We start from the raw sequence: 113,256 nt of genomic DNA on the forward strand, positions 1-113,256 counted from the left end.
TCGTTAATCCCTACCCCACCCTCGTATTTTGCCGAATCAAGAATTTCATGGGCGGATACGCCCCGCTTTGCGGTCCAGCGGACTCTGTAAACGCCAACATTCCCAATACACTGCTAATTACTTCCATAATATCAGAAAAAACGCGGCGTTGATAGACTTCTATTTTCATAGATTGACAAAAAGAGAGACAAAAAAGCCCCGGCTGCCTCTCGCAACCGGGACTCCCGCCAATCTCAGGCGGTTTAAGCCAAATGCGCAAACTTCTTCTTCTCGTAAGCCGCAATCAAATCCTCGTGCTGAAGGGTCAAACCGATATCGTCCAAGCCTTGCAGCAAAAACTGGCGGCGATGCTCATCCAGATCGAAACTCAAGTTCAAGCCGTACTCGTCGGTGATCGTCTTCTGCTCCAGATCAACCGTCAGCTTATAGCCTTCATGGGCTGCCGTCCGCACGAACAGCTCCTCGACCTGTTCTTCGGACAGCTTGATCGGCAAAATGCCGTTCTTAAAGCAGTTGTTGTAGAAAATATCCGCAAAGGACGGCGCGATCACGCAGCGGAACCCGTAATCCAGAATCGCCCACGGCGCATGCTCCCGCGAGGAGCCGCATCCGAAGTTTACGCGCGAAATGAGGACGGACGCGCCGGCGTATCGCGGTTTGTTCAATTCGAACTCGGGATTGACGTTCCCTTCCGTATCGAACCGCCATTCATAGAACAAGAACTGGCCAAACCCGGACCGTTCGATCCGCTTCAAAAATTGCTTCGGTATAATCGCATCGGTATCGACGTTCACGCGGTCCACCGGACCCACGATACCGGTATGTTTCACAAATGCTTCCATCGTCGATTCTCCCCTTTTCCCTTGATTAGCTCAGGACTTCGCTTTTGATTTCCCACTCGCGCACGTCGACGAAATGACCCTTAATCGCCGCCGCAGCCGCCATGGCCGGGGAAACCAAATGCGTTCTGCCGCCGCGCCCTTGCCGTCCTTCGAAGTTGCGGTTCGAAGTGGAGGCGCACCGCTGTCCCGGCTGCAGGACGTCGGGATTCATCGCGAGACACATGCTGCAGCCCGCGTCGCGCCATTCGAAGCCCGCTTCCTTAAACACCTTGTCGAGGCCTTCTTTTTCCGCTTGCAGCTTCACGCGGCCCGAACCCGGAACGACAATCGCCGTTACTTTATCCGACACCTGGTAGCCCTTGGCGATTTCCGCCGCTGCGCGCAGGTCTTCGATCCGGCCGTTTGTGCAGGAACCGATAAAGACATAGTCGACGGCGATCTCCGTCATCGGGGTGCCTGGCTTCAAGTCCATGTATTCCAGCGCTTTTTCGGCGGCCTTCCGTTCGTTGTCGGTCGCGAAGTCCGCCGGATTCGGCACCGTTCCGTCGATTCCCGCGCCCATCCCCGGGCTGGTCCCCCAGGTGACCTGCGGAATCAACGAATCGACGTCGAATTCTACGACACGATCGTAAACCGCGCCTTCATCGGAGGTCAGGCTCTTCCATTCGGCTACCGCCTGTTCGAACGCCGCGCCTTGCGGCACGTGCTCGCGGCCGCGCAAATAGTTGAACGTCGTTTCGTCCGGCGCGATCAAGCCCGCTCTCGCCCCGGCTTCGATCGACATGTTGCAGACGGTCATCCGCTCTTCCATCGTCAGCTCGCGGATCGCTTCACCCGTGTACTCAATAACATAGCCGGTAGCGAAGTCGGTGCCGTACTTAGCGATCACGCCGAGGATCATATCCTTTGCGGTCACGCCCGGTTTACGTTTGCCGACAAAGCGGACTTCCAACGTTTTCGCTTTCGCTTGCTGGAGGCATTGGGTTGCCAGGACGTGCTCGACTTCACTCGTACCGATCCCGAAAGCAAGCGCGCCGAACGCACCGTGCGTGGAGGTGTGGCTGTCGCCGCAAACGATCGTTTTGCCCGGATGCGTAAGTCCCAACTCCGGCCCCATGACGTGCACAACGCCTTGATCGATCGTATCCAGATCGTATAAGGTGACGCCAAAATCGCGGCAGTTCTTAGACAGCGTGTCGATCTGCTGCTTGGAGATCGGGTCCGAAATGTTGTAGCGGTCTTTGGTCGGAACGTTATGGTCCATCGTAGCGAAAGTCAGTTCCGGACGGCGTACCTTGCGGCCGCTGAGACGAAGTCCCTCAAATGCCTGCGGAGACGTCACCTCATGCACAAGGTGCAAATCGATATAGAGAATGCTAGGCTTGCCTTCCTCTTGATGGATTACGTGATGATCCCAAATTTTCTCGTACATTGTCTTTTTGCTGCTCATATTTATTCACCCCACACAAGGATTCGTACAAATCTCAAGGCGCAGGTGCGCGATTGTCCGCTTCCCCCAGCCTTGAATATTGAATTCAATATAACATTTTCACGTTAATTGTTCCAAGATATAATAACTATAATGGCGATAGGTTTATCCTATAAATCGAGCAATACCCGCGTATCTGAATCCGATGTTGATTCTGTTCGCCGGTTTAATGAATTGCCTGGACGAGCACCAGCATCGCCGGAAGCGCAAGAAACGAAGCGAGCGTCGTCCAAACGATGCATCGGGACACCAGGCCGGGTGAAGCATCAAAGCGTTCGGCCAGCACAACGGCGTTGACCGCGACCGGCATCGACGCCAGGATGAACAGGACGGAAAACAGCGTGCCCGTAATCCCCAGCAGCTTCAAGGCCGCGTAGGCCATGATCGGCGCTATGGCCAGACGAACCGCCAGCCCCATCCATACTGCCGTCGGTCTCGCCCGCTTGGCGTCCGGACGTCCGACCTTGGTCATTTGGGCGCCCAAGATCGTCAGCACGACCGGCGAATAAGCGTCCGCCACCATGGAAATGCCCTGCTCCAGCTCGGCGGCCAGGTGCAGCCCGGCGACTTTCAGAAACACAGCCAATGCCGCCGCATAAATCGCCGGTAAAGCGAATACGGATTTGACCGCGCTTTTGACGGAAAAGCTGGACCTTGCGGCGAAATACACGCCGACCGTATTGACGAGGATCATTTGCGTAATCACGTACACCGAGGCTTTATCCAACCCCAGTTGGCCGAAGGCAAGCAGCACGAGCGGCAACCCGTAGTTCGCGCTGTTGGTCAAGGTCGAGATCAGCGTCATGCCGGCGGCTTCCGACTGCTCCAGCCAGCCGATGAACGCCGCCGCCTTGGCCACGCCCCACATCAGCAGCAGATTCACCAGGGAGAAAGCGATGGTGTTGTATAGTTCATCCGAAGTCATTTGGGCGTTGCGGAGCGTGTCGAAAATGATCGCCGGACTTAACACGTACAGGTACAACGTCAGCAAGGGCTTCGTGTCCCAGGCGCGGAACCGCGCCAATAACGCGCCGGCGGCGACCGGGACCGACAACGGCACGATGACCTGGAGCAGCGTGGACAATACGGTTTGCAGCATGGCCGTAACCTCCCTCTCTTTTTGCTGCCCTCTATTTTACCCCCTGTTTCATCGCATCGTCCAAGACCGGAAAGCAATACCGTTGATAGCCTTTGCCTATATCTTGATAAAGGAGTTCGAACACGCGGCGCAGAATGGTTTACAGCAAGAAAGAGGCGAAAAACGGAGGGGGATCGGCATGAGAAACGAACAAGAAATGATGAGTCTTATTTTGGATTTCGCAAGGAATGAGGAGCGAATCCGCTTGGTCACTTTGGAAGGATCGCGCACGAACGACAGGATTCCTCGCGATGCGTTCCAGGATTACGACATTTCCTTTTTCGTGACGGATTTGGATTCCTTCAAGGAAAACGATCGGTGGATCGACGGCTTTGGCCGCCGCCTGATGATGCAAAAACCCGAAGATATGGAGCTTTTTCCGCCGGAATTGGGCAATTGGTTCTCTTATTTGATTCTTTTCGAGGATGGAAACAAACTGGACCTTACGCTCATCCCCTTAAATGAGCTGGAGGATTATTTTGCGGGCAGCGACGGCTTGGTGAAGGTCTTGCTCGATAAGGATGCGCGAATCGGCCGGGAAGTGGCCGCAAGCGACCGGCAATATTGGATAAAGAAGCCGACCGCCAGAGCGTTTGACGATTGCTGCAATGAGTTCTGGATGGCTTCGACTTACGTCGCAAAAGGTTTGGCGCGAAAGGAGATTCTTTTTGCCATCGATCATTTGAACGAGATTGTGCGTCCGAATTTGTTGAGAATGATGGCTTGGCATATCGGATCGGAGCGAGGGTATGACTTCAGCGTCGGGAAAAATTATAAGTTTATCGATCGCTACCTGCCGCCCGAAGAATGGGAGGCCTTGCTGTCTACCTATGCCGAACACGGCTATCCGGAAATGTGGCGGTCCTTGTTCGCTTGCCATGCGTTATTCAGAACTTATGCAAAGACCCTGGCGAAACACCTCGGAACCCGCTATCCGGATTATGACGAGGCCATCACCAACTACACGGAAAATATCTATCGCTCCCTTGAGCGGTAAAAAACAAACCGCCTATGAACCAACTAGGCGGTTTGCGTTTGCATCCAGGATATAACAACAAACGAGATTTAGAACGAATCGACGCCCATCACATGATCGAGCGGGACCGGCCCGATGTTGCGGCTGTCGTTGCTGTTGTTCCGGTTGTCCCCCATCACGAACACGTGTTGATCCGGAACTTGCCAAACCTGAGCCGCTCCGGCGTCCATCTGCTCCTTGATGTAAGGCTCCTGCAATGGCTCCCCGTTGCGGAACACTTGCCCGTCCTTCACTTCGATCGTGTCCCCGGGCAAGCCGATTACCCGTTTGACGTAAAAGATATCGGCCTCTTCTCCGGACAGCCAGGTGATGATCGGATGCTCCTTCACGTCGTCCCAAAACGTGCGGCTCCGGTCAACACGGCTGTCGATAATGACGATGTCGCCGTAGGCCGGCAGCTTCTCCAGCACATGCGCAAACTTCCAGGCATAAATCCGCTGGTTATCGTTTAATGTCGGTTCCATCGAATGCCCGTCCACTTTATAAGGTTGAATGATAAAAATGCCGATGATCATGCTAAGCACAAACCCGAGGGCGATCGAGAAACCCCAGCCGCCGATTTCTTTCCACCATCTTTTCCGTTTCAAGCGAAAACCTCCACCAACTTGATGTTTGACTCTATTATAACGGGTACCGATGCAGGAAGACAAATTTGGCAGCTCCTCCCATTTTCACCCTTTTTAAACCATCGATGAATTATTCCGCCCTATATGATATAGTTTATTTATAGGTTTTTCTTATAAGAAACAAAGGGGTTAATGCTATGGAACTTCGCCAGCTTCAATACACCTTGCAAATCGCCGAGGAAAAAAACTTCTCTCGCGCCGCCGACAAGCTCCACATCGCCCAGCCGTCGCTGAGCCAGCAATTGTCCAAGCTGGAGCGGGAGCTCGGGGTAAAGCTGTTTCAGCGCAACACGAGCACGGTCGAGCTCACCTACGCCGGAGCCAGCTTTATCGCGCACGCGCAAAAAATCATGGACGCCGTCGCCCAGCTCCGGCAGGAGATGGACGACATCTCCCAACTGCGCGCCGGCCGCGTCGTGGTCGGCAGCATGCCGATTACCGGTTCCCACCTGCTGCCCTACGTGCTTCCGGCGTTCAAGGAGAGTTATCCGGATATCCAAGTGACCCTGCTGGAGGATACGTCATTGAATCTGGAGAAGCTCACGGCCGGCGGCGGCACCGATCTTAGCCTGCTTTCGCTGCCGCTGCAGGAGCCGACGCTCTCCTATGTGCCGATCGGCGAAGAGATCATCGATTTGGCGGTTCCGCCAAACCACCCGCTGACGGAAATTCCCGGCGTCCAGGAGCGGGGCGTCGAACTGGCACAGCTTCAGGCTGAACCGTTTATCGTGCTCAAAAAAGGCCAGGGGTTCCGTAAGCTGACCGTCGAGCTGTGCCGGAGCGCCGGGTTCGAACCCAACGTCGTATTCGAAAGCAACAATATTGAAACCGTACAATCGCTGGTTGCGGCCGGCATGGGCATTACACTCGTTCCGCGATTTATCGCCCGGGCCAAGCGCAGCGAGCTGATCCCGGCGTATTTGCCGCTGGCCCAACCCGTCCCGAGCCGGACGCTCGTGATCGCCTACCGCAAAGGCCGTTATTTGTCCAAAGCCGCGGAAGCTTTTATTGAAACGTTCAAAGCGACGATGGAGCTGCGCGAGCGCGCTTACCATTCGTAGCGGTCCGGGCGACGGTCGGAAAAAACGGGAATGCGGCCGCGAACCTCATCGACGAGTGACGGGTCGACGGCCCCGGTGACGATCGCCTCTCCTTCTCCGCCCTCCGCAATAACTTCGCCCCACGGATCAATGATCATCGAGTGCCCGAAGAAAACGTCGTTACCGCTCCGGCCGGTCCGATTGCAGGCAAGCACGTACATTTGGTTTTCGATCGCCCGGGCCATCAGCAGCGTGCGCCAGTGATGCATCCGGGGATGCGGCCATTGCGCGGGGACGATCAAAAGCTTGGCGCCCTGAAGCGCCAACGTCCGGGCCAGCTCCGGGAAGCGGATATCGTAGCAGATCGCCGCCCCGGCTTTCGTGCCGTTCAGTTCAAAGACGACGTTCCGTTCTCCGGGCGCCACGTACTTCTGCTCATCCATCAACCGGAACAGATGGATTTTGGCGTAACGCGCCGCCTCTCTTCCCTCCCGGTCAAACACATACATGGCGTTGTAAATGTTCCCGTCCCGCTTCTCGGCGATGGAACCGCCGACAATCTGGATGCGGCGCTCCGCGGCAAACGCCGACAGCCACTCCCGCGCCGCGCCGCCCTCAGGGTCGGCCAATTCATGAATCCGGTCCAACGCGTAACCCGTGTTCCACATCTCCGGGAGCACCGCCAGATCCAAGTCCGGATGTTCCGAAACGGCCTGCTCAAGCAAAGCCCGCATCTGTTTGAAATTTTCCTCCGGTTTCCCAAGCCTGATCTCGCCCTGAATCAGGGCGACTTGCATTTTTCCTTGCTTTCGCTCCGCCATATCACCCACTCCTCCGAAGCAACCTATCAGATATGATAGCCCGCTCGTTAACGGGAAGCAATACGCGTCATCGGGCGGAAGGGAGAATTGGACAATTCAGCGGCGTCAGTCCTCCAGCAATACACGCTTTAGAAAAGGATCTTCAAGCCAGTCAGCCAACTGCTTTGGGGAAAACCCTTTCGCAACGTCCAGGTCCACCAGCGATCCGCCGGAGTAACCGAAAATCGCGGAACGGTCGGGATCGTGTCCGGACCTTTTCGCAGCACGTTTTTCAGTTTTTCCAGCATATTGCGGAAGCTGTTTTCCAAGTCGGTTTGCGGTTGGGCAGCCGCCTTGATCACCTGGTCCAGCTTATCGTTACCGCCGACGAATTCTCCGGCCTCATTGAGGCCGACATCCGCCAACGATAGTCCGGTTAAGGTTTGCAAAAACTCGTTGACATGCCATTTTTCATAAGCCGCTTTATTGATGGATGTCCCGTTTTGTTCGGCCACCAATTCCCCATGGCTTAACAGGCGCGCTCCAAACCTTTTGTCGCTCTCGTTCAGCGCTGCTTCGATCCGCGCTTTGGTTTGCGCATCGGACGCCCCCTCAACCGTTATGCGATTGTCGCCGCCGACGCGGAAGGTCAGGTTTTCTTGCTCGTTCCGTGGTATACCGTGTTCGCTCAGCGTCTGTTCGATCTGGCTGTTCAAGCGCTGTCTATCCAGGTAAAGATTGTAAATCTCAAATTGAACGCCATTCATTTGCGATCTTAACGATGGCGAGTTTTTTTGCGCTTCTTGGGCTTCCGCGCTGATGGTTACCGCGTCTTTCGGGACGGTGGCCGCCCGCGCGGACTCCTTGGCCCGCGGGGAAGATGTTCCGTAGGAAGTTTCCCTCAACCGTTTGGCAAAAAGCGTATAATCCACCCTGCTGTTAATATTCATAACGGCTCCTTTCGTAAGGTGAGTTTTAAGGTTTATATCGGTAATTGAAGGAATTTGTTTTACCGTCGGCCGGACGGCCGCCCGGGAGCGGTTGTCTTTCTCGCTTTTTTCTTTTGCAAAAACGAGGGGACGATGGTATTCTTACAGTAATCATACTCAATCGGACACACGTAAAACGCGAAGACGGGACCAGTACGAAAGAAACGCGGCGCCACAGAGAGTAAATTCCATCGGCTGAAAGAATTTACATGCCAGCCCTTTCCGAACCCTACCCCCGAGCGGCCGGCCGAACAAGCCGGACAGCGCCCCCTGTTACCGGGTATTCAAGTTGGATGGGATTCTTCTCATCAATAAAGGTGGTACCGCGGAAGTCAAACTTTCGTCCTTTGCGTGCAAAGGCGAAAGTTTTTTTATTTTATCTATCGTTCGAGGAGTGATCCCCATGCTGCGACGCATCGTCGTCAAAATCGGCAGCAGTTCGCTGACATCGTCGGAAGGAGAATTAAACCGGGGGGCGCTCGCCTATTTCGCGGCCGAATTGGCCGGGCTGATCCGGGCCGGATATCAGCCGCTGCTCGTGACCTCCGGCGCCGTTGCCGCCGGGTTCCGCGAAATCGGCTACCCCGAACGGCCGAAGCTTCTTCATGAGAAGCAGGCTTCGGCCGCCGTCGGTCAAGCGCTGCTGATGCAAACTTATCGCGAAGAGCTGGCTCTGCACGGGGTTTCCGCCGCCCAGGTGCTGCTGACCCGATCCGACTTTCAGAACCGCAAGCGGACGGGCAACGCCAGCATGGCGATCGAGGAGCTATTAAAGCGAAACGTGCTGCCGATCATTAACGAGAACGACACCGTGTCGCTGGATGAATTGAAATTCGGCGACAACGACACGTTGTCCGCTCTCGTCGCTAACCTCATTCGGGCCGATCACCTGCTGATCCTCACCGATTTGGACGGTCTGTATACCAAGGATCCGCGCCTGGATCCGGAAGCGACCCGGATCGGCCGGGTAACGGAAATTTCCGGCGAGATCTACGCGATCGCCGGCGGGGCCGGTTCCGCCGTCGGCACGGGCGGCATGCGCTCGAAGATCGACGCCGCCAAAATCGCCTCGCTCGGAGGCGTCCCCGTCTTCGTCGGCAAGGTCGACTCGCCCGGCGATCTGCTGGCCGCTTTGCGCGGCGACGGACGGGGCACCTATTTCGAGGCCCAAGGTGCGGCGCTGCCGCGGAAGAAGCAATGGCTGGGCTTCTTCTCCACCCCGATCGGAACGCTGACGGTCGATGCCGGTGCCGAAGACGCCTTGATTCGCGGCGGGCGAAGCCTGCTTCCGGTCGGCGTCAAAGCCGCGACCGGGCATTTTCATACCGGCGACGTCGTTGAAGTCGTCAACGCCGGCGGCGAGGTACTGGGGCGTGGCATCGTTAATTATGACGCGGAGCAGCTCCACGGTATCCTCGGGCTCCCCAGCACCGAGGTCGTCCAAAAAATCGACAGCATCCATCGCCTGGAAGTCATTCACCGGGACGAATGGATTTCGCTGAAAGCCTAAAATCAAACCCATTCCATAGCGGAAATCAAGGAGGTATACGTATGAGTGAAGTGAGACAAAAAGCCGAGCGGGCCGGCGGCGCCGTTGCCGTGCTGAACCGATTGACGACGGCGCAAAAAAACGAAGCTCTGCTGGCGGCGGCCGAAGCGCTGGTGAACGGCAGCGCCGCCATTCTCGCCGCAAATGAGGAGGACCTGCAGCGAGGGCGGGACAACGGTACATCCTCGTCCATGCTCGATCGCCTGGCTTTAACCCCGGAACGGATTGAAGCTATCGCCGAAGGGCTGCGGCAAATCGTCGGGTTGCCGGATCCGGTCGGGGACGTGCTGGAGACGATCGACCGTCCGAACGGACTGCATATCGTCAAACGCCGCGTCCCGCTCGGTGTCATCGGGATCGTCTACGAGGCCCGGCCGAACGTCACGGTCGACGCGATGGGGCTATGCCTGAAAACGGGCAACGCCGTGGTGCTTCGCGGCGGCTCCTCCGCCTTGTCCTCCAACCGCAAAATCGTGGAGATCATCCACGGCGCGCTCGCGGCAACCCAAGTTCCTGTTGAAGCCGTACAGCTGATTGAGGATCCCAGCCGTTCCTCCGTCGACGAGATGCTTAAACTGAACGGGCTGCTCGACGTCGTGATTCCGCGCGGCGGCAGCTCGCTGATTCAAACGGTCGTGCAAAACGCCACGGTGCCGGTCATCGAGACGGGCGCCGGCATCTGCCATACGTACCTGGACGCTTCGGCCGATCCCGCCATGGCCGCGGACATCGCCTTAAATGCCAAAGTGCAGCGCCCGTCGGTCTGCAACTCGATGGAAACGCTGCTGGTCCATGAGGATTTCGCCGAACGCCATCTGGCGGAGCTGGCCGGCCGGTTCAAGGACGCCGGCGTCGAGCTGCGGGGCTGCGAGGCCGCCAGACGGCTGATCCCTTGGGCGGTGCCGGCCACGGACGAGGATTACGCGACGGAGTACAACGACTATATTCTTAATGTCAAAATCGTGCGCAGTCTCGACGAAGCCACGGCGCACATCGCCCGTTTCGGCACGAAGCACTCCGAATGCATCGTCACCCGGGACGGCGCCAATGCCGAACGGTTCCAGCAGGAAGTGGACGCCGCCGCCGTATACCATAACGCCTCCACCCGCTTTACCGACGGTTTCGAATTCGGGTTCGGCGCGGAGATCGGCATCAGCACCCAGAAGCTGCATGCCCGGGGACCGATGGGACTGGCTGCGCTGACGTCGAGCAAATATATCATCCAGGGGAATGGGCAAATCCGGCAATAACCGGCCGTCCCCCTTTTTTTCACCACTTCAACAGGAGGTCATTCCCTATGCAAACCAACTCTACTTTGGCCGCCTCCACCCTCTGTTTTTATGGAGCGGGCTCCATGGCCGAAGCCATCGTGCGCGGATTGCTCCATAAGCAAGTCGCTAACGCCGGCCAAATTGTCATGCTGAACCGCTCCAACCGGGAACGGCTCGAATATTTAACGCAAACCTACCGGGTCCAAACGGCGATCGAAGACGATGCGAAGCGAATTTATCTGCGGGATGCCTCGATCATCGTCCTGGCGATGAAACCTAAGGACGCCGGCGCAGCTCTGGCCGGCCTGGGGCCGCTCTTGCGCGAAGGCCAACTGATCGTCTCCCTGATCGCCGGCTTGTCCATCGCCACGATCCAGGCCCTGCTCGGCACGAAGGCGGCCGTGGCCCGTACGATGCCGAACACCTCCTGTTCCATCGGGCACGGCGCGACCGGCATTTCCTTCTCGCCGGAAACGAACGGGGAACAGCGCGCCCAGGTGTTGTCGATGTTTGAAGCCGTCGGAACGGTTAGCGTCATCCCCGAAGAGCAAATGGAAATCTTAACGGGCGTATCCGGGAGCGGACCCGCATATGTTTATTATCTGATGGAAGCGATGATCGAAGCGGGGATCGAAGGCGGCCTGACCGCGGAGCAATCCCGCGAGCTCACGGTGCAGACGGTGCTGGGCGCCGCCCGGATGATGGCGGAAACCGGCGAAGCGCCAACCAAGCTGCGCGCGGATATCACCTCGCCAAACGGTTCGACGCAAGCCGCGATCGGCGTGCTGGAAACCGGCAGCTTCCAGCCGAACGTGCGGGCTGCGGTCCACCGGGCCGCCGAACGTTCGAAGGAAATGGGCGAAGCGGTTAGACAGGCGCTGTTGTAGCAGCAGCGCTTGGGCCAACAAGGGGGGGCTGGCCGCCCTGAGGCCAGTGCGAAAGGGGGACGGGAGCATGAATTATGGCGACATCCCATGGGAAGAGAAACAAGCGGCGCTGGGCGCGTTAAGCCGAGTGCGGGAAGTGTTGGCGGCCCGCGGCTGGTTTCCCGCTTCCAGCGGAAGCTTATCGGTGCGGGTCGGCAGTTATACGCCCGACCGGTTTGTGTTTGCCGTTATTTGCGACGAGACGCACACGTCGGAGTTGTCCGCGGAGCCTTCCGCTCCGGCAAGCGTGCTGTTCGTCGATGCCGCCGGCGCGCCTTGCGAACCGACGCGGCTGAAGCCTTGCTCCGATACGCCGATTCACGCGAAAATTTACCGGATGACCGGCTGCGGCGCGATTGTTCACGTCCATACGGCGTTCAATAACGTGCTTAGCGAATATTTCGGCGCGGACGGCGGGGTCCCTCTCAAGGGAAACGAGCTGCTCAAAAGCTTGGAGATCTGGGAGACGGATGCGGAAATTCGGGTGCCGATCCTGCCGAATCCCGAACTCCCTGCGATCCTCAAGCGAATATCGGGTGGGCTGGATACGCGCGTTCCCGCGTTGCTGCTCCGAAACCACGGGATTTATGCCTGGGGCTCCGGCGTTGCGGAGGCCAAGCGGCATCTGGAAGCGCTGGAGTTTATGTTCGAAGCGCTGTACCGCTCCCTGCTGTTGCCCCCCCATGGGCGCAATGCCCGATAACGACAACTCGCGGCATGCGATAGGCGGTTGGGCGGATCGTTGATCCGCTCCTTTCGCGCTAACGCTGGCCGCGAGTTTTTTTTCATGTGCATGAAACCGGATTATCTCTCGATAAATTCCGCATACGCTGTAGAGTCCATCAAATTTGCCAACGCGAGGTTCGGATCCTCCTTCAGCCGGATGTGCACCATCCAACCTCCATCGTAAGGCTCTTCATTCACGAGCTCCGGCGCGGTGTCCAGCTCCCCGTTGACCGCCAGCACGGTCCCGCTGACCGGCGTAAACAAATCGGCCACCGTCTTGACGGATTCGATCGTGCCGATGGCGTCCTGCGCTTCGATCTCCTGCCCCGGATCGGGCAGCTCCACGAACACGATATCGCCCAAACGATGCTGGGCGACGTCGGAGATGCCGATTTTCACCGTCCCGTCCCCCAAATCAAGCACCCATTCATGCTCATCGCTGTACCAAACGTTTTCCCTGATCTCACTGGCCAAGATTAGCTCCTCCTCTGTCCGGATAATCTATCGTCCCCTACTTGCCTTGCCGATGCTCGAACCTGAAGTTTCTTCGTTCAGATTATTCCAAACCCGGCTCTCATGTCAATATTATTAACACATTTGATAGAGTCTAGCAAAATGTAAGCGTAGACTTTTCCATTAAACGAAATAGTTTAAAATTATTATGATAACTTTATTGACATCTCGATCGATTTTGAGTATTAATGAGATGTATAAGCTGCGGTTGATGGCAGAGGGAGAGATTACAATACGCAAGTTCTGTAACGCCGAAGGAGCAAACCGCCATGCGGTGAATCTCTCAGGCAAAAGGACTTCTGCCGGACGCAACTCTGGAGAGCATTCGCAAGCGATGGAATCGATGGAGTGATGAAGTCATCTTCGCATTGCGCGAATCACCCAAGGGGAAACCTGCACGTGCCTTCATGGCTTCGGCAGGGTAACTCTCAGGTACAAGGGACAGAGCCAGGAAGATCCGTTAGGGAAGCTGACGGAATTTCTTTGGCCTGTCCTTTTCGTTTTTCCAAAAAAGGCCGATCCGGCCCTACGAGGTGATGGTAATGTCCGAATCCGCATTGCGGCGAACGCCGCTCTACTCCGGGTATGCGCGTTACGAAGGCGTCCGCTGCATCGATTTCGGCGGCTGGGAGCTGCCGGTGCAGTTCAGCGGCATCCAGAAAGAACATGAAGCCGTGCGCGAGCGCGCCGGATTGTTCGACGTGTCGCACATGGGCGAATTTTTCGTGGAAGGACCGGAAGCGGAACGCTTTTTGCAGCGTATGACGACCAATGACGTGACCCTGCTCCAACCGGGTAAAGCCCAGTATACTTTGCTGTGCTACCCCGATGGCGGCGTGGTGGACGATCTGTTGATTTATATGCTGGAGCCGGGGAAGTACATGCTGGTAGTCAACGCCTCGAATATCGAAAAGGATTGGGAATGGCTGCAGCGTCACCTTCCCGCCGACGGCGCAACGATGCGTGACGCGTCCGGCGAGACGGCGTTGCTGGCCGTGCAAGGGCCGCTCGCTTCCACGATCCTCTCCCCGCTTTGCGATGGGCAGGAGCCCGCGGCCTTGCGCCCGTTCGCCTTTATTCCGGAAGTGCGGATTGCCGGTATTCCGGCGCTGCTGTCGCGAACCGGGTATACCGGCGAAGACGGCTTCGAGTTATATGTGGCGGCGGAACGCGCGAAAGCGTTATGGGACGTTTTGATGGAAGCCGGGGCGGCGTACGGCCTGCTCCCCGCCGGGCTCGGCGCCAGGGATACGCTGCGCTTCGAAGCCTGCCTGCCGCTGTACGGGCAGGAGCTCGGGCCGGATATCACCCCGCTCGAAGCCGGTCTGAACCGGTTCGTGAAGCTGCAGCAGGGCGATTTCATCGGGCGCGAGGCGCTGGCCAAACAGCGGGACGACGGCGTACCTCGCCGCTTGGTCGGCCTCGAGATGATCGATCGCGGCATCCCGCGCACGCATTACCCGGTGTTTGCCGAAGGCTCGGAAGTACCGCTCGGGGAAGTGACGACAGGTACGCAGTCGCCGACTTTGAAAAGAAACCTCGGGATGGCGATCCTGACCAGTGCCTATACCGAACCGGGTACGATCCTGGAGGTCGACATCCGCGGCAAACGGCTGAAGGCCAAGGTCGTCCCGCTGCCGTTCTATCGCCGAAACGAAAGCCGCCAAGCGACGAAAGGAGATTCATAAAACCGTATGCTAAAGCACCGTTATTTGCCGTTAACCGAACAAGACCGAAATGAAATGCTGGCGGCCATCGGCACCGATTCCGTGGAGGCGTTGTTCCGCGATATCCCGGAGGCCATTCGCTTTCAAGGCGAGCTCCCGGTCTCCCCGCGCCTGGACGAATACGCGCTGACCCGGCACCTGGCCGAGCTGGCCGGGCGCAACGCCGACACCGATCGCTTCGCCAGCTTCCTCGGCGCCGGACTTTACGACCATCACATCCCTTCCGTAATCCAACACGTCGTGTCCCGTTCGGAGTTTTATACCGCCTACACGCCCTATCAACCGGAAATTAGCCAAGGCGAGCTGCAGGCGATTTTCGAGTTCCAATCCTACATCTGCGAGCTGACCGGCCTCAAGGTCGCCAATGCCAGCATGTATGACGGAGCCACCGCTTTGGCCGAAGCCGGCAACCTGGCTGCGGCCGCCACCAAGCGCAAGCGGCTCGTCGTCTCCCGCGCCGTCCACCCGGAAGCCCGCGAGGTGCTCGCCACTTATGCCCATGGCCTGAACCTCGAGCTCGTCGAGGTCGGCTGGGAGCAAGGCGTGACCGATCGCCAGGCGCTCGCCGCCGCCATCACCAAGGACACCGCCGCCGTGCTGATCCAAAACCCGAATTTTTTCGGTTCTTTGGAGGATCTTCGCGCGATCGGCGAATTGGCTCACGCGCACGGCAGCTTGCTGGTCGTCAGCAGCAATCCGCTGGCGCTTGGCCTGCTGGAAGCGCCGGGCAAGCTCGGCGCCGACATCGTCGTCGGCGATGCCCAGCCGCTTGGCCTGGCCCCTTCCTTCGGCGGTCCGACCTGCGGATTCTTCGCCGTATCGGAAGCGCATATGCGCCGGATGCCCGGCCGGATCGTCGGACAAACGACCGACCGGAACGGCAAGCGCGGGTTCGTCCTGACCCTGCAGGCCCGCGAGCAGCATATCCGCCGCGAGAAAGCGACCTCGAACATTTGCTCCAATCAGGCGCTGCTTGCGCTGGCCGCCTCCGTCTATCTGTCCGTCATGGGCAAGCAAGGGATGGCCGAGGTGGCGGAGCTGAATTTGCAGAAAAGCCATTATGCCCAAAAGACGCTGACCGCCATTCCCGGCGTAAGCGCGGCTTTTGAATCGCCGTTCTTCAACGAGTTCGTGCTGCGGCTGCCGGAGGGGACCGATCCGGTCCGGCTGCAGCGGGACTTTCTCGCCGCAGGCTTGATCGGCGGGTACGATCTCGGCCGCAGCTACCCCGAGCTGGCCGGCCATCTGTTGATCGCCGTAACGGAAAAACGCAGCAAAGCGGAAATCGACCAATTCGCCCGCGTGATGGAGGAATCGATATGTCCGAAATAAAAGAGACGAAACCCGATGAATTGTTGATTTTTGAGCGCAGCCGCCCCGGACGGGTCGGCTATTCCCTGCCGGAATGCGACGTCCCGGCCGTCGCTAAGGAAGAACTGGTGCCGCAGGGCATGCTGCGGAGCGAAGGCTTGGCTTTCCCCGAAGTGTACGAGGTGGACGTGATCCGTCATTATACGGCGTTATCCCGCCGGAACTTCGGGGTCGATAACGGATTTTATCCGCTGGGCTCCTGCACGATGAAATACAATCCGAAGGTCAACGAGGACGTGGCGCGGTATTCCGGCCTGGCCAAAATCCATCCCTTTCAGCCGGAGGAAAGCGTGCAAGGCGCGCTGGAACTGATGCACCGCCTGCAGCGGGACCTGGCCGGACTCACCGGCATGGATGAGGTGACGCTGCAGCCGGCGGCCGGGGCCCACGGCGAATGGACCGGCCTGATGATGATCCGCGCCTACCACGAAAGCCGCGGCGAGCGGCGGACCAAAGTGATCGTGCCGGACTCCTCGCACGGCACCAATCCGGCCAGCGCTTCGGTTGCCGGATTCGAGACGATCACCATCCCGTCCACCGCGCGCGGCATGGTCGATCTGGACGCGCTGCGCGCAGCCGTCGGCGAAGACACGGCCGCGCTGATGCTCACCAACCCGAACACGCTGGGCTTGTTCGAGGAACAAATCCTGGAGATCGCCGACATCGTGCACGAAGCCGGCGGGCTGCTGTACTATGACGGCGCGAACTCCAACGCGATCATGGGCATCGCCCGCCCCGGCGACATGGGCTTTGACGTCGTGCACCTGAACCTGCACAAGACGATGAGCACCCCGCACGGCGGCGGCGGCCCCGGCGCCGGTCCGGTCGGCGTCAAGCGGCGGTTGGTTCCGTTTCTTCCCGAGCCCATGATCGTCAAGGACGAAACCGGCCGGTACGCCATTCGAGGCACACGCGCCGCAGGAGCCGCCGCCGATGCGGCTAACGCCAAAAACTCCGGGGCGGTCGGCTCGATCGGCCGGGTGAAAGCTTTTTACGGAAATTTCGGAATTCTTGTCCGCGCTTATGCGTATATCCGCAGTCTCGGCCCGGAAGGACTCCGCCAAGTGTCGGAAAATGCCGTATTAAACGCCAACTATATGATGAACCGCTTGGCTCCTTATTACGACCTTCCGTACCCAGGTCAACCGTGCAAACACGAATTCGTCATGTCCGGCAGCGGGCTGGCGAAGTACGGCATCCGCACGCTGGACATCGCCAAGCGGCTGCTGGACTTCGGCTATCATCCGCCGACCATCTATTTCCCGCTGAACGTCGAGGAATGCCTGATGATCGAACCGACGGAAACCGAAAGCAAGGAAACGCTGGACAGCTTTATCAACGCCATGATCGCCATCGCCAGGGAGGCCGAGACGGACCCGGATCGGTTGCGGAACGCGCCGCACACAACGCCGGTCACGCGCCTGGACGAAACCGGCGCCGCCCGGAAGCCGGTGCTGAACTGCGCCTGCGGGTAAGCCCGGAACGGAGGGTTTGCGCCTCCAGATCAAACAAAACTGCAATATCGTTCAAACTGGTTTGGTCGAAAGCATCAAGGAGCGGTTATATACGAAATATCGTACAGAGAGCACTTACGTCACGCCACAGCCACTTCCTACAAGCACAAAAAGTTGGATGGAATCTAACCCTTATTCCATCCAACTTTTTGTGTTCAGGGACTTCTTAACCAAATGTTGTATTTCGTACAACATGATTAGTAGCCAAAACGGCCTTTACTCGGAAATGCTGTATTCCGTACAACATTATCACCCTCAACCCCTTCGACAGCGCGAAATTGTTGTACGAAATGCAACAATCCGTGCCATCACACCGGGCTTCCCCTTCAAATATTGCAGTCTTTACAACATCTAGGACTTAGAAATACACCGCCCAAATCACGATGGCCAGCAGAATGCGGTACACCGCAAACGGCACGAGCTTGATACGGTCGATCAGCTTCAGGAAAAACCGGATCGACAACAGCGCAAACACAAAGGCGCTGATAAAGCCGACCACGAAGAACGGCAGCGCATCAATCCTAAAGTACTCCAAATTCTTCACCAGGGAAATCAAGCTGGCCCCGGCCATAATCGGAACGGCCATGATGAAGGTGAAATCGGCCGCCGCGCGGTGGCTTAAACCGAGCAGCACCCCGCCGGAAATCGTCGATCCCGAGCGCGAGAAGCCCGGCCAGATCGACAAGCACTGAAACAAGCCGATGCCAAACGCCTGCTTGTACGAAATTTGGTCGACCGTCTCCACGCTTACGCGCTTCGGAGCGAACCGGTCAGCAGCGATCATCAGCAGCGCCCCCACCACCAACCCGATCAGCACGGTCGCGCTGGAGAACAGATGCTCGTCGATGAAGTCTTCGAACAGGACGCCGAGAATCCCTGCCGGAATCAACCCTACGATGACCTGCATCAGCTTCAGACGCGAACCCGCCTGTCCAACTGCCGATGCTCCCTTCGCCTTCCCCGATTTCCAGCGCGACAGTCCCAGCAAATCGATAAACCGGTCCCGGAACACAACTAGGACGGCTAATATCGAACCGAGCTGGATCACCACCTTAAACGTGTTCGCCACATATTTCGACCCCAGCAGTTCACCGGTTTTGAGCCACATATCGTCGACGATGATCATATGCCCCGTGGAGGACACCGGAGCAAACTCCGTTAGTCCTTCCACCAAGCCGAGAATGATCGCTTTGAGTAGTTCCAAAAAATTCATCGTATCGGTTTCTCCTTATATTTCACTCATGATGATCTTCTGTCTCTAGCCGCCATTAGCTCTCGCTGGCGTTGCGCTTTCTTTTGTACAGCCAAACCAGGAGCCCAATCAACACCCCCAACGCAATAACGGCATAAGCAATATGGGAATAAACGTCCATGAACGCGACGATTTCTTCCCACGATCCTCCTACCGCGGCGCCAAGCAGGACGAGCGCCACGTTCCAAATGAGCGTCCCGATGGTTGTGAACAACAGGAACAAGCCGAACTTCATTTTGGACATGCCGGCCGGGACGGAGATAAGGCTGCGAATCAGCGGAATCATGCGGCAGAACAGCACCGTCCAGTAGCCGTACCGGTCGAACCAGGCATCCGCGCGGCGCACGTCTTCTTTTTTCAGGCGCAGGATCCGTCCGTAACGGTCGATCCATCCTTCCAGCCGATCGACGTTCACCAAATATCCGATCCCGTACAGGATTACGGCACCAAACACCGATCCCAGTGTCGAGAACACGATGACTCCTGCCGGCGTCAAACTCGTGTACGTGGTCATAAATCCGCCGAACGTGAGGATCACTTCCGACGGGATCGGAGGAAACACGTTTTCCAAGGCGATGAGCAGAAAGACGCCAAAATAACCAAACTGCTCCATAAAGTCCGTAATCCAGTTCTCCACGTTATATCTCTCCTATTTTTAGCGAATCGCTTTTTTTACGTTGCGTAAATATCGGGCCCGGATAAAGAAGAAATAGGCCACTTGCGCCAGCAGAAAGCTGGTCAGAATCACGACCGTCTGCCAAGCGACGGAAAAGTTGAAGAAGCTCTGCATTGCCTTGAAAGCGAACAAACTATGCACCATCGCCAATGCGATCGGCACGAAAAACAGCAGGCCCACTTGACGCGTAACGACGTCGGCCAGTTCTTTCTCCGTCAACCCGAGCTTGGCCAACGCCCCATACTGTCGCCGGTCGTATGCCAAATCGCTGTACAGCCGGAAATAGAGAAAGCTCCCCGCCGCGATGAAGAAGACCGTTCCGACCAGCAAGGCGAAAAAGAGCAAGGCCCGGTACGTTGTCCGCTGCACCTCATACAATGTGCCGCTCACAGTTAGCGCGTACGGCTCCCCCGTTTCATATCTCATCCTGCCGTTTTCCGTTAAATCCGCCGCAATGCCGCGCGTCAACTCAGGTCGTTCCACGTAAAAGCCGGTGAAGCGGTCGACTTGCAGCTTATTTCCCGCACCTTCCGCCGACGTTAACCGTGCCAGCAATTCATCGCTAATGACCAAGCCGGAAAAGGAACCTTCCCAATCGCTGCCCATCGCCCCCGTCAGATTTTCCGGAATCGCTACATGCTGCGTGAGGGCGGTTTCCCGCACCTCGACGTCCGGTGCTGCCGCAAACGTATAGGCAACCGGCTTCCGCTGCTTCAGCAGCGGTCTCTCCCGCTCCGAGCTAAGCAGCACGAGCGCGTTCATGCCGCGCGGCGGCTCCTCGGATACTTGAATTCCCGCCGCGGTCAGCGCCCGTCCATAGTCGGCGAACGAAATGAACGGCATCTGCTCGACCGGCGACGACGATGTCGCCGAAAGCACCTTCGCGACGTAAATCGGGAGGTTTAATTCGCGATAGACGATCTTTCTCGCCTCCAGTTCGCCGCGAATCTCGTGCAAATGCGCGTCCGCAAGTCCACTGCCGGCCTTGGCCACATAACCGATCTCCACCGGATAGTCCTGCTCGAACTCGCCGGCCAGCCGGTTGACCGAGGCAAAGGCGCCCACCGCGCAAAACGTGACCGTGGAAATGATCGTCACGAGAAAAAACATCAAGGCGTTTTCTTTCATCCGGTACGCCAGACTCGAAACGGTGACCAAATTCGTTTTGCGCCAATAGAAGCCAAGCCGGCTTTGGCCCAACCGAATCAGAAACACGCTAAGCTGCGTGTAGAAGAAATACGTGCCCCCGATCGTCATTGCCGTCACCGGCAGCATGCGAATCAGCACATTGGAAGCCGTCGCCGTCGCCGCCAGCGTATAACCGGCGCCCAGCAACAGCACGGCGAGCATCGATAGAGCCGGAGAAGCCTTCAGCGGCCGGGCGGGCTTCATTTCCGCCTGAAACAGATCGATCAGCCGGTGCGAGCCGAGCAGCAGCGTCGTGCACAACGAGATCAACAGAAACAGCAGCGAAAACGCCCCGATCGTCAGCAGCAATCCCGCCCACGGAATGTGGAACGCAAGCTGCGGAACGCCGAGCAGAGTGGAACCAGCCATCAAAAACAGCTTGCCCATCAAAAGTCCCCCGCCGATGCCGCAAGCGAGCGAACCCGCGCCGATCAGCAGATTTTCCAGGAATACCAGCTTGCGCAGTTGCTTTTCGGTCATGCCGTGCAGCAGCAATATCCCGAATTCGCGTTTGCGGGAACGCAGAAACGAGCCCACGGAATAGATCACGAAGAAGAAAGAAAACACGTACATAATCACTTCCGCCGCCCATAACACCATCACGGCCGACCGATGGTACGCGACTTCTCCTTGAAGGCCGGGGTGAAACAGGAACAACGCGCAAACATAAAACATCATGACCGAAAAAGAGCTGCTCAGGAAATAGGCGGCGTACGTCCGTTTGTTCCGCAGTACGTTGTTAACGGCGAATTGACGAAAGGTCATGACCGTCCCCTCCCAGCAGCGACATCATGTCGATGATTTTCTGGAAAAAGGCCTGCCGGTTGTCACCGCGATAGATTTCGTTGTACAGCTTGCCGTCCTTGATAAAAATAACTCGATGGCAGTAGCTCGCCGCCAGCGCGTCATGCGTGACCATCATAATCGTCGACCGGTAGGTCCCGTTCATGGAGGCAAACGCCTCCATCACGTCCCGCGACGCTTTGGAATCCAAATTGCCCGTCGGCTCGTCGGCCAAAATCAGCGAAGGCTCGTGAACCATCGCGCGGGCGATGGCCGTCCGCTGCATCTGTCCGCCCGACATTTCATAGGTACGCTTGGGCAGCACGCTTTCGATTCCGAGCCGCCGCGCCATTTCCAGCGCTTTGGCTTTCATGTCCGGGACGGCTGCGCCGCTCAGCGTCAAGGGCAACACGATATTTTCCTCGGCCGTGAGTGTGTCCAGCAGGTTGAAATGCTGAAAGACGAACCCGAGCTCCCGCCGCCGAAACAACGCCGTCTGTTCCCGGGTCATGCAATGCGGGTCTTGCCCGCCGATGGTCACGGTCCCCGAGGTTGGTTCGTCGATCGTGGCGATGACGTTGAGCAGCGTCGTTTTGCCGCTGCCCGACGGTCCCATGATCCCGACGAACTCCCCTTCATCAATTCGGAAGCTAACGCCATCCAAGGCCTTGGTAGCGATCTTACCCTCATAGATTTTCGTTAATGCCGCAACTTCCAACACCGACATGATGTCCAAGCGCTCCTTCTGTTCAGTCCTTCTGCGTCCCGGCATGCCGCCTGAACTACTTTGATTATAGTAAAGCCGCCAGCTTGCGCTCCATGGCTCAATCTTACAGTTACCTTACTTCGTTGTAAGCTTTAGCGTTCCGGCTGAAAGACGATCCGCGCCGTCGTCCCCGCTCCTTCCTGCGATTCCAGCTCGAGCCGGTGCCCTAACTTCATGCAGATTTCCTTCGCCAAGTACAATCCCATCCCGGTGGATTCTTGAAAGCTGCGGCCATTGTCCCCGGTAAAATAGGCGTCGAACACCCGCGGAAGATCGCTGGCCGGAATGCCCACCCCTTCATCCTCGATCTCAAGCACCGTCTCCCTCCCGCGCGCAGAGCCGCGGAATCGGAGATTCGCCCGTTCCTTGACGGTATATTTGACGGCGTTGGTAATAAGCTGGGTCAGCACGAAGGACAGCCATTTCTCATCCGAAGCGACCGAAAGGCCTTCGGGAATCTCGATCACGGGATAGACCTTGCGCCGAATGAACAGTCTTTTCTGCGCCGATGCAACCGAACGCACCAGAGTCCCCAAATCGAGCGTCTCGACCACGAAGTCATGCTCGAACGTATCCAAACGGGCCGCGTAAAGCACCATCTCCAGCCCCTTACGCAGCCGATCCAGCTCATCGCCGATCGCCACGGACCGGGAGTCGTCTTCATGCTGCACCATCAGGTGGATCACGGACAACGGCGTCTTCATTTGATGTACCCATTGATTCATAAAATGGCGATGGCCCTCGATTTTGCTCTGCTGCTCGCCGATTTCCTGCAGATAAAGGCGGTATTGCGTATTGAGGAATCGCTGCAGGGAGTCGGCCAGCGGCGAGCCCGGTTTCATATCAGCAAAAGCACGCAGCGAAACGGGGACCTGCTCCAACAAGCGATAGAACGACCGGTTCGTCCAATAGCGGATGATCAGAAAAGCCGCCAGGATGCAGGTGCTGAGCAAAGCGGCGTACAGGCTGATCGCCGCGTGTCGGTAACCATCAAGCCAATATACCAAGGTGACTAAGGCCAGTTGCAGCAAATACACCAGAATGAACGGGCGTTGATCCCGCAGAAACAAACGCATCGTTCACTCCCCCCAGTGCGGAACGAGCCGATAACCCTGGCCCCGGACGGTTTGCAGCGCATCTTCGATTCCGAGGGCGGACAACTTCTTGCGCACCCGGGTTACGTAGACGTTCAGCGTGTTGTCGTCAACAAAAGCCTGGTCGTCCCAAATTTTCTCCAGCAACCGATCCCGGCTGACTACCTGCTCGATTTTCCCCATCAGCTCATCCAAAATTTTCACCTCGGTTAAGCTCAACTCGATCCGTTTCTCCCGCAAGCTGAGGGACAGCCGGTCCCGGTCCAGGCGCAACCCGGCGACCGTAACCGCGCGATCGTCTCCGCTTCCGGCATAGGTCCCATAGGCCCGGCGCAGCTGGCTTTTGATTTTGGCGATCACGATATCGTAATCAAACGGTTTGGTGATGTAGTCATCGGCACCGTTCTCCAGCGCCATCACCTGATCCATTTTCCCTTCCCGCGCCGACAAGAATACGATCGGACAGGTCGATAAGTTGCGGATCTGGCGGCACCAGTAATACCCGTCGTATTTCGGCAGATTCACGTCCAGCAACACGAGATGCGGGGCGTAACGCTCAAACTCGGTTTTGACCTCGCCGAAATCGGCAACCGCATGCGTATCGTAACCAAACCGGTGCAAATATTGTTCGAGCAGCTCCACGAGCGGCTTGTCATCTTCAACAATAAAGATTTTGAACATAGGCGTTTCTCCTTTTCTAGCAATCCCACTTCCTGCATTGTAACAAATAACGACACCGGAAATAAAATAGAGAGGTTCAGCCGCGAAGCTGCAACCTCTCTTGTCGTCTTGCAAATGTTAGATGTCCCCGTCGCTCCACAATGCCTCCCGCCGTTTCGGCCGGGCAAGCAGCTTGATGCCACCGCCGATCAACAGGACCGCGACAATCGTCGGCCGGAGGTATTGTTCAATCCGAAGGCGCAGGCGAAGCTCCGGGAAATGAGCGTCCAGCACCGGAACGATCAGCTCCATCCCGACGAAATAGATCCCCAGCAAGATGAGCACGATGCCAAGCCAGTGCTGATATTCGCCGCGGGTTTGAAGCAGCGGGTGATCCTCCATCGGCAGGATCCCGTAACGGCTCGTCTGCTGCAGGCCGTCAAAGAAACAATAAAACCAGATGATCGGGATGACGAACAAAAACACCGAAAGCCGCAATACGTCGATCACGTAAAAACTGCCCAAGAACAGAATCATCATCTGCAGGCCGCGTTTTTGCAGCCCCAGATACATTTGCCCCGCTCCCGGAAAAGCGGACAACAGCGTCGCCAGCACCTTGCTGCGTCGGCCTTCGATTCGGCCGGCCTCCCAATCGTCAAACGGGGTCCGGTCAACCAGCGGCTCCCCGGCCAATTTCCGGTGTACGAGCTGCACCGCGTCAAACATGCTGTACAGCCAAATAATCGGAAGCAAACCAAGGAACAGCAGGAATACCGTTTCGTGGGTAATCCCGGTCACAAAAAACATCATCGTAATCAAGCCGAAAAAGGCAATCAAAAACGACAACCCCCGCTGCATCAGCCCCAACTGAAAATGGCCCAAACCCGGGACGAACGACAACAGGATGGTATAGAATTTCTCAGATTCTCTGCCGGCGCCGGACATCTGCCGGACATGCTCCCGGTAAGCCCGTTCCTCCGGCGATTCGCGAAGCATCGTAATCAAGAGATCGGCCATCGAGATCAGCCAGAGGAGGATCGCCGCGACCAAGGTCGCCATGGCCAGTTCCCCGCTATCCGCAGCCATCGCGACGACAAATCCAAACAGCAACCCGCCGAAGAACAGGATCGGGTACGTGATCCCTCTCCCCTTTTTGCCCCAGTATAGATGTCCCACTCCCGGGATGAAGTTTAAAAGTAAAGCCAGCAGTCGATTGCGCTCAAACGGCATGTGCATTCTTCCTTTCCATATATCTAATCTGTACAATCGAATCCTTTATCGCTTCCATCCGTCCAGCCATCCGGCCGTCGCCTCCATCATCCGCTCGCTTAAAGACGAAGCGTTCGGACGATTCATGAATTGATTGGTCTCCGCCGCCATTTTATCGAAAAATCCGCTGCCGAGCAGCAACGCCGTCATGGTAGCCGCGATCGCATAATGCAGCAGCGGATGTCGGCTCCAGCTCTTGCGGCTGCCGCTTCGCGCCTCGCTCGCCTTCGATTTCGGGAACTTCGCCAAGATAGATTGCAAATAGGCTGCATCCTCCTCCGGACCCGGAAGCTCGTTCTCCAGGGAGGAAAGAGCGGCAGCATAGGCGGAAAATGCCGCATCATCCCCTAGCAGCAGCGCTTCCAACCGAGCCTCCGTGGTTGGATCCAAGCGGCCGCGGATATAGCACTTCCATAACTCCGATTGTTCGTCGTGCCTTTGATGGCTCATCCCCATTCCTCCCTTGACCAATGCTTGCGAATATAAGCTCTTGCCCGGTAAAGCCTGGATTCGACGGTTTTCACCGCCAAACCGAGCTCCGCCGCAATTTGCTCATGGCTCTTGCCTTCCAAGTAAAACTTGGTGACGATCTCCCGGTGTCCTGCCGGAAGCCTGGCGACTCGGCGACGCACTTCCTTGCTCCGCTCGGCATCGATTAATCCAAACAGGTTGTCCTCTTCCGAATCGGGTGACGGCAGATCGAGGTCCACCGGGTCCCACCGCTCCTCCTTGCGACGGTCCCGCTTCCGCTTGATGTCGATCGACTTGTTGACGGCAATCCGGGTGATCCAGGTTTTGAGCCCTTGGGAGCGATACTCCGGGAGAGATTTATAGATTTGCAGAAAGGTTTCCTGCGCGGCGTCCTCCGCCTCCTTGGCGTCATGCAGTACCGAATGGGCCACCCGGTACACATAGGTCCCATATTCCCGGACCAGCCACGGAAAGACACTGCGGTCTCCCTGCCGAAATCTTAGAATAAACGACGTTTCATCAATGACTCTCCCCTCCTCCCCAAGATATAGACGCCGGTTGTCCGTCCTGCCCCTGCACTATTTTTAAAAACGTTTGAAGCCTTGAAAGTTCTACAAACTCCCGTAATTTAAAAGGATGTTATAAAATATTACATAAAATTTGGACATTTTAAATGTTTTGAAACAGCTTTAGCGAGCGTTCGAAACGGCGTAAATGCAAGCTCTTGCAGGGTTTAAGCGCTTTATTGGACCAATAACTAATTTGTCAACATACATGACATCAAACTATAATTTCACTCAAGTTAACGAATTTTACGTTAGGTATTATTACATATCGTTAACTTAAATACATCTTGGAGGTTGATGGAATGAAGAAGTGGACATCCCGAAGTTTGAAGGCATTACTGGTCACCGGCCTTGCCGTGAGCGCCTTGCTCCCCAATCTATACCTCTCCCCGGTTTTGGCGGCCGAAACGACCGTAACCGGCACCGTTACGTCCGCCGAAACCGTTAAGAATCTGCCCAAGGTGCAGGTCATCGCCACCGGCGGCACACTCGCCGGGCAATCCACGGATGAAACGAGCTTCCAAACCTATCGGGCCGGCTCGTTGCCGATTGCCGATCTTGTAGCCTCTCTTCCGAACAAGGACCAAATCGCTGAGGTTTCCACTTATCAATTCGGCAACTCCGGTTCCAGCGCCTATACGATCGAGCAATTATACGATCTTTCCTTGAAAGTAGATGAAGCCCTCAAAACCCAAGACGGCGTCGTTGTCACCACCGGCACGGATACGATGGAGGAAATCGCCTATTTCCTCGACCTGACCGTGCGCAGTCCGAAGCCGGTCGTCATCACAGGTTCCATGCGACCATGGACGGTCATCGGCACGGACGCTCCGGCCAACCTTTACAACGCCATTAAGTTGGCGGCCAGCGGGAAAACGAAATATTTCGGCGCCATTCTGATGTTGAACGATGAATTCCATGCCGGACGTGAAGTCACCAAATCGAACTCCTACCGTACCGATACGTTCGTGACGCCGGAAATCGGAGCTCTGGGCTATATCGACGAAAAAACGATCCGCGTGTACCGCGCCCCGTTCCGGGCGCTGAAATCCGCCAGCGAGTGGACTACGCCGTTTGACCTGAGCAAAATCTCCAAGCAGGACCTGGCCAAGGTCGAAATCGCCTATTCCTATCAAGATGCCGGTGCCGGGGCGATCAGCGGATTCGTCGCGAACGGAGCCAACGGCATCGTCACCGCCGGCACCGGAGCGGGCGGGATCTCCAAAGCGATGAGCGAAGAACGTAAAGCCGCCATCGAGAAAGGCGTCGTATTCGTCACGACGACCCGGACCGGCTCCGGCAGCAACTATTCCGGCGGCGACGGCATTATCGCCGGCGACAACCTGAATGCGGCTCATGCCCGAATTCTCTTGCTCTTGTGCTTGTCCTTCTCCAATGACTTCGATACGGTCAAGAATTGGTTCACCACGGTCGGTTACGGCCAAATCGAGCTTCCGGCCAAATAACGGCGCTCCAAATGCAAGCAGCGCGTTCTCGCATGAACGCGCTGCTTGTTTATGTCCGAATTGACGCGCCTCCGGGGAATCGGTAAGATTTGGAGGGAGGTGTTATTCAACATGCAACTGTTGCTTGCTTTGGGCGGGATCATGATGTTCTTGGCCGTCGCGCTTGGCGCCTTCGGCGCTCATGCCTTGAAAGACAAATTAACCGAGGACAAGCTAAAAACGTATCAGACCGGCATCCAATATCATATCGCTCACGGCTTGGGTTTGGTTGGGCTTGGTCTCACCGCCGCCCAGTTCGCGAACGACGCGCAAATCGTCCTCGCCGGGTGGTTCCTATTTGCCGGGATCCTTTTGTTCTCCGGCAGCCTGTACGCTTTAAGCTTGACGGGCATCCGCAAGCTAGGCGCCATCACGCCGCTTGGCGGTCTCTGCTTCCTCGCGGGCTGGGTGATCTTCGTCATCGCAGTGATGCAAGGATAACTTCTGCCACGCCCCATGTTTTCCGGCGTCTTCCGCAGGCGGCTGTAAAACTTGGGCCCATGTCGGTGATCGATGGTTCCCTTACACTCTGGCAGCACTCCCTACTCGAACGCGTTCAGCCGCACTCGCAAAAAATTGTAGATTTCCTCGGCGATATTTGCTTGGCTGCAGGACTCCAGCCCTTCAAAGCCCGGCGAAGAGTTGGCTTCGCAAATTTTGAAGTGGTCCCCGTCGAACAGCAGGTCGATGCCGGCGATGTCCAGGTTCAACAAACGGGCGGCCTCCAGCGCCAGCCATTCGATCTCGGGGGTGATTTCGTACGCTTCCACGACACCGCCGCGCGAATAGTTCGCTTTGAAGCTGTCGCTGCCGGAGCTGCGTTTCATCGCCGCAACGGCACGGCCGCCGATGGTCAGGACCCGCAGGTCCACGCCCCGGCTGGACGCCACGAATTCCTGGAGGATCATCGTCGCGTTCTCTTTATAGGCATTGATCATCTCCAATAAATCAATGAATTTCGATTTGCTTTCCGCCAGAAACACCCCGCTGCCCTGCGAGCCGGAAATCGTTTTGACGATGACCGGAAATCCCAGATGCTTGTCCACCAACTCGACGTCCACTTTGGAGCGGATCAGCATCGTTTTCGGGACGGGTAAATTGTATTGCGCCAAAATCCGCAGCGTGAACAGCTTGTCCTTGACCGTATCGATGCTTTGCGCCGTATTTAAGGTATGCACGCCCAGCCGCTCCAGGTGGCGGATCAGCGCCAATCCGAAGTAATTCGTTCCCGCCCCCATCCGCGGCAGGACGAAATCGGGAAGCGGCAGCACCTCGCCGCCCACCATCACGCTTTTCCGGTCATCCCGCGTGACGATCAATTCGAACTGCTCGGGTGCGAATACCCTCACGTCGATCCCTTGTTTTTCAGCCTCTTCCATCAGCCTTCTAATTTCATAAGTTTCGGGCTTCACGTCGTTTGTGGAGCTTTTATAAATGATCCAGCCTTGCATCGGTATCGTCCTCCTGGGAAATGATCAATGGGATGAACTCTCTCCCCAGTGTACGTCCTCTATTCGTTTCAAGTATGATGCCAAATCGAGATTCATGTAAAAAATCGCAAGCATAAAAAGAGCGCCCTCTCCCTATGAAAGAAGGCACTCTCTCTGATTTCGTCTCTATTAACGCATGCCTCCGCGGAACCGCTGCGTATAGGCTTTGACGTCTTCCGCCGTACGCACGCGGTTGCGGCTCCATTCCAGCAAAATCCGGTCAATGTACCGGAAATGTACTTTCCCGGCAAACACCGCTTCCTTCAACGCCAACCGAATCAGTTCTTCCGGGTAACGGTCCTGATCCACCCAACCGGAAATCGTCTCGCATTCCATCGGCGACAGCGGCCGGGCGAACTCCTTCTCGAAAATCACGAACAGATTCCGTTCTTGCTCTTCCCGAGCTTCGGGGTCCCCGTCCTGCGTTTTGCGGCCGGCGGCTGCCGCCTGCTGCGCTGCCAACCGCTCGTACATCCCGCTCAAATTGTACTGTTCCGAGCGGATGCCGGTCGTTTCGTCGACCGTTTCGTCGATGCTGATCCAGCCTTCCTTCAACAAACCGCGAATGACCGGGGCCAACGTTCCGGGCGCCATGTCCATCCGCGATTCCAACTGCCCGATCGACGGAAAATCGTTGCGTTCGGCTTGTTTGAAAGCAAGCAGCTGGATCAGAAGCATCGCTTCCGTATCGCTTAAGCGGAGCTTGCGGTAATGAGCAAGCAGCGGGTATGGCACATGTACCGTCCCCGCCTCCATCCCAAAAGCGATCCCTTTCGCCCAAGCGTTGTTGCCCTCATTCATGGCCATAGACAAAGCCTCACCTTTCAACGCCGATTAAGGATACAAACGGTACAGCATCCGCGGGAACGGAATCGTCTCGCGTACATGATCCAGACCGCAAATCCAGGCGACCGTCCGCTCCAAACCGAGGCCGAAGCCAGAATGCGGCACCGAGCCGTATTTGCGCAGGTCCAGGTACCATTGGTACGTTTCCGGCGACAGGTTATGATCCTTGAAACGTTCTTCCATCAAAGCTGGATCGTCGATCCGCTGCGAACCGCCGATGATTTCCCCATAACCTTCCGGCGCAATCATATCGGCGCATAGCACGACCTCCGGACGGTTCGGATCCGGCTTCATGTAAAACGCCTTGATTCCCGCCGGATAATGCGTGATGAATACCGGCTTGTCGTAACGCTCGGCGATCGCCGTTTCGTGCGGCGCCCCGAAATCCTCGCCCCAAGGAATATCAAAACCTTGCGAATGCAGAAATTCGATCGCTTCGTCGTAGGTGATCCGGGGGAACGGCGCTTGAATGCCCTCCAGCTTGGACACGTCGCGGCCCACGGCCTCAAGCTCGGTTCGGCAGTTTCTCAACACGGATTGCACTACATGCGCGATGAAATTCTCCTGTACCTTCAAGCTTTCCTCATGATCGGTGAAAGCCATCTCCGGCTCGATCATCCAAAACTCGATCAGATGGCGGCGTGTCTTGGATTTCTCGGCGCGGAACGTAGGCCCGAAGGAATAAACCTTCCCTAAAGCCATTGCGGCGGCTTCCATGTAAAGCTGCCCGCTTTGCGTCAGATAGGCGTCTTCTTCGAAATATTTCGTATGGAACAGGTTGGTGGTCCCTTCCGCCGAAGTTGGCGTCAAGATCGGTGGGTCGACCAACGTAAACCCGTTTTGGTCGAAAAATTCCTGTACGGCACGAATAATTTCGGCCCGGATCACCAGGATCGCCCGCTGTTTCGAGGAGCGAAGCCACAGATGACGATGGTCCATCAGGAAATCCACACCGTGTTCTTTTGGCGTAATCGGATAGTTCTCGGTCAAATGAAGGATTTCGATTTCGGTTACGGTCATCTCATAGCCGGATTGGCTTCGCGGTTCCTCGCGAATCACGCCCGTCACGTACATCGAAGATTCCTGGGTCAAGCTCTTGGCGTTGTTCCAGGTCTCCTCGGATACTTCATTCTTAACGACAACCGCTTGAATGTAGCCGGTCCCGTCACGCAGCTGCAAAAATTGAATTTTGCCGCTGGAGCGTTTGTTGTTCAGCCAACTGCCGATAACCACCGTTTCCCCGACATGCTCATTCACTTGACGAATCACAGTTTTGACCGCCATGCCTTTATCTCTCCTCTTACGATAGCTATATTAAAACTCAAAGGTTTAATTTCGCCGCGTTTTACTTCGATTCCTGCACGATCTGCAACGTATCGCGGGCAATCATCAGCTCTTCGTTCGTCGGAATGACCAGGACCTCGACTTTGGAATTCGGAGTCGAAATGCGGCGCGGTTCCCCGGAACGGATCTTGTTGAGCTCTTTGTCCAGCTCGACGCCCAAATAGCTCAGGTTCTCGCAGGTTTTCTCGCGGACGATCGCCGAGTTTTCGCCGACGCCAGCCGTAAAGACGATGACGTCCACGCCGTTCATCGCGGCGGCGTATGCGCCAATGTATTTGCGCAGACGATATTCGTACATTTCAAAAGCCAGCGTTTCGTTCGGTTTGCCGGCTTCCCAGCCGTCGGTAATATCCCGCATGTCGCTGCTGCTGCCGGAGATGGCCAACAGGCCGCTGTGCTTGTTCAGCATCGAGTTGACTTCGCTGATGGACAGCTCTTCCTTGTTCATGACAAAGGTCACGACCGTCGGGTCCAGGTCGCCGCTGCGCGTTCCCATCATCAAACCTTCCAAAGGCGTCAGACCCATGGAGGTATCGACCGAAACCCCGCCTTTCACCGCAGTCAAGCTTGCACCGTTTCCGATATGGCAAGTAATGATCTTCAACTCTTCGATCGGACGGTTCAAGTATTCCGCCGCTACGCGGCTGACATATTGGTGAGAGGTACCGTGAGCGCCGTAACGACGGATGCGGTGTTTCTTGTACAGAACTCTCGGAATCGGGTACAAATACACCTTCTCATCCATGGTTTGATGGAAAGCCGTATCAAAAGCCACCACGTTCGGAACGCCCGGCATATTGGCTTCGGAGGCATTAATCCCCATGATGGCCGGCGGGTTATGGAGCGGTGCCAGATCGAACAAGCGGCGGATTTCGGCTTTGACTTCCGGCGTAACGAGGGCGGAGCCTTTAAACGCTTCACCGCCGTGCACGACGCGGTGACCCACCGCTTGAATCTCGTCAACCGAGGCCAGGACGCCATGCTCCTTGTCCGTTAATTTCTCGAGCACTTTGCGGATGGCCGTCGTATGCTCCAGGATCTCGCTGACTTCCGTTACCTCTTCTTTGCCGGTTGGTTTATGCGTCAAGATAGAGGAATCCATGCCGATGCGCTCGACCAGACCTTTCGCCAAAACCGACTCATCCGTCATGTCGTACAGCTGGTATTTCAGGGAAGAGCTTCCCGCATTGATAACTAACAATTTCACAGTCGGTCACCGTCCTTATCGTATTTGAAGAAACCTTCGCCCGTTTTTACGCCCAAATTGCCGGCGCGAACCATTTTCTTAAGCACGAAGGAAGGACGGTATTTCAGTTCGCCAAATTCGCGGAACATGCGCTCCAGAGCGGCCAGCACGGAATCCAGGCCAAAGCGGTCGGCCATTTCCAGAGGTCCGTATTGGAACTGGTAGCCCATGCGCATCGCTTCATCGATCTCTTCCGCGGAAGCGACGCCTTCGCCCAGCACATGCAGCGCTTCATTGATCATAACGCAAATAATCCGGGAGGTTACAAAGCCCGGGGATTCATAAACCATGATGCCGCGTTTCTCCACGACCTCTTCCACGAAGCGTTTCGTTTCTTCAAACGTCGCATCCGAAGTCTTCAAGCCGCGAATAATTTCGACCAAGTTGATCTTGGCGACGGGATAAATAAAGTGCATGCCGATGACGCGCTCCGGATATCTCGTTCCGCCGGCGAGCTCAGTCAAGCTAAGCGTCGACGTGTTGCTTGCCAGAATGATGTTGCTTGGGCAAACTTGATCAAGCTGCATGAATATCTCTTTTTTGGCATTCAAATCTTCCGAAATGGTCTCGATCACCAAATCGCAGGTACCGAGTTCGGCAAAATGAGTTACTTTATGAATACGGGATAAGATCAGTTTCTTCTCCGCTTTCGTGATCGCCCATTTCTCAAGCTGTTTATCCAGACTCGTTTCGATCATGTCGTAGGCATGATCCAATTTATCGGCCGTCTCCTCTACGAGCAGTACGTCAAGCCCTTTAGCCGCCAGCATTTCGCTGATGCCCTGACCCATCGTGCCGCCGCCGATGACACCAATTCGTTTGTAGTTCATGGTCCTCTCGCTCCATCCTTTCATCGTCTGTACATAATATGGTTTTCCAGATGTCGAATCATACATCTTCTTACACCCAACATATAATAATATCTTAGCACGAAGAAAAAGTAAAAAAAAATAACCGGCATCATGAATTATGCCGGTAAATGGACGCTGTCACGAAATTGACAACGGAATTGCTCTCCGGAGAGGCGTTCTTCTTTTAATAGGATATCCAGAGATTTGTCGAAAACTGCCGAATGTTGTTGCAGCATTTCTTTCGTTCTGGCGGCAAGGTCATCCAAAATCCGCGTATTTTCCTTCATCAGCACTTCCGTGGTGACCATATCCATGTTGACGATCCCAAGCGAGGTCAGTCCGGATGTCATCATCGTATGCACGATCTTCAAAGCCTGCTCGAAATCGTTGCTCGATCCCGTGCTGCGGCCGCCGTAGTAAATTTCTTCCGCCGCCGCGCCGGCTAAGGCGATCATGATTTGACCCTCCAAATACGATTGGGTATACAAATATTTCTCGTCCTGGGGATTATGCCGGACATACCCAAGCGCTCTACCGCGCGGGCTTAACGCCACTTGACTTACGCTGCCGGGGGCGACCACTTCGGCTGCGATCGCATGGCCAAGCTCGTGAATGGCGACGCGACGCTTCTCTTCCTCCGCAGCCTGCCGGTCCGTCTTCTCGCCCATCAGTACTTTATCGATGGCCATCGATAAATGCGCTTGCGTAACTTGCTCCACCTCATCGCGCATGGCGTAAATCGCCGCTTCATTCATGACGCTTTCCAACTGAGCGCCGGAGAAGCCGTACGATTCCTCGGCGATCTTGTCCAAATCGACGCTCTCATGCAACGGTTTGTTCCCCGCATGCAGTTCAAGGATATGACGGCGCCCCTTCTTGTCCGGCAGATCGACCTGAATGTGCCGGTCAAAGCGGCCGGGGCGCAGCAAAGCGCTGTCCAGCATCTCCTTGCGGTTGGTCGCGGCGATCAGCAAGATCCGCGGCGTGTCGGAGGAGTAAATGCCGTCCATTTCCGTCAGCAACTGGTTTAACGTTTGATCGTATTCGCGCTGCTGTCCGCCTTCTCTTTTTCCGCCGATCACTTCGATTTCGTCTATAAAGATAACTGCATTCTCCTTATTTTCCTTGGCCGCGCGGGTTCGGGCTTCTTTAAACAGATCCCTTATCCGGCTCGCCCCGACGCCGACATACATTTCCACAAATTCGCTGCCCGATGCCGCTACAAACACGGCATTCGTGTAGTGTGCCGCCGCTTTGGCGAGCAGCGTTTTCCCGGTTCCCGGAGGTCCGGTCAGCAGTATCCCTTTGATCGGCCGAATACCGAACTTACTGATTTCATCCTGGCGCACCATAAAATCCAGCGCTTCCCGGAGCTCCTGCTTGGCGCTCTCCTGCCCGCCGATCTGCTCAAAGGTCAGCTTCGACGGCCCGCGCTTTTGGCGTTTCCGTTCCTGGCCGGCGCCAATCGCGATGCCGCCGCCGCGCATTTTGATCGCCGCGAACAATGCGCCGAACAGCACCATGGCAACGACAAGCGGTACAACGTTAACGCCGATCACCGCCAGGAAGACGATCAGTACCGGAATAAAGCCGATCGCGGCTTCGATCACCCATTTACGCATTCGGCCATACCCCCATCCGTTCCGGCGTGCGCGGCAAAATCACGAATTTACTATATTGTCCGTCCGTTAAGGTGATATAAACGTTCTTATCATCCATCTCCGCCGTTGCCTTCAACTTGCTGTTTTCTTGCTCCATCTGCTTCAGAGCAGCGGTAATTTGCGTATACTGCTTGTTCTCCATCGCCTGGGCGACGGTAAACAACGCGTTTTCCCATATTTGATCCAGCGCCGGAGAAGAATGATCCTCCACGTCCAGCTTCAGGGTACGGTTGCCGATTTGCTTCTTCCCGTTCTGTTCGATCTGCTGGACTAACGCGCCGAGATCGGTTCCCGGCTCCAAATTCAGCTTAAGCGCCAACTCGTCGGGTTTAATGTCCATTTCCACTTGATGGACCCCACCCACACTTTTTACGAGATTCTCCAGCGGACGCTCAATCGCCCATTCCCGGTAGAGGAACCATCCGCCAAACAACACGAGCGAGGAAATGACGATGCTTGCAGCTATTGGTCCAATACGCAGTTTCACGCGATGTCCCCCTTATCTATAGTAATTATCAATTTGATATATCATATCGTATATCAAAACCACAAATAAGAGTATATCACATCGTATATAAAATATCGAAAAAAACGTTGACGATATTTAAAATTTTAAACTAGTAGTTCTACCCCGAAATGTTACAAATTCTCAAGTATAGCCGGCAATCGCTTCATATTCTCTGCCCGCCAGCTCATCTCCTTGGCAAATCGCGCGGGGGGGCGGACTCTGCCGATCCATTTGATCACGGATCCACCAGACGCTCTCCATGTACCACAGCATTTGCAGCGAAATCGTTAAATACCCTTTTCCGGTTGCGGCGGCTTCTTCTTGCCTGTATCCCTCCATAAAAGCAGCAGCCAAAACCGGGTCCAACGTATCATCAAATGCACAAGACATTACGGCACGAGCGATATCCAGCCGGGCTCAACCGTTTGAAACCACGCTGGATCGACGACTTCCGTTGCGGCCCGCTGCGCTTCGACCCGGGCTAATAAATGGGGATCGTCTCCGGCTTATACGACTTAAAGCGTTCCCTGTTATATTGCTCCTACGTTCTCATTAACTCATCCTATAAAAATAAAACGGTCTCGTCATTCAGGCCTTTCGCCTAAACATCGAAACCGTCTATTCGTAAACGATACCCCCTGCGCTCCCGTCAGCGATTGGGCAAGGTAAACACCTCCGGCAGCGGTGCGCCGGTCGTAAAGCTAAAGAATCTATAGTAATGATGGTCCTTCTGCTTGTAGAACAACTGCCAGACCAATTGGTTATTATAAATCCCCGGCAGTAATCGGACAACCCGAATGTCCGGCAGCGATTGTTTGATGATCGCGCGGATCTGCTGCTCGGACTTTCCTTCCGACAATAAGCGTACCTCGGGATCCTGTCCTTCCCGCAGCCATACCATCATTTTGCGGCCGGAATCGTCTTCCCCCTGGACGACCCAGGTGACTTCATCCCATACCGACTTCCACACCTCGTCGCCCCGAACAAGGTTCGTCTCCTGTTTCGCCTGCTGGATGGCGGCTCTTTCGGCTCTCCACGTATCCTCATGAATGTAGATATAAAACCGGTTAAGCCCAAGGAGCACGATCAACAGGATCACGATGGACAACAGAATCCACTTCGTTCGCTTCCTCAACCTTCTCTTCCTTTCCCCTTCCTAAGCAGGCAGCCACCTTCAGGAAACCGCCCGTTCAATGCATATCAGTCGATCAAACGGGATGCCTTGCACAACATTATCGAGCCAGCAGTCCCTCGAATGCCGCTTGCGCGTCATGTCGGATACGCTCCTCATCCAGCGTTAGGCAGGCTCCGTGTTTGACGACCTGTTTTCCGTTCACCCATACATGCTCCACATCTTTGGGTCCGGCGGAATAAACGGTGTGGGAGATGAAATCGGTTTTAGGCAGGAAATGAGCTTGCTCCGTATTCAAGGCGATGAAATCCGCCTTCATGCCTGCCGCAAGCTTCCCGGTATTCGGCAAAAAGACCGCCTTTGCGCCGTATTCCGTCCCCATCTTGAGCGCTTCCAACGCGGGCACCGCCGTCGGATCCCCGGATACGCCTTTATGGATCAGCGCGGCCAAGCGAATCTCCTCCAGCATGTCCAGGTTGTTGTTGCTGGCGGCGCTGTCCGTCCCCAGCGAGACGATCACGCCTTTTTGCAGCAGCTTCGGCACGCGAGCCACACCGCTGGCCAGCTTCAGGTTGCTGCCCGGGTTATGCGAGATCGCAACGTCATGCGCCGCCAAAACGTCGATCTCCTCGTCCGTCAAATGCACGGCATGGGCGAGCAGCGTCGGACGCGAGAACATGCCCAGCTTCCGCAAATGTTCCACAGGACGGTCGCCGTAATCACTCTCGTTTTGCTCCACTTCGGCACGCGTCTCCGACATATGCGTGTGCATCGGCAAGTCCAGATCATGCGCGGCTTGCACGAATTTCTCGATGAAAGCCGGCGGGCAGGTGTAGGGCGCATGCGGCGACATCATCGTGGTGATGCGGCCTTCCGCTTTACCGTGCCAGTTCCGGGCAAACGCGATCGCTTCTTTCAGCTTCTGCTCTTGCTCCTCCGGTGAGCATAACCCGATTGCTCCGCGCATCAGCACGGCGCGAATGCCGGATTCCTCCACGACCTTGGCGACTTCGTCCATATGATCGTACATATCCAGGAACGTTGTCGTGCCGCCCTTAAGCATTTCCAGGACAGACAATGCCGTACCGGCATAGATATCAGCGGCGGTAAACTTGGCTTCCATCGGCCACATTTTTTCCTGCAGCCAGGTCTGCAGCACCATGTCATCCCCGTAGCCGCGAAGCAGCGACATGGCTGCATGTCCATGGGTGTTGATCAGTCCAGGGAGGAACAACATCCCTTTGCCATCAAATGTTTCGGCGCCTTCCACACCTTCCGGGCGCGCTTCGCCGATATAGGTGATGGTGTCGCCCTCAACGAGCATATATCCGTGAATCACGGGACGATTCGTTTCCAGTACGGCAAACGTTCCGTTCTTGATCAACCATTTACGACTCATACGATGCTTGTTCCTTTCCGTTCTCCAGATAATACGCCAAACTGAGCAGGTCTGTGGTGAAATCGGCGGCATGGATCCGCACTTCCGGCGGAACTTTCAGAATCGTAGGTGCGAAGTTCAGAATCGCGCCAATGCCGGCGGCAACCAATTCGTCCGCTACGCGCTGGGCTTCCGTATCCGGCACGGTAATGATGCCGATGCGAATGTTGTTCTTTCTGACCGTATCCACCAGTTCCTCGATCGGCTGGATCGTAATGTTGTTGATCTGGGTGCCGATCTTCGCCGGCGAGGCGTCGAACACCGCGACGATTTTCATATTATCCTTCAGATACGCGTTATAATTCGACAAGGCTTGGCCCAGGTTACCGGCACCGACGAGCGCCACGTTGATCTGCTGGTCCAGGTTGAGAATTTGCTGAATTTTTTCAATCAAATAAGCGACGTCGTAACCGATGCCCTTTCGGCCGAAATCGCCGAAATAAGCCAAGTCCTTGCGGATTTGCGCCGGATTCAGATCGAGTTTTTGCCCCAGCTCCTGCGATGATACCGTCGGGACCTCGCGGCGGCTCAGTTCGTTCAAAAAGCGCAGGTAAACCGGCAGCCTGCGGACGACGGCGTCCGAAATTTTCTCTGACTTCATACTTCGTTCCCCCTATTCTTCAAACCAAGATATGAAACGGTTTATTCATCGGGATTCAACCATTCCGAGATGCGTGGCACCATCTGGCTCATCGGCATATGCTCCATCTTCGGACCCGGCAATGAATACAAGAAGTATTTCCCGTAATAGGATTCCAGGATGCGGGTATCATACACGATTACGATGCCCCGATCCTGCGACGAGCGAACGAGCCGTCCGAAGCCCTGCTTGAAACGGATAACCGCTTGCGGGACGGACAACTTCATGAACGGATTTTTTTTCTCCCGCTGCAGCCGTTCGCTTTTGGCTTCCACCAGCGGATGGTTTGGCGGCTGAAAAGGCAGGCGCACGATCGCCAGACTCGTCAATGCCTCGCCCGGGATGTCCACCCCTTCCCAGAAGCTGCTCGTCCCCAGCAGCACCGATGCGTTTTGGCCCTGGAAGCGCCGGGTCAGCTTGGTGCGGCTGCCGCTGTCCATCCCTTGACCGATGACGGTGATTCCCTCTGCCGAAAGCAGCTCTTTCAGCGGATCGTATACCTGTCTCAGCATCCGGTAGGACGTAAACAACACCAGCATCCGTCCTTGCGTCGCCACGGCAGCATCGGCCAGCGACTGCACCAGTGTCAGGATGAAATGGTCGTCCCCCACGCTGCCCTTCACGCTCGGAAAATCGCGCGGAATGACCAGCAGCGCCTGATCCCGGTAATTGAACGGGGACGGCAACATCGCCGTGATCAGCCGGTCCTCTTCCGCCGCCTCGGTCAAGCCCAACTGCTCGATCATATATTGGAACGACTTATCGACCGACAAAGTCGCGGACGTCATGACGACGCTTTTTTTCCGGTCGAAGAAAAATTCCTTCAACTGGGCGCTGACGTCGATCGGCACCGCGTACATTTGCAGCGAACGGCTGCGGTAGTTCCCGTTGGCTTCCATCCAGTAGACCGTGTCTTGGTTGTCCAGCTTCATGAAGAAACGCAAAGCTTCCCGTTCTCCCGCCAAATCTTTGAACAGACCACTGATGTCGGTAAGCAAGCTCTCCGCTGCATAATCGTCCTGCTCCTCCCGAATGTCGGACAAGAGACGCTCCCCTTTGCGCAGCACATCGCCAAGCCCCACATAAATCTGGTTCTCAAGCGCGGCGAGCACCTCCCATTCCTTCGGCTTACGGGCCGGTAATAGCCGGTACACGAATTGACCGGGATCGCCGGGCGCCGCGTCGCTGCGGTCCGGCATCAAACTGAACAGCAACTCGCTGAGCTTGTCCCAGCTTTCCTTCACATCCACCAGCGTCGGATAAATGCCGTCGATCACCGAGCACCATTCCGAAGCTTTCTCCGCCGCTGACGCCTCAAGCGAGCTCCGAAGATTCGCCAGTTGCCCCGTCTTGCTGTCTTTGAACAACCGGGTCAGCGTATGGACGACCGTAAAATATTTCATATGAATGCCAAGATGCTTGCCGGCCACATCCTCCAAATGATGCGCCTCATCGATGACCAGGCGCTCGTAGCCCGGCAGCAGTTGGTGACCGGCTTGGATGTCCGTAAACAATTTCGAGTGGTTCGTGATGACCACGTCCGCCACCCCGGCTTCGTGTTTGGCGCGATGGTAGAAGCATTTGCGGAACCAAGGGCAGGAACGGCCTAGGCAAGAATCCGATTCGCTGGCCACCGTCTCCCAGAAATCGCCGCCGCGGTTTCCGAGATTCAGCTCCTCGTCGTCACCGTCTGCCGTTTGCGTCAGCCACACGACCATTTGCGCGGCCGTCATCACCTCTTCTTTAGGCGTTGTGAAGTCTTTCCTAGTTATTTTATGTTCAAATTTGCGCAAGCACAAATAATGCTGCCTTCCTTTAAATACGGCAGCGCGGAAAGGAAAAGGCACGACCTCCGTCAACAGCGGCACATCGCGCTCCCGCAGCTGCTCCTGCAGGTTGATGGTATGCGTGCTGACCATCACCTTCTCGTCGTTTTTGACGCTGTGGTAAATGGCCGGCAGCAGGTAACCCAAGGATTTCCCGGTCCCCGTCCCGGCTTCGACCAGCAAATGCTTGTCTTCCTCGAAGGCCCGCATGACCTCATTCAGCATCATATTCTGGGCTTCCCGCTCCTCGTATTGCGGCAAACGCTCCCTCAGCCGTTCCCGGACCTGTTCCATAAACTGCTCGAAATTTACGTCCGCCAGCGGATTTCGATCCGCAGCATCCCGCGGTGCCTCAATATCCAGCCAATCCTCGACCTGCAAAGCAAATTGGCGGTAGTATACGAAGCCGTCTTCGCTTGGCAGCGCCTCAAGTTCCTTCTCCTGTGCCATCGCGTCAAAAAACCAACCCAGATCGCTGTCCTCACCGGCGAACAGATCGGCCAATCGTTGCAATGTCAGGAGAGGCAGCTGCGCGCATTCTTCCAGACATTTCAGGAAAATGAGCGCCGTTGCCAGCGCGTCGCTGTCCGCCTGGTGCGGACGATCATGCTTCACTTCAAACTCCGCCGCCACCAGTCCCAACTGATACGAAGTCAGCGAAGGAAACAGGATTTTCAAGAAATCCATCGTATCCAGGATGCGGCCGGTAAACGGCAAATAACCCGTTTTGTCCAAAGCGCTTTGCAGGTAATTGAAATCAAACGCAACATTGTGCCCGACCAAGACGACGTCGTTCAGGAGCGGAACCATCTCCATCATCACTTCGTCCAGCTCCGGCGCATCCTTGACGTCTTCCTCGGTAATTCCCGTCAATCCCGTAATAAAAGAAGGAATCGGAATGCCCGGTTTGACGAAGGAACGATACACCTGCGAAATCGTCCTATCCGGTTCTATAATGGCAAGTCCCACTTGAATAATTTCATCGGAGGACTGGTTACCCGTCGTTTCAAAATCAAGCACCGCGTATTTCATTGCTATTAGCTGTCCCTTCATTCCATTCTCTTTACAGCATAACAGAAGATAGCCGATTTGAAAATTAATACAAACGGTATCTGTAATAAAAATCACAAAACAAAACAAGCGATGCGCCGCTTTGAGCGGAAATTCGCATCGCTTCATGTATCAAACCGTAAACAAGTGCGGCGATCATACGATGAAAACCTACAATAAAGAAGTCAATTCCGGGCCGTAATGCAGTTTCCCCGTGCTGTTCGTGCACGCCTCCAAATTGGCCAGCGGCTCGGGCAAGGACGGATCGCTGTGGTGAGCCAACTTGAAGTATTCTTTTGCCTTGGTAAAAACGCCCTTCTGCGCCTCAATGCAGCCGAGCGCGTTATAAATGATCGAACGAAGCCGTTGGTTCGCCGCCTTCTCCAGCACCAGCCAGAAATTCTTGGCGGCTTTGTCGGATTGCTCCAGGTGCAGGTGGCACATCCCCAAATAGGTTCGGGTTAACACGCTGCCCGGAAACTGCTGCATAACCAGCTCAAACTGCGCCAAAGCCTGGGGAAACATCAGCAGCTTGTAATACCCTTGCCCCTTGATAAAGGCGGGGGCATCCAGTTCGGGAAGATCGGGCGTCTCCTTGGGCTCCAGACTACCGAACGCGTGGCGCAAATACCCCATCTTCTCCTCGAAGCACAGCCATTCCTCGATGATGCCGTCGCTCATATGCTGAAGCAGGCTCCATTTCTTCGCCAGCTCCTGCTTTTGGGCGTTGCCGGCCAAGGGATATTTCCGTGTGATTTCGTCCAACATCTCATTCATTTCCGCAAACACATGCTGAAACATCATTCGCATCCCCCCAAACGAAAATGAAATCAGTCCGAGCCTTACGTTCATTTTTTGTTTTGGGGCCGAATTTCATTCCCGCAGGGAGGAATTACACTTTTCGATGGCAAGGCCCGGCTGAATTCAAGATTCGGCGCCGCTTTACTTCTTAGCCATACTTCGTGATCCGAAGAGGCCTTTTTGAACTACCCCTTCCAATCAAGGTTCAAAAAGGCAGGTTCGGAGCACCGAGAAGGTTGGATGAAGCTAGGGATCGAGTAGCGCAGCGTAGCTGGAGGCTACGTGAGCACACGGAGAGCCCGCTGAATTCAAGATTCGACGCCGAGCCCGCTTCCCCGAGTCCGCTTTGTGATCCGAAGAGGCCTTTTTGAACTACCCTTTCCAATCAAGGTTCAAAAAGGCAGGTTCGGAGCACCGAGAAGGTTGGATGAAGCTAGGGATCGAGTAGCGCAGCGTAGCTGGAGGCTACGTGAGCACACGGAGAGCCCGCTGAATTCAAGATTCGACGCCGAGCCCGCTCCGCCGAGTCCGCTTCGTGATCCGAAGAGGCCTTTTTGAACTCCCCCTTCCAATCAAGGTTCAAAAAGGCAGGTTCGGAGCACCGAGAAGGTTGGATGAAGCTAGGGATCGAGTAGCGCAGCGTAGCTGGAGGCTACGTGAGCAACGGAGGGCCCGGCTGAATTCAAGATTCGACGCCGAGCCCGCTTCCCCGAGTCCGCTTCGTGATCCGAAGAGGCCTTTTTGAACTACAGCTTTAGCGGATCATGGCGTGGAGTTCTTGATGGGCCTTCTCCACCGGCCGGTTGTTCTCGTCGACGAATACGACCGTCGGCTTATGGCTGCGTACCTCTTCAGCCGACAGCTGCGCGTAGGAAATAATGATAACGTTGTCTCCCGGCTGCACCAGCCGCGCTGCCGCGCCGTTCAAACAGATGACGCCGCTGCCGCGGGGTCCCGGAATCACGTAAGTTTCCAGACGCGCGCCGTTGTTGTTGTTGACGATTTGCACCTGCTCGTTTTCCAACAGGTCCGACGCCTCCATCAAGTCCTCGTCAATCGTGATGCTGCCGACGTAATTCAAATTGGCTTCCGTCACGGTCGCCCGGTGAATTTTCGATTTCATCATCGTTCTATACATCAGTCGTTCACCTTCTTCGTCAAAATAACGTTATCGATCAGCCGGGTGTTGCCAAACTTCACAGCCACGGCGATCAGCACATCTTTCCGGCGACCGGCGGCGTCGAGCCGCTCTCCATCCGCCAGCGCGGTCAACCCCGGAAATTCGGCGACCTCCACGTAATCGATCACGGCAAGCGGTTCAGCCCCGATCGAATCGCGCAATTCGGCAAGCACCTCTCCTGCGGTTATGTTGGCTTCCGTATCGGCCTTAGCCTGCGCCGCAAGCAGACTGCGGGACAATACCAGCGCCGCCCTCCGTTCTTCCGCGCTGAGATATACGTTGCGGGAGCTGAGCGCAAGACCGTCGGCCTCACGCACAATCGGGCATGGGATGATTTCGACGTCAAAATTCAAGTCCTTCACCATCTGCGCGATGACCGCCACCTGCTGGGCATCCTTTTGCCCGAAATAAGCCCGGTCCGGCTGGACGATATGCAGCAGCTTGCCGACGACGGTCGTGACGCCGTCGAAATGGCCCGGCCGCGACGCGCCGCACAAGACGTCCGTCAAACCGGCGACCTTAATATTCGTTCGCGTCGGCTGCGGATACATCTCCTCCACGCTGGGGAGAAAGACGAAATCGACGCCCTCCCGCCCGGCCAAGGCCAGGTCTTTCTCAGGATCGCGGGGATAGCGTTCAAAATCCTCGTTGGGCCCGAACTGGATCGGGTTAACGAAAATGCTGAGCACCACCAGATCATTCTCCGCCCGTGCCTTGCGCAGCAGGCTGGCATGCCCCTCATGCAAATATCCCATCGTCGGCACGAGCGCGATTTTGATTGCTTTTCCGTCTCTCGCCGCCGTGAACCGCGCTTCCTTCAGCCGTTCACGGAGCGGGAGTATATTCGTAAAGGTCATCATGACCGGACTTCCACCTTTCCTTTGCCGTACAGCGTGCCGAGGGATTCCTGTACGCTTTGATCCGCACGGAAAACATGCTCCTCCGCCGGGAACGAGCGGCTTTTGACGTCGGCGACGTATTCCGAGATGCCGCGGCGCACCTGCGCCCCGAGATCGGCGTACGTTTTGACGAACCTTTTGTCCCGGTAATCCGCGGTATATTTCAACACATCGTGATACACCAGCACTTGGCCGTCGCAGCCGCGTCCCGCTCCGATGCCGATGGTCGGGATCGACAGCTCCTTGGAGATCGCCGTCGCCACTTCTTCGGCAACCAGCTCCAGCACGATGCCAAAGGCGCCGGCACGTTCCAGCGCTTTGGCGTCCTCCATCAGCCGTTTGGCATCCGCCGCGTCCTTGCCCTGCACCCGATAACCGCCGATCTGGTTGACAGACTGCGGCGTTAATCCGATGTGTCCCAGTACCGGGACGCCAGCGTGTACGATGGCCTGTACGGCCCCGGCAATTTCAGCGCCGCCTTCCATTTTGACGGCATGGGCATGGCCTTCCTGCATCAAGCGGCGGACGTTCCGCAACGTCTCATCGATACTCCCGTGATACGTCATAAACGGCATATCCGTGACGATGAACGTATGCCGCGCTCCACGTGCGACCGAACGGGAATGGTACACCATATCGTCCAGCGTCACGGGGATCGTCGAATCGTACCCTAACACCACGTTCCCCAGGGAGTCGCCGACCAGCAGCAGATCCGCGCCCGCTTCCTCGGCCAGTTGGGCCGACGGATAGTCGTACGCGGTGATCATGGCGAGCGGAATGCCGTCCTGCTTCATTTTTTTCATTTTGACGATGTTTAATGCCTGTTTACTTGCCATCTGATTCATCTCCTTCGGTTTGGGCGTGTGCGAGCCTTGAAAAAACGCGCACAACAAAAAAACCTTTTAGTTTGGCACTAAAAAGGTCCGAAGTTCAAAGAAGAGTTCATTCCTCGTTCTTCTGTCTCGGTCCTTCTTACGGCTCAGAGCAGAATCCAACGCAACTTGATCGTGGCTGTTCAAAAAGTCGGGCGACTTCGTGAACATTCACTTCCATACCTCCGACGAGCGCCCGGAGTGCCGTTCGGAACGATGCCGATACCGCCTCCTGTGCTCAGTATAACAAATTACGTTAACATTTTCATCCGCCAAGTTGTACTTCTCCAGAGAAAATCGTGAAAGGTTGTCCAGCCTGATCCAGGAGCAATAATGCGCCGCTGGCATCCAAGCCGGTTGCCTTGCCTTTCAGCACCCCGTTCGAGGTATCAACAGCGATCTCCCGGCCCAGCGTGATCGACAGCGCCTCCCACAAATGGCCGACCGGCCCAAAACCTTCCTGCGTGTATAGCTCGTAAAGCTGCTCCATTTCGTTCAGAACGGCCCCAATCAGTTCGGTTCGATCAATGCGGCGGCCGCTCTCCAGCGACAGCGACGTAGCGATAGGATTTAGCTCCTGCGGAATATCGTCCGCCTTCAGGTTCACGTCGATGCCGATGCCGGCGACGGCATAACGAATCCGTTCGTCTTCGGCCACCGATTCGACGAGAATGCCGCACAGCTTGCGCCCGTCGACCAGAATATCGTTAGGCCACTTGATCCCGGCATCCACGCCGCCGACTTTGCGCACGGCGCGGCACACCGCCACCGCAACAAGCAACGTCAACTGGGGGGCGATCGACAAAGGCTGCCGTTCCGGCCGCAGCAGAAGGCTCATCCAGATTCCTTTGCCGGGCGGCGAATACCAGCGCCGGCCTTGCCGCCCGCGCCCCGCCGTCTGCTCTTCGGCGAGCACCAGCGTGCCGTGCGGTGCCCCTTCCTCCGCCAGCTTTCGCGCTTCCTCCTGCGTGGAGGAAGTCGATTCGAGCAGCTTCAGTCTCCGCCCGAACGAGCGGTTCCCCTGCAGCGCATGCAGCAGCCCGGTTTGGCTTAGCTTGTCCGGTTGACGGATGAGCCGATATCCCCTCCGGGGGGCCGATTCGAATTCGTACCCTTCCTCGCGCAGCTTGGCGATTTGCTTCCACACCGCCGTCCGGCTGATCGACAGTCGACGGCTGAGCTCTTCACCGGATATATATTGCCCCGAATGCTCCAGGAGCATGTCAATCAATCGGTTTGCTTCCACCCTTGCTTCACCACCGTTTCCACATGTTCCAGAAGGGACTGACGTTCGTTGGGCAGCTCGCCCGCGGCGACCGCCAACTGCAGCTCCCTCATCAGCTCGCCAAGCCAGGGACCGCCTTTGCGTCCGGTCGCTTGCAGCACTTCGCCGCCGCTGACGGCCAGGTCCTTCAGCGTATGCACTTGCACCTCGCGGTGCCAACGGGCCGCACGCTCCAACACTGCACTGCCGGCCTGCCGCTCGGCGCCGCCGTTGACGGCCGCTTGCAGCACTGCCTGCTGACGGCGCAGCCACAGCCCGGCGATCTCGCGGCCGAACGCGACCTGCAGGCCGATCCAGCCGCGCCGCCGTTCGCGCTCGCCCAACGCCCCGGCCTGGATGGCTTCCCACGCCTCGTCAAAGCGGACGAGCCCCGCCGCTTCCAGAGCGGTCTGGTTCGGGAACGTCCAGCTTTTGAGCAGCGGGGAAGCCGCCTCGCCCGGGACGCCCAAGGCCTGCAGCAGCAGCGACCAGCGCTGCGCCGGCGGCGCGGCCTCCAGCAGCGGCAGCGCGGCCAGCAGCTCGCGGCGCGGCGGCTCGCGATGCAGCAGGCGCCGCGTCAGCTCCGCCTCTGCGGCCGCTCCTTGCGCCGCCTTCGCGTACCGCAGCAGCCCGCTGCGCTCCAACAAGGCCAGCCCGCGTCGCGGGTCCGGCCCCAGTACGATTCGATCCAGCTCCATGCGCACCCGCTCCGTTGCGATATAGCCCAGCTTGTCCCTCCCCGCAAGAAGCGCTCGCCATAAGCTCTTCACCGGGCGAAAGCCAAACGTCGAGGCGAATCGAACCGCCCGCAGCATGCGCAGGGCATCCTCTTCGAACCGTTCTTCGGCAATACCGACGCAGCGGATCAGTCCGCTCTCGATATCGGAGCGGCCGTCAAACGGATCAATCAGCTCGCCATCCAGTCCCCGGGCCATCGCGTTCATCGTAAAATCGCGCCGCCGCAAATCCTCGGCGACCGCATCCACGAAATCCACGGAAGCGGGACGACGGTGGTCCGCGTAATCCGACTCCTTGCGGAACGTCGTCACCTCGAACGCATGGTCCTCCATCAGCACCGTGACCGTGCCGTGCCGAATTCCCGTCGGCACCGTGCGGTCAAACAGCCGAACGACCTCCTCCGGTTTGGCGGAGGTGGCGATATCCATATCGTGGACCGGGCGTTCCATAAATTCGTCGCGGACGCAGCCCCCGACAAAAAAAGCCTTATGCCCACCATCGCGCAAGGCGCGCAGCACCTGTTCCCCTTGAACCAACATCAGCGGGTCTACCTGACTCCAGCGATCCGTCCCGATGGCGGACACCTCCCTTTCCAAAAAGTATTAACCTAGCTCCATACCCGGAACAGCAAGCGCAGGGCCCGAAGCCCTGCGCCGTATCCAACTTTCGATTCCCGCTCCGGCCCAACTTCAACGGCAAGCCGGATTTAACGTCGGCAACTGTCGGTTCAACACCCGGTAATAAATTTCTTCGTAGGTCGCCGTCGTCATCTGGCTGCTGAATTCGATTTTCGCCCGATTGATGCAAGCTTCGCGCATACGGGCAGCCAAATCGGGGTTCTGCAGCAACTGGATGCATTGCTCCGCCATCTGCTGGGTATCGCCGATCGGCGCCAAAAACCCGGTTTCGCCGTGCTTCACCAGCTCCGGAATCCCGCCAGCCAACGTGCCGACCGTCGGTACGCCGCATGCCATGGCTTCCAGGGCTACCAGGCCAAAACTCTCCTTCTCCGAAGGCAGCAGCAAGACATCGGCCATCGAAATGACATGCGCGATATCGTCCTGCTTGCCGAGGAAATGCACCCGGTCGGCAATGCCAAGATCCTTGATTTTACATTGGATTTTGGGCAGATCCGGCCCTTCACCGACGAACAGCAAGCGGGAAGGAACCTGCTCGTTCACTTGATGGAAAATGTCTACGACGTCGCCAACCCGTTTCACCGGCCGGAAATTGGAGATATGCATCAACACCTTCTCGCCCGGTGCGGCAAAATCCATCCGGCAGTTTTTCGCGTCCCGGGGATAATACACCCGTTCGTCGACGAAGTTGTAGGTCAGGTCGATATCCCGCGTAATGTCGAGCACTTCCCGGGTTTCCCGCATCAAGTCGCGCGAGACCGAGGTCACCGCGTCGCTTTCGTTGATCGCCAGCCGGATCAAGTCCTTCAGCGACTCATCCTGCGCCAGTACCGTGATATCCGTTCCGTGCAGGGTTGTCACGACCTTCAGCGAATCGCCGACCATCTGTTTGGCAAGGAAGGCGCAAACGGCGTGCGGCACCGCATAATGGACATGAAGGATATCCAGCCCTTGCGCCTTGGCCACCGTAGCCATCTTTGTCGCCAGGGACAGATCGTAAGGCGGATAACGGAACACGTAGTAATCGCTGACCTCGACTTCATGATAGAAAATATTCTTATGATAACTCCCTAAGCGAAAAGGAACGCTATGCGAGATGAAATGGACTTCGTGGCCCTTTTCCGCCAGCAACTTTCCCAGCTCGGTGGCCACTACCCCCGAACCGCCCAAGGATGGATAACAGGTGATGCCGATTTTTAAAAATGGTTCCATATGGTGGGGGCCTCCTTTGTCATTGTTCCCTCTTTCAGCTTATGTGCGAAGGGAGCCGAATAGATTTACCGGATAGGCGGTTTTCGCCATGAACCCTTCCGCGAACGGAATCAGCGAACGCTGTCCGATCAACGAATCCCGGGCTTTAACGCGTTCCACATACCCCTGGTTAAGCGGCGTTAAGGCGACGTCTTCGCCCGGCGAACCCGCCTCGAACTGGGAACGGTAGCATCGCAGCGCCCGCTCTTTCCGCTCGTAGGTTGCGCTCACGTCAACAATCAGATCCGGCGTTGTCCAATCATTGATGAAATAAAAATAGAGCTCGGGCGCCGGGACCGCCGGCTTGTCCGGCATATACCGGCGCAGCTTGGCGTTAAAAACCGCCGCCTCCACCAGCTTGCTGCAATCGATATGATCCGGATGGCGATCCTCCCAATACGGGGCGAACACGAGGCGCGGCGCAAACCGGCGAATGACCCCGGTTACCGCGGCCAGTTGGTTCTCCGCCCCGGTCAATCCGCGGTCGGGCAGTCCAAGGTTCACGCGCGCAGCCAAACCCAACGTTTCGGCCGCCGCTTCCGCTTCTTTCTTACGCAGCTCGGGATTGCCGTTGGAGGACAGCTCGGCTTCGGTCAAATCGCAAATGCCGACGCGATAACCCGCTGCCGTATGCTTGGCGATCGTGCCGGCCATACCGATCTCGGCATCATCCGCATGGGCGCCGAAGATCAGGATATCCAGCCTCTCGCTCATTTCGCCAGCCCCGGCTTATGCAGCTCCACCAGCTCGCGCCAGCCGAAATCGCCGCGATCCAGCGCGCGCACGAGGATCTCCGCGGTCGCCATGTTGGTCGCAACCGGAATGCCGTGCACGTCGCACAGGCGCAGCAGTGCGGTGATGTCCGGTTCATGAGGCTGCGCCATCAACGGATCGCGCAGGAAAATCACCAGGTCCATCTCGTTCTGGGCAATCAGCGCACCGATCTGCTGGTCCCCGCCCAGCGGTCCCGACAGGAAGCGGTGGATGGTAAGCGAAGTATTCTCCATGATTTGCTTCCCGGTTGTTCCTGTGGAATAAAGTTGTTTATCCTTGAATACATGCTCGTAAGCGATGGCGAAATTGACGATATCCTCTTTTTTGCGGTCATGAGCAATAAATGCGATGTTTAACATATGACTTATCCCCTTTATTCATCCATAAAATGTTCGAAACCGTAAACCATGCCTTTGCATTCGATCACTTTCTTGATCGCCAAATTGACTCCCGGCATATATCCGGCACGCTCATAGGAATCGTGGCGAATTTTGAGCGTCTGGCCAAAGCCGCCGAAAATGACCTCCTGCTGGGCAAATACGCCCGGCAAACGGACGCTATGTATCCGGAACCCATTATAATAGCCGCCGCGCGCCCCTTCGATCGTCTCCTCCTCGTTCGTGCTCCCCTGGCGCAGCTCCTGGCGGTTCTGAGCGATCAACTCGGCCGTCTTCACCGCCGTCCCCGAAGGGGCGTCCAGCTTCTGGTCGCCATGGTATTCGATGATTTCCAAGTGGGGAAAATATTTCGCCGCCTGCGCCGCAAAGCGCATCATCAGAATAGCCCCGATCGAGAAGTTCGGCGCGATCAAGCCACCGATCCCCCGGGTTTGGCACAGCTTGTCCAGATCCTCGATTTGCTCCGGCGTGAATCCGGTCGTGCCGATGACCGGCGAAACCCCGAGCCGGATCGCCAGCTCGGTGTTGGCGTAGGCGGACTGCGGCGTCGTGAAATCGACCAGCACCTGCGGTCTGGACTCGCTAAGCGCCTTATCCAGATCGCCGGTCAATGCCACGCCGCAAGCCGGAAGGCCGACCAGTGTTCCGGCATCAAGGCCGGCATCCGACAGACTTACGGCGGCAACCAGCCTAAGCTCCGGATCCTGGAGCACCATCTTCACTACTTCTCTGCCCATTCTGCCGGCGGCGCCCGCCACGGCAACTTTAATTGGTTCCGTCATGTTAATCTCCTCGCATTCTGTACTATGATGATTGCTTGATTCGCTGCTTCAACCGATGTTCCATCTCCTTCAGTTGCCCGGCCGCACCGGCGTCCAAAGGAAGGGCCGACGCATCGCGAACCGCCTGCAGCGCAAGATCGTAGCATTCCAGTTCGCCATAAGCGATCGCCAGCCATACCTGAGCATCCATCGACAACGGATCGAGCTCCACGGCGCGCTTTAGCATGCGGACTGCCGGCTCGGCCGCGGCTTTCCGCTTAACGCCCGGCATCTCCAGCTGACGTTTGGCCATCTGGGTGAGTTCCATAGCCTGCAAACGGTCGTAATGCAGTTTATATTCGTCCTGGGCAGGCTCCAGGGCCGCAGCAAGGCGCGCATGCTGAAGCGCCTTATCCAACTGCCCGCTCCGGGCGCAGGTGATCGAGTACCGATAATGGATATCCGCGTGATCCGGTTGAACGTCAAGCGCTCGCTCGAACCAATGCAACGCCTGCTCAAAATCGTTTTCATAGATGCTTCGATAAGCTCTATGCAAATAATCCTCCGCCTTCATGTGCTATCCCCCTTTGCTGTAGGGATGATCATACCAACAGCATATGAAGGATGACCTTATTCGGTGTCCTTTTTCGTCCATCGGTCCGCATCGCGGGTGGCGAATTTATACATGACCCGATCATGGGCCTCGGTCAGATCGATGCCGAGCGAATTGGCGAAGCAGATCGTAATGAACAGAATGTCGCCTAACTCCAGCTCGATGGAATTATCCGGCTCGTCCTTCTTCTTCGGCTTTTCGCCGAAGGTATGGTTGACCTCGCGGGCCAGCTCGCCCACTTCCTCGGCCATTCGGGCCAGCATGGTCAGCGGGCTGAAATACCCCTCTTTAAACTGCGAGATGTAACGGTCTACTTCGCGCTGCATTTCCGCGAGAGATTTTTCTTTGTCTCTATCCAAGCGCCGATCCCTCCGCTTTTTGTCCCGTTTTCCCCTATGTTATCGTAAGTAGATGACGAAAACAAATCATTTTTTAATCGGCACGGAAAAAGGTATACTAGGAGAGGCAGATCTAACCAATGGCCGATCGGTTGCAACATCTATATCAAATAAGTTAGGGATAGGTGAGGTTTTTTCATGGCTTCAAGCAAACTTTCCGGATTTCTCAAAACGCTGCTGCCGATTTTGCTCGGTACGGCGATATATGCGTTTGGACTCCTTTATTTTATCTTGCCCAACCAGTTGATGGAAGGCGGAGTTACCGGGGTAACGCTGCTGCTGAACTATGCGTTTGGCATCTCGCCTTCGCTTTCGAACCTGCTGCTCAACATCCCCTTGTTTCTGCTCGGCTGGAAAATCCTCGGCGGACGGCAAATTATCTGGACCGGAATCGGGATCGGTTCGCTGACCTTCTTCCTGTGGCTGTTCGAGCGAATGATCAAGGGGGGCTGGATTCTGCCGTTCGAGACGCAAACGGACTATATCCTCGTATCGCTGTATGCGGGCGTGACGCTGGGCGCAGGGCTGGGCATCGTTTTCCGTTTTGGCGGCACGACCGGGGGATCGGATATCGTGGCCCGGATTCTTGGACGTAAATACGGATTCAGTATGGGACAGGTCATTTTAACGCTGGATATCGTCATTATCGGGTTGTCGCTCTTTTATATTAGGAAGGAAAATATTTTGTATACGCTCGTCGCCGTGTTTATCGCCTCCAAGGTGATCGATTTCATTCAGGAAGGCGCGTATTCCGCCAAGGCGTTTACGATCATCAGCGATGATGCGCCGGCGATTGCCGACATCATTACGAAAGAGATGGATCGCGGCGTAACGTTGATTCCGGCGATCGGCGCTTACTCCAAGCAGGCGAAGCATATGGCTTACTGCGTCGTATCGCGCCAGGAGATCCGGCGGCTGCAGTCGATCGCCAAATCGGTCGACCCGCGGGCGTTCATTATCATCAGCGACGTGCATGACGTGCACGGAGAAGGATTCAAAGAGGATTAAGATGAAAAAAGCAGAGAGGCTAAGGAAATCCTTGCCTCTCTGCTTTTTTGAGTGCAGCCCTAGAATGGAGGACGGCAAATTTTTGTCGCTATCGCTCTCCGCTCGATTAGCCATCGGCTACAGCCGGTACCGGTATGCCTCCTCTTCCCTGCGAGGCTCCCGCACCGCGATTACCGTTTGCGAAGCCCGATACTTGCGGATGCCCGTGTAGGTTAAAGCCAGCACGATCCACAGACCGATCAGGCCGCTCCAATACCACGGGCTGTCAAAGCCGGTGATCGGCAGGAATACGGGCTCGTCTCCCCGGCGGCCGAACAGCGCCTTTAACGCGCCATCTCCCTGTGTGATGGCCCCTTTCAAGGCCGCTTCGTCCCAGGTCCGTTCCTCGCTCAACCGGCCGGCGTAGGACAGCCAGGAATCGAAGCGGTTAACATCGGCTGCCGGGCGACGGATGACCGCGGCGGGCCGGACCACGTCGTAATGGCCCTGCAGAGCCTGGAACGCCTTGCGCACCTCCGCCGGTTTCCCGCCGGCGCGCGCCCGGTCCATCTGCTGCAGGTTATCGGCCATGACTTTATAATATTGCTGCCATAAGGCCTTATCCGGATGCAGCAGGCTGTTGACCGCCAGCCGCAAGCGGGCCGAGGAAAGCGCCCACTCCTCTGGCCGGACCTCGGCCTTCACCAGCGTCTCCTTGGTGTCCATGATCGTCTCCGCCAAGGCGTGGATTCCCTCCACCGACGTCAATCCCTTGAAGGATACGCCCTCCAGTGCGGCGATCAGCGTTTCCATATCGGCCATCGCCTCCTGGGCACTTCCCTGCTGCATATGCTCGTACAGCCGTTCCGACGCAGCTTCAAGCTGCTGCAGCCGCTCGCTGCGCTCCTGCTCCGATAAGGCGAATGCACCGGTCGACGACGTTCCTGCCTTCCCCCCCGTTCCGCTCCCTGCCGGCTGAGCGATTACCGCCGCACTCCAGATCAGCATCGCGGCAAGCAAAGCCAGCGCGGCCGCAGCCCGTTTCACCCAAGTTCTTCTCACGGACATCCCCTCCCTACCATCATGGTATGGCAGGCTGTCCCACGTTAGAACTTGCTCTTAAGCGCGTTTGGCCTGTTTCAACGCCAGCCAACCGGCCGCTACGCTGGCCACCGTCAGAACCACGGTGAAAACCGCCACCGCGGAGACATCGTCCCATAACGTCTCCGGCAGCCAGGGATAAACCTCATACGTGTAATCCACCGTATCGTTGAGCAGCGTCCAGGCTCCCGCGCCCAGCAGCATGAACGGACCAAATTTGTACAATCGGACGAATAGCAGCGATTCTACGGCCATCGCCAAATGGGAGGCGACGAGCATCCAGTCCTGCCATACGAGAACTCCGCCCTGGTGCGCTCCGGCAAAAATCATCGAAACGGCCCACACGCCGTATTTCACGCTCGTCACGACGGCCAACCCCTCGATTAAGGTGCGGAAACGGTAATATTTCCCCAGCTTTCCCGGGAACAGCAGGAACAACAGGCTTAACGTGAAAAACAAGCTTGCCGTCGGGCTGTCCGGAACGAATACGATCTGCCAATGCGGGTGATTCCGCCAGGTGTCCAGCAGTTGTGCGTCATACCAGATATAGCCGTAAATCGTGCCCAAAAGATTACAGACGAACAAAGTCCATAATATGAAACGCGAGGATAGAAATGAGGTGCTCCAAAAATCCGATAGTTTCAACGCGATATCCCTCTTTTTCACGAAAATCGCGCCGGTCCACATCCGCGCGAATCCGGCCCGCAAGCTTAAAAAACCTGACCGCATCACGATCAGGTTTTCACATTACTTCCTATTTTACTGCTCCGATTTTTGTTTCGCAAGCCACTCGGCCAAATGGTCGATGTCCTGATCCGTCAAACCGGCGTTAATTGCCGTGATGTACATCTCAGGCATCTTGCCGTTGTAACCTTCTTTTATAATGGATAGAATCGCTTCCTTGTCATGCTTGTCGCCGACTCCGCGCAGCGAAGGTCCGCCCGCCCCTTTCAGGTCCGCAGCATGGCAGGATACGCAAGTGGCCTTCTTGTAGATCTCCATCGCCGGATCGTCCTTATCCACGATAGCGACCTCTTCCTGACGGTTCGCGTTGGACGTCGGCAAGCCCTTCTCCCGGTTCTCGCGGGCTTGTTCTTCCCGTTGAATATGCTCCGGCACTTGCCCCGTCGCTTCAAGCTCATGCTGGTAATGCGTCCAGGCGAAGTTCGTTAAGTAAACGACCGCAGCGATCGACAGCAGCATCAGCGACGAAGCGATCGGACGCTTATAGAAGCGGCGCTCCTTGCCCCGATCAAGGAACGGAGCAAGCAGCAGCCCGCCGAACATCACTCCGGGAATCCCCAGCGTGCCGAGTACGACGTAATCGCCGGAGGCATAAGGATATTTCAAATATTGATACAGGAACAGGAAATACCAGTCCGGCATCGGAATAACCGAAGCGGTCGGATTGGCCGGGAAGCCAAGCGGAGCCGGTTCCGAAATGGTCAGCACCAGGAAGCCGACAAGCACGACCACGCCGACCATCCATTCCTTCAGCAAAAAGTTGGGAATGAACGCTTCCGACTTGCCCGGATAAGCCGTATAATCCGGCGGCGTGATAAAGCCCTTGCCCTTACGGACGCGGGAATCGCCGACGTACACGACTTTTTCCTTCGAATTGTCATGATGAGCCATGTCCCTTTTGCCCCCCTTCTCTTATAGAGGTAGTTCAATTCATGGTTTCGTTAACATCGTTTCTTACAACGGACCGGAAATCCCTTGTCTGCGGATCATGATAAAATGACCTACCAAAAGGATCAGCAAGACCGCCGGAAGGAAGAACACGTGAATGGCAAAGAACCGGGTTAACGTTTCAGCCCCTACGATCGAACCGCCCTGCAGCAGTTCCTTAATGACCGGACCAAGCACCGGTACAGAGTTGGCGATTTCCAAAGTGACCTTCGTGGCGAAATAAGCTTTGTTATCCCATGGCAGCAAATACCCCGTCAAGCCGAGACCGATCATGACGAAGAAAATCAGCATACCGACAACCCAGTTCATTTCGCGCGGGGCTTTGTACGAGCCGGTGAAGAACACGCGAAGCGTATGTAAGAACATCATAACGATAACCAAGCTTGCCCCCCAGTGGTGCATCCCGCGAACGATTTGGCCAAAAGCGACCTGCGTCTGCAAGTATTCCACACTAGCATAGGCGTTAATAATATCGGGGACGTAATACATGGTCAGAAACATCCCCGACAGGATCTGGATGACCGTGATAAAAAACGTCAGGCCGCCGAAGCAATACACAAACGCGGAAAAGTGGTGCGCCGGGTTCACGTGCTCCGGAACCTCGTGATCGGCCACATCGCGCCAGATCGGCGTGATATCAAGACGTTCGTCAATCCAGTCATACACATTTTTAAACATCCGAATCTACGCCTCCTTATTTCACGATGGTGTTCGGGATGATATCCCCCAGATATACCCAATCGTCCTTGATCATCACCTTGTACTCATCAAGCGGCTTCGACGCGACCGCCAGTTGCTTGCCTTCCTTGGTATAATGCGCGCCATGGCAAGGGCAGTGGTATTCATTCGGGAATTTCTTGTCGTTATTCCAGCCGACCGTGCACCCCAAATGTTTACAAATCGGTGAAAGCGCATAAATATTTCCGCTCTCGTCTTTGCGAATCCAAGCCGTAAGGGAGGCCGTACTCAAATACCAGCCGTCCTGCTGCTTGAGCTCGAACGAGAATTCCTGCGGCTCACTCGTGATTTTGCTGACTTCCACAACTTTGACGAAGGAGCCTTCGCCTTTCTTGTGCAATATCGGATCGACCGCGAAGCGAACCATGGGAAGCGTCACCCCACCCACCATGAAAGCAGTGGCGCCACCTAGCGTGTATGTAAGAAATTGCCGACGGGACATCTCTTTGCGAATAGGCGGTTTATGCGAGGATTCCTGCGAGTCATGCTGATTGCTCATATATCTTCAACCCCCTTTGCCAAGCAATTGTTTCCGAGTGTTACAATGATATTTATCACAATATCGCGTAAGACATATTAATAATATATTAGCGTTTTAGGAGCGTCAAGAATTTGACACATTTTTTTGCTCACCGAAAAGCTTGTCCTCCTCGAAATTGTCGATATTTTGTCACAATCTTCAAACCTTCTTCGATTGCCACAATTCTTGTACGGCCGCCTTCACTTGTCCTTCGGCCCTCTTCCCGAAATCCGGCGCAAAACGCTGCGGCGTCACGATCAAATCGGCGTTGGGAAGTTCCTCGTCGGTCCATTCGTAAGCGGCGGAGACGACGATGGCATAGGCAAACCCGCTGGCCTTGACATTTCGGCACAAGTCATTAATAGCCTGCGTCATATCTTGGGTTTGATATTGGAAGGACGGATACGTAACCACTCTCCCTTTGAAAGGAACTTCCACCCAATCAAGCAGATTCCTCAACCTTTCCAGCCACTCCGTCACTTCATACGGCCGTTCCAGCCCGGTTAATCCCGTGACCGGGATTAGGCAAGTATCCAAATACGGGCCTAGTTCCTCCCATGCGGAGGCTTCAATTTCACTGAACTTCATGTGATAACCCCTTTTCCGATCGATGTCTTTCCATTATAAACAGGGCTCCTTGACAATTCCATCCTTCTTGCTGTACTATCGATCTGGAAAATAGATCACACTAAATATTAGATTGATTTATGTTCAGAATGATGGATAAATCACTTATCAAGCAAGGGGGGGGAAGATTTATGGACGTTCGTAAACATACACCCATGCCAATCAACGCCGAGCAAAGCAAGCTCCTCGAAAGCGCTTTGCGCATCAAAATCTTAAACGTGCTGGCCGATGAGCCGCACACCGCCAAGCAGGTCGCCGATCTTTTGGGCAAAACACCCGGAAATGTACATTATCACATTCAGAAGCTTTATGACGGCGGGCTCTTGGACTTAGTCAGTACCCAAACGGTTGGGGGCGTCCTCGAAAAGTATTACCGCTCCAAGACAACGTTTTTTCAGCCCGAGCATTTCACCGGTTTCCATTATCTCGAAGGCATGCCGCAATTTCGGGTTGCGACGCGTTTGCTGCTGTCCCCGGAGCAATCTCAGGAGTTCATTGACGAGTTGGATGCCCTGGTCCGCAAATGGGAGGCGAAGGACACCGATGGCGCCGAATACGGCGTATTATTCACCATGGGGCGCGTACAGGACAGTGACTCGAGTTCCGAGTGCTGACGAGGAGGATTTTCTATGAGTCTTGAAACTTCACAAGCGGAAGACAGCGCTGTTAGGCAGGCGGCCCAACCGTCCCACAAGCCGGCAGCCAAGCATGCGTTCGCCGGATTCGCCGAGCCGTTCCGCAAATCCAAAGCATTCCCCTATTTATGGCTGGGGCAGTTGGTTTCTTTCCTCGGCAGCTCCGTAACCATGGTCATCCTACCGATCATCGTCTATTCCCTGACTGGATCAACCACTACGATGGGAATGCTTATGGCTGCCTATATGCTGCCCAACATCGTCATGCTGCCCATCTCCGGTACGCTTGTCGACCGCTATAATCGCACGAACCTGATGCTGCTGACGGATCTGCTTCGTTTTGCGGTGATGGCCGTCCTGGCGATATTGTTGTTTGCGGATGCCTTAACGATTCAACTGCTGTTTATCTTGGTCACGTCGTATGGCTTAATGGACGGCTTATTCCAGCCCGCGTATGCCGCTACCCGCGCCACGGTATTCACCCCGGAAATCCGCAATTCCGCCAATGCGCTAACGCAAATCAGCAATCAGGCCGTTCGTCTGATTGGACCTTCCCTGGGCGGGATCCTGGTCACGTTCTTCTCGGCGGGCTGGGGAGTGGCGCTGGATGCCTTGACTTATGTTGCTTCGTTTCTTTGTTTGTTCGGGCTGCGGAAGCTCGTCCCTCATCGACCGAAGGCGGTTGGCGAGAGCGCGGGGATGGGTGCGGATTTCAAGGAAGGCTTGTCCGTGCTGAAGGCCAACCCCTGGCTTTGGGTCACCATTCTGGCTTTCTCCTTGGTTAACATTTGCTTCGGTGCGATTATCACGGTGGTCATCCCCTGGTTATTCAAAATTCACCTGGATTTGAAACCGTATGTTTACGGCCTTGCCGTAACCTGCTCGGGAATTGGAGCGATTGGCGCCGGCTTGCTGTTTGGTATGAAGAAACGCTGGCGGTACCGCGGAAGGATTGCGTACGGTGGCGCGTTATTGAGCGGGATCTCCCTGCTGTTGATGGCCACAACCCCTGGCCCAATCGTTCTCTGTGCCCTCTTTGCCCTGGAAGGATTCGGGCTGATGATGTTTGGCTTGATCTGGGAAACCAGCATGCAGGAGTTGGTTCCTCAGGAAACGTTCGGCCGCGTGGCCAGCCTCGATATGCTTGGGTCGTTTGCCCTGCTCCCGATCGGTTATATCGTGGTCGGTTGGCTAGCCGATTACATCGGCGGTCTGCAAACGATCACGCTGTTTGCGGAAATCGGATCACTGGCCGTCTTGACCGTCATGTTTACCCCGGCCATCCGCAACTACGATTAATTCCATGGTTGGTCCGCAAAAAAACCGTCCCATCCGTTATTTGTTGTGAACAGACGGGGCGGCTTGCCTTTAACGTTCTTCCAATGTTTTCAGTTCATCCGTCAGGAGCCGGAAGGCAACCTCATCGCCATTCGCCAAGGCGGTGTCGATCTCGTTGTAGATCTGTTCCGAGCGATGCTTCCGGAGCGCTTCGTCCCATATCATTTCCGCCGCCAATCCAAGCATTGCTTCATAAGTAACCTTCATCTGATCCATAGGATGCACCTCCAAACCATCGTTCAATAATCTCTTTGCCACCCTAAATGACCGTCGGGACGATCCATTTAAGGGATCCTATATTCTTTGCCTTTGGTCACATAGCTTTCCGTCGTCCGCCGCATCCGCTCTAAATCGTCTTCGGTCAGTTCACGCACGACTTTGGCAGGCGAACCCAGGGAAAGCGTATAGGGTGGAATTTTCGTATTTTCCGTCACTAAAGAACCTGCTCCTACTAAAGCATATTCACCGATATCCGCTCCGTTTAGGACGATCGCCCCCATGCCGATTAATGTGCCCGTGCCTATGCGGCATCCGTGGATCACGGCGGCATGGCCCACGGATACGTCGTCGCCAACGATCAAGGGCTGTGAAGCATTGACATGTCCGATCACGCCGTCCTGTAGATTGGTGCGGCTGCCGACGACGATTTCCGCCAGATCCCCGCGAAGTACCGCATTATACCAAACGCTCGACTCGCTCCCTATGCGGACGTCCCCGATCAGCTTGGCTCCAGCCGCCATAAATACGCTTCCATCGATCTGAGGGAATCTCCCTTGATAAGGAATCAACACGGCCTATCACTCTCCCTGCTTGAATTGCGAGTGATTGTAGCAATTCGAGACATCCCTGTCAAGGCGGGTCTTAAATCCGGCCTGAATGCCGCTTCCGCCTAGGCCGAAGCATCTTGCTGTAGAAATATATGTATGTTCGTTGCTCGCTTTCTTCAGGCGCTTAGGCCTTATGGATTTGCTGAATCGCTTGTTTCCCGAACGGAGTAGCCTGGACATACCGTTCGCGTCGCTCGTCTTCGCCAAAGCGCACCATCCCCAAATGAAGCATCATCTGCAGGATCCGTTCCTCGAAGATGGATTCGGGAGAGTCGTAAAAGAACGGCTTGATCAGCGCCTCGATCCTCTCGAATAACGAAGTGACCGTCACCCAATCTTTCGAACAGCGTAAAATCCAGTAGACGAGAGACAGCAAGTTAGGAATGGGCCCTTTATATAATCTTAACCAAAAGCGAACGAAGTGTATCATGGGCTCTCGACGTTCTTCCGCCAGATAGGCCGCTCCCGCTTCCGTCAATTCCAGGCGTTGATTGTTCTCTTGAACGAGGCGGGAATGATAGGCATAATCGTAGAGCAGCGCAAAGCGGTTCGGGTAATCTTTAAAACGGCGGCCGTACCCGAAACGCCAGCCTTTGCCGACCAATCCCTCGGACACGTGAAGCGATTCAAGGATCTGCATCTGGTTTCTCCGGTACATGACGCCTTCGCTGTTTAACGGGATATCATGCCGGGAAACGTACTGCAGGAAGAGCAGCAGATCGGCGGACAACAGGTCCGGCTCCTCCCGGTACATCGGCGGTTCGGCGGCGGCCGCCTTCACTTCGGCAAGAAGCCGGCGTTCGAGAGCTTCCCGGAAACGGCTCTTCAAATCCTCGGGAACCTCGAACAGATAGCGGGTCTGTGGGGTCGTTCCATTGAACAGCCACCCCTGCTGGCGAAAGCGGGCAATCATGTCTCGCGGACTTTCCCGTTCCTTGGCATCATCGGTAAACCGCGAGCCCTGCGCACAGGCGACCAACTCCTCCAAGCTGAACTGGCGGCGGCCGTCGAACAGCAGGGTGTTCAGGAATCGCAAATCTTCCATACTCATGCCGCCGATATGCCGCTCGATAAAATCGCGGCGGCCTACCGTCTGCAGGATGGATTGAATCAGTTCATGCTTGGAGTGCCCGCTGCATTCGCAGCGGTAATGATCCGCTATTCTGCTAAGTTGTCCGATATCGGCAAAAGTAAGCATATCCGCCAGATTCATAGTTTTACCGCCTCGCCGTTTTAATCCCATTATGGGAAGGTTTTCCGGCGTTTATTCCCTTACTGCGAAATTATCTGCGAAAAATCGGCAAAAAAATAAGCCGGCCTAAGCCGGTTTACTTGGATTCTTTGACGCTTTCCTGCAAGTGGCGCGTGCAATTATACAAACGCATATCCCAAGATTGCTCGTTCTTCTCCAAAATGGTTAAGGACAAATTGCCGATCCGCTCCTGGCATTTCTCCCGGTACAAGGCGATATAAAGCTGGGCCAGCAGGCCGCCGTGCGAAACGACCAATACGTTGTTGTCCGGGTAACGTTCCGCCAAATCGCTCATAAAAGACAAGGCCCTCCGGCGGATCTCTTCATCCTTTTCTTGCCCCAGCTCATGCCGATCCCAATCCTTGCCCCATAACGATTCCCTTTCCGCCAAGGTCATCCCCTCAACCTGGCCAAACGAACGCTCCATCAATCGCAAATCGGGATCGTACAGCGGAATGCCCAACGTCTCGGCCAAGATCGTGCCGGTCTCCCGCGCCCGCGACAAGTTGCTCGTGATGACGAAGTCCCAGCGGTATTCGCCTTCCTCCTTCAATCTCTTGCCGAGTAGCCCGGCCTGCCGCCGCCCTTCATCGTTCAGCGGAATATCGCTTTGCCCCTGAATTTTTCCTATCGCGTTCCAATCGGTAAGTCCGTGGCGAATCAAACCAACGAGCATAATCATCCCCCTTTAGATGTGAAAAAACGCCCCACCCGCTCCAATAGCGGGAGAAGCGTTTGCGATCGTTTATCTTTTGGTACGGCGCAACCCTTTCCAGGAGAAAAGCGCCAGTAGCATGCCTGCCATGGACAACATCATCCAGTATTGCGGATAGGCCGGGCCCATTTGCACCGCAAACGGCTCTACGATCCCTCGCGAGATGCTGGGCAAGGCGATGGAAAACCCCTCGTACGCATCCGATTCCGATCCGGCTGCCGCGACGGCGGTCGGAAGAATCCCGGTCATCGGCTCGGCAACTTGCCGGTTCGATGAAGTATGATCCACTAGCATGAATACAAAACTGAACAGGAAGATGGCCAGAAAACTTGCGGCCCAAAAGACGACCCTCCGCCGGAAACGGCGGGTGACGCCACGCTTGACGTCAGGTGCCAGCCAAGGCGATTCGGCATAAATCCGGTCCATGACCCGTCGATTGACCGCTTCCGCCTGCTCCTCCGTCACTTCTATCGGTATGTACTGCAGCATGTCCAGGCTTTCTTCCCATTGTTGGTACTCGCCCGCGCAAGACTCGCAGCCCAAAAGATGCCTCTCCAGCATTTGTCGCTGAGGATGATGTTCGGGCAGATCCCGTAACAATCCGAACAATTCTTGGGCCTCTCTACAATTCATCTGCTTTTCATCCCTTCGTAATGCTCGTAGATGGGTTCATAAAAGTAGGGTTCAAGCTGACTTTTAACACTGCTGCGCGCCCGGAACAGCAGCGACTTCACGGCACTGACGCTTTGTCCCAGAATATTCGCGATCTCTTGGTAATCCAATTGATCGTATTCGCGCAAGATCAAAGCCGATCTTTGCTTCTCCGGCAGATTGTTGATGGCTTCTCTCACCATGCCCACTTTCTCGCTCCGCAATACCGCTTGTTCGGGGGCGATCTCGCTTGGCGCTACGGGAACGATCCCGCTTTCATCCAAAGGGACGTTGCCGTTTCTTGGTTTGCGGAGTTCACTGAGCACCGTGTTGCGGGCAATCGTATACAACCAGGTTGAGAAAGAAGCATCTACCTCTCTGAAGGAATGCAAGCTGCGAAATGCTTTATAGAACGTTTCCGAGCATAGATCTTCGGCAAGCAGCTCCAGATGAGCGCTCTTTAACATGTGATAAACGAAGGCCAATATCTTCCGCTGATACCTTCGCATCAGCTCCGAGTACAGTTCCGTATTGCCTTCCTTAATCTCACGAATCATTTGGGAATCCGTCATTGGGTGCGATCCTCCTCGCGCTTCCATGGGCCATCTTCCCGTTCGATTCTTTCACCAATTATTACCGAACAGGATCAAAAAAGTTGCGGTTATCTATGTAACTTCGTAAAAAAATCGAATCGACATGAAAGCAAATTAACAGCGTAGCCAAACTTCGAGGATATTATACCACAGGAGTTCGATTCATAAAAACATCCAATCGTGCTCAATTTCGTGGCAAAAGAAAAAGGATTTTCATTCCCCCTAACAGGTGCTCCATATATGAACAGACCTTTGCCCAAAAAGCAAAGGTCTGTTCTGCAAATCGGATAAAGCTATCGGCGGGATTCCGCAGCCGAAGCCGCATATAAATGAGCGGCTGCTTCGCGGACGTCAGCCGCCTGCGTCACGGCGGAAATCACGGCAACGCCATCCGCTCCGGCGCGAATCACTTGGCTCGCCGTCTCTGCGGTGATGCCGCCGATGCCGACCAAGGGCAAGGCGATGCCGCGGGCGCGCAGCTCGCGGAGGATGTCCGGCCCTTGCGGCGCCTTGGCATCCGCTTTCGAGGCCGTGGGATAGATCGGTCCGATGCCGAGGTAGTCGGCGCCGTGTCGGACGGCGGCCTCCGCTTCGACGAACGTGTGCGCGGAGACGCCGAGGATGCGGTCGCCGATCCGGGCGCGGACCCGCGCGGCCGCCTCGTCCTCCTGGCCGACGTGAACGCCGTCGGCCCCGATCGCGAGGGCCAGTTCCACGTCATCGTTGACGAGGAACGGCACCCCCCGCCGACGGCAGGCGGCCTGCAACTGGACGGCTAGCGCTCGCAGCGGCTCCCCTGTGAGCGCTCCCGGCCCTTTCTCGCGGAGCTGCACCAGCGTCACACCGCCATCCAGAGCCGCCTCCAGCACCCGCAGCGGCGCTTCGCGGCAATTGGCGCTGCCGATAACCAGATACGTCCGCAGCAGCTCGCGCATGCGGCCTACCGCGATGCGGCCGCTTCCGACGCCGCCGCTCATCGGGAAGCTCCTTGCCGGCGACGGTAAGCAAAATGGTTGGTCGGACCGCGCCCTTGCCCCAGCTCAAGTCCGTACTCGATCGCCGCCTGGATGAAGGCCCGCGCGATCCGCACCGCCTCCAAAGCCGCCGTTCCCTTGGCGAGCTCCGCCGTCAGCGCGGCCGAGAAAGTGCAACCCGTGCCATGCGTGTGCCGCGTGGGAATCCGTCGCCCTTCCAACTCGGTGAAGGTCGACCCGTCATAATGCAAATCGATGACCCGCTCGCCGGTTTCGGCATCGTGTCCGCCCTTGATCACAACCTGCCGCGCTCCGTACGCGCAGATGCGCTTCGCCGCCTCGCGGCGGTCCTCCATGCTGCGGATGGATTGGCCGGATAACACCTCCGCCTCGGGGAGGTTGGGCGTCACGATGCAGGCTAGCGGCAGGAGCTTCTCCCGCAGCGCCTGCACCGCTTCCGGCTGGAGCAGAGAAGCGCCGCCCTTGGCGATCATCACCGGGTCGACCACCACTTGGGTCCAGCCGAAGGCGCGAATCCGGGCAGCAACCGCCTCGATGATATCCGCGCTGAACAGCATCCCCGTCTTCATCGCGTCTACGCCGAGGTCGGAGCCGACCGCCTCGATTTGCGCTGCCGTCGCTTCCGGCGGCAGCGGGAAGACATCGGTCACGCCCAGCGTGTTCTGGACCGTCACGGCGGTGATCGCCGACATCCCGTAAACGTCCAGCTCCTGGAACGTTTTGAGATCGGCCTGGATACCGGCTCCGCCGCCGCTGTCCGATCCAGCGACCGTTAGCGCCCGGGCGATCCGGCTCATCCGACCCACCATCCGCCGGCGGTGGCCGCCTGTATTTCGCGTACCGCCGCGTGACCCTTGAGCGAATGCGGATGCAGCTTCGCCAACTCGTCGAGGAACGCGATCTGGAAACTGCCCGGGCCGGCGGCCGCCGTCCGCTCGGCGGCGCGGGACGCGGCGGCGCCGTAGAAGGCCAGTCCGGCGGTGCCGGCCAGCAGCAGGTCGCGCTCCACCGCGGCGAAAGCCCCGAGCACCGACGTGAGCAGGCAGCCCGTGCCGGTCACCTGGGTCAGCAGCGCGTCCCCGCCGCTGACGATCCGGCACCGCCGCCCGTCGGTGATGACGTCTTCACGGCCGGTGATCGCCACGACCGTGTTCAGCGCCCGCGCGGCCCGCACCGCCAGCTCGGCCGCCTCGGCGGCGGCGGTGTCTCCGGCATCGACGCCCTTGATCTCGCGGGATTCCCCGACGAGATGAGCGATCTCCGCCGCATTGCCGCGCAAGAGCGACACCTTCACCTCGCGCAGAATGCGCTGGGCCGACTCGGTGCGAAAAGCGGTCGCGCCCGCGCCGACCGGGTCAAGCAGCACCGGTACGCCATGGGCGTTCGCCGACCGACCGGCCAGGATCATCGCCTCGACTTGCGGCGTCGACAGCGTGCCGATGTTCAGGACGAGCGCGCCGGCGATTCGGGCCATCTCGGCCACCTCCTCCGGCGCGTAGGCCATGACCGGCGACGCGCCAAGCGCGTACAGGCCGTTCGCCGTAAAATTCGTGACGACGACATTAGTCATGTTATGGACGAGCGGTTTCGAGTTCTGCACTTTTTCCAGCGCATCGGACAGATCTTTTTCCAATAAGCTCATGATCATTCAACCTCTCTTTCAATCCTTCACTTGATCGGAGTCAAGCAGCTTCATCGGCGCCGCAACCGGCCAGTCTTCCAGCCGATAAGCCATGTCCCAGAAGAGATACTCCAATTGGCAGCTTTGCAGAAAATGCTCGGCCATCCTTTGGCGCTCCGCCTCCTTGGCCTCTGCGGCCCAGCAATCCAACGATTGAACGAGCTGCTCCGTCACGCCGCCCGAACGTTGGCCGTAAAATTGAATCCACTCGTAGAACGGATGGTCCGACGTCGGTCGCACTTCCTCCAGCAGCTTTTGGCCAATCTCCAGATACGTCCATGGACAGGGCAACAGCACGGCGTAGATCTCGCCCAAACTCCCTTCGTGAGCCACCGTCAGCATATGGCGGATGTAATGATGTGCCGAAGGCGCGAGCGGAAAGCCCTGCAGATCCTCGAAGTTCACCCCGGCGGCCCGGCAAAAATTGTGATGAGGATGAATCTCACTGTTCAGGATGAAGGCGATCTGTTCGTTGAACATTGCGATTTCCTCGCGGGATCGGCATTTGGAAATGGCGATGCCGTAAATCCGCATGTAGGCGTTTAAATATTCGTAATCCTGCTTGACGTAATGAATAAGCTGCTCTTTCTTCAATTGGCCGCTCGCTATGCCTCGGACGAACGGATGATCACAAAGGGCTTGAAAAATTCCATCCGCCTGTCGGCGCAGCTCTTGCGAAAACCCCATCTGTCTCTACCTCCCATATATTTGGCTTGGAAATCCCCTGAGAGAGCATCGACAACGACCGGTCGAAGAGCGCAAAAAAGCCGCTCCGTAGAGGGAGCGGCTGGATGAAGCCCTAGGCAAACCGACGATCGGCAGCCAAGCGCAATTCATATGGGGCCGGCTCCACTTTCCTACGCTAGTATGAACTAGATCAGGTTCAAAGGGTCCAAGATGTTCTCTTGTCTCAGCCGATTACGGCGCCCCTAGTGGATTTCCTATGCAATTCATCTTTTACTTTACCGATCCCTGTCTGGATTGTCAATCCCGTCCAGCGAAAGATCGTTCGCTCTCTCGCTTCTCTCATTTCTCCCCTTATCTTTGATCGATACCACGAAACGGGGAGTTAGTTCAATTGCAAGCGAATCGTTTTGATTTCATAAGGCGCTACGGCCAGCTCGAGCTCCGCGGCCGAAGAGGGGTCTCCAATCGGCCGTTCCATCAGATCGGTCTCTTGCCAGGAGGCCACGGGAACTTCAAAATGCAAGCGAACAAGGCCCCGTCCGCCTTTATATTCATGGAAACGGACGATCAGCTCGTCGCCGTCTTCCGCTTTTTTCACCGCATCAATGACCACGTCCGCGGTGCCGCTCGTTTGGAGCAGCGAGAACGACGGCGTGTGAGCCTGGCCCGGCGTGGCGTAAACCGGCTGATTCAGCAGCGCTGCGGCCTGTACGGTGCCGCCTTCGGACCAATGCCCTTCATGCGGATACAAGGCATACGTAAACTCATGTTCGCCGCGATCGGCTTGCGGATCCGGGTAAGTCGCCGATTTCAGCAAGGACAGGCGAATCACATGATCCTTAATGTCATGGCCGTATTTGCAATCGTTCAGCAGGCTGACCCCATACCCGTGCTCCGACAAATCGGCCCATTGATGACCTACCGTTTCAAACCGGGCGAAGTCCCAAGACGTGTTCCAATGCGTTGGCCGCTTGACATTGCCGAACTGGATATCGTAGGTGGCTTCCGTGGCCCGAACATTGACCGGAAAAGCGACTTTCAGCAGTTGCTGGCGCTCCTGCCAATCGACCCGGGTCCGGAAATCGATCCGCCGATCGTCGGCGTACAGGATCATCTGTTGGCGTATCGTCGAACTCATGTAGGTCCAGGTAAAGGTAACGAGGGCTCGCAGCGCGCCAGTCACCACCTCACATTCCTGAAGCTGCTCGACTTCGCGTTGTTTTTCTTGGTAGAAAACATCGATGTCCCAAGCCTCAAACATCTTCGGCTTATCTTCGAACACCTGCAGCACGTTGCCCCGTTCGCCCGAGGCAAGCACCTCGCGCCCGGCGGCGCGGTCATATATCGAGGTGAGCTGCCCACGATCGTTCCACTCGATGCGGTACACCGGCGTGTCGATGCCATTGGACCGTACCTTAAACGGTTCGCTCGCGGCGGTTTCGGCCCGCCCGTCCTCACTCCGCCGGATCGTCATAAAGCCGAGCGGCGGCACGTTCTCTACCTTCACCCATACCGTCGTCCCGTCGAATTCGGATTGCAGCTCCAGGCCGTCCGCTTGAACCCACTTCGTCTCCGCAGATTGGCCTGACAAGGCAACAAGGCCGCTGTACGGCCAGGAGGACGGATTCCACACGGTATACGAATCTCCCGCGTCGCTTATCAAGGCTTGAATCGCCTGCTCGCGGCAGGACTCCAGCAGCGATTCGGCCTGCGCGTATTCCAGCTTGGAATCACGGTACACTTCGGGAATGGACGAGCCCGGAATGATGTCATGGAACTGGTTGCGCAGGATCGTTTTCCAGCTTTCATCCAGCATTTCTTTCGGATAAGCCCCCCAGTTCCCGCCCGCAAGCAGCGCCTGCAGGCTGTTTAGCCATTCGGCGTCCCGGGACAGCAGCTCCAGCTTGCGGTTCATCTTTTTGTTGTACGCCTGGCTGGTGTAGGTTCCCCTGTGATATTCCAGGTACAGCTCCCCGTCCCAGGTATGGACGTATCGGTCCGCCGCCTCGACGGTCTCATGCAGCTTGGCGAAGTAATCGTCCGCCCGTCCGGTCGTCACGCGCGGCAGCCCCGGCATTTCGTCAAGCCGCCGCCGCAGCTCCAGATGCTCGCGATTGACGCCGCCGCCTCCGTCGCCGTACCCGTAGGAGAGCAGGAGCTCCTTGTTTACCTCTTTGTCGCGGTACGTCTCCCAAATGCCTTGCACGCTGGACGCCTCGATATTTCCATTGTAGGTGTACCACCAGAAATTGCCGTCCTGCGGCGTGGTGATGAAGTGGGTCAGCACCTCGCTGCCGTCGATGCCCCGCCACCGGAATGTGTCATGCGGCATGCGGTTGTACTGGTTCCAGCTGATTTTCGTCGTCATGAACGTATCGATGCCCGACTTGCGCAAAATCTGCGGCAGGGCCCAGCTGTAGCCGAACACGTCCGGAAGCCACAAATAGGTGCATTCCTGGCCGAATTCCTCGCGTAAGAACCGCGTCCCGTACAGCAGTTGCCGCACCAGCGATTCCCCGCTCGTCAAATTGCAGTCCGCCTCCAGCCACATGCCGCCGGCCGCTTCCCAGCGTCCTTCCTTGACGCGTTCCTTGATCTGTTCATAAAGCTCCGGATAATCCTGCTTGATATATTCGTAAAGCTGAGGCTGCGTCTGCAGGAATACGTATTCCGGGAACATCTCCATCAAGCGCAGCACGGTGCTGAAGCTGCGGGCCGCTTTTTCCCGCGTATGCTTCAGCCGCCACAACCAGGCGACGTCGATATGCGTATGCCCGATGCATTGGACCGTGACCGGCGACGTCTTTTTCATCCCCGCTACCGCCCGGGTCAATTGCTCCTCGGCCTCGGCCAGCGACGCATAGAACGCTTCCGCCCCCGGGTAGGACCAATCGATCCGCAGGAAAGCCCGATCCAGCGCCGTCAATAAGTCGGTCCGCTCCGGCGCATTCGCCGGCAGTACTTCTACCGTCTGCATCACCGCGCGGGCCGTATAATACAAGCGATCCACCGTCCCGTCCAGCCATGCGATTTCCGCCCGTTTGATCCGGTGTTCCTGCACTTGCGGCTTCCCGCCGCCCTCCAGCCCGGACCACAAGCGAAACTGCAGCTTGACGTTGTTGCCGATAGCTTCTTCTGGAAAAAACACCTCCTGGTGATTCATATCCACGCCTTGGAACGGTTCGCCGTTTATATACAGGAGCGACTCGAATCCGGAGTTGTTCCCTCCGCCCGTTTTGCCGAAGTCGAATACGCCGACGATCCGGCGTCCTTTCCATGCGGCCGGGATCTCGACTTCCGTCTCCAACCATAAATAAAGATCGCGGCCTTCCCAGCGTTCTCCCGCCTGCATCGTGGACCACCGTCCCTCCTTGGGCGGTCTGGCGCCGATGCGCCCTTCCACGTCCACTTGTGCTCGAAACGTCTCAACCGGCCGAGCATCGCGGTATCGGTAAGTCTCCAGCTCGCGAATCCGCGCGTTCAATTTTTCTTCCGTCCAGAACATCGTATCGGGTACCTCCCTGAATATGTGTTAGCCTACCCCCTCATTTTCCGGTTCCGCCTCTGCGAAGTAAATTACTTATCCTCATCAATTTTTGTCCTATTATGATATGATGGAACTATAATGAGCAAAGGAGCGGCTGCCCGTGGATTTGAAAAAATGGCGCATTGAACTGGCGTCCGTCATGAACGCGCTGTGCGGCGAAATTGCGGTTGGCGATGCCGTGGTTGATTGGGTCGATATCGTGATAGAACAAACCAGCGGTTCGGGAAGATGCCCGCCCCACGCCCATACGTGGTACGAATTCAACTACGTTCTGTCCGGCCGGATGCAAACCCGCTTTATCGATCAGGATGTGATGGTGCACGCGGGCGAATTTTTCCTGATCCCGCCGGGGATGACACATGCCCACGACTACTCCCGCGAAGATCCGCATGAAGGCATCTGCCTGCGGTGGCGGTTTCGGCCTTCTCCCAGCGAAAAAGCGGCGGCGGACGACAGTTTCCTCGAGCGGCTTGGCCTTCTGAAAGAATGGCCCCCCGGCGCTTACCGCGACAATTACGGCATCCGCTCGTTGTTGATTCAGTTCTTCAGCGAAGCGGCGAGCGGACGGTCGCCCTTTTACCTGCGGCTGCTGCTGGCGCAATTTTTGGAAATCCTATCCGGCGTAAATGCGCGTCAGGCCCACTCAGCTACGGCACCGGCGCAAGCTCGGGATGCGTTGGTCCGCAAAGTGGAGGTTTACTTGGAGGATTTTCGCGGAGACCGACTGAACGTTGAGGCGTTGGCAGCGTCGCTGCATATGAGCTACGGCCACCTGTCCCGAGTGTACAAACAAAAAACCGGCCGAACCTTGATCGAGGAGATGAACCGGATCCGGCTGACCAAAGCTTGCGAGCTGCTGCTGCAGCCTTCCCTGCTCATAAAAGAAGTCGCCGAACAAGCCGGCTTCCCTGACATTTACTACTTCAGCAAAGCGTTCAAGAAGAAATACGGCGTCAGCCCGCTCGCCTACCGCAAGCGGCAATTGAGTCCGGCAAACGAACCGATGAATGGATAGAGTGTCAGTAAATGAAGGGATACCGTTTTCGCATCCGGCAATAGATTTGTTGCGGCGGAAAGAAGTAACTGTTGATGGGAGCGAGTTACTAAGCGGGGGTGCGGTTGAGGTTAATGAGCCAAAGGTGATCCGGAAATTGTGAAGGGGATGGATACCAAGAGTTGCGGAAAATTTTCATGTATTCGATTTATCGTATATACGACTCGCCTGCTGCATAAAAACAAAAAAAAAGACCGCTTCTTTCGAAGCGGTCCTTGCTCACTCACGAGCAAGAAGTTATTGGATAGGAGTGGAGAGAAACCATACTGTACTTTTATTATATGTATCCGTTTTCATTCTGTCAACATCTTTTTTTTAGCGCTTTCATTATTCGGTGTGCCGGCCTATAGGCTCTTGCCGACAATCGCCGTAGAAGCCTTGTAACCAAGTTAACCCGTTAACGCTCAACTCAGCTCATGAGCCTGAACTGCGACCGATTGCTAACGGAACGTAATGACCTTATTTCTTCATTTCCCGACTATTTCCCGCTGTAACGGAACCTCGAGGCTTTATTTTACCGTATTGTTCGCCGTTTCGTTGCTTTGAACCCAAATAAGGTCTCCTCATTCCGTTAGAATAGGAAAAATGCCTATAAACACGCAAATAACGTCTCTAGGTTCCGTTAGAACTCGGTAGTAGGCTAAAGCAGCGGAAGGCCCGGCTGAATTCAAGATTCGACGCCGAGCCTCCCCTTTCGATTCCACTTCGTGATCAAAAGCCAAATTTAAAATTACCTTACTAAACGTAGACGGTGTGACCTAGGGATTGGAGATGCACCTTCGCCCTCTCCATCTCCCCTTCCTGGCGGAAGGACAGGCGAAGCACGCCCAGAACGTCCTCGCGGCTTTCGATGATTTGCATATTGCTCAGGTTGATGTGGCGAAGGCCCAGTTCCGTCGCGATTTGGCCGATGATCCCCGGCGTGTCGGGCACGTCGATGTAAATGTCGAACAACGAAGTGATGGCTCCTTTGCGCCGTTCCGGCAGCTCGCTGCGGAACTGGTTCGCTTTTTGGAACGCCGCCTCAATCCCTTCCCCGTTCCGGTCTTCAAGCAGGGAAATAAACCCTTCGATCTCGCGGTTCCAATCCTTCAGCAGGCCAAGCAGCACTTCCCGATTGCTGAGCAGGATGTCCCGCCAGATCACCGGGTCGCTCGAAGCGATCCGCGTGATATCGCGGAAACCGCCTGCCGCCAGCATGCGGTACAACCCGTTCCCTTCGTTGTAATCCCGCACCTGATTGACCAGCGCAACCGCGATAATATGCGGCAGGTGACTGATCGCTCCGACGATCTCGTCATGCATGACCGGATCCACTCGGACGATTTGCGCTTTGGTGTGCGTGAGCAACCGTTCCAACCGCTGATAAGCTTCTTCCGGCACGTTGGGGGACGGCGTCAACACGTAGTAGGCGTTCTCAAACAGCAGCGACGAAGCAGCCCCCACGCCCGAACGTTCCGAGCCGGCCATCGGATGACCGCCGATGAAATGTACGCCCGGACGAGCGATTTCCGCCGCGCAGGCGGCGATTGTCGCTTTCGTGCTTCCGACGTCGGTAACGATGCAGCCCGGCTTCAGCGGGAGCCCGTTCAGCCTCTGCAGATATTCCTCCAGCAGGCCCACCGGCACGCACAAAAAAATAAAGTCGGCATCCGCCGCCGCCTCCTCCATGGATAGGGTCGCGGCGTCAACGACGCCGCGCTCCTCGATGCGTCTCAGGGATTCCGGACTGTGGGCGTGGCCGACGACCGTGATCCCCGGCTTGCCTTTCAGGCACAACGCCAGCGAACCTCCGATCAGACCAACTCCAAAAATGGCTATTTTCGTTGTCATCGTATCTCACTCATTTTCTGCGAATAAATTGCGGGATTAGACCCGGGTTGCCGATTTGCCGAGCACCTTCTCCAAGGCGGCCACGAATTTGGCGTTTTGTTCCGCCGATCCGACGGTCACCCGCACGGAATTCGGATATTTCGGAAAGCCGGCGCGCACGATGATGCCCAGTTGCAGCAGCGACTGGAACATTTCGCCGGCCGGACGCTGAGCATCGACCATAATGAAATTGCCGTGCGCCGGGAAATATTTAAGGCCCAGACGCTCGAACTCACCATACAAATAATCGATTCCTTCACGATTCTTGGCGCGGCAATCGGCTACGAATTCCTGATCGGCCAAAGCCGCTTTAGCCGCCGCTTGCCCGATCCGCGACGTGTTAAACGGTTCGCGCACTTGATTGATCAATTTGATCACGGCCGGCTGGCCTACGCCATAACCGATGCGCAGCGAAGCGAGGCCGTAAATTTTGGAGAACGTGCGCAGCACCACCAGGTTCGGATATTGGCTTAGCAAAGCAATCCCGTTCGTATAATCCGAATCCGTGACATACTCCGCATACGCTTCATCCAAGACGACCAGCACATGCCCAGGAACCTGATCCAGAAATGCGACGAGCTCGGCGTGAGGCACAATCGTCCCGGTTGGATTGTTGGGGTTGCAGATCCAAACCACCTTGGTTTTCTCCCCGATCCGGGCGAGCATCCCCTCCAAATCATGGGTACCTTCCTTCAGCGGGACCTCGATGCTGACCGCGCCTTCGATATCGGCATTGCTCTTATACACGCTGAACGTCTGATCCGCCATCACCGTCTCATCGCCAGGCAGGAAAAAAGCGCGAGCGATCAAAGCGATAATCTCGTCAGAACCGCAGCCGAAAATGATCTGCTCCTTCCCGACGCCAAGCCGGTCGGCCAACGCCTCGGTCAATTCCGCGGCGCTGCCGTCGGGATACAAGCTTAAGTTCGCCAGCTCCTGCTCGATAGCGGCGCGGACGCGCGGAGAACAACCGAACGGATTTTCGTTGGAAGCCAGCTTAATGACATCCTCGAGCCCGAGCTCCTTCTTCACTTCTTCAATCGGTTTACCGGGTTGATACACCGGCAAATGGACGATCTGGGGTTTCGGCAACATGGATGGGTTCCTCCCTCAAATAACCTTGTTGTGCAGTTCCAAAAATCTATAATCTCAATTTTGCCACAAAGTCGCGAATTTGCAACAACCCTTGGTCCCGGGTCGAAGCCTGGGCCAACAGCGGCAAGCTTTCTTCGACTTTACGCACGATCGCGCTGCCGACGACCGCACCGTCGCAGATCGCCGCAAACCGCTCGACTTGCTCCCGGCTCGAGATGCCGAAACCGACAGCGACGGGCAAATCGGTTTGCGCTTTGACGGAAGCGATGAATTCGTCGACGCTGGCGTGGAACGATGCCCGTTCCCCGGTTACGCCCAGCGACGATACGCAGTAGACGAAACCGCGGGCGCGCTCGAGAATCTTCGCGATCCGATCACTGGAAGTCGGGGCCACGAGCGGAATCAGCTTGACGCCGGCCGCATCCGCCAGCCCCAGGACCTCCTCCGCTTCTTCATAAGGCAGATCCGGAATGATCAAGCCGCTGATCCCCGCCCCCTGCAATTCGGCAAAAAAACGATCCAATCCCATTTGCAAAACGGGATTGTAATAAGTAAACAAAACGAACGGAAGACGAATCCCCCGTTCCCGGGCTTTGGCGGCTGCCCGGATGCAGGAAGCGACCGTAACGCCATGGACAAGGGCGCGTTCCGAAGCCCGTTGAATGACCGGTCCGTCCGCCAGCGGATCGGAATACGGAACGCCCAGTTCCACCACGTCGGCGCCGGCCTCCTCCAGAACCGCCAAAATGTCGAGCGTCGTTTCGGGGTCCGGATCTCCGACGGTTACGAACGGAATCAGCGCCGTTTTCCCCGCCGCTTTCAGCTTCGCAAACGTGTCGTCGAGCAAATGCTCCGTTAGTTGACTCATATCGTCTCCCCGCCTTCCGTATACGCCATAATCGATTCCACGTCTTTATCTCCGCGTCCCGACAAGCAGATGACGACGATCTCGTTCCGGCTCATGGCCGGGGCCATCTTTACGACTTGAGCCACCGCATGCGCCGACTCCAGCGCCGGAATGATCCCTTCGGTCCGGCTCAGCAGTTGGAGCGCCTCCAGCGCTTCGCGGTCGGTGATCGGGTAATACTTCGCGCGTTCGATATCTTTCAAATAAGAGTGCTCCGGTCCGATCCCCGGATAGTCCAGTCCGGCCGAAATCGAATGGGCCGGCAGCACTTGACCGTGGGCGTCCTGCAGCAGATAACTCATCGAGCCCTGGAACACGCCCTTGGTGCCCTTGGTCATCGTAGCGGCGTGGAATTCGGTATCGACGCCTTTGCCGGCCGCTTCCACCCCCACCAGTTGAACATCCCCGTCCTCGATAAACGGATAAAACATGCCGATCGCGTTGCTGCCGCCGCCTACCGCGGCGACGAGCATCTCCGGCAACCGGCCTTCCGCCCGCAAAATCTGCTCCCGCGTTTCATCGCCGATAATGCGTTGGAAATTCCGAACCATCATCGGGTAAGGATGCGGCCCGGTGGCCGAACCGAGAATATAAAACGTGTCATGCACATTGCTGACCCAATAACGCAGCGCCTCGTTGCAGGCATCCTTTAGGGTGCGTGTGCCCGACATGACCGGAACGACCTCCGCGCCGAGCAGCTTCATTCGGAACACGTTAAGCTGCTGCCGCTTCGTATCCTCCTCGCCCATAAAAACCTTGCACTCGAGGCCCAGCAAAGCGGCAACGGTAGCGGTGGCCACGCCGTGTTGGCCGGCGCCGGTTTCGGCGATGACCTTCTGCTTGCCCATCCGCTTGGCCAGGATTCCCTGCCCGATCGCATTGTTGATTTTATGAGCGCCGGTATGATTCAAATCCTCGCGTTTCAGATAGATCTTCGCCCCGCCCAGATGTTCCGTCAGGCGTTCCGCGTAATAAAGCGGCGTCTCCCGCCCGGAATACTGCTTCAGCAAATAAGCAATTTCCGCTTGAAACTCGGGATCGTCTTTATATTTCAAATAGGATTCTTCCAGTTCGATCAATGCGTTCATCAGCGTTTCCGGTACGTAGCGGCCGCCAAAGGGGCCGAACCGTCCCTGCTCATCCGGTACCTGCTTCATCATCCCTTCACCCTCTCTACGAATGCTGTCATTTTCGCGATATCCTTCACGCCGTCCGTTTCAACCCCGCTTGAGACGTCCACTCCGTCCGGCTGCAAAGTCTCGATCAACGTCCTAACATTGCCAGAATGCAAACCGCCCGCCGCCAGGAAAGGAATTCCTCGCTCCTTGGCCCACTTGCGATAAGGCTCAGCGGCCTCCCAATCAAAAGCAATGCCGGAGCCTCCGCCGTATTTCGGGTCGTACGTATCGAGCAGCAGCCCGTCCAGCACGCCTTCGTACTCCGCCAAGGCGGCGCCGGCATGGACCGTACCGTCCGTTTTGACCGCAAACGCCTTGAAAATCTTGACCCCATAGGTCTCCTTGACCTTCCGGCAAAACTCCGGGCTTTCCGTCCCATGGAGCTGCAGGATGTCCAGCGGCGCCTGCCGCAAACAATCGTCCAGCTCCTCCAAGCTCGGATTGACGAAGACCCCGACGCTTTGCGGAGCTGCCCCCGCGCTCCATTCCCGAAGCACGGTAAGCAGCTCCGCCGCGCGGCTTCCGCTGATTTGGCGCTTGCTTCTGGCAAACACGAATCCGACATAATCCACGGGTAAGTTCACCATAGATTTTAGCACTTCAACGCTTTGAAGTCCACAAATTTTTACGGCCACCTCACCCATGAAACGTCGTCCCTTCCGCATCAAATTCCGGTTCTCCCGCTTGAAGCAATGGTCCCATTAAATCATGCACCGCGTCCCCCACATTCTCCCGCCGCATGAACGTTTCCCCGATCAGCACGCCCCGGGCGCCGGTCCGCCGCAAGTAGTCCACATCTTCCCGCGTCCGAATCCCGCTTTCGCTGATCAGCGTCGCATCGGATGGCACCAGCTCCGCGAGCGCGGCCGTCGTCTCCAGGGATACCTCAAAGGTCCGCAGGTTCCGGTTGTTGATGCCGATCAGCTTCGCCGCAGGAAGCGTCAGCGCCCGCTCCAACTCCGCGCGATCATGCACCTCGATCAAGGCATCAAGCCCCAGCCCCGTGGCGAGCGTCAGGTAGTCGCGCAATTGCGCATCGCTCAGGATCGCCGCGATCAACAGCACCGCGTCGGCGCCAAGCAGCCTGGCTTCGTAGATTTGCCGCTCGTCGATCACGAAATCCTTGCGCAGCAGCGGCACGCTTACCGCTTCGCGAATCGCGCTCAAATATTCGCCGCTGCCCTGAAAATACGTTTCATCCGTCAGCACGGAGATGCAGTCGGTTCCCGACGCCTCATAAGCCGCTGCCAGCTGGACCGGATGGAAGTCCGGGCGAATCAGCCCTTTGGACGGCGACGCCTTTTTCACCTCGGCGATTAATCCCGTGTCCCGTTTCCGCCCGGTCGTTAAGGCCGTATGGAAGCCCCGCGTCGGCTCCATCATCGCGATGCGCCGCTCCGCTTCCCTAATGGAGAGGTTTTCCGCCAAGTGCGCGACTTCCGTTCTTTTCGTCTCCACGATCCGATCAAGATACATAACTTAGTTCCCCCGTTGTCTGAATGAGTTGCTCCAGTTTGGCATAGGCCTTCCCCGAATCGATCGCTTCCGCCGCGACGGCGACCCCATCTCGAATACTGTCTGCCAGCCCCGCTACGTACACGCAAGCGCCCGCGTTAGCCAGCACCACGTCCCGATGGGCCCCGCCCTCCCCTTGCAGCACGCGCCGGACGATCTCCGCGTTCGTCTGGGGATCGCCGCCGATCATCGCCTCCAGCGGATAAGTGCGAAGTCCCAAATCTTCCGGCTGAAGCTCGTAGGTCGTGATTTCGCCGCTTTTCAGCTCGGATACCCGCGTTGGAGAAGAAATGCTGATTTCATCGAGCCCTTCCCGGCTGCTGACGACCAGCGCCCGCTTGGAGCCGAGCTCGCGCAGCACTTCGGCGATCGTCGACGTTCTGCTGCCGTCATAGATGCCCAACACTTGGCGATCCGCCCCTGCCGGATTGGTCAGCGGACCCAGCATGTTAAAGACCGTACGGATGCCCAGCTCTTTGCGGGGACCCGCCGCGTGCTTCATCGAGGGATGATACAGCTGCGAGAACATGAAGCAAATGCCGATATCATCCAGGCAGCGCTTCGCCTGTCCTGCGTCCAGCTGAATATTGACGCCCAGCGCTTCGAGGACATCGGCGCTGCCCGAACGGCCGGATGCCGAGCGGTTGCCGTGTTTCGCCACCCGAACCGACACCGAAGCCGCGACGATCGCCGCCGTCGTCGACACGTTGATTTTGTGAATGCCGGAACCGCCCGTGCCGCACGTATCCAGCAGCTTTTGCGATTCCGTATGAATTCGGCTGGAGGCGCCGCGCATGGCCTCGGCGAACCCGGTGATTTCCTCGACGGTTTCCCCCTTGATCCGCAGCGCCGTCAGCAGGCTGCCGATTTGGGCCGGCGTCGATTCGCCGTTCATGATCGCCTGCATCATGCCGCGCGCTTCTTCCCGTGCCAAATGCCTTCCTTCGATCAAGCGGCTGATGCCCGCCTGAACCGCTACCTGTCCTGTCATCTCGATTCGCTCCTCTCTTCAGTTCCCCGGGGTATATTCGTAAAGGTAATCCTGGTTAATGACGCCGTCGTGTCGGGCCGGAGGCGGAAACATCTGTTCGGCGGTGCGGATCGCCGTCAACAGCGCCTTGGCCTTGTTCACCGACTCCTGATATTCGTTCTCCGGAATGGAATCCCACACGATTCCCCCACCGGCCTGCACGTAAGCTTTTCCATGCTTGAACACGATCGTGCGGATCGTGATGCAGGAATCCATGTTTCCCGAGAACCCGAGATACCCGATGGCCCCGGCATAAGTTCCGCGCGCTTCCCGCTCCAGCTCGGCGATAATCTCCATCGCCCGGAGCTTCGGCGCGCCGGATACCGTTCCGGCCGGCAGGCAGGACAGAAACGCATCGAAGAAGTCCTTGTCGTTCCGCAGCTTGCCGGACACCTTGGATACCATGTGCATAACATGGGAATAACGCTCGATATCCATGTAAGATTCGCATGTCACGCTGCCGAATTCGGATACCCGGCCCAAATCGTTGCGGCCCAGGTCGACCAGCATCAGGTGCTCCGCCCGTTCCTTTTCATCCTGCAGCAGCTCGGCTTCCAGCGCCACATCGGCCTCTTCCGTCGCCCCCCTCGGCCTCGTTCCGGCGATCGGGCGGGTTTCCACCCGGCCATTCTCCACCTTGACCAGCGCTTCCGGCGACGTCCCGACGATAATTTCCTCGTCCAGCTTAAGATAATACATATACGGCGACGGGTTCAGCGTCCGCAGGACGCGGTAGACGTGAAGCGGATCAACCTCGGTCTCAATATGGAACCGCTGCGACAACACCACCTGGAAAATATCGCCCGCGCGGATATATTCCTTCGCCTTTTCTACGTTTGCTATGAATTGCTCCTTGGTCAGATTGGAACGGACGTCGCCGAGATCGGTCACCGCCGGCAGCGGCCGGCGATTAAAGCTTTCGCCCGGTCCTTCCTGCTGCAGCAGATCGGCCGCCAGGTCCAGCTTCAGCTCCGCCTCCGCATAAGCACGGCGGATATCCTCGTCGCGGTCGCCTGGCTTGACGTGCACGTTAGCCACCAGCAGGATCCGTTGCTTCACGTGGTCGAACACGATTATCTGGTCGCAGAACATAAACTGCATATCCTGCAAGTTCAGGTCATCGACCTGATGGGCCGGCAATTTTTCGTAGTATTGCAGCAGATCATAACCGAAAAACCCGATCGCCCCGCCCGTAAACGGCGGCATTTCCGGAAGCTTCGGACTGCGGTAACCCCGCAGAATCGCCTTCAGCTCATCGATGGGCCGGGACGATTGCAGATGCTCTTTGCCGTCTTCCCGCTCGACCGTGATCTCGCCTTTCTTGGCGGAGATGGTCAGGAACGGATCGGTGCCGATAAAAGAATACCGCGCCCATTGACTGCCACCTTCCACGCTCTCCAGCAAAAATGCCCGCTCCCGCTGAGCGATGCGGCGGAAAATCCGGATCGGCGTTTCCATGTCGGCGAGCAACGTCCGGGCAATCGGGATCAGATTGTACTCGTTCGCCAAAGCAATGACCTGTTCTACTTGCGGGGTTGCCATGTCTCTCACTTCCTTTTCGGGTTGGTTAGGGCCAAATAAAAAAACCTCCACCGAAGTAGAGGTTCTGGGATTTGCGGTTTATGGGAACGCCCCGTCCCATAAGCATGCGTCGTTCCCGTCAATTTCCCTCCAAAAAGGGAAAACGACAAATACGCATCCGGAAACAGGCTGTTCGCTCAGCTAAACTCGGCTCATCTCAACTTATCTCTACTCGGCTCTAAAAAATGCTTGTTTCTAACACTCGTCTAATTGGCTCTCGTCTAAAACATAAAATCTAAAATAACTATACCTTATCGGCGACCCGTTTGACAACCCAAACCTTCAGCCGATAAAGCCGCCTCTGGTTATCCGCTTCGCCTTCCGGTTCAGGATCCGGAAACGCTGAGGTCCGGCCGGAGGCTGCGGGCCTCGTTCAAATACACATGTTTCATGTCGCGTTGCCCCTTGTTGGTGTTCACCTGAATCAGCAGGCGTATGCATTTGGGCAAGGCGCCTTGAACCGGGATCTCCGTGGAGCACATCAGCGGAACCATATCCCAACCGCTCAAGACCCGAATGGCGCGGGCCGGAAAAGTGGCATCCAAATCCGGCGTGACCGTAATCCAGACGCTGCAGATGTCCTCGGGTTCGATTTCGTTGCGCGCTACGATTTCCTTCAACAACGCGGCCGTTGCATCCAAAATTTCCTGTTCGTCGTTGCGGTCGACCGTCGTGGCTCCGCGAATGCCTCGGTTATACATGTTGTCCCTCCTCTTTCAATTCAGCGATCACCCGGCGAACTTCATCCAATGTCACGTCAGAGACCATTTCCACTTGCCCGATCGCCACCGGCAAAATAAATACCATCGTCTGTTCTTTAAACTTCTTGTCGTGCATCATGGCTCCGATCAAATCCCGCTCATTCAAATGAGCCGGCATTGCCGTCGGCAAGCCAAAGCCGCGCAGCAAGGAGACCGTTTCTTCATAAATTTGCGGATCCCGTCCCCGGTTCACCGCCAGCTTCGCCGCGGCCGCCATCCCGATCGAAATCGCTTCCCCGTGCAAAAATTCGCCATACCCGCCGATCGCTTCAATCGCATGGCCTAATGTGTGCCCCAGGTTGAGGATCGCGCGTAAACCGTTCTCCCGTTCATCCACGGATACCACCTGGGCTTTGATCGAGCAGCCCTGGGTTAATCCGTATCCGAGCGCTTCGGGATCCAAAGCCAGCAAGTCGGCCGTATGCTCGCGGCACCAGTCCGCAAATGCCGAATCCCAAATCAACCCATGCTTGACCATTTCGGACAAGCCGGCCCGGACGTCGCGCGGCGGCAGGCTTTGCAGGCTATCCACGTCATACAGCACCATTTCCGGCTGGTGAAAAGCACCGATCATGTTTTTTGCCAGCCGATGGTTGACCGCTACCTTTCCTCCGACACTGCTGTCGTGGGCCAGGATCGTCGTCGGCATCTGCACGAACGCCACGCCGCGCATATACGTCGCCGCCACGAATCCGGCCAAATCGCCGACGACGCCGCCCCCCAGCGCCACCACGGACGAACGGCGATCCAAGCCGCCTTCAATGGCCGTGGTCATGATGTCCTCATAGACGTCCAGCGATTTGGACTTCTCGCCGGCTTTGACCACTTTGCCGACCGTCCGGTAGCCGCGGGCCTGCAGCGAAGCTTCGACAACCGGCAGATACTTTGGCGCGACATGGTCGTCGGTGACGATCAGGACGGGGCTTTTTGCCGACAGCTTATGCCGCTCGAAAAATTCTCCGGCCTTCTCCAGCAAGCCGCCGCCGATATAAATCGGATAAGAACGTTCGCCCAAATCGACCTCTAGCGTTCTCATCAATACTCCTCCAATTGAGCCTGATACCCCTTATAATTACGCTCGATCTCCTCGATGGAATCCCCGCCGAATTTCTCCAGGAACGCTTTGGCGACTTCCCAAGCGACCACGTGCTCCAGCACGACGCTGGCCGCCGGCACGGCGCAGGCATCGGAACGCTCCACTTGGGCGGCAAACGCCTCGTGGGTGTCGATATCGACGCTTTGCAGCGGTTTATACAGCGTAGGAATCGGCTTCATCACGCCGCGGACGACGATCGGCATCCCGTTGGTCATCCCGCCCTCGAAGCCGCCGAGACGATTGGTGGCCCGGTAGTAGCCGCGCTCCTCACTGTACAGAATTTCGTCGTGAACCTTGGACCCTGGCAGCGTCCCGGCCTCGAAGCCAATGCCGATCTCCACGCCCTTGAACGCGTTGATCGACATCACCGCTTGCGCGATGCGTCCGTCCAGCTTGCGGTCATATTGCACATGGCTGCCTAATCCGACCGGCACGCCTTCGACGATGCATTCGACGATCCCGCCGATGGAGTCGCCTTCCTCCTTGATTTTATCGATATAGGCTTCCATCTTCTTCTCCGTCTCGGCGTCGGCTACCCGAACCGAGGAAGCTTCGGTTACACGAGCCAGCTCGTCGAGAGGCAAGTGATGCGGCGGCGCTTCGATCTCGCCGATGCGCTTGACATGGCCCGCAATGCGGATGCCAAAGCGCTCCAGAAGCTGTTTGGCCACTGCGCCGACGGCCACGCGGACGGCGGTTTCGCGCGCGCTGGAACGCTCCAGCACATTGCGCAGGTCTTTATGGTTATATTTCAAGCCCCCGTTCAAATCAGCATGCCCGGGGCGAGGCCGGTGCACTCGGCGCTTCTCCTCATCCGTGCCTTCGATCGGTTCGATGTTCATAATTTTCTGCCAATGCTTCCAGTCATTATTCTCCACGACCAACGCCACCGGCGCTCCCGTCGTATACCCGTGCCGAACGCCGCCGACGATTTGCGCCTTGTCCTTCTCGATTTGCATCCGCCGGCCGCGGCCGTACCCTTTTTGACGGCGGGCCAGCTCGAAGTTCAACGCTTCGAAATCGAGCGGCAAATGGCTCGGCAAACCTTCAATAATCGCAGTCAACTGGGGTCCATGCGTCTCCCCGGCTGTTAAGTATCGCAAACTCATGATGTTGCGTTCCCCCTTTAAACTGTTAAACTGTAAAGAACTAAAATCCGGTTATACCTTTGCTCATTATAATATTTAACGCCGTATTCTGTCACGTGATGATTCCATTTTGCAGAATACTTCTTTTCGCACCGCTTGGCGAGGACACCGAAAAAATCATTGCGCATAACCCGCCCCGGTATGCTTTCCGGTGAGGAAAAGACGCGGCAGCTTAAACATCTGCTCGACCCGGATAGGGGGTATCCCCCCCTCCCGATATTTTCGAGTTCATGATCCCGTTGACGCGCAAGTGGCCGCGCGAGCTGAGGGGCTGCCGCGAAATTTATCTCAACGGCTTCGATTCGCAGTGGTGGATTGTGTTGCAGAAAACCACAAACTAACCTTCGTTTTCATCTTCCCGCGCCACTTCCACCAAAACGGGCGCATCGGTCTTCCTGACTGCCGCCAGCTTGCGGATCCGGTGTTGCCCGACCTCGCGCACGGCGAATACATATCCGGCGTACTCGAATTCCGGCTTCTCGTTAATCGTCGGGATCCGCTTGAGTTGCCCGATCATAAACCCGCTAAGCGTATCGTAATGCTCGACCGGAAGCTTGATATCGAGGATATCCTGCGCATCATCGAGAGACATCGTGCCGCTGAACAGATAGCTGCCTTCGCTAACCTGCTCGTATTCCCGCTCCTCCTCATCATGCTCGTCATAGATATTGCCGACGATTTCCTCCAGCAAATCCTCCATCGTCACAATGCCGGCGGTCCCGCCGTATTCGTCCACGACAATCGCCATATGGATGCGGTTTTGCTGCATTTCCTCGAACAGCTCGTTGGTTTTTTTGGAGATCGGGATGAAATATGGCGGCGTCACCAGCTCTTGCAAATTCCAGTTCTCCTTCTCCCCGTTACGCAAAAAGCGAATCAAATCCTTGCTGTGCAAAATGCCGATCAGGTTATCGACCGTATCCTCGTACACCGGGAATCGGGTATACTGCTCCTTGTCGGCAATTTCGGCCACGGTATGCTGGTCGGCATCCACGGGAATCGCCACAACGTCGATCCGGTGCGTCATGATATCGGACACGGTCAGGTTGTCGAAGTCAAAAATATTGTTGATCATCAGCCGTTCGCTGGGCTGGATCGTCCCCATTTCCTCCCCGGTATCCAGCATCATGCGGATCTCTTCCTCGGAGACTTCCTCATCATTGGCGTTCGGATCAATGCCGAACAGCCGAACGATCAGGTTGGTGGACGCGGTCAACAGCTTCACGAACGGTGCGGTTATTTTGGACAACAAGGATAACGTCGTAGCTGCGAACATCGCCATGGCTTCGGCTTTTTTCATCGCCACCCGCTTCGGCACCAGCTCGCCAAGCACCAACTGGAAATAGGAGAGCAGCAGCGTAATGACGATGAGCGAAATCGTACTCAGCACGTTTTCCGGAATCGGCAATCCAAAGCGGATCAGGTAAGCCGCCAGGTCGCCGGCAAAGCTCTCTCCGGCAAAGGCACTGGCAAAAAAGCCCGCCAGTGTGATGCCAATCTGAATCGTAGCCAAAAATTTGCTGGGCTCGCCGAGCAATCCGACGATCACCTTCGCCTTCCGATGCCCCTGCCCGGCCATCGCTTTGATTTTGTTGTCGTTCAGGGAGATTAAGGCGATTTCCGATGCGGCAAAAAAAGCATTAATTAAAATTAAAATTAAAATGACCAATAGTTCCAACAATCTATTTCCACCTCCAAAAATTTCCCCGGTTTAGTTTGAGGTCTTCACCCTGCGGATATACGCAAAAAGGCATAACCCGCCGCCAAAAAAATGACGCAGGTTATGCCTGAACTCCGCCGATACCGAATCGGTTATTCTTTAATTGTGATGTGTCGCTACTCTCCGGGTCGTCCGAATCGCTCATCGATGAAACCTCTCCTGACCTAATTTAATAACTATTATAAGAAAGCCCCGCTGCGGCTGTCAAGGACGCTACCAAAGCGCGGGCGCAAAAAAGCGCCGCTTCCGCCCTGCATGACGAACTCTCGGCGCTGCCGATTTGGATTGGGGTATGGCCGTTCTCTCGCTTATCTCAGTCCCGATGCCGGTTGATTTTCTAGGGGATTGGTACGCCGCGGGTCCATCGGAAAATCCTCCAGCATCCTTGTCAGATGCGGGCCTTCGATGCCCAGCACCTGCGCGCATTCCTGCGGCGTCAAGAACCCCCGCCGGTAAGCTTCGATCACTTTTCGCTTGTCCATGACCTGACCTCCATTGACTGTATGGTCCAAGTATAGGAAAGATCAAACCATTCTATACCATCGGCTTTGGATCACGAGGGATGATTTTTCACACAAAAAAGTCCAAACCAGCCCCGAATCGGGCCAATTTGGACGATTTTTCATATAAATCAGGTAAGGCCCTCCCCCTTACTCCTTCTTCCGGTAAAAGAACGTCTCCGCCGCTTCCAGGTCGTATTGGCCGGGGGAGAAGATCTGCTCCGTGCTGCCGACGAACAGGATGCCGCCGGGACGCAGCGCACGCGAAAATTTATGATAAAGCCCCTGCTTCGCTTCTTCGGTAAAATAGATCATGACGTTGCGGCAAACGATCAGGTCGAACCCCTCTTCGAACGTATCGAGCAGCAGGTTTTGCTTCTTGAACGTGACCGCCTTCTTCAGCTTCGGATCAAACCGGTACATAGGACCTTCCGGCGAAAAATAACGCTCAGCCACCGCTTTAGGCACATCCTTCAGCGAACGCTCCAAATAGAGCCCTTCCTGGGCCTTGCCCAGCGCCCCATCGTCAATATCCGTCGCCAGCAGGTAAGTGTTCGGGAGAAGCCCCAGATCCGCGAGAATCATCGTCAGCGTATACGGCTCCTCGCCCGTCGAGCAGGCCGCGCTCCATACCTTCAGCTTCGGCCGCCCGGCCGCCAGCTCCGGCAGCACCGAATCCCGCAGCACTTCCCAACGGTTCGGGTTGCGCCAGAACTCGGACACGTTAATCGTCATCTTGTCCAAAAATTCATAAAACAGCGGCTTATTGCTCATCATCGCCGTATAGAAATCGGCAAATGTCGCATAGCCGTTTTTGTTGCGCAGCGTCGTCAGACGCCGCTTCATTTGCGCTTCCTTGTATTGGGCCAAATCGATGCCCGTGCTTTGTTTGATACTTTGGATAAAGCCGAGGTAATCCGGGTCCAGCGCCTTCTCTGCGTTGTCTGTCCGAGCCATGTCGGGGAAAATTCGGTTCAGATCCATGGGCTCACGCTTCTCGTGTACCGAACCAGCTCCTGCGGCGCAAAGAAATTGGCGATTTCCCGCTCCGCACTTTCAACGCTATCGGAACCATGAATCAGATTAAACGGCGTATGGGCGGCAAAGTCGCCCCGAATCGTGCCGGGAAGCGCTTCGGTTACTTTCGTTTTGCCGATGACCATGCGCGACAAGGCGATAATGTCATCCCCTTCCCATACCATGGCAAATACCGGTCCGGATATGATGAAGCCGACCAGTTCGTCAAAGAAAGGCTTGCCCTCGTGCTCCGCGTAATGCTTCTTCGCCTGGGCTTCCGTCACCTGAACCAGCTTGCCGGCGACCAGTTGAAAGCCTTTATCCTCGAAACGGCTGATAATTCTGCCGATCAGCCCGCGCTGCACGCCGTCCGGCTTAACCATTAAAAACGTTCTTTCCATGGTTCCCCTCCCGATAGTAATCCGCATCGTATGCGACCAAAAAATTCCAACCGTCCCAAGAAGGCGGTTTCACCTGCATTTTACCAGATCCATGCGAAACAGGTAAAGGTCAATGATTTAATAGGAGCGTTTATTGACGAACTCCGCGATGTCCTCCAAATGGGAGCGTGCCCCCGTCGCCGGCAGCTGATGCAGCGCCTTAAGCGCCTTCGCAATAAAACGGTCCGCCAGCGCCTCCGCTTTGCCGATGCCGGGGCTGGTCCGGATCATTTCGATCGCCCGGGATACGTCGCCGCTCCCGTCGCCGGCCTGAATGCCGCGAATTTCCCGGAGCAGCGGCTCCCTCAGCTCCGGCTCCTGCAACGCGAAGAGGACCGGGAGCGTAATGTTGCCCTGGCGCATATCGCTGCCCGGCGGTTTGCCGATCGTCTTCTCGGTGCCGAACAAATCGAGCAGGTCGTCCCGGATTTGAAAAGCCATTCCGACGTTGTAGCCGTACCGGTACAGCAGCGCGTTCACTTTATCCGAGGCGTCCGCCGCCATCGCTCCCAGTTGACAGCTGATGGCGATGAGCAGCGCCGTTTTGCGGCGAATGCGCAGCAAATAATTGCGCACGCTTTGCTCCGTGTTGAAAAAATCGCGAATCTGCTCCATTTCCCCGATCGACATCTGGACCATCGCCTTGGCCAGAATACGGTGTATGTATGGATTCCCAAGCTCGGACACCTGCATTAGCGCCTTGGCGTAAATATAATCCCCGGTATACATGGCGATCCGGTTGTCCCACTTCGACTTGACCGTCGCTTTGCCCCGCCGCGTATCGGCATCGTCGATCACATCATCGTGGACGAGGGACGCCGAATGGATCAGTTCCAGCGGCACGGCAATATGCTGCAGCTTCTGCAGATCGTAGTTCCCGAACTTCCCGCCCAGCAGCACGAAGATCGGCCGAAGCCGCTTACCGCCCGCCCTCAGCAGGTGCAAGGACGTCTCGCTCAGCAGCTCGTCATCGCCGTCGATGCTCCGGTACAACTGCCGCTCGATGAAATCCATATCTTTTTTTAACGCGCCGAAAATATCCAGTAATTTCATTCTTTCACCCGTGTCAGCGAATTGTGACTCCAAATCTCCAGCTCTACCCGATGGTTCAGCAAGCCCATATCATAAGCATATTCAAAATATAAAGCAAGGCCCTTGCGACGCGATTCCCCGAAGTCGTAACGCAGGTTATTGAAATAATGCCGCCAATAGTCCGCCGTGCCGCCGATCTCGGAGCAGGCCTTGGTTACGAGTGGCAAAACATCGCTTAAGCTCTTGCGTTTGCTCTCGGCAAACGCTCCCGTCACTTCGGCCAGATACTCGGCGTTCGCTTCGGCAAACGTCTTCTGTACGGCCCAAACCGCGAAGGTCATGCCAAAGCCGGTCCATGATTTCCAGACTTCCCCCAAATCGGTGACGATAAAACCGTGATCCCGCCAGGACGCCTCGATAGCGTGATCCCCAATCAGCAGCGCGCCGTCGCTTTCGGCCATCATTGCGTCCAGCTCGGGTTCGCTGTCCCAATATTGCGGCTTCCCCTCATAAGCTTTTTCCATAATGATCTTCAACAGGTTAACCGAAGTGGCTGAAGTATTCGTCAGCGCGATTCTCCCGTTGGCAATTTGCTCCGGCGGCTTCCGCGAGAACAGCAGAATCGAATGGACCGGACCGTCGGAGCTGACGGAAAGATCCGGCAGCAGCAAGAAGCGATCCGACCCGTACCCGTAAGCAAAGGAAGACACCGGGGAAATATCGAGCGTGCCGCCGAGCATGCGGCGGTTCAGCTTCGAAGGCACCTCGGTGATCAATTGGCTTGCTTGCGGCAGGCGCGCGACGTCGAAATAATGAAATACGGGCCAAACATTGCTGTATTTGATTTTGCCGATGAGGATGTCTTTATTTTCCCGTGCGTTCATCTTGCTCCCCCCATCTCTTGAATAACGCATGCTCGATCCCCAGACTATCGAGGACTTTGCCGACCAAGAACGCTACCAGATCGTCGATCGTTTGCGGCCCGTAATAAAACGCCGGCATCGCCGGGATGATACGCACGCCGAGCCTTGCCAGCTTCAGCATGTTCTCCAGATGAATGGCATGCAGCGGCGTTTCGCGCGGCACCAGCACAAGCGGCCGTCCTTCCTTCAACATGACGTCGGCAGCCCGGGCCATCAAGTTGTCCGACGTACCGTTCGCGACCCCCGACAAAGTTCCCATGGAGCATGGCATCACGATCATGCCTTGCGTGAGAAACGAGCCGCTGGCGATCGAGGCGCCGATATCGGCGATCGGATGATACACCAGCTTGCCGGGCAACCTGCCGAAATGTTCATGCAGCGTAACCTCCCGGTCGCTCGTGTTCCAGCCGAGCTCTTCCTTGATCACCCGCCACCCCGCATTGGATACGACAAGATGCACGCGGAAGTTCATCCCCAGCAGCGTTTCGACCAGCTTCACGCCGTAGATCGAACCGCTGGCTCCGGTAATGCCGACGACGATCGTTTTCGCTTTATCCATTAGTAATGACGCACCACCAAATCAATCAATGTAAAGGAAAAAACCACGATGCTAAGTACGCCGTTCATGGTAAAAAATGCGGTTTGCAGCCGGCTGAGATCGCCCGGGGACACGATATGGTGCTCGTAGAACAAAATGAGATAGGCGATCACCATGCCTGCGACATACCACCAGCCCAAATCCGTCATTAGCAGCAAAGCGATAAAGCCCAGCGCGGTAAAGATATGAAACGCCTGGGCAATTTTGAGCGATTTGGCGATTCCGAAGCGCACCGGAATGGAATGAAGGCCTTCCTTCTTGTCGAACTCTACATCCTGACAGGCGTAAATGATATCAAACCCGGCAATCCAGAACGTAATCGTGGCGAAGAACACCATCGCCGTCCAGTCGACCTGGCCCGTCACAGCCGCCCATCCGCCGAGCGGGGCCAAGGCGATCGTTAGGCCGAGCACGACGTGGCAAAGCCAAGTGAAACGCTTCGTGTACGAATAAAATACCAGCATGATGACGGCGATCGGCAGCAACTTGAGCGCCAGCGGATGCAACTCCGCCGCAGCCCAGAACAGCAGGGCGAAAGAGACGATCACGAACAACACCACTTCGCCGATTTTCAGGAGGCCCGCCGGGATCGCGCGGTTTGCGGTACGGGGGTTCTTGGCATCGCTGACCCGATCGATCAGGCGGTTAAGGCCCATGGCTGCGCTGCGCGCGCCGAACATCGCCAGCAGCACCCAGCCGATCTGTTCCCAGGACGGCAGCTCATGGTTGATCGCTTCGGAACCAAGCAGAGCGCCCATGAACGCGAACGGCAAAGCGAATATCGTATGCTCGAATTTGATCATTTGCAGGAAAATAACGATTTTTCTAAACATGTTGCGTCTCCTTCGTTCCGATATGCAAGGCGGCGATCCCGCCGGTTAAAGGATACGCTTCGACCCGGGCTAGTCCCGTTTCCCGGAAGATCTCCGTCAGCTCCGCGCGGCCGGGAAATTGGACGAGGGAATCCGGCAGCCATTTGTACTGCTCATACCGTTTCGCCACCAGTTTGCCAAGCATCGGAAGCACTTTTTGGAAGTAAAAATAATAAAGGCCTTTGAACGGTTGCCAGGTCGGCTTGGACAATTCCAGGCAAACCACCATGCCCCCGGGTTTCACGACCCGGCGCATTTCCTGCAGCACTTGGCGCACATCGGGCACGTTGCGCAGGCCGAAGCCGATCGTGGCGTAATCGAAACTGTTATCTTCAAACGGCAGTTCCATTGCGTTCCCCTGAACCAGGGTAATCCGCGAATCGAGCTGGCGTTCCTTCACCTTGCGGCGGCCGTATTCCAGCATCTGCTCGCTGAAATCCAGGCCGACGATCGGTCCTCCGCTGGCCTCGGCCATGCTGATTGTCCAATCGCAGGTTCCGCAGCACAAATCGAGTGCCGTATTCCCGGGGGACATGTTCATTTTGGCCATCGTGAATTTCCGCCACGCTTTATGGCGCCTGAAGCTAAGCAGGTCGTTCATCATGTCGTATTTCGGAGCAATGCTCTCGAATACAGCGTGAACGAACTGTTCTTTCGTTTCGGATGAAGACGATTGACTCATCTGCTGATCCCCTACCCTTCTTGCACGGAGCGGCGTGCCGGTGACAGCACGGCGATAAATGGCTCAAGGATGGATTTGAGCTCATTGCGCGCCGTTTCTTTCTTGCATTCATGCAGCAGCGAATGAACATGCTCCACCGATTGGTGCAGCATGGACATCAACTGTTCCTTGATATTGTATTTTACGAGCATCAGCGACCAGTCGCGCTCGCCGACTTTGCGCGCGGAGAGCGTATCCTTATCTTCGGAGGTCCCGGTCTCCATAATCCGCAAATACGCATACCCTTTGCGATCATGCGGCAATTCGGAGGAGGACCGGATTTCATCAAGCATAACTTCGCAACGGCTTAACTCGGTCAGCAACTTCTGCCATAAATTTTGCACGGACTTGTCCAACAGCTCGGTAAAAGAAAGAAAAAGCCCCATTTTGACATGGACGCATTCTTTCAGGTACTCCTCCGCCGGCAATACCGCCCGCTTCAATTTGCTGTAAAGCTGGACTTTCAGACGGTTCACCTCACAGATCGCCGAACTCATCAACGGAACCATGCCGGTCTCCCCGGCCTGGGCGAGCAAATGGTAGAATACGCCGCTGAAATAGTCGCCGGCCAACACCTTGAGCTGGCGCGAGCGCATCGCCCGCGTGGCTTCGCCAAGTCCGGACGCCAGGTCGATCCGATCGTGGGTATCCATGCCGAGCTGCACGAGGAACGCCGCCAGCGCGCACGTTTCCGCCGACTCGGGCGGGCGGCCCGGCCGCTCGTTCAAAAACGTATAAAGCAAACGAACACGGGGCACCGGGAACTCCGGAAGCGCCGTGTATGTAGTAATCATGTCATAACTGACATACTTATTTGCCAATTCTGTTATGCGATAAGGTTTCATCCTTTGCCTCCGGCCGCTGATCTTTCAGTGATAAAGATGTCACAATCTTGTCTATTATAGCATATGTTATTTCACTGCGCACAGCCTTGTCGCGATTTCGGCTCATCGGTCTAGCGGGCCGGCTACTCCTGCAGAAAACGCGACTTCCATAACCGGGTTTCCGTCATTCGCAGGCGCAGCCGCAGCGCTTCGGGCAGTTCGCCGCTCCCGGCATGCCGCAGCGCGGACAGCTCCTCGGCCGAAAATTCGCTGCGTCTCACATCGGCAGCCAAAAGCAAATATTGGGTGCCGAGCCAGCGGTCCTCCGCCATCAAACGCAGCAGCAACTGATCGATATTACTCGTGTGTTCGAACGCAAAAGAGATCATCTCGGCCATTCCCCGGTAAACGTCGGCGGTGCCGACGTGATCGCCCTCGATCTTTAAGTCGATGGACAAGATTCCCCGGTTCAAATCAACTTTCGCGATCGGCAGCGGAAGCTGCAGCGGGTCCAATGCGTCCACGAGATTATCGTCGGTCAGTTCGGCCGGGTACGGTCCGGCAAACACGGTGGCCGTCTGCCGCGGCCGGCCGGGATGTTCGCCGAGCCAGGCCGCGCCGGCCATCGCCAGCGCGCATCCGAACGTAAGCAGCAGGGCGCGAACGGCTAATTTTCGCTTCATGGGGCACTCCCCTCCAGGTTCACTCGGACAGCGGAGTTCCTCCTGTCCAAGAGATGCTTATACCCCATTCTACATAGAAAAAAAGCAGGCTATGCCTGCAGATTTGAAAATCATTCTTCCGTGTCGATCATTCCGTGCTTCGTGTATACGAGCGCTTTGCCGCGAACCTTGACCGCCGACGTATGGTCGGTAAACTGGGCGATGAGCACCTCGCCCTTGTCCAACTTTTCGGTGTGGTGAAACCGCGTATCTTTCCCCCGGGTCAGCCCGATGACCGTAACCCCCTGCTCCTTGGCCTTGACTACGAAATAGTCCCCGCCCGTGACAGCTTGATCGTTTCCGCCGATGTGCTGGTTATCCATGATGGCTGCGCCTCTCCCTTCGTCAATTTGACAGACTGCTCTCCATCTACGCCTCCCGCGAAAAGAAAAAGCCGTGAACGAGAAGCCCACGGTCTTTTTTGCACGGAAAGATATGTAGAAATCTTTATTTAATTCCGTCTTTGAGCGCTTTGCCTGGTTTGAAAGCAGGAATTTTGCTCGCAGGGATTTCGATTTCCTCTCCGGTTTGCGGGTTGCGGCCTTTGCGTGCGGAACGCTCGCGGACTTCAAAGTTGCCGAAGCCGACCAGTTGAACTTTGTCTCCGTTTTGCAGCGCTTCGGAAATGGCTTCGAACACGGCGTCAACCGCTTTTGTTGCATCCTTCTTGGACAGCTCCGTGCTTTCTGCGACTTGAGAAATCAAATCGGATTTGTTCATGTGTGATTCACCTCCCCACCAAGGAAAATAATACCACTTGTTATTTGTGTTTCCGTTTTACCGCAGAATATACGTGATTTTTGTAATTCAATACGTACAAATTCCCCAAAAACGTGATGAAATCGCGCTTTCGGGGGGCGCGGAACAAATTTATAGTAATACAGCCCATGCAGAATTTCAAGCTATTTCAAGGCTTCCCGCCGATTTTTCCTCATTTCGCCCTACAAAAACGGTGAATCCGTCCCTCAAACGACAAAACAACCGCACGCAGCTAAGATCGGCATGCGCGCGGTTATTGAGGAGGAATTGCAGTTAATAAAGGTTAAAAATCGGCTTTTCAGCACCGAGAAGGTTGGATGAAGCTAGGAAACTACCTTACAAAATGATGGCGATGAGGCCGCCGGAGCCTTCGTTAATGATCCGCCCCAGCGTTTCCTGCAGTTTGTAGCGGGCATTGTCCGGCATCATGGCGATTTTGCCCTGAATCCCTTCGCGTACGATGGAGTGCAGGGAACGGCCGAAGATATCGGATTCCCAGATCTTGATCGGATCGTTCTCGAAATCTTGCATCAGATAACGGACCAGCTCTTCACTTTGCTTTTCGGTCCCGATGATCGGCGCGAATTCCGATTCGACGTCGACGCGGATCATATGGATCGAAGGGGCCGTCGCTTTCAGCCTTACGCCGAACCGGGAGCCTTGACGAATGAGCTCCGGCTCATCCAGCGCCATTTCCGCGAGCGTGGGTGCAGCGATGCCGTAGCCGGTCGTTTTGACCATTTCGAGCGCCTCGGCGAACCGGTCATATTCCCGTTTCGCATGCGTGAAATCCTGCATCAGCTGCAGCAAGTGGTCCTTCCCGCGGATTTCCACGCCAACCACTTCCATCAGGATGCGGTCATACAAATCGTCCGGGGCGTACAGGTCGATCTCTGCAACGCCTTGCCCCATGTTCAATCCGCTGAGTCCGGCCCGGTCGATGAAATCGTATTCCATGAAATTTCCGACGACTCGGTCGACATCGCGCAGACGGCGAATGTCCTTGACCGTGTCGCGGACGGAGTTCTCATAATTGCTGCGCAGCCAGTGGTTCTCGTTCAGCACCATGACCCAGCTAGGCAGGTTGACGTTGACTTCGTGCACCGGAAATTCATAGAGAACTTCCCGAAGAACGCCGGTCACGTCTTCTTCCGTCATCGTCGCCGCGCTGAGCGTAATGACCGGAATGTCGTATTTGGCCGCCAATTCGCCGCGCAGTTGCTGCGCTTCCTCGCTGTTCGGCCGCGTCGAGTTGATCACGAGCACAAACGGCTTGCCAACCTCCTTCAACTCGGCAACGACTCGCTCCTCGGACTCCACGTATGAGTAACGCGGAATATCGGCGATCGTACCGTCGGTCGTTACGACGACGCCCAGGGTAGAGTGCTCCTGGATGACTTTGCGCGTTCCGATTTCCGCCGCTTCCTGGAACGGAATCGGGTCTTCGAACCATGGCGTGGAGATCATCCGCGGCCCGTTTTCGTCCTCGTAGCCCTTTGCGCCTTCCACGGCGTATCCGACGCAATCCACGAGTCTTACATTGACTTCGAGTCCTTCAGCCACCTTGATTTGCACCGCATTGTTCGGGACGAACTTCGGTTCGGTCGTCATGATGGTTTTGCCGGCGGCGCTTTGCGGAAGTTCATCCACCGCGCGGACCCGATCGGCTTCGTTTGCGATGTTCGGGAGCACGACCGTTTCCATGAAACGCTTAATAAAGGTCGATTTCCCGGTACGGACCGCACCGACGACTCCCAGATAAATGTCGCCTCCGGTTCGTTCGGCAATGTCCTTAAAAATGTCCACTTTCTCCAATACCAATGATATCCCCTCCTCAAATTTCGCCGAAGGAAAAATGCCCCGAGAGCATCCGCTTCGTGATTCGCCATGATTGTGGGCTTCGCTGCTAAGGCAGGAGCGGCAGCCCCTCTTGCCCGTGTCCGCCGCCGCAAACCTGTGGAAGGAACCTGAACGAAGCGGCGTAAACTCGTACATGCATTTGGACTAGTAACATCTTATGTACCAGATGCAAGAATATGACGGTTAAAACCGTCCAAGCCCGTTTTTTTTGCGTGGCCGCTCATTCAACCCGAACAAGGCGGGCACTTAACCGCCATACTTCCATTTGTATGAGTCTATCGAAAAAAATATGACGCCCGGGAGAGAGGAAGAACAAAAGCCGTGAAACGAAACGCAAAAAAAGAAACCTTTCGAAAAAAACGAAAGGCTTCTTCATACTTCATAGGCCAACATCAGGTATCGGAGTGCCGTTGGCCCAGCGATAAGGCAGCGACTTCACCGGAACGAACGCCGAGCGGTCCGTCAGCCAGGTGCGCAAGTCCTCGTCTCCCTGCGGCGTCTGGCCGGATCGATCGATCGCCTGCATGATATCGAAGGCATAATCCACGTATACATTGCCCTCCGCATCCATAAGGTAGGGAAGCGTCTCCCCGGAGTAAACGCTTGAAAGAGCCAGATTCTCGGCTTTCAGCATCGGCAAATCGACGGGATACAAGCCCGGATAGGTCTCCCCACCGGCCTCGCCCGGCAGGCCCTCCCCATGGGTGGACCTATAGCTTAGCACCTTCCGCTGGACATCGTTAACCTTCTGCACCGTGCTCAAATCCATCACTTTGACCGTCGGGTCGGTTTCCTCGTCAATAACTAGAAAATAAACGCTTCCGCCCTGCTCAAAAGCCGCCGCAGGGATTCCCTCCAGATAGCCCTCCCGCTTCAACTGGTTCAAATCGATCCGATACTTCTCGTACCGCGGGGTTTCCTCCCCGGCCGTTATGATCGGCAGGATCCCTTTGTCTTCCTGAAAGCGATCCAAGGCCCGCTGGACCCGGTCCACACTCTCCGTATAGGAGACCGGGCCGCCCGGCTGCCGATCTCCGCGATACAAACATCCCGACAACAGGGAGGTCATCATCGTGAATATGACTACCAGCGCCGCCGTCCTTACGCGGGTCTTCCTAAAAAAAGATAACTTCGCCATGGTTGAATTCCTCGCTTTGTCCCCTTCGTTCTTACCATAAATCCTCTTCTTCCCGCTGCCGTTCCAGCTGTTTGCGAATCGCCGCCTTGAGCGGGTCCTCCGGGAGCCGCACGACGGCTTCACCGCGAACGTTCGCCTGGCACGCCAATCGAACCCCCTGCTCCAGCAGAGGGCCAAGCTTGCGGCGCTCCGCAGCGCTGGGCGGCGATAGCGCGGACGCTTGCTCCCGATCGACCTGAACCTTGCACATCAGGCATCCGGCATTCCCGCCGCAGCGGGTCGCGATAGGGATCTTCGCCTGGCGAGCAGCCCGCAACACGCTGGTGCCTGGCCGGACTTGGACCGTTTTCCCTATCGGCAGAAACGTAATCCGCCCTTCCACGACGCGCCCCTTAAGCTTCCCCGCCGCGATATTCGCGCCACGGCCGGGAGAGCAGCGGGGTGTTTAAGAGCTCGGCCATGCGTCCAACCCAATTGGCCGACCACTCGTTCCGCTGCAGCAGCTCGTCCAACAGCGGCAGATGGCGCTCCGGCTCTTTGCGGATCATGGCGGCAATCGGCAGATAGCGGTCCGGACGCTCCCGCAACAGATTAAATACCAACTCATGGGCAAGTGGCATCGCCGGAAAAGCGGTATCCCGCAGCGTCACGCGCTGCGCTGCCGGCGCCAGCAGCACCTCAACCTCCGTCCGATAATAAGCCCCTGCGGCATGAACTTCGAATCCGCCCACCAGTTCCACGGTCGCTTCCCCTATACGGTAATGGCTTAACAACGAAGTGTATAACCCGCTTTGGTCATGGCGCGGCTGGTCCGTGGCAAACATCTCGAGACGCTCGTGAAGCCGGCTTGCGGTCGCAAGGTCGGCATAAACATCGATATCCCGGGGGGCGGTCGAAAGCGTAACCCCCTGCAGCCACAATCCGCAGCTGCCGCCCAGCAACCAGGATCCCTCCACCCCTTCACAACCGGCGGCGAGCCGGCCTAAGGCCTCCGTTAATTCGGCATAAGCTTTGCTTTCTTGTTGTTGCATGCATCTTCCTCTTCTCTTGAGTTCCGTAGCGTAGAGGTTCCTTTAAGTAATCGACACAAGTCCGGTCAAAAAACCCGCCAACATGATAAAAAAGGCGAGCAGCGATAAAATCCCCCTGACGATCCCTTTTGTTTTCGTCCGTGCAAACGTGATCAAAAAGACGGAAATCCCCATGATCAATACCGCTGCGATCGATAACCACATCTTCGTCATTGCATCCATGTGTTCGATTCTCCTACTTTTTTTGCTTGAATATGATCCATATTATAGCATTATACGGTCTTTCAGGCTACGTGCCTCTTCGGGATTTGCTTTGGATCGCCCTAACTAAACAAAGCCCCGCGGCAAAAGACCGCAGAGCTTGGGGGCAACAAGGAACCCATCGGTTATTTTTTGATCATCAATTTCATCAAGGCTTCCATATTGGATGGATTCATGCCGCTCTTCTTCACGGCGCTCACAATCTCCTGAATCGTGCTTTCCGAGACGGGGACTTTCGCCATCGCCGATACCTGCTTGATCAGCTTCCGCAATTCGGCTTCATTATGCATCGTTGACGGCTTTACGGTACTGGCCAGCTTTTTGACCGAACCTTCCGAGATGTTTTTACCCGTCTTTTTGTTGATGGCATTCAAGGCCTCTTTGGAAATTTTGCTCACGCTATCGCCTCCTCCGCTGTCCTCTTCCACCAAGATATGAGGAGGCGCAGGCAAAGGTGCCCTTTACCCGCCAAAACGGGCTTAATAGCGGAAGTTCAAAAACTCGACTTTTGATCACGAAGCCAAACATGCAGGCATATCGACATTTTATAACATCAAGTGTGCCATTGTTCCCAGGTTTCCAAGGACATGACCTCCATCTCCGTTTTCCGGTCGCGTCCCATCAGCGCCTCCACGGCGGTGCGAGGATCCAAGCCTTCGAACAGGACATGGTACAATTGAGCGGCAATCGGCATTTGAACCTGGTATTTCTCGGAAATGGCGTGAGCGGCCTTCGTGGTTCGGATGCCCTCCACGACCATGCCCATCTGGCTTAATACGGTTTCCAGCGGCTTGCCTTCGCCCAGCATGAACCCGGCCCGCCAGTTGCGGCTATGCCGGCTGGTCGCGGTCACGACAAGGTCGCCGATCCCGGCCAACCCGGCAAAGGTTAGGGGATTGGCGCCCATTTCAACGCCGACCCGCGTGATTTCCGCGAGTCCGCGGGTAAGCAACGCCGCTTTGGCGTTGTCGCCGTATCCCAATCCGTCGGACATCCCCGCGCCCAGCGCGATGATGTTCTTTAACGCCCCGGCAAGTTCCACGCCCACCATATCGCGGTTCGTGTATACGCGGAAATAAGGGTTCATGAACAAGTCTTGGGCCAAATCAGCCTGAGAAGCGATCTGCGAAGCAACGACCACCGTGGTCGGGCAGCGTTTAACCACTTCCTCCGCATGGCTCGGTCCGGACAAGACGACGACCCGCCCCTCTTCGCAACCGAGCTCCTCGGCAATCACGGTTGAGATCCGCTTCATACTCTCGATTTCAAAACCTTTGGTCGCATGCACCACCAGCATATCCTCGTGCCAGAAGGGCTTTAACGCTCGAGCCACTTCGCGTACGGCCGAGGAGGGCGCGACCATTACAACCGCTTTGGCGCCGCTCACCGCGGCCTCCAAATCCGTGGTTGCGGCAAGCCGCGGCGACAGCTCGATTCCCGGCAAAAACCGTTCATTGCGGTGTTTTGTGTTGATTTCTTCCTGCTGCGCCACGTTACGCGTCCACAAGGCGACTTCCATGTCTTTGTCGGCGAGCACGCTGGCAAGTGCTGTTCCCCAACTGCCCGCCACCAGTACGGCGGCTTTGCTAGACAACGCGATCTCCTCCTTTGGAACCCAGCTTATTTTCTTTGCCGTGCACGATTTTCACAATATTCGTGCGATGTCTCCAGAAAGCGAATACGCAGATGATGAGACTCGTCCAGAAATAAGGTCCGAATTCGCCGGAGACTGCCAGAAATATCGGCGTCAAAAAGACGAAAATCAGCGAACCGAGCGAGACATACCGGGTAAAGACGATCGATAATATCGCGATAATCCCTGCGTACAACGCCGGGAAGAAAAACAGGGTGGCCATCACGCCGATTGTGGTGGCGATCCCTTTTCCGCCGCGAAAGCGGAAATACAGCGGCCAGTTATGGCCAATAATGGCCGCGATGCCGCACAACGCCGCCGTCCATTCGGCGCCGTCACCCAGCCAGCGGCCGAGCCATACGGCGGCGATGCCTTTGAGCACGTCAAGCGCCAGGACAAGGATCGCCGGGCCTTTCCCCAATACGCGCAGTGTGTTGGTCGCCCCCGCGTTACCGCTGCCATGCTGACGAATGTCGATACCTTTCAAAATCTTCGCCAGCACCACGCTAAAGCTGACCGAGCCTAGCAAATAACAAACGATTACAGCTATTACGGGTAAAATCACCTTATTCTCCCCTAACCTTCATCAGACTTGCGCCGCGTAAACAACCGGATCGGCGTCCCCTCAAAATCGAAAGCAGCCCGAATTTTATTCTCCAGGTACCGTTCGTAAGAGAAATGCATCAACTCCGGATCGTTAACGAATACCACAATCGTCGGCGGTTTGACTGCGACCTGGGTCACGTAGTTGATCCGCAGTCGCCGGCCCTTGTCCGTAGGCGGAGGGTTGATGGCGATGGCATCGGACACGACATCGTTTAATAAATGGGTTTGCACCCGTTTGGCATGCTGATCCGCCACATGTTGGACTACCGGGAGCAATTTATGCAAACGTTGTTTCGTTTTGGCCGACAAGAAGACGACCGGAGCGTAAGTCATGAACAGGAAGTGGTCGCGAATTTTTTGCTCGAATTGGTGCATCGTCTTATCGTCCTTCTCGACCACATCCCATTTGTTAACGACGAAGACGGAAGCTTTGCCGGCTTCATAGGCATATCCGGCGATATGCTTATCCTGCTCGATGATCCCCTCTTCTCCGTTAATCAGCACCAGCACGACATCCGCCCGCTCAATCGCCTTCATCGCGCGCATCACACTGTATTTCTCCGTCGTTTCGTAAACCTTGCCGCGTTTGCGCATGCCGGCGGTATCGATCAGGACATAACGCTGACCATCCTTCTCGAATGGCGTATCGATGGCATCCCGGGTTGTCCCGGCAATGTCGCTGACGATGACCCGCTCTTCACCTAGAATCGCATTGACCAACGAGGACTTCCCTACGTTAGGACGACCGATTAGCGCTACGCGAATCACGTCCTCATCGTATTCATCCTCCGCAAGCTCCGGCAAATTGTCGGCAATCGCATCAAGCAAATCCCCGACACCGGTACCATGGCTTCCCGAAACCCCGATCGGGTCACCAAAGCCCAGATTGTAAAATTCATAAATATTGTCGATTCGGCCGATGTTATCGACCTTATTGACGGCGACGACAACCGGCTTTCCCGACCGGTACAGCAAATTGGCAACTTCCTCGTCGGACGAAGTCACTCCGGCCTTGGCGTCGCACATAAACACGATCACGTCGGCCTCCTCGATCGCCAGCTCCGCCTGCATACGGATCGACTTTAAAATCGGCTCCTCGTCATCGAGCTCGATTCCCCCGGTATCGATGATGCTGAACGGTTTTCCGTTCCACTCCGAGGCGCCGTAAATCCGGTCGCGCGTAATTCCCGGCTTGTCTTCTACGATCGCCAGCCGATCTCCGATGATCCGGTTAAATATCGTGGATTTCCCCACGTTTGGCCTCCCGACGATGGCCACAACGGGTCTTGCCATAGACATCCCTCCTTGAACTATTTTTGTTCATCCTGTTGATCCTTGTCATCTATATAGGTTTCACTCATTTTCTTGCGGATACACGTTAATCATCATAGCAAAAAAACGATTGCTTGGCTAACGGGTCTACGCACATTCTCCAAATCTTACGGCAAACAACAAAAACGGCGAACCCGCTTCTTCAGGGTCCGCCGATGTTCGAGCCACAAAATTCCTGATTATTTCAGTTTGCTGAGCTTGTCGCCGAAGCGTTCGCCCAGCGTAATGCTCAAGCCTTGGTTGCTCAGCGATACGTTAGGGTTGTCGCCCAAATCTTCTTTTCTCACGCTGCTGCCCTTGGAAGGCCGTTCGCTCTTCGGAGCGGGAGCCGGAGCTTCCTCGGTTTCCTTAATGCTGAGGCTAACCCGTTTTTCCGCCGGATTCACGTCGAGCACCTTCACCTGTACCGTTTGGCCTTCTTTCAGCACTTCATGCGGAGTACCGATATGCTTATGCGAAATTTGAGAGATATGGACAAGTCCTTCTACCCCTGGCGCGATTTCCACGAAGGCGCCGAAGTTCACCAGTCGTTTGACTTCGCCGCTCACGATGTCGCCGGTATGGAATTGCTCGGCCGCAGTATCCCAAGGGCCCGGTTGCGCCGCTTTGATGCTGAGGCTGATCTTGCCTTTCTCCGGATCGACTTTGAGAACTTTCACTTTGACCTTGTCGCCTTCGGACAAGACGTCAGCCGGTTTGTCGACGTGACTCCAAGCGATTTCGGATACGTGAACCAATCCGTCCACGCCCCCTACGTCGACAAAAGCACCAAATTGAGTCAGGCGTTGAACCGTACCTTCCAGCACCTGGCCTTCCTGCAATTCGCCCATCACTTTCAGCTTGTTGGCTTCAAACTCTTCGTCCAGCACATCCTTTTGGGAAAGGATGACTTTGTTGTTCTCGCGGTCGAGTTCCTTGACTTTGACGCGCAGCGTGCGCCCTTTATAATCGCTGAAATCCTCGACGAAGTGGCGTTCCACCATCGATGCCGGAATGAAGCCGCGAACGCCTACATCCGCTACGATCCCGCCTTTTACGACGTCCGCCACCGTAACTTCGAACGTTTCGCCGTTTTGGAACTTCTTCTCTAACTCTTCCCAAGCGTTCTCGCTGTCGATCGCGCGTTTCGAAAGCACCAGGCGTTCCTTCTCGTCGTCGATGCTGACCACTTTCGTTTCCACTTCCTGGCCAACCGCAACCGCGTCTGCGACATTGTCCAGATGAACGGAGGACAGCTCGCGGATAGGAATTACACCGTCGTATTTATATCCAATGCTTACGTAAGCTTGGTTATCTTCGATTTTGACGATCGTTCCTTTGACGGTGTCCCCTTTTTTCAAAGAGACGATTTGTTCCATTTCATCCTGGCTTGCGATCTCCGCAGCTTCTTGAACATTTTTTGTTTCTTCCGACATGTCAATAACCTCCTCAATTCAAAAACCCATTTATTTAAACCCGCCTAAAGGTGTTCAATAAGATCCGACTTCTTGAACTTCCACTTGCGGCGAGGTTCAAAACTTGCCTCTAGATATAGCTTCTCTAATGTATTCGGCCTTCATGCATCGCACCGAAGCAAAGGCATGGAGAAATTAACGCTTCTTGAGCTCGGCGATGCTGGCCATAATCTTCTCCGTGGCTCGCTCGGCCGCGTCGGTTCCGCCATTCTGCTTAAACTCCGTAAGATCTACCGGCGGTCCGTACACGACGCGCATTTTACGAAAAAGCTTATAAGTGCCGATAATCGCAACCGGAATCACCGTAGCCTCACTGCGGAGCGCAAATGTCGCCGCCCCCTTCTTGCCGATCGCATTTTCCTCGGCCCCTTTCACCCGGCGGCCTTCAGGGAAGATCCCCATCACATGGCCGTCGCGGAGCAGGGTTAATGCGGTTTTGATCGACTCCTTGCTCACGCCCCCCCGCTTCACGGGAAAAGCTCCCAACTGTCTGATCAACCACCCGAAACCGATGATTTGAAACAATTCCTGTTTGGCCATAAAATGCACCTTGCGTTTCAGCATGATGCCGATGGTTGGCGGATCCAACAAGGCTAAATGGTTGGAACACAGAAGCACTCCGCCCTCATTCGGGATATGCTCCAAGCCGCTCGCTTCGAGACGAAAAAACAGCTTGTAGAGGACCCGCAGGGCGCTGCGACAAAAACGATAGATCATTCAGGCTCAACTCTCACTTCCATAGGTTCTGCACAAAGCTACGATGTGGTCGGCCACCTCGTCCAAGGACATATCCGTTGTATCCAGTAGCCGGGCATCCTCCGCCTGACGGAGTGGAGAAACCTCCCGCTCCCGATCCAGCCGGTCCCGCTCCTCGATCGACCGCACGAGTTCTTCGAAGGAGATTTCGTTCTGTTCCTTCATTTCCTTGTAGCGGCGGCGCGCCCGTTCCTCGACGCTCGCAGTCATAAACACCTTCACTTCCGCATCGGGTAAAACGCATGTGCCGATATCGCGTCCGTCCATGACGACGCCTTTGCGCAAAGCCATTTGCCGCTGCAAAGAGACAAGCCGTTCGCGCAGCCCCTCGATTTGCGCATATCGGGACACCTCGGCATTAACGGCCAGCGAACGAATTTCCTCCGTTACGTCCTGACCGTTCACCCGAACCTGTTGTCCTTGTTCGCCGGGCAACAATTCGATTTCCAGTTCAGGCAAATCACGCAGCACTTTGTCCACTTCGTCCGCTCCGATTCCCCGCTGGAGAAAATGCCATGTTGCCGCCCGGTACATCGCGCCGGTATCGACATAAACATAATGCAGTCTGCCGGCAACCATTCGAGCTATCGTGCTTTTCCCTGCCCCCGCAGGACCGTCGATCGCGATGTTGATTTTATCATGGGTTGTAGACGCCTCGCTTGCCAAAGGGGCATTCCTCCTCAAAACAAGTCCTCAAGAAAAAAGCAGGCATTGCCTGCGACGTGAAAATTATACCACAGATAGCAAAGGGATGCAAAAGAATCGATCTTGTTTCCCCGCGCTTATTTGCCCTGCTCCCTGTGAATCGGCACGCCTTCGTATTTTTCCGCCGAAGCGAGAAAATATCGAAACTCCGGAATCCGCAGCAGCGCCTGAAACAGGCATAACGCCGCCAATAACACCAGCAGCCCCCGTTTAAGCCAATGCTCCGCCTTTTCCGAAAACGACAGAAACAGTTCGGTATAGATCTCGTCATCCTTGGATCGTTTCAACTTCTTCCCTCCGTCCAAATGCAAATGCCGGCGCTTGCAGTGCAAGCCGCCACTGATTAGCTTATCCATTGGGGGAGTTCGGGAATCCCCCTTTCGTTCAGATCGATTCAGCGGTTTTTGAAATCGAACTGTCGTTCGAAGCAATACCGGATCAGCTTCTGTCGTTCCAGGTCCGAAATGCTGACGAATTTGAGCATCACCACCGTGCGCCCCGTTTCCAGCTTCTTCGTGCGTACGACCTCGGCTTCGAAAGGGGCATGGTCTATCGCCCCGTTCTTGAACGGAATTAACAGCCAGCAGAACAATTGATCGCCCTGGACGACTTTAAATTCGCTGCTGCAGCTAAAGGAAACCCCGCCGCCACCGACATCTTCCGTACGGGTAACGAACCGGATGCCGTCCTTCATTTGAACGGCGATTTCCAATTCGGCGACCACTCGCAAGAAATGGCGACGCTGGATTTTCGTGATCGTTTCCGGCTCGGGCTTGCGGATCCGCACCAAATGGACAACGTCGTCGGCAAAGCCCAGCACGTATGTATTAAAGTAGTTTTTCACTCCGGAATCCGTCAAGAAATAAACGGATAACTCATCCCCGATGTACAGCTTCTTGATGCGTCCGCTACCGCTCTCGATCGGCACCTCGATCAAAAACGACTCTTTCTCAACGTCCGCGATCCGTGATTTACATTCCTTCTCCTCGTTCGGCTTGTCCGCCGACGCGACTTGAATGTATACGAGATCGTTCACTTTAGGAAACAAGTTTCCCCACCGTCCTATGCCATGGTAATATTGCTACTCCTGATTATAGCACGGCGAGGCGCAAGCTGGACCTAATTTATTGCCGCATTAAGCCAAAAAGGAATCTTCCGGACGACCGGAACATTCCTTCGTTTGCCGAGAGTCGTTTCAGGAAGGCGTGACTCCCTTATTGTTGCGGTTTCGAATTTCTTCAATCATCTCTTCGTTGCCGTTTTCGGCGTTAATGTAGATTCGGTACTGCGAACCGTTGATTGAACCGCCGAATTCGTAGGTCAGCACCTTCTCCGACTGCTCGTTTTCGATGAGCGCCAAACGATGATATTTTTCTTTGTACTCCGGATTCAAAAATTTGCGTGCTTGCTCCAGCGTCAGCTTCGGTTTCCCGACATTGTCACGGCTTTCGCGCTCATAAACGTAGTCGCTGGCCTGCATCCCGGTAACCTGCCCGTTGTCGAGCGCCACGCGAATCGTGATTTTCTCCGGATAAATCAGCACATCGCCTTGCTTGCTGACGAAAGTAAAGTTTCCTTCGTTGTCGAACTCGTCGTATGACACGGCCGTCATTCCCGGATATCCTTTATTGTCCAGAAATTCGCTGGCTTGTTGTCTCGCCGTGCCGACGTTCACCGCTTTCGGGCCGATCTGACGCTGGTAGGCATAGGATATCAGGTGCCCGCCGTTCCGGGTAAAGTCGAGCGACCAGGACTCGCCGCCGTTGCCGTTCTTTAGATTGGCGGTATAGGAGGCCCACTCCGTCCCTTTGCCGTTCTCTACGACCTGGATCGCATCTGTGTTCCGAACGCCCGTAAAATCCGCCGTTTTGCGTTTGATTTCCTCGACGGTGATCGGACTTCCGCCCAGCTTTTTTACCGAACGTTTATTGTACATGTTGGAAATGGACGGTCCCCAATCCAGTTCCGGATATTCGCTGACCTTTTTGTCTACGGTTTTAAAGCCGTCGATGATCGTATTGTCCCGCGGCTCCTTTTCGCTGGCCAAAGCCGTTTCGACGTCCATCCAGCGCAGACGGTTGGCGATAACTTTGTTCTGCACTCCTTGCAGGTCCTGGGCGATTTGCGCCGAGCTTTTGTACAGCTCTTTCAGGTTTTTCCTTTCGTTATCGCTCATCGGTTGCTTCGTCAAATCGCGCACGGCGGTTTGGTACGAAAACTTGGCGATCCGCGACAGGAATTCTTCCGTTTTATTGAACGGGAGCAATGTCAGGGGTAACTGGTTGATTTCATTTTGCGCTTCGCTGGTGATACGCCAAATATTAACCAGCCCTTTGCGCTGCGCACCGGTGGAAGCCGAATTGACGGCCAAGGTGTTGCCCAATTCCGAATGCAGCTTATCGACATGGTAGGACAAATCGTGAAAAGCCCGCTGATATTGGTTTTCCGCTTTGATCAGAATCGAGTTTTTCTCCTGGTTCTCTTGATACCCCCATACCAGAGCGCCGATTAACAGAACAGCGGTCACCGGGAACAGGATCGCACTCAGTCGTTTGTACATTGGGCTTGTGTTCTCTCCCTTCTTCAACTAGGTTGGGATTAGTGTGACAAGAAGAAAAGAACTTTATGCATTAGAATAAGGTAGTTCAAAAAGCTGTCTTTTGATCACGAAGCAGTCCAATGAAGCTTATTCGGCGTCGGATCTTGAATTCACCCGGTCCAAAGCGGATGCTTCCGAAGCATGTTTCCTGCGGAAACATTTCAGTTGCTCACGTAGCCTCCGGCTACGCTCCGCTACTCACTCCCTAGCTTCATCCAACCTCCTCGGTGCTCAAAACCCACTTTTTGAACCTTCATTGTAGGCGGTAGTTCAATAGGCTGTCTTTTGATCACCGCTCCGCCTTATTGAGCGTCTTCTTCAATCTCGAAGTCGTGCTGATTGTTGCACAAGCATTGCTTGAAGCCGGTTTCGATGTGGCCGCGTTCTTTTTTGCCGCGCAGCACGAACCGTTCTCCACACGCCTTGCATGTGATTTTGACCTTGACGCGCACGAAAAAGGCACCCCTTTCCATCCAATTTCGCGGCTTGCCTTACGCAACCGCACAAATCGCTAGAATCAGGATGCCCTATTCTTTAATGAATTAATCTTGCCCTTTGGCTCCCGGCGTTAACCGAAACGGGGAACGATTGTTGGCCCGGTATACCTTGCCGAGTCCTCCGTACCAAAGGAAGGCCATAAGCGGCGCGATGAACCAAATCCAGTACTGGGTCGTATTGTCTAAAATCCAGTCGTAGATCCCGTGCCAGAAAAACGGAAACAACAGCGAGAACGCCAGGAACTTCCGGCTTTGCCACCCGGTCGAAAATTTGGCTCGGCCCATGTAATACCCCATCATGACTCCAAACATCGCGTGCCCGGACACCGGAAGCAGAGCCCGAACGATCATGGCACCAATTGAAGCGTGGCTTGCGAAGGCGTACAATACATTCTCGACCGTTGCAAATCCCAAAGAGATAGCCACTGCATATAAAATTCCGTCATACGGCTCATCGAACTCCGTATGATTGTAAATCATATGGAACAGCACAAACCACTTCAGCGCTTCCTCTACGCCGGCCGAGATACCGAATGCCGTCACCAGCGGTCCTTCGCCCAGCCACATCATCAATCCCCGCTGGATGATCATAACCGGCAAGACGATCAGGAAGCCAAGCAAGAACACCTTTATGACCATATGCAAAGGTTCCGCGTCATACTTGTCCTTGAGATAAAAATAAGTTAGCAATGCAATACCGGGAGCTACCGCTGCGCTTGCTATCGAGAAAAAGAGCAACGGTTATCCCCCCTTATATAACCCGCTTGCCGTTCCTTGTCTCTCTCTCATATGGTTCCACGAGCCTGCCTTCGTTCGAGACGTGCAAATCAATCCTGGCGTTTGAAGTGGCTGCAAATCGTGTCCACCGCATGTTCGGCCATGATCAATTTCCCGTATTCTTCCAGCATCGCCGTAGTTACCGAAGTTGCTTCGCCAAACTCAGCCAGCACCGCGATCAAGGCCGGGTGTTTGCCCTCCTCCAACTCTTCCGGTTCCAGCTGAAGAACCCATTTCCCATTATATTTATACAATTTGCCGGCATTCTGAAGCATGGTCTTAAGCACGTGCGCCGCTTCGATCAAATTTTCGAAATCGTCAAAGGAATACAAGATCGTATCACTTTGCTCCAGCGTGACTTCCATCTCATATACTTCTTCCGGCAATTCATCCTCATAAGGCGAGCCGATCCCGTGTTGATGGTGATCGTATTTGCCGCGCGTTACGATGACGACCATTCCTTGCGCAGGAAGGGCGAATACTTCCACAGCCAAAGGGCCTGTGGCGTCAAAGCCCACTTCATTATAAGCCTGATCCATCATTTCGGTGAACAGGTCATGGACTTTGGGAATCTCCTGCCACATGTCCTCTTTCTGTATGCCGCGTTCGCTTAAATCGTCAAACGTGAGGAAAATCCGTATCTTATCCTGGCCTAGTCTTTCTATCTTCATACAGGATCCTCCTCTCTCTATGCCGTGTTATAAACAGATTATGAAACCTGTTGTTAAATGTGCTGGAAATGGTTCTTTGTATGTATGTTATCACTTATTCCCCCTAAATGCACGCTTTAAAATAGACCAAAAAAGAATCATTTTCATTCCCCTCGGCAAGGGAGAAGAAAATGATTCTCGAGCGGGTGAGCTTACGTCCGGCTACAGTCCCGGAACCGGCGTATTTGTCTCTTTTAGGATGGCTTCGACTTCACGGCGCACATTCGCATCGCCTTTAATGAAGTCGGCCAACTGCTTCAAATCGTATTCCTTCGAATGATTCGAACCGGTCGCTGAACCCGAGCTGAAACTGGGATACACCTGGGCGTGATCTGCCCCTTTTGCCTTTTTTGCGGTTTCTGACGGCGAACTATCCGTCTTCAGCGCTGCCGAAATGTCATCGGTAGGCGTTTCGTGGCGAGTCGAGGACAGCCCGGCAAATTTCAGCGCCGAACCCGCCCCGTTCATGACGGACATCAAGCTTTGCTTCCGTCTCGAAGCCCACATCGCGGCAAAGGCGCCGACCAGAACACCGCCTAAAAATGAGGAAGATTTCACGTAAAAAACCTCCTTGGTTATGTTAAAATCATCTGTAGTGTTCGCGGTTTGCCTTGAACTCATGCGGCATAAATACAGGAAAGCGAGATGACTCCTTTGCTCCCCAAGAAGCTCCTGCTCATCGCCGCCGCTGGTCTTATTCTTAGCTCATGCGGCCAGATCGATGCACAAAAGGAACGAACCATATCCAACCAAAACGCTGCGCCCTCCGCTGAAACAACCGCGCCGGTCGGCAGCAGCGAATCCGCTCAGACAAACGGCGAGACCGGCGGCTCGGCGCTATCCGATCAGGATGCAGCTTCCGTCAATTCGGCCGATGCATCCGGTAGTCCCGAAAACGGCGAAAGGCCTTCGTCGGAATCGGCTGAGCCGGAGCAGTTATACCACATCAACAAAGCCTACAATGTTGTCCCCAACCACGAGAGCGCAGACAAAAAGGTCGTATTGCTCACGTTTGACGACGGGCCAAAGGAGAAGGAAATGATCGATGGATTGATCGATACATTGGATAAACACGAAGCTAAAGCGATCTTCTTCGTTAACGGATACCGCGTGAAGGCCCATCCCGAACTGCTGCAACTGATTCATGACCGTGGGCAAATCATCGGCAACCACAGCTGGGATCACGTCGACTTAAAGAAGGAAGCCGCCGCAAATATGCGCAAGCAGATCGAGGACGTGCAAAGCATCGTAAAGGAAATAACCGGCGAGTCTCCTCGTTTCTTCCGCCCCCCATTCGGCTCGGGCAACGAAACGACGCATCAAATCGCGGACGATAACGAGCTGATTTATATGACCTGGTCCAACGGTTCCCTTGACTGGGACAGCAAAAACAAAAACAAACCCGAGGCGGTCATCGCCAATGTGCTCGAGCAGCTTCATGCCGGAAGCAACATCCTGATGCACGAGCTCCCCTGGACCGTGGAAGCATTGGATGAGCTGCTGACCCGGCTGGAAGAGAAGGGCTACGGATTTGTCGACCCGCGCAGCATCGGACCTGCTCCTGTCGAAGCGGAGTCCGGAGGAACAAAGTAACGGTACGGGCCCGCCCAAACCTAGCAGAACACCATTTATGCAACGCTAGGCGTTTGGGGGCCTTTCAGGAACCCTACGCTAACAACGCACAAAAACCGTCAGGACAAAGCTTCCTGACGTTTTTTTGTGCGTAATTATAAGCCGTGGCTTTTCCCCCACGGGGAATCGCTAACGCCCCACCATAATAAATAAATTAGAATGATAACAAAGATGTATAGAAGAGAATTATAAAACCAACGGGTCATTTTCAACCGCTGCGACGGAAACAACTCCTTGCGTGTCGGCAGCAACTCCAGATCCGGTTCCATCCCCGGGCTGGCCAGCGTTTCCGTTTCCGGCGCCGCAACCGAACGGTCCTGGCCGGCGTAAAGACGGCCGCCTTCGCGCGACCCGGAATCCGTCGTCGAGGAGAACGGCCGTCGCTGAACCGGTTCCTTCAATGCGGCAAGCGCAGCAACGGCCGGAGACTGAAACCTGCCGTCGCCCCCGCTCCCCGGTTGAACCGATTCGGACTTTGTCGCAGCCGGCGCCGTCTTCTCCTGTCGGTCCTCAGTGGCCGCTATACGCGGAATCAGCAGACGCACCATCGTCTCGTCGCCAATCGTCGGCTTTGATGTTGGCCGTTCGGCCTCCGCTCCTGCCGATCGCGGCGCAGGTTGCTTCTCCCCCTGTCCGGAAGCGGGGCTCCGCGATGCCGAGGAAACGCTGCGTTTGACTCGATTTTGCTGACCGTTACGGTCCATTCGACTCAAATGATCGTTCATGACTCCCTCCGAAATTTGATCACCAGTCCCGATACCATATCGATCAGGAAGTGGCATAGGATCGGCGCCCAAAGCGTCCCCGTTTGAATATAAATGAATCCAAGGCCGTAACTGCTGGCGAACACCCACGCTGTTGGTATCCAATGGCGAAGATACCGGACATGAATCGCCGCGAACAGGATACTCGTCCAGTACGGACCGAGACCATACTGGATTGCCCCCCGGAACAACAGTTCTTCGCAAACCGCCACGATTGCCGAGATCAGGACAATGTGCCAGATCGGCCGGTTTCGGAACAGCAGCGAATTGATGCCCCCATCGTCCATGCTTTCTTCGGAAATAAAACGGGACAACAACATGTCCGCTCCGAACATAACTAACGCTAGTCCCGCCCCCCAGTACAAAAAATCGACACTTTTCGGGAAAACAAAGAGGTGAAACGGGTTCCTTTTCTGAAATAACAGGATGACCAGACCGATAAATAAGGTAAGTCCTTGCGTCAAATATAAATTGATGAGCAGTAAACGATCGTTAAGCTGACCGGGATCGACTTTTTGGATTTTCACGTCGCGCAATTTGAACTTTTTCATAGTTTTTGTCAAACCCTGTCCTTTAATATTATTCTAGCGCATTCAAATCATAATGGTAAGGAGCATCCTCATGATTCGTAAAAATAATGTCAAATTCGAAATCCTGTTTCTCATCGGTTTTCTCGCCACGCTGATCATCGCGTTCGGAACATTCTTTCTGGGACTCAACATCGGCGTCGACAAGACAGAAGCCAAATACGCTTATCTAAAAGTTGTCCCGCCCGGGGAAGAACTCGAAGTCTCCTATCAGCAGCAGGATTTGGTCACGTTCTACTATGTTGTGTTCCAACCTTACCAGCAGTTCAAAGAGGATTATCTCACGCTGGTCGAAGAAATGGCCCGAAGCCATTCGAAGTCGGTCTCGGGCGACACGATGAAGGAAATTCGCGATAAAGCGAAAGCCTGCTACGAACAAATCGCCGCCCAGTCCATCGCGAATTACTCGCCTTTGCTTAAAGAGGCCCAGACCGATTATTTAAAAAGCTTGAAACTGTTTGAGGACAGTATGGATCAGCTCAAAGCCACGGCAGGGAGCAAAAAAGGCACGGAGCTGGCCGAGGTGGTCAACCAGGACAAGTTTACGGTAAGCGCCA

119 protein-coding genes and 3 riboswitches (1 of these 122 cut by a window edge) are annotated in these 113,256 nt (G+C 55.9%); of the genes, 18 read left to right on the forward strand and 101 right to left on the reverse strand.

From position 1 onward, the window contains the following. Positions 1-242: 242 nt before the first annotated feature. From leuD to ACZF99_RS14520, 3 genes are all read right to left on the reverse strand, one after another. Complete coding sequence (gene leuD / locus ACZF99_RS14510) at positions 243-842, reverse strand: 3-isopropylmalate dehydratase small subunit (protein ID WP_483605785.1); 600 nt, start codon at positions 840-842, stop codon at positions 243-245. 25 nt (positions 843-867) lie between these two features. Beyond that, on the reverse strand, positions 868-2,292 hold the full coding sequence (leuC, locus tag ACZF99_RS14515; RefSeq protein WP_483605786.1) for a 3-isopropylmalate dehydratase large subunit: 1,425 nt from the start codon (positions 2,290-2,292) through the stop codon (positions 868-870). A 205-nt stretch (positions 2,293-2,497) separates the two neighbouring features. After that, on the reverse strand, positions 2,498-3,430 hold the full coding sequence (locus ACZF99_RS14520; protein WP_483605787.1) for an AEC family transporter: 933 nt from the start codon (positions 3,428-3,430) through the stop codon (positions 2,498-2,500). A 178-nt stretch (positions 3,431-3,608) separates the two neighbouring features. Between ACZF99_RS14520 and ant(6) the strand changes: the two genes are divergently transcribed. Then, positions 3,609-4,466, forward strand: coding sequence for an aminoglycoside 6-adenylyltransferase (gene ant(6), locus ACZF99_RS14525; protein ID WP_483605788.1), 858 nt, complete (start codon positions 3,609-3,611; stop codon positions 4,464-4,466). 68 nt (positions 4,467-4,534) lie between these two features. Here ant(6) and lepB read toward each other — a convergent pair whose 3' ends face one another. After that, complete coding sequence (gene lepB / locus ACZF99_RS14530) at positions 4,535-5,092, reverse strand: signal peptidase I (protein WP_483605789.1); 558 nt, start codon at positions 5,090-5,092, stop codon at positions 4,535-4,537. Positions 5,093-5,268: 176 nt separating this feature from the next. Between lepB and ACZF99_RS14535 the strand changes: the two genes are divergently transcribed. Further along, positions 5,269-6,192 (forward strand): LysR family transcriptional regulator, encoded by a 924-nt coding sequence (locus ACZF99_RS14535; RefSeq protein ID WP_483605790.1) that lies wholly within the window; start codon positions 5,269-5,271, stop codon positions 6,190-6,192. Here the strand turns inward: ACZF99_RS14535 and ACZF99_RS14540 are convergent. Both ACZF99_RS14540 and ACZF99_RS14545 read right to left on the reverse strand, forming a co-directional pair. Next, a complete protein-coding gene (locus ACZF99_RS14540) occupies positions 6,180-6,992 on the reverse strand; it encodes a carbon-nitrogen family hydrolase (RefSeq protein WP_483605791.1) in 813 nt (270 codons plus the stop codon). The two genes, ACZF99_RS14535 and ACZF99_RS14540, sit on opposite strands and share 13 nt — an antisense overlap. Positions 6,993-7,120: 128 nt before the next feature. Next, a complete protein-coding gene (locus ACZF99_RS14545; RefSeq protein WP_483605793.1) occupies positions 7,121-7,921 on the reverse strand; it encodes a DUF4885 domain-containing protein in 801 nt (266 codons plus the stop codon). A gap of 442 nt (positions 7,922-8,363) precedes the next feature. Between ACZF99_RS14545 and proB the strand changes: the two genes are divergently transcribed. The 4 genes from proB (at position 8,364) to mtnB (ending at position 12,409) form a co-directional block, all read left to right on the forward strand. Continuing rightward, entirely contained in the window at positions 8,364-9,470 is a 1,107-nt protein-coding gene (proB, locus tag ACZF99_RS14550; RefSeq protein ID WP_483605794.1) for a glutamate 5-kinase, read from the forward strand. 41 nt (positions 9,471-9,511) lie between these two features. Further along, positions 9,512-10,759 carry a glutamate-5-semialdehyde dehydrogenase gene (locus ACZF99_RS14555; protein WP_483605795.1) on the forward strand — a complete coding sequence of 416 codons (1,248 nt, stop codon included), beginning with the start codon at positions 9,512-9,514 and terminating at the stop codon, positions 10,757-10,759. Between the two features lie 47 nt (positions 10,760-10,806). Continuing rightward, positions 10,807-11,667 carry a pyrroline-5-carboxylate reductase gene (gene proC / locus ACZF99_RS14560; RefSeq protein WP_483605796.1) on the forward strand — a complete coding sequence of 287 codons (861 nt, stop codon included), beginning with the start codon at positions 10,807-10,809 and terminating at the stop codon, positions 11,665-11,667. 67 nt (positions 11,668-11,734) lie between these two features. Next, a complete protein-coding gene (mtnB, locus tag ACZF99_RS14565; protein ID WP_483605797.1) occupies positions 11,735-12,409 on the forward strand; it encodes a methylthioribulose 1-phosphate dehydratase in 675 nt (224 codons plus the stop codon). A 101-nt stretch (positions 12,410-12,510) separates the two neighbouring features. Here mtnB and gcvH read toward each other — a convergent pair whose 3' ends face one another. After that, the gene (gcvH, locus tag ACZF99_RS14570; RefSeq protein WP_483605798.1) at positions 12,511-12,906 is read right to left on the reverse strand and encodes a glycine cleavage system protein GcvH; all 396 of its coding nucleotides are present in this window, start codon (positions 12,904-12,906) and stop codon (positions 12,511-12,513) included. A 247-nt stretch (positions 12,907-13,153) separates the two neighbouring features. Beyond that, positions 13,154-13,254, forward strand: a riboswitch (glycine riboswitch). A gap of 3 nt (positions 13,255-13,257) precedes the next feature. After that, a riboswitch (glycine riboswitch) is annotated at positions 13,258-13,392 on the forward strand. A 95-nt stretch (positions 13,393-13,487) separates the two neighbouring features. Here gcvH and gcvT point away from each other — a divergent pair. From gcvT to gcvPB, 3 genes are read left to right on the forward strand one after another with little or no spacing between them, the layout of a single operon-like run. After that, positions 13,488-14,633 (forward strand): glycine cleavage system aminomethyltransferase GcvT, encoded by a 1,146-nt coding sequence (gene gcvT, locus ACZF99_RS14575; RefSeq protein WP_483605799.1) that lies wholly within the window; start codon positions 13,488-13,490, stop codon positions 14,631-14,633. Between the two features lie 6 nt (positions 14,634-14,639). Further along, positions 14,640-16,004, forward strand: a complete 1,365-nt coding sequence (gene gcvPA, locus ACZF99_RS14580) for an aminomethyl-transferring glycine dehydrogenase subunit GcvPA (RefSeq protein WP_483605800.1) — start codon at positions 14,640-14,642, stop codon at positions 16,002-16,004. Further along, a complete protein-coding gene (gene gcvPB, locus ACZF99_RS14585; protein ID WP_483605801.1) occupies positions 15,992-17,518 on the forward strand; it encodes an aminomethyl-transferring glycine dehydrogenase subunit GcvPB in 1,527 nt (508 codons plus the stop codon). Before gcvPA ends, gcvPB begins: the two co-directional genes overlap by 13 nt. Before the next feature lie 397 nt (positions 17,519-17,915). Here gcvPB and ACZF99_RS14590 read toward each other — a convergent pair whose 3' ends face one another. From ACZF99_RS14590 to ACZF99_RS14630, 9 genes are all read right to left on the reverse strand, one after another. Next, the gene (locus tag ACZF99_RS14590; protein WP_483605802.1) at positions 17,916-18,770 is read right to left on the reverse strand and encodes an undecaprenyl-diphosphate phosphatase; all 855 of its coding nucleotides are present in this window, start codon (positions 18,768-18,770) and stop codon (positions 17,916-17,918) included. A 55-nt stretch (positions 18,771-18,825) separates the two neighbouring features. Then, the gene (locus tag ACZF99_RS14595) at positions 18,826-19,446 is read right to left on the reverse strand and encodes a DedA family protein (protein WP_483605803.1); all 621 of its coding nucleotides are present in this window, start codon (positions 19,444-19,446) and stop codon (positions 18,826-18,828) included. Between the two features lie 18 nt (positions 19,447-19,464). Next, a complete protein-coding gene (locus ACZF99_RS14600; protein ID WP_483605804.1) occupies positions 19,465-21,438 on the reverse strand; it encodes an ABC transporter permease in 1,974 nt (657 codons plus the stop codon). Then, positions 21,413-22,183: an ABC transporter ATP-binding protein gene (locus ACZF99_RS14605; protein ID WP_483605805.1), complete on the reverse strand. Its 771-nt coding sequence runs from the start codon at positions 22,181-22,183 to the stop codon at positions 21,413-21,415. Before ACZF99_RS14605 ends, ACZF99_RS14600 begins: the two co-directional genes overlap by 26 nt. A 131-nt stretch (positions 22,184-22,314) precedes the next feature. Continuing rightward, the gene (locus ACZF99_RS14610) at positions 22,315-23,298 is read right to left on the reverse strand and encodes a sensor histidine kinase (protein WP_483605806.1); all 984 of its coding nucleotides are present in this window, start codon (positions 23,296-23,298) and stop codon (positions 22,315-22,317) included. A gap of 3 nt (positions 23,299-23,301) precedes the next feature. Then, positions 23,302-23,997, reverse strand: coding sequence for a response regulator transcription factor (locus tag ACZF99_RS14615; RefSeq protein ID WP_483605807.1), 696 nt, complete (start codon positions 23,995-23,997; stop codon positions 23,302-23,304). Positions 23,998-24,114: 117 nt separating this feature from the next. Beyond that, positions 24,115-25,206 (reverse strand): hypothetical protein, encoded by a 1,092-nt coding sequence (locus ACZF99_RS14620; RefSeq protein WP_483605809.1) that lies wholly within the window; start codon positions 25,204-25,206, stop codon positions 24,115-24,117. Between the two features lie 45 nt (positions 25,207-25,251). Further along, entirely contained in the window at positions 25,252-25,695 is a 444-nt protein-coding gene (locus ACZF99_RS14625) for a hypothetical protein (protein ID WP_483605810.1), read from the reverse strand. Beyond that, positions 25,692-26,147 carry an RNA polymerase sigma factor gene (locus tag ACZF99_RS14630; RefSeq protein ID WP_483605811.1) on the reverse strand — a complete coding sequence of 152 codons (456 nt, stop codon included), beginning with the start codon at positions 26,145-26,147 and terminating at the stop codon, positions 25,692-25,694. The genes ACZF99_RS14625 and ACZF99_RS14630 overlap by 4 nt, the downstream gene beginning before the upstream one ends. A gap of 437 nt (positions 26,148-26,584) precedes the next feature. On the opposite strand from ACZF99_RS14630, the gene ACZF99_RS14635 reads away from it, so the two are divergent. Continuing rightward, positions 26,585-27,748, forward strand: a complete 1,164-nt coding sequence (locus ACZF99_RS14635; protein WP_483605812.1) for an asparaginase — start codon at positions 26,585-26,587, stop codon at positions 27,746-27,748. A gap of 111 nt (positions 27,749-27,859) precedes the next feature. Continuing rightward, positions 27,860-28,228, forward strand: a complete 369-nt coding sequence (locus ACZF99_RS14640; protein ID WP_483605813.1) for a DUF423 domain-containing protein — start codon at positions 27,860-27,862, stop codon at positions 28,226-28,228. 101 nt (positions 28,229-28,329) lie between these two features. Here the strand turns inward: ACZF99_RS14640 and ACZF99_RS14645 are convergent, their stop codons facing one another. The 24 genes from ACZF99_RS14645 to ACZF99_RS14760 form a co-directional block, all read right to left on the reverse strand. Further along, on the reverse strand, positions 28,330-29,238 hold the full coding sequence (locus tag ACZF99_RS14645) for an ATP-grasp domain-containing protein (protein ID WP_483605814.1): 909 nt from the start codon (positions 29,236-29,238) through the stop codon (positions 28,330-28,332). A gap of 168 nt (positions 29,239-29,406) precedes the next feature. Further along, complete coding sequence (locus ACZF99_RS14650; protein ID WP_483605815.1) at positions 29,407-30,084, reverse strand: DnaD domain protein; 678 nt, start codon at positions 30,082-30,084, stop codon at positions 29,407-29,409. A 27-nt stretch (positions 30,085-30,111) separates the two neighbouring features. Beyond that, entirely contained in the window at positions 30,112-31,407 is a 1,296-nt protein-coding gene (gene asnS / locus ACZF99_RS14655; protein WP_483605816.1) for an asparagine--tRNA ligase, read from the reverse strand. A 61-nt stretch (positions 31,408-31,468) separates the two neighbouring features. After that, positions 31,469-32,674, reverse strand: coding sequence for an acetate/propionate family kinase (locus tag ACZF99_RS14660; protein ID WP_483605817.1), 1,206 nt, complete (start codon positions 32,672-32,674; stop codon positions 31,469-31,471). Then, positions 32,671-33,543, reverse strand: a complete 873-nt coding sequence (locus ACZF99_RS14665) for a 3-hydroxyacyl-CoA dehydrogenase family protein (protein WP_483605818.1) — start codon at positions 33,541-33,543, stop codon at positions 32,671-32,673. The genes ACZF99_RS14660 and ACZF99_RS14665 overlap by 4 nt, the downstream gene beginning before the upstream one ends. A gap of 137 nt (positions 33,544-33,680) precedes the next feature. Beyond that, positions 33,681-35,186 carry an AAA family ATPase gene (locus ACZF99_RS14670; protein WP_483605819.1) on the reverse strand — a complete coding sequence of 502 codons (1,506 nt, stop codon included), beginning with the start codon at positions 35,184-35,186 and terminating at the stop codon, positions 33,681-33,683. After that, positions 35,179-35,712 carry a hypothetical protein gene (locus ACZF99_RS14675; protein WP_483605820.1) on the reverse strand — a complete coding sequence of 178 codons (534 nt, stop codon included), beginning with the start codon at positions 35,710-35,712 and terminating at the stop codon, positions 35,179-35,181. Before ACZF99_RS14675 ends, ACZF99_RS14670 begins: the two co-directional genes overlap by 8 nt. 162 nt (positions 35,713-35,874) lie before the next feature. Next, a complete protein-coding gene (locus ACZF99_RS14680; protein ID WP_483605821.1) occupies positions 35,875-36,072 on the reverse strand; it encodes a hypothetical protein in 198 nt (65 codons plus the stop codon). A 310-nt stretch (positions 36,073-36,382) separates the two neighbouring features. Next, positions 36,383-36,868: a cell wall elongation regulator TseB-like domain-containing protein gene (locus ACZF99_RS14685; protein ID WP_483605822.1), complete on the reverse strand. Its 486-nt coding sequence runs from the start codon at positions 36,866-36,868 to the stop codon at positions 36,383-36,385. Positions 36,869-36,965: 97 nt separating this feature from the next. Further along, positions 36,966-38,264, reverse strand: coding sequence for an amidohydrolase (locus tag ACZF99_RS14690; RefSeq protein WP_483605824.1), 1,299 nt, complete (start codon positions 38,262-38,264; stop codon positions 36,966-36,968). Then, positions 38,254-38,904, reverse strand: a complete 651-nt coding sequence (locus tag ACZF99_RS14695; protein ID WP_483605825.1) for a redox-sensing transcriptional repressor Rex — start codon at positions 38,902-38,904, stop codon at positions 38,254-38,256. The genes ACZF99_RS14690 and ACZF99_RS14695 overlap by 11 nt, the downstream gene beginning before the upstream one ends. Before the next feature lie 41 nt (positions 38,905-38,945). Beyond that, positions 38,946-41,801, reverse strand: coding sequence for an ATP-dependent DNA helicase DinG (gene dinG, locus ACZF99_RS14700; protein WP_483605826.1), 2,856 nt, complete (start codon positions 41,799-41,801; stop codon positions 38,946-38,948). A 189-nt stretch (positions 41,802-41,990) separates the two neighbouring features. Further along, positions 41,991-42,623: a hypothetical protein gene (locus tag ACZF99_RS14705; protein WP_483605827.1), complete on the reverse strand. Its 633-nt coding sequence runs from the start codon at positions 42,621-42,623 to the stop codon at positions 41,991-41,993. Positions 42,624-43,374: 751 nt separating this feature from the next. After that, a complete protein-coding gene (gene panD / locus ACZF99_RS14710) occupies positions 43,375-43,758 on the reverse strand; it encodes an aspartate 1-decarboxylase (RefSeq protein WP_483605828.1) in 384 nt (127 codons plus the stop codon). Beyond that, positions 43,758-44,660, reverse strand: a complete 903-nt coding sequence (gene panC / locus ACZF99_RS14715) for a pantoate--beta-alanine ligase (RefSeq protein WP_483605829.1) — start codon at positions 44,658-44,660, stop codon at positions 43,758-43,760. Before panC ends, panD begins: the two co-directional genes overlap by 1 nt. Continuing rightward, a complete protein-coding gene (gene panB, locus ACZF99_RS14720) occupies positions 44,657-45,535 on the reverse strand; it encodes a 3-methyl-2-oxobutanoate hydroxymethyltransferase (RefSeq protein ID WP_483605830.1) in 879 nt (292 codons plus the stop codon). The genes panC and panB overlap by 4 nt, the downstream gene beginning before the upstream one ends. 301 nt (positions 45,536-45,836) lie before the next feature. After that, positions 45,837-46,793 carry a biotin--[acetyl-CoA-carboxylase] ligase gene (locus ACZF99_RS14725; protein ID WP_483612741.1) on the reverse strand — a complete coding sequence of 319 codons (957 nt, stop codon included), beginning with the start codon at positions 46,791-46,793 and terminating at the stop codon, positions 45,837-45,839. 5 nt (positions 46,794-46,798) lie between these two features. Next, positions 46,799-48,157 carry a CCA tRNA nucleotidyltransferase gene (locus ACZF99_RS14730; RefSeq protein ID WP_483605831.1) on the reverse strand — a complete coding sequence of 453 codons (1,359 nt, stop codon included), beginning with the start codon at positions 48,155-48,157 and terminating at the stop codon, positions 46,799-46,801. Between the two features lie 105 nt (positions 48,158-48,262). After that, positions 48,263-49,423: an N-acetyl-alpha-D-glucosaminyl L-malate synthase BshA gene (gene bshA, locus ACZF99_RS14735; protein WP_483605832.1), complete on the reverse strand. Its 1,161-nt coding sequence runs from the start codon at positions 49,421-49,423 to the stop codon at positions 48,263-48,265. A 39-nt stretch (positions 49,424-49,462) separates the two neighbouring features. Continuing rightward, the gene (gene bshB1, locus ACZF99_RS14740) at positions 49,463-50,176 is read right to left on the reverse strand and encodes a bacillithiol biosynthesis deacetylase BshB1 (RefSeq protein WP_483605834.1); all 714 of its coding nucleotides are present in this window, start codon (positions 50,174-50,176) and stop codon (positions 49,463-49,465) included. Continuing rightward, on the reverse strand, positions 50,173-50,595 hold the full coding sequence (gene mgsA, locus ACZF99_RS14745) for a methylglyoxal synthase (protein WP_483605835.1): 423 nt from the start codon (positions 50,593-50,595) through the stop codon (positions 50,173-50,175). The genes bshB1 and mgsA overlap by 4 nt, the downstream gene beginning before the upstream one ends. A gap of 14 nt (positions 50,596-50,609) precedes the next feature. Continuing rightward, complete coding sequence (gene dapB / locus ACZF99_RS14750; RefSeq protein WP_483605836.1) at positions 50,610-51,416, reverse strand: 4-hydroxy-tetrahydrodipicolinate reductase; 807 nt, start codon at positions 51,414-51,416, stop codon at positions 50,610-50,612. Positions 51,417-51,438: 22 nt separating this feature from the next. Continuing rightward, entirely contained in the window at positions 51,439-51,969 is a 531-nt protein-coding gene (locus ACZF99_RS14755; protein WP_483605837.1) for a tetratricopeptide repeat protein, read from the reverse strand. Positions 51,970-52,025: 56 nt separating this feature from the next. Continuing rightward, positions 52,026-52,334: a nucleotide pyrophosphohydrolase gene (locus ACZF99_RS14760; RefSeq protein ID WP_483612743.1), complete on the reverse strand. Its 309-nt coding sequence runs from the start codon at positions 52,332-52,334 to the stop codon at positions 52,026-52,028. 210 nt (positions 52,335-52,544) lie between these two features. Between ACZF99_RS14760 and ACZF99_RS14765 the strand changes: the two genes are divergently transcribed. Continuing rightward, positions 52,545-53,414, forward strand: a complete 870-nt coding sequence (locus ACZF99_RS14765; protein WP_483605839.1) for a YitT family protein — start codon at positions 52,545-52,547, stop codon at positions 53,412-53,414. A gap of 117 nt (positions 53,415-53,531) precedes the next feature. On the opposite strand, the gene ACZF99_RS14770 is transcribed toward ACZF99_RS14765, so the two are convergent. The 6 genes from ACZF99_RS14770 to ACZF99_RS14795 form a co-directional block, all read right to left on the reverse strand. Then, positions 53,532-54,455 (reverse strand): sporulation protein YpjB, encoded by a 924-nt coding sequence (locus tag ACZF99_RS14770; RefSeq protein WP_483605840.1) that lies wholly within the window; start codon positions 54,453-54,455, stop codon positions 53,532-53,534. Between the two features lie 57 nt (positions 54,456-54,512). Beyond that, entirely contained in the window at positions 54,513-55,139 is a 627-nt protein-coding gene (locus ACZF99_RS14775; RefSeq protein ID WP_483612745.1) for a DUF1405 domain-containing protein, read from the reverse strand. A gap of 114 nt (positions 55,140-55,253) precedes the next feature. After that, entirely contained in the window at positions 55,254-56,129 is an 876-nt protein-coding gene (locus ACZF99_RS14780; RefSeq protein WP_483605842.1) for a c-type cytochrome, read from the reverse strand. Between the two features lie 63 nt (positions 56,130-56,192). Further along, a complete protein-coding gene (gene qcrB, locus ACZF99_RS14785) occupies positions 56,193-56,864 on the reverse strand; it encodes a menaquinol-cytochrome c reductase cytochrome b subunit (protein ID WP_483605844.1) in 672 nt (223 codons plus the stop codon). 16 nt (positions 56,865-56,880) lie between these two features. Then, positions 56,881-57,423, reverse strand: a complete 543-nt coding sequence (locus tag ACZF99_RS14790) for a Rieske (2Fe-2S) protein (RefSeq protein ID WP_483605845.1) — start codon at positions 57,421-57,423, stop codon at positions 56,881-56,883. A 180-nt stretch (positions 57,424-57,603) separates the two neighbouring features. After that, complete coding sequence (locus ACZF99_RS14795) at positions 57,604-58,032, reverse strand: DUF2487 family protein (RefSeq protein ID WP_483605846.1); 429 nt, start codon at positions 58,030-58,032, stop codon at positions 57,604-57,606. Positions 58,033-58,202: 170 nt separating this feature from the next. On the opposite strand from ACZF99_RS14795, the gene ACZF99_RS14800 reads away from it, so the two are divergent. Beyond that, positions 58,203-58,685, forward strand: a complete 483-nt coding sequence (locus ACZF99_RS14800; protein WP_483605847.1) for an ArsR/SmtB family transcription factor — start codon at positions 58,203-58,205, stop codon at positions 58,683-58,685. Positions 58,686-58,700: 15 nt separating this feature from the next. Then, the gene (locus tag ACZF99_RS14805) at positions 58,701-60,005 is read left to right on the forward strand and encodes an MFS transporter (protein ID WP_483605848.1); all 1,305 of its coding nucleotides are present in this window, start codon (positions 58,701-58,703) and stop codon (positions 60,003-60,005) included. A gap of 69 nt (positions 60,006-60,074) precedes the next feature. On the opposite strand, the gene ACZF99_RS14810 is transcribed toward ACZF99_RS14805, so the two are convergent. From ACZF99_RS14810 to ACZF99_RS14860, 11 genes are all read right to left on the reverse strand, one after another. Continuing rightward, entirely contained in the window at positions 60,075-60,260 is a 186-nt protein-coding gene (locus ACZF99_RS14810; protein WP_009226994.1) for an IDEAL domain-containing protein, read from the reverse strand. Positions 60,261-60,328: 68 nt separating this feature from the next. Beyond that, positions 60,329-60,835, reverse strand: a complete 507-nt coding sequence (locus tag ACZF99_RS14815) for a gamma carbonic anhydrase family protein (RefSeq protein ID WP_483605849.1) — start codon at positions 60,833-60,835, stop codon at positions 60,329-60,331. A gap of 160 nt (positions 60,836-60,995) precedes the next feature. After that, complete coding sequence (locus ACZF99_RS14820; protein ID WP_483605850.1) at positions 60,996-62,084, reverse strand: hypothetical protein; 1,089 nt, start codon at positions 62,082-62,084, stop codon at positions 60,996-60,998. Between the two features lie 115 nt (positions 62,085-62,199). Next, positions 62,200-62,799 (reverse strand): histidine phosphatase family protein, encoded by a 600-nt coding sequence (locus ACZF99_RS14825; protein WP_483605852.1) that lies wholly within the window; start codon positions 62,797-62,799, stop codon positions 62,200-62,202. A gap of 69 nt (positions 62,800-62,868) precedes the next feature. Continuing rightward, on the reverse strand, positions 62,869-63,447 hold the full coding sequence (locus ACZF99_RS14830; protein ID WP_483605853.1) for an anti-sigma factor: 579 nt from the start codon (positions 63,445-63,447) through the stop codon (positions 62,869-62,871). Positions 63,448-63,467: 20 nt separating this feature from the next. Continuing rightward, positions 63,468-64,061: an RNA polymerase sigma factor gene (locus ACZF99_RS14835; protein ID WP_483605854.1), complete on the reverse strand. Its 594-nt coding sequence runs from the start codon at positions 64,059-64,061 to the stop codon at positions 63,468-63,470. Between the two features lie 314 nt (positions 64,062-64,375). Then, the gene (thiE, locus tag ACZF99_RS14840; protein WP_483605855.1) at positions 64,376-65,059 is read right to left on the reverse strand and encodes a thiamine phosphate synthase; all 684 of its coding nucleotides are present in this window, start codon (positions 65,057-65,059) and stop codon (positions 64,376-64,378) included. Continuing rightward, positions 65,056-65,874, reverse strand: a complete 819-nt coding sequence (thiD, locus tag ACZF99_RS14845) for a bifunctional hydroxymethylpyrimidine kinase/phosphomethylpyrimidine kinase (RefSeq protein ID WP_483612747.1) — start codon at positions 65,872-65,874, stop codon at positions 65,056-65,058. The genes thiE and thiD overlap by 4 nt, the downstream gene beginning before the upstream one ends. Further along, positions 65,871-66,719 carry a hydroxyethylthiazole kinase gene (gene thiM, locus ACZF99_RS14850; RefSeq protein WP_483605857.1) on the reverse strand — a complete coding sequence of 283 codons (849 nt, stop codon included), beginning with the start codon at positions 66,717-66,719 and terminating at the stop codon, positions 65,871-65,873. Before thiM ends, thiD begins: the two co-directional genes overlap by 4 nt. An 18-nt stretch (positions 66,720-66,737) precedes the next feature. After that, positions 66,738-67,445, reverse strand: coding sequence for a thiaminase II (tenA, locus tag ACZF99_RS14855; RefSeq protein WP_483605858.1), 708 nt, complete (start codon positions 67,443-67,445; stop codon positions 66,738-66,740). Positions 67,446-67,595: 150 nt separating this feature from the next. Continuing rightward, a riboswitch (TPP riboswitch) is annotated at positions 67,596-67,699 on the reverse strand. A 128-nt stretch (positions 67,700-67,827) separates the two neighbouring features. Next, positions 67,828-70,950 (reverse strand): alpha-mannosidase, encoded by a 3,123-nt coding sequence (locus tag ACZF99_RS14860; protein WP_483605859.1) that lies wholly within the window; start codon positions 70,948-70,950, stop codon positions 67,828-67,830. 142 nt (positions 70,951-71,092) lie between these two features. Here ACZF99_RS14860 and ACZF99_RS14865 point away from each other — a divergent pair, with 142 nt between their 5' ends. Continuing rightward, positions 71,093-72,007: a helix-turn-helix transcriptional regulator gene (locus ACZF99_RS14865; RefSeq protein ID WP_483605861.1), complete on the forward strand. Its 915-nt coding sequence runs from the start codon at positions 71,093-71,095 to the stop codon at positions 72,005-72,007. A gap of 777 nt (positions 72,008-72,784) precedes the next feature. Here the strand turns inward: ACZF99_RS14865 and ACZF99_RS14870 are convergent. The 39 genes from ACZF99_RS14870 to ypeB all read right to left on the reverse strand — a co-directional run bounded on the left by ACZF99_RS14870 (position 72,785) and on the right by ypeB (position 107,693). After that, complete coding sequence (locus tag ACZF99_RS14870) at positions 72,785-73,879, reverse strand: prephenate dehydrogenase (protein ID WP_483605862.1); 1,095 nt, start codon at positions 73,877-73,879, stop codon at positions 72,785-72,787. A gap of 36 nt (positions 73,880-73,915) precedes the next feature. Then, complete coding sequence (gene hisC, locus ACZF99_RS14875; RefSeq protein WP_483605863.1) at positions 73,916-75,013, reverse strand: histidinol-phosphate transaminase; 1,098 nt, start codon at positions 75,011-75,013, stop codon at positions 73,916-73,918. A gap of 46 nt (positions 75,014-75,059) precedes the next feature. Continuing rightward, positions 75,060-75,881 carry a tryptophan synthase subunit alpha gene (gene trpA, locus ACZF99_RS14880; protein WP_483605864.1) on the reverse strand — a complete coding sequence of 274 codons (822 nt, stop codon included), beginning with the start codon at positions 75,879-75,881 and terminating at the stop codon, positions 75,060-75,062. After that, positions 75,878-77,077, reverse strand: a complete 1,200-nt coding sequence (trpB, locus tag ACZF99_RS14885; protein WP_483612749.1) for a tryptophan synthase subunit beta — start codon at positions 77,075-77,077, stop codon at positions 75,878-75,880. Before trpB ends, trpA begins: the two co-directional genes overlap by 4 nt. Next, entirely contained in the window at positions 77,077-77,742 is a 666-nt protein-coding gene (locus tag ACZF99_RS14890; protein ID WP_483605865.1) for a phosphoribosylanthranilate isomerase, read from the reverse strand. Before ACZF99_RS14890 ends, trpB begins: the two co-directional genes overlap by 1 nt. Next, positions 77,735-78,574: an indole-3-glycerol phosphate synthase TrpC gene (gene trpC / locus ACZF99_RS14895; RefSeq protein WP_483605866.1), complete on the reverse strand. Its 840-nt coding sequence runs from the start codon at positions 78,572-78,574 to the stop codon at positions 77,735-77,737. Before trpC ends, ACZF99_RS14890 begins: the two co-directional genes overlap by 8 nt. Further along, positions 78,564-79,604, reverse strand: coding sequence for an anthranilate phosphoribosyltransferase (gene trpD / locus ACZF99_RS14900; protein WP_483605867.1), 1,041 nt, complete (start codon positions 79,602-79,604; stop codon positions 78,564-78,566). The genes trpC and trpD overlap by 11 nt, the downstream gene beginning before the upstream one ends. 18 nt (positions 79,605-79,622) lie before the next feature. Next, positions 79,623-81,185 carry an anthranilate synthase component I gene (gene trpE / locus ACZF99_RS14905; protein WP_483605868.1) on the reverse strand — a complete coding sequence of 521 codons (1,563 nt, stop codon included), beginning with the start codon at positions 81,183-81,185 and terminating at the stop codon, positions 79,623-79,625. A gap of 365 nt (positions 81,186-81,550) precedes the next feature. Beyond that, the gene (gene aroH / locus ACZF99_RS14910; RefSeq protein ID WP_483605869.1) at positions 81,551-81,925 is read right to left on the reverse strand and encodes a chorismate mutase; all 375 of its coding nucleotides are present in this window, start codon (positions 81,923-81,925) and stop codon (positions 81,551-81,553) included. Further along, on the reverse strand, positions 81,918-83,021 hold the full coding sequence (gene aroB / locus ACZF99_RS14915) for a 3-dehydroquinate synthase (RefSeq protein ID WP_483605870.1): 1,104 nt from the start codon (positions 83,019-83,021) through the stop codon (positions 81,918-81,920). The genes aroH and aroB overlap by 8 nt, the downstream gene beginning before the upstream one ends. Then, positions 83,021-84,190 (reverse strand): chorismate synthase, encoded by a 1,170-nt coding sequence (gene aroC, locus ACZF99_RS14920; protein WP_483605871.1) that lies wholly within the window; start codon positions 84,188-84,190, stop codon positions 83,021-83,023. Before aroC ends, aroB begins: the two co-directional genes overlap by 1 nt. Positions 84,191-84,566: 376 nt before the next feature. Continuing rightward, complete coding sequence (locus tag ACZF99_RS14925; protein WP_483605872.1) at positions 84,567-85,910, reverse strand: hemolysin family protein; 1,344 nt, start codon at positions 85,908-85,910, stop codon at positions 84,567-84,569. 347 nt (positions 85,911-86,257) lie between these two features. After that, on the reverse strand, positions 86,258-86,431 hold the full coding sequence (locus ACZF99_RS14930; protein WP_483605873.1) for a hypothetical protein: 174 nt from the start codon (positions 86,429-86,431) through the stop codon (positions 86,258-86,260). 168 nt (positions 86,432-86,599) lie between these two features. Then, positions 86,600-87,433, reverse strand: coding sequence for a CheR family methyltransferase (locus tag ACZF99_RS14935; protein WP_483605874.1), 834 nt, complete (start codon positions 87,431-87,433; stop codon positions 86,600-86,602). After that, complete coding sequence (gene ndk, locus ACZF99_RS14940) at positions 87,424-87,867, reverse strand: nucleoside-diphosphate kinase (protein WP_483605875.1); 444 nt, start codon at positions 87,865-87,867, stop codon at positions 87,424-87,426. Before ndk ends, ACZF99_RS14935 begins: the two co-directional genes overlap by 10 nt. Before the next feature lie 117 nt (positions 87,868-87,984). Further along, positions 87,985-88,959 (reverse strand): polyprenyl synthetase family protein, encoded by a 975-nt coding sequence (locus ACZF99_RS14945; protein WP_483605876.1) that lies wholly within the window; start codon positions 88,957-88,959, stop codon positions 87,985-87,987. Then, the gene (locus tag ACZF99_RS14950; RefSeq protein WP_483605877.1) at positions 88,956-89,822 is read right to left on the reverse strand and encodes a menaquinone biosynthesis protein; all 867 of its coding nucleotides are present in this window, start codon (positions 89,820-89,822) and stop codon (positions 88,956-88,958) included. Before ACZF99_RS14950 ends, ACZF99_RS14945 begins: the two co-directional genes overlap by 4 nt. Continuing rightward, complete coding sequence (locus ACZF99_RS14955; protein WP_483605878.1) at positions 89,803-90,420, reverse strand: UbiX family flavin prenyltransferase; 618 nt, start codon at positions 90,418-90,420, stop codon at positions 89,803-89,805. Before ACZF99_RS14955 ends, ACZF99_RS14950 begins: the two co-directional genes overlap by 20 nt. Further along, complete coding sequence (locus ACZF99_RS14960; protein ID WP_483605879.1) at positions 90,420-91,292, reverse strand: UbiA-like polyprenyltransferase; 873 nt, start codon at positions 91,290-91,292, stop codon at positions 90,420-90,422. Before ACZF99_RS14960 ends, ACZF99_RS14955 begins: the two co-directional genes overlap by 1 nt. Further along, positions 91,285-92,013: a demethylmenaquinone methyltransferase gene (locus ACZF99_RS14965; protein ID WP_483605880.1), complete on the reverse strand. Its 729-nt coding sequence runs from the start codon at positions 92,011-92,013 to the stop codon at positions 91,285-91,287. The genes ACZF99_RS14960 and ACZF99_RS14965 overlap by 8 nt, the downstream gene beginning before the upstream one ends. Positions 92,014-92,024: 11 nt before the next feature. Continuing rightward, a complete protein-coding gene (locus ACZF99_RS14970) occupies positions 92,025-92,873 on the reverse strand; it encodes a heptaprenyl diphosphate synthase component 1 (protein WP_483605881.1) in 849 nt (282 codons plus the stop codon). Between the two features lie 146 nt (positions 92,874-93,019). After that, a complete protein-coding gene (locus tag ACZF99_RS14975) occupies positions 93,020-93,559 on the reverse strand; it encodes a hypothetical protein (protein WP_483605883.1) in 540 nt (179 codons plus the stop codon). 110 nt (positions 93,560-93,669) lie between these two features. Beyond that, positions 93,670-93,921, reverse strand: a complete 252-nt coding sequence (gene mtrB / locus ACZF99_RS14980) for a trp RNA-binding attenuation protein MtrB (protein ID WP_483605885.1) — start codon at positions 93,919-93,921, stop codon at positions 93,670-93,672. 124 nt (positions 93,922-94,045) lie between these two features. Then, complete coding sequence (locus ACZF99_RS14985) at positions 94,046-94,318, reverse strand: HU family DNA-binding protein (protein ID WP_059043418.1); 273 nt, start codon at positions 94,316-94,318, stop codon at positions 94,046-94,048. A 375-nt stretch (positions 94,319-94,693) separates the two neighbouring features. Next, on the reverse strand, positions 94,694-96,172 hold the full coding sequence (spoIVA, locus tag ACZF99_RS14990; RefSeq protein ID WP_483612751.1) for a stage IV sporulation protein A: 1,479 nt from the start codon (positions 96,170-96,172) through the stop codon (positions 94,694-94,696). A gap of 424 nt (positions 96,173-96,596) precedes the next feature. After that, positions 96,597-97,355 (reverse strand): hypothetical protein, encoded by a 759-nt coding sequence (locus tag ACZF99_RS14995; protein ID WP_483605887.1) that lies wholly within the window; start codon positions 97,353-97,355, stop codon positions 96,597-96,599. Between the two features lie 31 nt (positions 97,356-97,386). Continuing rightward, complete coding sequence (locus ACZF99_RS15000; RefSeq protein WP_483605888.1) at positions 97,387-97,737, reverse strand: 2Fe-2S iron-sulfur cluster-binding protein; 351 nt, start codon at positions 97,735-97,737, stop codon at positions 97,387-97,389. A gap of 10 nt (positions 97,738-97,747) precedes the next feature. Next, the gene (locus ACZF99_RS15005; RefSeq protein ID WP_483605889.1) at positions 97,748-98,386 is read right to left on the reverse strand and encodes a nucleotidyltransferase family protein; all 639 of its coding nucleotides are present in this window, start codon (positions 98,384-98,386) and stop codon (positions 97,748-97,750) included. Between the two features lie 42 nt (positions 98,387-98,428). Continuing rightward, positions 98,429-98,608 carry a DUF2768 family protein gene (locus ACZF99_RS15010; RefSeq protein WP_442421799.1) on the reverse strand — a complete coding sequence of 60 codons (180 nt, stop codon included), beginning with the start codon at positions 98,606-98,608 and terminating at the stop codon, positions 98,429-98,431. A gap of 164 nt (positions 98,609-98,772) precedes the next feature. Next, positions 98,773-99,045: a stage VI sporulation protein F gene (locus ACZF99_RS15015; RefSeq protein ID WP_483605891.1), complete on the reverse strand. Its 273-nt coding sequence runs from the start codon at positions 99,043-99,045 to the stop codon at positions 98,773-98,775. Between the two features lie 155 nt (positions 99,046-99,200). Continuing rightward, complete coding sequence (locus ACZF99_RS15020; RefSeq protein WP_483605892.1) at positions 99,201-100,241, reverse strand: NAD(P)H-dependent glycerol-3-phosphate dehydrogenase; 1,041 nt, start codon at positions 100,239-100,241, stop codon at positions 99,201-99,203. After that, positions 100,234-100,845: a glycerol-3-phosphate 1-O-acyltransferase PlsY gene (gene plsY, locus ACZF99_RS15025; RefSeq protein WP_483605893.1), complete on the reverse strand. Its 612-nt coding sequence runs from the start codon at positions 100,843-100,845 to the stop codon at positions 100,234-100,236. The genes ACZF99_RS15020 and plsY overlap by 8 nt, the downstream gene beginning before the upstream one ends. Positions 100,846-100,856: 11 nt before the next feature. Then, positions 100,857-102,179 (reverse strand): ribosome biogenesis GTPase Der, encoded by a 1,323-nt coding sequence (gene der, locus ACZF99_RS15030; protein ID WP_483605895.1) that lies wholly within the window; start codon positions 102,177-102,179, stop codon positions 100,857-100,859. Between the two features lie 218 nt (positions 102,180-102,397). Continuing rightward, positions 102,398-103,633 (reverse strand): 30S ribosomal protein S1, encoded by a 1,236-nt coding sequence (gene rpsA / locus ACZF99_RS15035; RefSeq protein ID WP_483605897.1) that lies wholly within the window; start codon positions 103,631-103,633, stop codon positions 102,398-102,400. Positions 103,634-103,807: 174 nt separating this feature from the next. Further along, entirely contained in the window at positions 103,808-104,389 is a 582-nt protein-coding gene (locus ACZF99_RS15040; protein ID WP_483605898.1) for a lysophospholipid acyltransferase family protein, read from the reverse strand. Between the two features lie 6 nt (positions 104,390-104,395). Beyond that, entirely contained in the window at positions 104,396-105,094 is a 699-nt protein-coding gene (gene cmk / locus ACZF99_RS15045) for a (d)CMP kinase (protein WP_483605900.1), read from the reverse strand. Between the two features lie 116 nt (positions 105,095-105,210). Further along, complete coding sequence (locus ACZF99_RS15050; protein WP_483605901.1) at positions 105,211-105,489, reverse strand: hypothetical protein; 279 nt, start codon at positions 105,487-105,489, stop codon at positions 105,211-105,213. A gap of 38 nt (positions 105,490-105,527) precedes the next feature. After that, positions 105,528-106,181, reverse strand: coding sequence for a flagellar brake protein (locus ACZF99_RS15055; protein WP_483605903.1), 654 nt, complete (start codon positions 106,179-106,181; stop codon positions 105,528-105,530). 147 nt (positions 106,182-106,328) lie between these two features. Beyond that, a complete protein-coding gene (ypeB, locus tag ACZF99_RS15060; RefSeq protein WP_483605905.1) occupies positions 106,329-107,693 on the reverse strand; it encodes a germination protein YpeB in 1,365 nt (454 codons plus the stop codon). A 344-nt stretch (positions 107,694-108,037) separates the two neighbouring features. Here ypeB and ACZF99_RS15065 point away from each other — a divergent pair, with 344 nt between their 5' ends. Beyond that, positions 108,038-108,247: a hypothetical protein gene (locus tag ACZF99_RS15065; protein WP_483612997.1), complete on the forward strand. Its 210-nt coding sequence runs from the start codon at positions 108,038-108,040 to the stop codon at positions 108,245-108,247. Between the two features lie 27 nt (positions 108,248-108,274). On the opposite strand, the gene prsW is transcribed toward ACZF99_RS15065, so the two are convergent. The 3 genes from prsW to ACZF99_RS15080 form a co-directional block, all read right to left on the reverse strand. Further along, the gene (gene prsW / locus ACZF99_RS15070) at positions 108,275-108,967 is read right to left on the reverse strand and encodes a glutamic-type intramembrane protease PrsW (protein ID WP_483605906.1); all 693 of its coding nucleotides are present in this window, start codon (positions 108,965-108,967) and stop codon (positions 108,275-108,277) included. An 89-nt stretch (positions 108,968-109,056) separates the two neighbouring features. Continuing rightward, complete coding sequence (locus ACZF99_RS15075) at positions 109,057-109,677, reverse strand: genetic competence negative regulator (RefSeq protein ID WP_483605908.1); 621 nt, start codon at positions 109,675-109,677, stop codon at positions 109,057-109,059. 201 nt (positions 109,678-109,878) lie between these two features. After that, complete coding sequence (locus tag ACZF99_RS15080) at positions 109,879-110,274, reverse strand: hypothetical protein (RefSeq protein ID WP_483605910.1); 396 nt, start codon at positions 110,272-110,274, stop codon at positions 109,879-109,881. A gap of 96 nt (positions 110,275-110,370) precedes the next feature. Here ACZF99_RS15080 and ACZF99_RS15085 point away from each other — a divergent pair, with 96 nt between their 5' ends. After that, positions 110,371-111,309, forward strand: coding sequence for a polysaccharide deacetylase family protein (locus ACZF99_RS15085; protein ID WP_483612753.1), 939 nt, complete (start codon positions 110,371-110,373; stop codon positions 111,307-111,309). A 134-nt stretch (positions 111,310-111,443) separates the two neighbouring features. Here ACZF99_RS15085 and ACZF99_RS15090 read toward each other — a convergent pair whose 3' ends face one another. After that, complete coding sequence (locus ACZF99_RS15090; RefSeq protein ID WP_483605911.1) at positions 111,444-112,073, reverse strand: hypothetical protein; 630 nt, start codon at positions 112,071-112,073, stop codon at positions 111,444-111,446. Beyond that, on the reverse strand, positions 112,070-112,663 hold the full coding sequence (locus ACZF99_RS15095; protein ID WP_483605913.1) for a lysostaphin resistance A-like protein: 594 nt from the start codon (positions 112,661-112,663) through the stop codon (positions 112,070-112,072). Before ACZF99_RS15095 ends, ACZF99_RS15090 begins: the two co-directional genes overlap by 4 nt. Before the next feature lie 70 nt (positions 112,664-112,733). On the opposite strand from ACZF99_RS15095, the gene ACZF99_RS15100 reads away from it, so the two are divergent. Further along, positions 112,734-113,256 carry the 5' portion of a hypothetical protein gene (locus ACZF99_RS15100; protein WP_483605914.1) on the forward strand. Its footprint extends 398 nt past the window's final position, so 523 of the gene's 921 nt are visible here — the first part of the coding sequence; it begins with the start codon at positions 112,734-112,736; its stop codon lies off the right edge, out of view.

This window comes from Paenibacillus sp. JL3B1040, from assembly GCF_057063165.1.

Excerpts from the sequence above, each read along its gene's own strand:
- bshB1 (WP_483605834.1), bottom strand. The coding sequence starts at position 50,176 with ATGAGCGAGAGGCTGGATATCCTGATCTTCGGCGCCCATGCGGATGAT.
- ACZF99_RS14965 (WP_483605880.1), bottom strand. The coding sequence starts at position 92,013 with ATGAGTCAATCGTCTTCATCCGAAACGAAAGAACAGTTCGTTCACGCT.
- ACZF99_RS14540 (WP_483605791.1), bottom strand. The coding sequence starts at position 6,992 with ATGGCGGAGCGAAAGCAAGGAAAAATGCAAGTCGCCCTGATTCAGGGC.
- thiD (WP_483612747.1), bottom strand. The coding sequence starts at position 65,874 with ATGAGCCGGATCGCCCGGGCGCTAACGGTCGCTGGATCGGACAGCGGC.
- trpE (WP_483605868.1), bottom strand. The coding sequence starts at position 81,185 with ATGGCAACCCCGCAAGTAGAACAGGTCATTGCTTTGGCGAACGAGTAC.
- mtrB (WP_483605885.1), bottom strand. The coding sequence starts at position 93,921 with ATGGATAACCAGCACATCGGCGGAAACGATCAAGCTGTCACGGGCGGG.
- ACZF99_RS15090 (WP_483605911.1), bottom strand. The coding sequence starts at position 112,073 with ATGAACGATCATTTGAGTCGAATGGACCGTAACGGTCAGCAAAATCGA.
- ACZF99_RS14890 (WP_483605865.1), bottom strand. The coding sequence starts at position 77,742 with ATGGGTGAGGTGGCCGTAAAAATTTGTGGACTTCAAAGCGTTGAAGTG.
- ACZF99_RS14705 (WP_483605827.1), bottom strand. The coding sequence starts at position 42,623 with ATGATGTTTCAGCATGTGTTTGCGGAAATGAATGAGATGTTGGACGAA.
- bshA (WP_483605832.1), bottom strand. The coding sequence starts at position 49,423 with ATGGAACCATTTTTAAAAATCGGCATCACCTGTTATCCATCCTTGGGC.
- ACZF99_RS15075 (WP_483605908.1), bottom strand. The coding sequence starts at position 109,677 with ATGAAGATAGAAAGACTAGGCCAGGATAAGATACGGATTTTCCTCACG.
- ACZF99_RS14820 (WP_483605850.1), bottom strand. The coding sequence starts at position 62,084 with ATGAATCTGGCGGATATGCTTACTTTTGCCGATATCGGACAACTTAGC.
- proB (WP_483605794.1), top strand. The coding sequence starts at position 8,364 with ATGCTGCGACGCATCGTCGTCAAAATCGGCAGCAGTTCGCTGACATCG.
- mgsA (WP_483605835.1), bottom strand. The coding sequence starts at position 50,595 with ATGTTAAACATCGCATTTATTGCTCATGACCGCAAAAAAGAGGATATC.
- dapB (WP_483605836.1), bottom strand. The coding sequence starts at position 51,416 with ATGACGGAACCAATTAAAGTTGCCGTGGCGGGCGCCGCCGGCAGAATG.
- ACZF99_RS15040 (WP_483605898.1), bottom strand. The coding sequence starts at position 104,389 with ATGATCTATCGTTTTTGTCGCAGCGCCCTGCGGGTCCTCTACAAGCTG.
- ACZF99_RS14605 (WP_483605805.1), bottom strand. The coding sequence starts at position 22,183 with ATGTCGGTGTTGGAAGTTGCGGCATTAACGAAAATCTATGAGGGTAAG.
- ACZF99_RS14535 (WP_483605790.1), top strand. The coding sequence starts at position 5,269 with ATGGAACTTCGCCAGCTTCAATACACCTTGCAAATCGCCGAGGAAAAA.
- thiE (WP_483605855.1), bottom strand. The coding sequence starts at position 65,059 with ATGAGCGGCGGCGTCGGAAGCGGCCGCATCGCGGTAGGCCGCATGCGC.
- ACZF99_RS14960 (WP_483605879.1), bottom strand. The coding sequence starts at position 91,292 with ATGTTTAGAAAAATCGTTATTTTCCTGCAAATGATCAAATTCGAGCAT.
- aroH (WP_483605869.1), bottom strand. The coding sequence starts at position 81,925 with ATGTATAACCGAGGCATTCGCGGAGCCACGACGGTCGACCGCAACGAC.
- ACZF99_RS14765 (WP_483605839.1), top strand. The coding sequence starts at position 52,545 with ATGGCTTCAAGCAAACTTTCCGGATTTCTCAAAACGCTGCTGCCGATT.
- ACZF99_RS14975 (WP_483605883.1), bottom strand. The coding sequence starts at position 93,559 with ATGAAGCGAAAATTAGCCGTTCGCGCCCTGCTGCTTACGTTCGGATGC.
- ACZF99_RS14870 (WP_483605862.1), bottom strand. The coding sequence starts at position 73,879 with ATGACAACGAAAATAGCCATTTTTGGAGTTGGTCTGATCGGAGGTTCG.
- leuC (WP_483605786.1), bottom strand. The coding sequence starts at position 2,292 with ATGAGCAGCAAAAAGACAATGTACGAGAAAATTTGGGATCATCACGTA.
- ACZF99_RS14555 (WP_483605795.1), top strand. The coding sequence starts at position 9,512 with ATGAGTGAAGTGAGACAAAAAGCCGAGCGGGCCGGCGGCGCCGTTGCC.
- ACZF99_RS14665 (WP_483605818.1), bottom strand. The coding sequence starts at position 33,543 with ATGAACTACAAACGAATTGGTGTCATCGGCGGCGGCACGATGGGTCAG.
- thiM (WP_483605857.1), bottom strand. The coding sequence starts at position 66,719 with ATGAGCTTATTGGAAAAAGATCTGTCCGATGCGCTGGAAAAAGTGCAG.
- ACZF99_RS14790 (WP_483605845.1), bottom strand. The coding sequence starts at position 57,423 with ATGAGCAATCAGCATGACTCGCAGGAATCCTCGCATAAACCGCCTATT.
- ACZF99_RS15005 (WP_483605889.1), bottom strand. The coding sequence starts at position 98,386 with ATGCAACAACAAGAAAGCAAAGCTTATGCCGAATTAACGGAGGCCTTA.
- aroC (WP_483605871.1), bottom strand. The coding sequence starts at position 84,190 with ATGAGTTTGCGATACTTAACAGCCGGGGAGACGCATGGACCCCAGTTG.
- ypeB (WP_483605905.1), bottom strand. The coding sequence starts at position 107,693 with ATGTACAAACGACTGAGTGCGATCCTGTTCCCGGTGACCGCTGTTCTG.
- gcvPB (WP_483605801.1), top strand. The coding sequence starts at position 15,992 with ATGTCCGAAATAAAAGAGACGAAACCCGATGAATTGTTGATTTTTGAG.
- ACZF99_RS14635 (WP_483605812.1), top strand. The coding sequence starts at position 26,585 with ATGAAGAAGTGGACATCCCGAAGTTTGAAGGCATTACTGGTCACCGGC.
- ACZF99_RS14825 (WP_483605852.1), bottom strand. The coding sequence starts at position 62,799 with ATGCTCGTTGGTTTGATTCGCCACGGACTTACCGATTGGAACGCGATA.
- ACZF99_RS14620 (WP_483605809.1), bottom strand. The coding sequence starts at position 25,206 with ATGCCGTTTGAGCGCAATCGACTGCTGGCTTTACTTTTAAACTTCATC.
- ACZF99_RS14795 (WP_483605846.1), bottom strand. The coding sequence starts at position 58,032 with ATGAAGTTCAGTGAAATTGAAGCCTCCGCATGGGAGGAACTAGGCCCG.
- ACZF99_RS14930 (WP_483605873.1), bottom strand. The coding sequence starts at position 86,431 with ATGGACAAGCGAAAAGTGATCGAAGCTTACCGGCGGGGGTTCTTGACG.
- ndk (WP_483605875.1), bottom strand. The coding sequence starts at position 87,867 with ATGGAAAGAACGTTTTTAATGGTTAAGCCGGACGGCGTGCAGCGCGGG.
- trpA (WP_483605864.1), bottom strand. The coding sequence starts at position 75,881 with ATGAGTCAACTAACGGAGCATTTGCTCGACGACACGTTTGCGAAGCTG.
- ACZF99_RS14810 (WP_009226994.1), bottom strand. The coding sequence starts at position 60,260 with ATGGATCAGATGAAGGTTACTTATGAAGCAATGCTTGGATTGGCGGCG.
- rpsA (WP_483605897.1), bottom strand. The coding sequence starts at position 103,633 with ATGTCGGAAGAAACAAAAAATGTTCAAGAAGCTGCGGAGATCGCAAGC.
- ACZF99_RS14520 (WP_483605787.1), bottom strand. The coding sequence starts at position 3,430 with ATGCTGCAAACCGTATTGTCCACGCTGCTCCAGGTCATCGTGCCGTTG.
- trpC (WP_483605866.1), bottom strand. The coding sequence starts at position 78,574 with ATGTATCTTGATCGGATCGTGGAGACGAAAAGAACGGAAGTCGCGCAC.
- ACZF99_RS14780 (WP_483605842.1), bottom strand. The coding sequence starts at position 56,129 with ATGGCTCATCATGACAATTCGAAGGAAAAAGTCGTGTACGTCGGCGAT.
- ACZF99_RS14755 (WP_483605837.1), bottom strand. The coding sequence starts at position 51,969 with ATGAAGGCGGAGGATTATTTGCATAGAGCTTATCGAAGCATCTATGAA.
- ACZF99_RS14800 (WP_483605847.1), top strand. The coding sequence starts at position 58,203 with ATGGACGTTCGTAAACATACACCCATGCCAATCAACGCCGAGCAAAGC.
- ACZF99_RS14695 (WP_483605825.1), bottom strand. The coding sequence starts at position 38,904 with ATGAAGTCAGAGAAAATTTCGGACGCCGTCGTCCGCAGGCTGCCGGTT.
- ACZF99_RS14590 (WP_483605802.1), bottom strand. The coding sequence starts at position 18,770 with ATGAATTTTTTGGAACTACTCAAAGCGATCATTCTCGGCTTGGTGGAA.
- ACZF99_RS14680 (WP_483605821.1), bottom strand. The coding sequence starts at position 36,072 with ATGGAGGGATACAGGCAAGAAGAAGCCGCCGCAACCGGAAAAGGGTAT.
- ACZF99_RS14640 (WP_483605813.1), top strand. The coding sequence starts at position 27,860 with ATGCAACTGTTGCTTGCTTTGGGCGGGATCATGATGTTCTTGGCCGTC.
- ACZF99_RS14615 (WP_483605807.1), bottom strand. The coding sequence starts at position 23,997 with ATGTTCAAAATCTTTATTGTTGAAGATGACAAGCCGCTCGTGGAGCTG.
- asnS (WP_483605816.1), bottom strand. The coding sequence starts at position 31,407 with ATGGCGGTCAAAACTGTGATTCGTCAAGTGAATGAGCATGTCGGGGAA.
- ACZF99_RS14860 (WP_483605859.1), bottom strand. The coding sequence starts at position 70,950 with ATGTTCTGGACGGAAGAAAAATTGAACGCGCGGATTCGCGAGCTGGAG.
- trpD (WP_483605867.1), bottom strand. The coding sequence starts at position 79,604 with ATGACAGGACAGGTAGCGGTTCAGGCGGGCATCAGCCGCTTGATCGAA.
- tenA (WP_483605858.1), bottom strand. The coding sequence starts at position 67,445 with ATGGGGTTTTCGCAAGAGCTGCGCCGACAGGCGGATGGAATTTTTCAA.
- ACZF99_RS14670 (WP_483605819.1), bottom strand. The coding sequence starts at position 35,186 with ATGCGTAAATGGGTGATCGAAGCCGCGATCGGCTTTATTCCGGTACTG.
- panC (WP_483605829.1), bottom strand. The coding sequence starts at position 44,660 with ATGATGACCTTTACGAATATACTCCCGCTCCGTGAACGGCTGAAGGAA.
- ACZF99_RS14725 (WP_483612741.1), bottom strand. The coding sequence starts at position 46,793 with ATGCTCCTGGAGCATTCGGGGCAATATATATCCGGTGAAGAGCTCAGC.
- ACZF99_RS14935 (WP_483605874.1), bottom strand. The coding sequence starts at position 87,433 with ATGGATCTGAACCGAATTTTCCCCGACATGGCTCGGACAGACAACGCA.
- ACZF99_RS14690 (WP_483605824.1), bottom strand. The coding sequence starts at position 38,264 with ATGAGTCGTAAATGGTTGATCAAGAACGGAACGTTTGCCGTACTGGAA.
- ACZF99_RS14805 (WP_483605848.1), top strand. The coding sequence starts at position 58,701 with ATGAGTCTTGAAACTTCACAAGCGGAAGACAGCGCTGTTAGGCAGGCG.
- ACZF99_RS14985 (WP_059043418.1), bottom strand. The coding sequence starts at position 94,318 with ATGAACAAATCCGATTTGATTTCTCAAGTCGCAGAAAGCACGGAGCTG.
- ACZF99_RS14945 (WP_483605876.1), bottom strand. The coding sequence starts at position 88,959 with ATGAAATTACTGGATATTTTCGGCGCGTTAAAAAAAGATATGGATTTC.
- ACZF99_RS14950 (WP_483605877.1), bottom strand. The coding sequence starts at position 89,822 with ATGAACGCACGGGAAAATAAAGACATCCTCATCGGCAAAATCAAATAC.
- proC (WP_483605796.1), top strand. The coding sequence starts at position 10,807 with ATGCAAACCAACTCTACTTTGGCCGCCTCCACCCTCTGTTTTTATGGA.
- ACZF99_RS15050 (WP_483605901.1), bottom strand. The coding sequence starts at position 105,489 with ATGGATAAGCTAATCAGTGGCGGCTTGCACTGCAAGCGCCGGCATTTG.
- ACZF99_RS14650 (WP_483605815.1), bottom strand. The coding sequence starts at position 30,084 with ATGGCCATGAATGAGGGCAACAACGCTTGGGCGAAAGGGATCGCTTTT.
- mtnB (WP_483605797.1), top strand. The coding sequence starts at position 11,735 with ATGAATTATGGCGACATCCCATGGGAAGAGAAACAAGCGGCGCTGGGC.
- ACZF99_RS14955 (WP_483605878.1), bottom strand. The coding sequence starts at position 90,420 with ATGGATAAAGCGAAAACGATCGTCGTCGGCATTACCGGAGCCAGCGGT.
- aroB (WP_483605870.1), bottom strand. The coding sequence starts at position 83,021 with ATGAGAACGCTAGAGGTCGATTTGGGCGAACGTTCTTATCCGATTTAT.
- hisC (WP_483605863.1), bottom strand. The coding sequence starts at position 75,013 with ATGTTGCCGAAACCCCAGATCGTCCATTTGCCGGTGTATCAACCCGGT.
- ACZF99_RS14995 (WP_483605887.1), bottom strand. The coding sequence starts at position 97,355 with ATGGCGAAGTTATCTTTTTTTAGGAAGACCCGCGTAAGGACGGCGGCG.
- ACZF99_RS15095 (WP_483605913.1), bottom strand. The coding sequence starts at position 112,663 with ATGAAAAAGTTCAAATTGCGCGACGTGAAAATCCAAAAAGTCGATCCC.
- gcvPA (WP_483605800.1), top strand. The coding sequence starts at position 14,640 with ATGCTAAAGCACCGTTATTTGCCGTTAACCGAACAAGACCGAAATGAA.
- der (WP_483605895.1), bottom strand. The coding sequence starts at position 102,179 with ATGGCAAGACCCGTTGTGGCCATCGTCGGGAGGCCAAACGTGGGGAAA.
- ACZF99_RS14835 (WP_483605854.1), bottom strand. The coding sequence starts at position 64,061 with ATGACGGATTCCCAAATGATTCGTGAGATTAAGGAAGGCAATACGGAA.
- panD (WP_483605828.1), bottom strand. The coding sequence starts at position 43,758 with ATGTATAGAACGATGATGAAATCGAAAATTCACCGGGCGACCGTGACG.
- dinG (WP_483605826.1), bottom strand. The coding sequence starts at position 41,801 with ATGAAATACGCGGTGCTTGATTTTGAAACGACGGGTAACCAGTCCTCC.
- leuD (WP_483605785.1), bottom strand. The coding sequence starts at position 842 with ATGGAAGCATTTGTGAAACATACCGGTATCGTGGGTCCGGTGGACCGC.
- gcvT (WP_483605799.1), top strand. The coding sequence starts at position 13,488 with ATGTCCGAATCCGCATTGCGGCGAACGCCGCTCTACTCCGGGTATGCG.
- ACZF99_RS14645 (WP_483605814.1), bottom strand. The coding sequence starts at position 29,238 with ATGCAAGGCTGGATCATTTATAAAAGCTCCACAAACGACGTGAAGCCC.
- ACZF99_RS14600 (WP_483605804.1), bottom strand. The coding sequence starts at position 21,438 with ATGACCTTTCGTCAATTCGCCGTTAACAACGTACTGCGGAACAAACGG.
- panB (WP_483605830.1), bottom strand. The coding sequence starts at position 45,535 with ATGGCAAGTAAACAGGCATTAAACATCGTCAAAATGAAAAAAATGAAG.
- ACZF99_RS14760 (WP_483612743.1), bottom strand. The coding sequence starts at position 52,334 with ATGCAGCGCGAAGTAGACCGTTACATCTCGCAGTTTAAAGAGGGGTAT.
- qcrB (WP_483605844.1), bottom strand. The coding sequence starts at position 56,864 with ATGTTTAAAAATGTGTATGACTGGATTGACGAACGTCTTGATATCACG.
- trpB (WP_483612749.1), bottom strand. The coding sequence starts at position 77,077 with ATGAAGCAGGTACCGGATGAGCAGGGACGGTTCGGCCCCTTTGGCGGC.
- ACZF99_RS14610 (WP_483605806.1), bottom strand. The coding sequence starts at position 23,298 with ATGCGTTTGTTTCTGCGGGATCAACGCCCGTTCATTCTGGTGTATTTG.
- ACZF99_RS15010 (WP_442421799.1), bottom strand. The coding sequence starts at position 98,608 with ATGGATGCAATGACGAAGATGTGGTTATCGATCGCAGCGGTATTGATC.
- ACZF99_RS14625 (WP_483605810.1), bottom strand. The coding sequence starts at position 25,695 with ATGAGCCATCAAAGGCACGACGAACAATCGGAGTTATGGAAGTGCTAT.
- ACZF99_RS14545 (WP_483605793.1), bottom strand. The coding sequence starts at position 7,921 with ATGAATATTAACAGCAGGGTGGATTATACGCTTTTTGCCAAACGGTTG.